Genomic DNA, 115343 nt, shown 5'->3' with positions numbered 1-115343 from the left:
CCCTGAAGGTTTAAAAATACCTCATCGTACACATTGATAAAAAAGGTATCCGTAAGGGGTAAGGTCAACTGCAGGCGATATCGCGCCCTGTGGCGTGTTTGATTTTCGCCCTGATAATTTATAAAGCGTTGTTCCAAACGGTATCGGTGTTCGAATCGCAGTTCCGATACCCGATTCATCAGGATGAACTGTTCAAATATCCTGTTTTCGGAAATCAGGTTGCCTGCAAAAGGGGTATCCGGTGATGGAGCATCCTCAAAGGTCGGATCCGTATCGATATAGGCATATCCAAGGGTAGCTATTGCCTTCTCGCTAATGTGGTAGTTGATACCCGTACGAAGCAGTAGCTGATTAAAATTCCTGTTCCACTGATAATATCGCCACTGAGCTTCCGTATGAAGGCTCCAGCGTTCCGCAAACCGGTTCATTCCAAAATACATATACCATGCACCGAGCTCTTCTTCGCCAGTTTCCTGAGCATTGAGACTGTCCGGCCCACTTAAGACAAGGGTCAGAAGGGTTAAAACCAGGCCTGCGGAATTCGCTAGGTTTTTCTTAAAGGGATATCTTCCCATACCTATTGGAGATTATTCCGATTGAATTTCAGTCCCTTCCAGGGCATCGTCCTTTATTGGAACACCCGGGTCCTTCTTTAAATGGACGTTGAGGAATTCGAGAATTTGACTATACCCCTCTATTTGATTCTCTTTTTTCAAAAAGCCGTGGCCCTCATCTTCAAACAGTACATATTCTACAGGTACGCCATTTTTCCGTACTCCGGCTACAATTTCATCAGATTCCACCTGCAGGACCCTGGGGTCCTTGGCTCCCTGAAGCACCATAAGCGGTTTGGTGACCTGTTCGGTGTGGAAGAGGGGGGAAATTTCCCTTAGTCTTACCGAATCAGCGCTGTAAGGGTCTCCCAATTCTTTGTAAAGTGCAATTCTGGAGGCTTCCCACCACGCCGGAATGGACCGCAAGGTGCGAATCCAGTTTGTAACCCCGAAAATATTTACGCCTACATCGAATTCCTCAGGCGCAAAAGTAAGGGCTGCCATGGTCATATAACCGCCGTACGATCCGCCGATGATCCCGATCTTTTCTCCGTCTATTCCAGGTTGTTCAGCCAACCAGTCCTTTCCGGCAATACAGTCTTTGAGGTCTTTGTCGCCGTGATTCAAATCATCCATCTGGTAAAACGATTTCCCATATCCCGAACTTCCCCGGTTGTTTACGGCCAGCACGGCATATCCGTGATTCACCAGGTACTGAATCAGCGGGCTGAATCCCTGTCGGGATTGTCCTCCGGGTCCGCCGTGTACCCAAACCAAGGCGGGTACGGGCTGGGTATCGGTAGCCTGCTGGGGACGGTAGTATATCGCTGGAATTTCAAGGCCGTCAAAGGAGGCATACCGGATTACTTCTGCCTTTACCAAATGCCCTGGGTCAATTTCCGGGTTCAGGACGTTTGTAAGCTGTGTTATTCGCTTTGTTTCCAGGTCGTACACGAAGAGGTTGGAGGGCGTGTTTGAACCCCCTGCATAAAAACGGAGTACCGATTCATCTGAGGAAAATCCCACATTGTTGATATCCATGCCTTCCATAATCGGCATTTCAAGCGGGTATCCTGTGGCCACTTCCGTAATCTCTATGGCATTCTTAGCATCCTCATTGGTATAGGTCACCTGATAGGTTCCCTTGTCGGTGAAATAGCTTCCGGTAATGTCCCATTGTTTTTCCGCTACTTTCTCCCTGCTACCAGTAGCGATATCGTACTTCATGAGATAGGCGAATTCCGCGCCATAATCTGTCGTGTAGAGCAAGGCACTGTCATCAGGGGTGAAGTCCTCCGCTGAATTTGCGGACTGGTTCTCATTTATTTTCGTCAGTGTCCCTGAGGAGCGTTCATAGAGATACAGATCGCTGTCATTGGTGTTTATGGATTTGCCCATAGCAATGTGCTTTTTATCTCTGGAAATGGCCTGAAGCGTATATCCTTCTTCATTTTTAAAGACCATTTCGGGAGTGAGGGACTCTAAATCCATTTCATAAAGGTCGTTGTACTTTTTGTCCCGGCGATTGGATGCAAAAAAGAAGGACTTCTTATCGTCTGACCAACCATAAAACAGAGAGCGCGCCCCATCCCAGGGGGTTAAATCCCTTATGCTGCCGTCTTCTCCCATCAAATAAATATGATAGACCTCATTTCCATTGTCATCCATCCTGAAGAGCTTCCTGCTATCTTCGGGGAAAAACGAAATGGCAAAAACCGAGGAGCTATCTGATTGCGTTACGGGCCTGAAGTCTCCACCCCCGGTGGGAATCGTATACATATTATAGATTCCGGACCGATTGCTGGAAACCAGAATCTCTGATTTATCCGGGGAAAAACTCCCGCCCCCAACGTTTTCATTATCCATCATTTGTTCGATGGTATATGTCGGCAGGGGTATAGCGACCTGGGATTTATCCGTTTCCTGCTTACAACCCATAATCAGCAGGGCGGCGCTAAGTGACCAAAGTAGATTTTTCATAATTTTTAAATGAGTACTAATTCGTTAAGGTAAATGTTTTGGTTTCCTTGAACGGGGAGAGATCCAGTCCTTCCATCTCCTCCTTGTATGCCTTCCAGTCGTTTGAGAAGAAGGCATTGGTTTCAGAAAGGGCTTTCTTCAAATCCGCCTCAGCAAACGCAATCAAATTCTGTTCGGTTGCCGTCATGCCATCCGGTCGGCTTTGCACATAACCATAGGCATTGTAGATCCTTCGTGTTACGGTCATTTCGGGGTTCCGGGTGATGCCCTGCCGTTTGTCTACTTTTCCAACATAGGTGGCCAGAAGCGTGTCCACTTTCTTACTGATTTCTTTGGAAGCTTCGATTTGAGACTTGTATTTTTCTTTATCAAGCTTCTTTAAATCAGCGGCATAAGAATCAGCCACTTTCTTGCTTTGAGCGAGTTGTTTTACCGCATCTGCCGTTGTCTGCAGGTAGCCGTCGAGTTTTTTAGTACTTGTGTAGCGGGCCTCAATCCCAGAGGTGGATACTTCCAGACGGGGATCCGATTCTACCCGGATCTGAGTCTCATCCCGGGCATCTCCAAGTGCCACAACGACCCGATAGGTCCCGGGTTTTACCGTAGCGCCTCCCGGTTCGCGTTTGCGTTCCTCGAGTTTGCGCGAAGGGCGGTCCGGCCCGGCTTCATCCAGTCGCCAGTACACCCTGTGAAGACCTGCCGAATCCGGGGTTTTATACTTCAGCGTGCGGATGAGCCTGTCCTGGCTGTAAATCCTGACAAAAACACTATCCGTTTTCTTTTTTGAATCGGCCTCAGTCTCTGTGGATTTCTCAGGTGTTTCTTCTTTATTTTCATCGCTTTCCTCCTTCTTTGATTTTGCGGCCGCTCCTTCTTTGAGGTAATAGGTGATCATCCCACCCCTTTGCCGATTTGCCCCATTAAAGATGGCATCGGCACCAAAACGGGTGCCACTCGGCTGCTGGTTCGCCGCCAGATATGCCGTAGGCGGGTTGAAGACACTTATTTCTCTGGATAGGATATCCCCATCCGCAGCTATTTCGCGCAAGGGACGAATGTCGTCAAGCACCCATGCAGCCCGTCCAAAAGTACCAATGACTAAATCCTGCTCCCTGGGGTGGATAACCAGATCTTTTGTGGAAACCGTGGGGAACCCATGCGTCCATTTCTGCCACTTAGCCCCGGCATCCATAGAGATATACAGGCCGTCATCTGTACCCATAAACATCAGATTCGGGTTTTCAGGATCTTCGAGGATCGAGAGTACAAAGCTCTTTACGTCTCCTTCGTCCACAATCCGTTCCCAAGTTTTTCCGTAGTTGCGGGTTCTATAAGCATAAGGGGTGTAATTGTAACGGCGATAATCATTTGCCACAAGTAGCGCCTCTCCTTTGTTTGTTTTTGAGGCGCGGATTTGTGGAATCCAGCTGCCCCTGGGAAGCCCCTTGATATTTGCGGTCACTTCCGTCCAGGAATCTCCTCCGTTTTGAGTGTAGTGTACCCGGCCATCATCCGACCCAACCCACAACATGTCTCTTTCCACGGGTGATGGCTCGATAACCAGTATGGTACAATGATTTTCGGCTCCGGTGGCATCCATGGTAAGGCCACCGCTGTCGCTTTGCTTTTGTTTTTCGGGGTCATTCGTGGTCAGGTCGGGGGAGATTACCTTCCAGGTAAGTCCCTTATCCGTGCTCTTATGAACAAACTGGCTTCCAAAATAGACCGTCTGAGGATCAAACGGGTCCTGTCCGATCCCGGCGTTCCAATTAAACCGGATCTTGGTGGTGGCATCAGGTGGGGTGGGACGAACGCTGTAGGCGTTTCCGGTCATCCAGTCGTATCTGCGCACAAACCCCTGCTGACTCATGGCATAACCGTAGCGCGAATCCTCAACATCGGGAACGACGTCGAAACCATCGCCAAAGGCTATTTCCTGCCAGTAGGAATTTCGGATGCCCTGGGACCTCCAAACATATGCCGGCCCGCGCCAGGATCCATTATCCTGCATCCCGCCATAGACGTTGTAGGGATATTCTTGATCCACACTTATATGGTAAAACTGCCCCACAGGAAGGTTGCCGATAAAGCGCCAGGAGCGCCCGCCATCACGGGTAATGTTAAGCCCACCATCGTTTCCGTCGATCATGAATTTTCCGTCCTGCGGGTGAATCCACCAGGCATGGTGATCCGGGTGGACCCCATTGTCGGTGCCGTATGCCGGCATAAGTTGCTTAAAATTCTTTCCGCCATCTTCCGAGACATTGACGTAGGTAAAAACGGAATACACCCGATTCTCATTCTGCGGATCTACAAAGATGTCCGAATAGTAAAAGGGACGATCTCCGATATCACTTTTATCGTTAATTTTTTTCCAGGTGAATCCACCATCTTCAGATTTGTAGAGGGCATTCTTCTTGGCTTCAATGAGCGCATAGACAATGTCAGGGTTCCCCGGGGCAATGGCCAGGCCAATCCGCCCGAGATCTCCTTTGGGCAGCCCGTCTTTTTCACTGAGCGCTTTCCATGTTTTACCGCCATCATGGGTCATATGAAGTCCCGATCCCGGACCCCCGGAATTGAAGAACCAAGGATCGCGCTTGTGCTCCCACATAGCTACCAGGAGTTTATTGGGATTTGTAGGGTCCATTACCATATCCGCAACCCCGGTTTTATTGTTGGCAAATAGGATCTTTTCCCAGGATTCTCCTCCATCCGTTGTTTTAAAAACGCCGCGCTGCGGGTGTTCGCCCCAGGGAGAACCTATGGCTCCCACATATACCGTATTCGGGTCGGTAGGATCGATGATGATTCTATGAATATGCCGGGTCTCTTCCAGGCCCATGAGTTGCCAGCTGCGCCCTGCATCCAGAGAGCGATACACCCCGTAACCCCCATTTAAGGAGTTTCGTGGATTTCCCTCTCCGGTTCCAACCCATACAACAGAGGGATTCGATTGATGGATGGCAATGGCCCCGATGGAGGCCGTAGCCTGATCGTCGAATATGGGCTCCCATTTTATTCCCCCGGAAGTCGATTTCCAAAGGCCTCCGGAAGCGGTTCCCGCATACATGATATCAGGCTCGCTGGAAACCACGTCAATGGCTGTAACACGACCGCTCATTCCGCCAGGTCCGATATTGCGGGGTTTAAGATCACCCGCCAGTTTCATTGAAAATTCCTGTCCGGTAATCGAAAAGGAAACGGCAACCATCAAAAGGAGGAAAAAATGCTTCATAAAATCGTTTGAATTAGTTAGTGCCTAAAGGTAGCAAAATCGAATATTGACATTCTTAAAAGGATGTTAAGGGAGTTGTGTAATCGAGTGTATTTTATCGAATTAAGTTATTTGATCAAATGTTACGGGCAGAAATTTATAGCGCGAAAGACCAGGGAGGCGTCTGGTAAGCGGATTTATGGTATCTTTAAATAGGATGATCCGTCCTGTGGGTTCAACTATAAAGAAAAGTGGGCGAATGGCTGAAAGACGGCGTAAAATGAAGGTGCTTCCCTTTGCCAGGTACCAGGCTTTGTTGCTCATCCCATTGGGTTTGGTGGCCGGGATCGTATACGCTTTTGGCGGTTTGATCCTGGATGCCTTGGTTAGTTTAGGCTGGATGAATTCTGATGAAACCCCGGGCCTGAGTTACGGCACCGTACTGGCATTTGGGGCATTAATTGGAATGCCGGTTATTTTCGCTGTTTTTGGTTTTTTGACCGGTATCCTGGAAGCGCTGTGTTTTAACCTTTTCGGGAGATGGTTCTGGAACAGTGACATCGACTTGCACCATGAAAATTAAATGTAACCGTATCGATGGCCCGGAAAACCAAGTCCCTTAATTTCAATAACACTAAATAACCACCTAGGAAACAATAGTTTACATGCGACAAAGATTTAATTTGGTAAAAGGCTTAGCCTATTCTGGGGTGCTCCTTTGTTTTATATGCATTTTGGGCTTTAAATCATTCACGGACCCTTTAGGCCAGGAAGCCCCGACGAAGGTGAAATTTGTAACTACTCATGGGGAAATAATCCTAAAACTCTACGACGAAACCCCGTTGCATCGGGATAATTTTGTCAGGATTGTCCGCGATAGCGTACTTGATGGGGTCTTGTTTCACCGGGTAATTGAAGAATTTATGATTCAGGGTGGCGATACGGATAGTAAAAATGCACAACCCGGGGATACTCTGGGAAATGCAGACCTGCCCTACACTGTGGCTGCCGAGATCCGACCTGATCTCTTTCACAAGAAAGGGGTTCTTGCCGCCGCCAGGGGAAATACGCCTGACCGGGTGTCGAGTAGCACCCAGTTTTATATTGTTCAGGGGAAAATTCTAAACGACAGTTTATTAGACCGGGCCGAAACGCGAATTAATGGTTGGCTCGCCGAGTATTACGTCAAGCGTGAGCCGGAACATCAGGCGAAGCTGGACTCCCTGAAGACAGCCATAGACGAGGAGGATATGGATACGTTTGCCAAACTTAATGCGGAATTCGAGGCCCTGGCAAAGGACTATGAGGGCTTTGAAATCTACAGGATACCGGAAGCGCATCGGGAGGTCTACAGGACCCTGGGAGGGACACCGCACCTGGATCAGAATTATACGGTTTTCGGAGAAGTCATTTCAGGGCTTTCTGTTGTTGATGCTATCGCCGGAGTGGATACAGACTCCAGGGACAGGCCATTACGGGATGTCAGGATCCTAAAGGCTGAGGTTCTGGAGTAGGCAGTAATTTGGATAATTGGATTCCGGCAGCAGTCTTTGGGCCGGTTCCAATAAGTATAAGTGATCAAACCAATGTCTCACACAATGAACATATTTGGTAAGGTAATTAAGAGATTTGTGTTCAGGCCCCCGGTGGTTTTGGCATTGGCCTTACTGCTAAGTACAGTCTCAGCATGCCAGCAAAAGGCCCAAAGGCCTGCTGAAACAGGGCTTGCCTCCTTCTACAGCACCTCCTTTGAAGGCCGGATTACATCCAGCGGCACAAAATTCAGCAATTCAAAATTCACTGCGGCCCATCGTACCCTGCCCTTTGGTACTCAGGTAAAGGTGACCAACCTCGAGAACGGAAAATCCGTTATGGTAACGATCACGGATCGCGGTCCGTTTATAGCAGGCCGCATAATCGACCTGTCTCAGGCTGCCGCTACAACCCTGGATTTTATGGATAGCGGTATTGTAGAGGTACGTCTGGAAGTCGTTTCGAAAGAGTAGCCCCGGGTGTTTTACCGCGAACCGTTTTATGCGACAGGGATTGCCGAACTCCTGAATGACCCCTGCATACATTCCGATTCGGTAGCATAATTGCCCCCTTCAGGAAGATAAATCACCTTTATGCCCGTTACTGCCGGGGAATCAACTACTTTTGCCGCTTGATTTTAATTAATAAGGTTCCAGGATTGAATTCATTTGGAATCACAACAAGAACTTGATGACATTTGAAGATTTGGAATTGATAGCCCCGATACAGCGGGCGCTTAAAGAAGAAAATTACGTATCGCCAACACCCATACAGGTACAGGCGATACCAGAACTACTTAAAGGAAGGGATATTTTGGCGAGTGCCCAGACGGGTACCGGGAAAACCGCAGCTTTTGCCATCCCAATTTTGCAACAACTGGTTGAGGAATACGAATCAAAACAAGGGGCCCGACAGATTCGGGCCTTAATACTGACCCCCACACGTGAGCTTGCCATACAGATTGGTGAAAGCCTGGATGCGTACGGCCGGCACACCAGAATAAGGAATACGGTCATCTTTGGCGGGGTCAACCAAAATAAGCAGACTGACGCCCTGCGCCGTGGGGTAGACATACTTGTAGCGACCCCGGGACGGCTTCTGGACCTGATGAATCAGGGGTTTATTCGACTGAGCAGTATCGATTATTTCGTACTTGACGAAGCGGACAGGATGTTGGATATGGGCTTTATTCACGACATTCGAAAAGTACTGGCCAAACTCCCTGAAAAAAGGCAGTCCCTGTTTTTCTCGGCCACCATGCCCGACACCATTGTATCCTTGTCCCGGAATATCCTAACCAACCCCATAAAGGTTGCCGTTAGCCCAGTCTCTTCGACGGCTGAAACCATTCAGCAGTATCTCTATTTAACCAACAAGTCGAGTAAGCCGGAATTACTTTTACACATCCTCAGGGATCCAGAAATGGATCAGGTGCTTCTTTTTTCCAGGACCAAACACGGGGCGGATCGCATTTGTAAGAATCTGAACAAAAAACATATTGGAGCGGCTGCCATACATGGGAACAAATCCCAAAACCAAAGGCAGAAGGCGTTAAAAGACTTTAAGCAGGGCAAAATTCGGGTTTTGGTGGCTACCGACATTGCTTCCCGGGGTATTGATATCGATCAGTTGCGCTATGTAGTCAACTTCGATATCCCCAATGAACCCGAGACCTATGTGCATCGGATTGGACGATCGGGAAGAGCAGGGGAAGAAGGCGTTTCCATTTCCCTTTGCGAGCCAGAAGAGAATGCGTATATCAAATCGATTGAGAAACTGATCGACCAGAAAATTCAGCGCGTTGAGGATCACCCGTTTCCTCAAACGGATCGCCCGATGACCGCAAATGAGAAAAAAGCTTTTGACAAGGAGAAGGCCCGCAAGCGGCAGGAGTTCTTTGATGCGAGAAGGAAAAATAAAGGAAACCGGGATTCGAACCGGCCAAACAGGCGAAACAGGCGCTAAGGCTATTCCTTTTAATCCTTCGTTTTACCACCCGAATACATGCAGATTAAAAAGGGTCCTTTCCCCTTGAAATGCATCAGCGGGAGGGGTGTGACTTAATTCCCTATGGATATCAGTGGCCCCACGGATCCACTCCCGTTATTGGCCATACTAAAGAGTATTTGAATCACAGTGAAGGTATTTTTGGAGGCGACGTCCCTGTCGTCTATGTAAAACCAATGGTCTCTGAACTGTATGGACTTGAAAGCGTCTTTTGGCTTCTCTTTGGATACCCTGACGTGTATCAGATCCGCATCATCTGGCTTAAAACTCGATTCTGTGCGGCCCTCAATGACATGGGCCTCAGGCACATCGATATACCATGAGAGATTGGCGAGCATTTCCATAATGGAATGCGTCTGAACCAGGATTTGATTTTCCTTTTCAAGAATTACGCCATATTCAATTTCGAAAATATGGGCATCCTGATCGAGTTTCAGAATTTCTTTGAACCTCCTTATGGACTTCTCAATAGAATCAGTTCTTCCTTGTTTCGGTAAAACAAGCTCCACATCTACCTTAGGCCAATCCCCTTTGAAGTGCATGCCCAAAGCTCCATCCAGCTGTAACTGATGTAAAATGTCCAGTAATTCATGAAATTCCGCGTCTCCCTGTCTGCGTTCGCCTGGAGTTCCAATTTCGTTATGAAGCCCATTTATCATGGAGTTGGAAAGCCGCATCAGGCGATGTGACGACCAACCCGACTGAATCAGAAAAAAGATTACAGAAGGAGGTAGAGGGGTAAGCAGGCTTTGGGCAAAAGCCTGTCCGCTCATGGGGGTATAGGTAATGGTCGGGCGGTCTGACCAGTTCCCATTAATATTTGCACCTATTGGGCTGTTTACCGGATTCAAATTTCCATTGACTCCAGCTCCCCCGCCCCTGCTATACGTATTGATTACAGAAGCCACGTTGAGAAAACGCGGCATTTCCAGGTATCTTAACCTGACCAGGTTGAGAAGCATCTGTTCATTTTCCTGATCTGCAATTCGCTGATTGTAGTTAAAGCCATCCGGAGGGATCGTCTTCGGTCCCATAGACTTACAGGAGGCGATCAGTAATACACCTAGCGCGGCAAGCAGGCAAAATCTTATCCTAAAACTCCGGGAATACAACCTTCGGAAAAATCCAATCAGAAAAGGGAACATATGACTTGCAGTGGTAGTTGGCATTTAAATATAGCAGAAACAAGGATAATTACCTAACTTCAAGGTCGACAGACCATAAAAACACCAATACAATCCGACATGATAAGGCCATATGTTCTAGCCGAGACAAACTGGAAGCACCTCAAAGAAGCTACAATTGACCTGGCCATTTTGCCCTGGGGAGCTACCGAAGCCCACAATTACCATTTGCCGTATGCAACCGATGTGATCGAGGGAACCGCAATTGCTGAAGAAGCAGGCCGGATCGCCTGGGAGGGAGGGGGACAAATTATCGTACTGCCAACCATCCCGTTTGGCGTCAATTCCGGGCAAGCCGATATCTTATTGGATATGAACCTGAATCCCAGTACCCAGTTCGCCATTCTTAAGGATCTGTTGACCGTCCTGCAGCGGCAGGGAATCCGTAAGTTTATGATCCTTAACAGTCATGGGGGGAACAATTGGAAGTCGATACTTCGGGAATTGGGTCTTCTTTTTCCCGACATGTTTTTAGGTGTTTGCGAGTGGTGGACTGCTGTGGCTGCGGAGGATTTTTTCGAGCACCCTGGAGACCACGCGGGAGAAATGGAAACAAGCCTCATTCTTTATCTGGCGCCCCATCTGGTACTCCCGAAGTCGGAGTGGGGGAAGGGTAGTGAGAAAAAGATCCAAATAAAGGCTTTTCGCGAAGGCTGGGCGTGGTCCGAAAGACCCTGGTCCAAAATTAGTGAAGATACAGGAGTGGGAAACCCCTCTGAAGCTGGCCGGGAAAAAGGAGAGGTATTTTTCCATGCTATTTGTGAAAAAATTGGAAATCTATTCCTTGAAATCGCAACCGCGAATACAGATGAACTCTATAAATAGCCAAAGATGCGCACGGGTATGACCGGGAAGATGCTAAACAATAAATTCCTGATATCTCTCTTATCCGGGGCTCTCATACTATTGCATGTCCTCTGGGAATCTTACCACGGAGGGGTGACCAGCCATAACCTCCTTGCAAGAGAAGATCTGCCTGCGATTTCTAACTGGTGGGGGGTCGTAAGCCTCCCGATTCTTACCTGGATTACGCTTAACGCTATAGAAGTTCGCGCAAAGAAGGCTAATAGTGCCTCCACGCCTGTTTTTAAATCTGCACGAGGTTTTTTTATCGGGGGTCTTATATTCGGATTAACCATGGCAGCCTTATGGGAGTATAACATGGAAGAATTTATGCCTTATTTGCTGCTATTGCCACTGGTTTTGGCACTGTGGATACCGACATACAGGCTTGAGGGCTTGTTGGGGTTTGTATTGGGTATGGCCTATACTTTCGGGGGGGTACTGCCGATAATGATCGGGCTGGTACTTCTCCTGCTCAGTTTTATAGTTTTTAAAGGAATTCGGGGTGGGATACGCGCTTTGATCCGTTTGATCGGTAAATAACAGGAGGCTTTCGCAAATCCCTTATGGCAATAAAGAGAAGCAGTTCTTTCCGTTATTCGTTTGGACAGACTGCTTTTGGGGCCTCCCAACCCCTCCCTGTCTGTAAGGTAGTTACAGATACTGCAATTTCGAATCATATAGCCATTTTAGTATTCCGTAATAATCAGAAAACAAATGCACCCTATACGAAACCATCTGATTTTTTCGTTTTCCAGATAGCTATAAATCAAATGACTAACATAAGAAATGAAGAAAGGGGTAGTTGCTTACATATTCCTGCTGAGTAGTTTGAGCTTCTTTGGAATTAACGCCTGTACAGACCAGGACGACAAGGAAGTCCCGGTAGAACTATGTGCAGATGGGATTGACAATGACGGTGACGGACTTATTGACTGTGAGGACTTGGATTGCGAAACCAGCCCGGAGTGTATTGCTGAAATCTGCGATGATGGTTTGGACAATGATGGGGACGGCCTGACAGATTGTGAAGATCCGGAATGTGTTTGCGAGTAGTCTGCCCTGATGATAGCGATATGCTACATGGGTTGAGTATACGAATTAACAAATGTGTTTTAAAGGCTGGATTCCACCCACTCATCCGCTAATCAAAATAGGATTACCCGGTAAAAAACACTGCGGTCAATAGAGGGTATCCTGCCCTTATTTTGTATTTTTATGTATCTAAACGGCGTCTTATGCGCAATTTATTTCTCTACTATATTGCCATCCTCTTACCTCTGGGAATTACGATTTACCTTTATGTTGAAGCCCAAATTGGATTTACGGTATTTCTGATCCTGATAATTGCCTATTTACTGATTTACCGCACCTGGGTAGATGGCTCGCGACTGGCTTCCAAAGGAATTATTTCTAAAAAGGATCGCTGGAAAATGATGCTTCCGGGGATGCATATGAAGCATTTTACGGAGTTGTACCTCAGATAAGCCTCATCTCACTTTTTATACCTTTAAACATCGTTAGGATTTCGGTCATGCTGCCATCCTGCCATAGCTTTACGCCTTCCTGTCTGTGGCTCTTCTGTCAAAAATTGCGACCCTTAAGTGCGGTCCGTCGCCTTCCTAAAAGGCAGTGGAAAACAACCGATGTGACAGGAAACATCAATTTTGTGATCGCTGGTTTCTATTGGGCGTTCCCAGGGCATACAAAGTGCCTGTAGCCAACCTGAGTAGCCCTTCCAAGTTGTGAATTGTGTATCTTTCAGAGGAAATTCTAAAATCAAGCTGCATGAAGAAACTATCCATTTTAGTAATCATTTTATTTGTGAATCTATGTCTCACGGCCCAGGAAAAAGAACCTGAGTCAAATGGAGAAACACCCAAAGCGGAGACCTTTGAATCCAGTCAATCCCTCACCATGAATGGGAAGACCTATGGCATAAAAGCTGTAACGGGAACACATTTGCTTCGGGATGAAAACGATGAGCCTATTGCCCAGTTTGGATTTACACATTATTTTTTGCCGAGCGCAAAAAAACGCCCTATAATATTTGCTTTCAACGGCGGTCCCCTTTCGGCTTCCTTTTGGCTCCACTTTGGAATACTGGGGCCTAAACGGATTGTGGTTAATGATCCCGGATATACCGGCCCGGCTCCCTATGAGGTTGTGAAAAATGAATACTCCGTACTCGATAAAGCAGACCTGGTCATGATCGACCCTGTTGGAGTGGGGTTCAGCCGCCCTGTAGGGAAAGCGAAATGGGAAGATTTTTGGGGTGTGGATCAGGATATCCGGAGTATTGGCCTGTTTATTGAACAATTCCTGATTGGCAGCGAGAAGATGAACGCTCCAAAATACCTGCTTGGAGAGAGTTACGGTACCTTTAGGAATGCGGGCCTGGTGAAGTACCTTCAGGATAAAGGTATCGCCATGAATGGTGTGATCATGGTATCCGCCGTCTTCGAACTGCAACATCTTCTATTTGGCCCGGGGGACGATACGGCCTATCTCATCCATTTCCCTACCTATGCAGCAACGGCCTGGTATCACAATAAAATCCCATCTAAAAACCCGAATCTCGAGGCCTTCCTGACCGAAGTCAGGACATTTACAGAGGAGCAGTACGCTCCAGCCCTCCTTAAGGGAGATCAGCTAACTACTGCTGAGAAACAAGCGATTGCAGGGCAACTCGCCATGTATTCGGGCTTAACTGCCGATTTCTGGATGAAGGCAGATTTAAGGGTAACCAATCAGGAGTATTTTCAGGAATTACTGAGGGATCAGGGTGAAACCGTAGGCAGACTGGATTCCCGATTTACCGGGATCAACGAAGATATGCTCGGGCAGTATGCGCAAACGGACCCCCAGAGCGATGCCATTTCACCACCTTATATCGCGGCCTTTAAGAAGTATCTGTACGATGACCTGGGGGTGCGCAAGGATTGGACCTATACAACTACTGCCGGATCCCGTGAAGGCTTTAAGTGGGATTGGAAGCACCGGGGCAATATTCAGTGGAACGCCCAGGTGGCGGTAAGTACCCTGCCGGATATGACTACTGCTATGAACCGGAACCCCAACCTCAAGATTCTTATCTTAAACGGATACTATGATCTTGCAACCGTCTTCTATGGGGTGGAACATTCGATCAATCATATGGGTCTGAAGCCTGAGCTCAAGAAAAACATCATCATGAAATACTATGAGGCTGGGCATATGATGTATACCCACGAGCCCTCCATGGTAAAATTTAAAGCAGACGTGGATGCTTTTATCGATGAAACATCGAACTAATCACCAGCGGCAGGCCACTAGTAGTAACTTATAAACGGTCCGTTTCAAAAAAAAGCCCGGTCAATATTGACCGGGCTTTTTAAATGTTTGAGGATGAGTTTAGAAGTGGAAACCTACACCAATACCTCCGGCAGTGGTCGTACCCCCACCAAATTCTGCAATAATACCGATAAAATCAGATATTTTATATTCTACACCAATATGAGCATTTATACTGAAATCGTCGTCTCCGTCTCCAGTGATAAAGCCTGCATCGACACCGGCCCAGATATCCCATGGCTCATTAAGGCCAAAAAGACTGTCAAAATAATAGTCTGCCCTACCACCAAGTGCAAGGTTGTTGTCTCCGCTGAACCATACCCGGGCTTCCGGAGAGACTGTCAGACTGTTTGCAACCTGAAATTCATAGTTCGCAGAAATACTGGAATTATCCCCGAATTTCACGAAAGCGTTAAGGGCTCCCCCGTAATTCTCCTGTGCCTGAGCAGTTCCGGACAGGGCTAGAAAGAGGCCTGCTGCAAATAATAGTGTAAAAATGTTTTTCATTTTAATCTGAGTTTGAAGTGTTCATTAAATTCAGCAGTCAAGATATAAAAAAAATGTAAAAACAACTCAAATCTGTTCCGGTATTCAACCTTTTGACTTGCCCTTTTTTGAATTTCGGGAATGCCAATGCCTTTGGTTTATGTGCTTTTGAACAACAATCCGTATCTTCCCGGGACCATTTCAGAAACGATAAACCTTTTATTCGATGAACATTAGATTCCTATTGATTTTTCTTCTCACAGCCCTGTTTCCGGGCTTGCTGTCTGCCCAGGACTTATCCGCCCTCCAATACCGGGAAGTCGGACCTTACAGGGGGGGGCGCGTTACCGCAGTGAGCGGGGTAGTCGCAGAACCGGCAACATTTTATTTTGGAGCCACCGGGGGAGGCCTCTGGAAAACAGAGGACTATGGAGCCAGTTGGTTTAATATTTCAGACGGATTTTTTAAGACTCCGAGTATTGGAGCCCTGGCGGTTGCACAGAATGATCCAAACGTAATTTACGTGGGTACGGGGTCCGATGGCCTCAGGAGTAATGTTATCGAAGGGAAAGGGATGTACAAATCCATAGATGCCGGAACAAACTGGGAGGAAATCGGCCTTGAGGAGGCCGGCCAGATCGGGGCGGTGCGCCTGCATCCACAGGATTTCAATACGGTATATGTCGCCGCAATTGGAAAGGCCTTTAAAGCCAATCCGGAGCGCGGGGTTTATAAAACTACCGACGGGGGTAAAAGCTGGTCCAGAATACTATTTATATCGGAAGAAACAGGGGTGTCGGATGTGGAGCTCCTGCCGACAAACCCCAATGTGATTTTTGCGGCCGCCTGGAGGGGAGTCCGCAAGCCCTGGACCATCATCAGCGGGGGTACACCCAAGGAAGGCGGGATTTATAAGAGTCTTGACGGCGGACTGAGCTGGAATCGTATAGAAAAGGGCTTGCCCAAAGACTTGATCGGTAAAATTGATATTGAGGTTTCTCCCTCTGATTCCCGAATTGTCTACGCCCTTGTCGAAGCACCCGGTGAGGAAGGCGGGTTGTACAAGTCTGTCGATCAGGGTGAGTCCTTTAAACAGGTCTCTTCCCATAGCGGGATTCGAACCCGGCCGTTTTACTATACAAATATCAAGATAGATCCGACAAATTCGGACATCCTTTATGCCATGGCTACCGGGTATTATAAATCCGAAGACGGAGGTAAAACGTGGAATCGCTTAAATCCACCTCATGGCGATAACCACGATATGTGGGTAAACCCTGAGAACCCCGATCTTTTTATTCAAAGCAACGACGGTGGGGCGAATGTTACCCATAATGGGGGCAAGACCTGGTCAACACAGTTTAATCAGCCAACGTCCGAAATTTATCAGGTCGAGGTGGATAACCAGTATCCGTACTGGCTCTATGGAGGGCAGCAGGATAACTATTCCACAGTGGCCGTCCCGAGCATGCCACCCTACGGAGTACAGGCGTCGGGAATCGGTTATATCCAGAATACAGGGGGGTGCGAAACGGGACCGGCGGTACCCCATCCGACCAATCCGGATATCGTGTATTCAAATTGCAAGGGCAGGTTTACCGTCTACAACAAAAGAACCGGCACGGAGCAATCCTATTATGTAGGGGCTTCCAATATGTACGGACATAACCCCAAAGACTTGAAATTCAGGTTTCAGAGAGTGTCACCGATTCATGTATCACCCCATAACCCCGGGGTTATTTACCATACCTCCCAATACGTGCATAAAACTATCGATGAAGGAAAGACCTGGGAAATCATTTCCCCGGACCTTACCGCTTTCGAGGCGGATAAACAGGTCATTTCCGGAGCTCCGATTACAAGGGATGTAACTGGGGAAGAGTTTTACAGCACGATATATGCGATCCGGGAATCGCCCGTACAGGAAGGCGTAATCTGGGTAGGGGCTAATGATGGTCCTGTTCACGTAACCAGGGATGGTGGCCAGAACTGGGATGAAGTAACGCCCAAAAACCTTCCTCCGGGGGGACGTGTGGATGCGGTAGAGCCCTCTCCCCACGATCCTGCAAAGGCCTATGTGGCTGTGCTTCGCTACCAGCTTGGGGATACACAACCCTATATTTATAAAACGGAGAATTACGGAAAAAACTGGACGCTAATTACCAATGGTAACAACGGAATACCTAAGGACGCCCCGACGCGGGTGATTCGGGAGGATCCCGAGCGTGAAGGCCTGCTCTACGCTGGGACTGAGTACGGTATGTATATCTCTGCAGATGACGGGAATTCCTGGAATTCTTTTCAGCAGAACCTGCCCGTTACCCCGGTTACAGACCTAAAAATACACAGGGGTGATATGGTACTTTCCACTATGGGACGGGGCTTTTGGATCCTGGATAAGCTGAATCCGCTGCGACAAAAGGATCTAAACGCACTGAATGAATTACATCTCTTTAAACCAGCCAAGACAATAAGGTATCGAACACCTTCCGGTGCCTGGAATTCGAGCAGGCCCTCCTATCCGGACCCTGGAGTCGTTCTGGATTACTTCCTGCCGGAGAAATCGGAGGTTCCTGTGAAACTTGAAATTCGGGATACAGCAGGAAGGGTACTGGTGGCGTTTTCAAGCGATTCGATCCCTGCATCCGCCTCGGGACCTCGCAGGGATATGGGGACAAATTTCACGGAATTCCTGGTCTCGGAATCCCTGACAAAAAATAAGGGGCTCAACCGCTTTCGATGGGATATGACTGTTGCCGGCCCCTGGAGCAGCAATGAAAACCGAAGCTATCGCAACGGCCCTATGGCAGCACCAGGACAGTATACCGCAGTTTTAACGCATGGCTCTGGTACGAGCAGTCAGGATTTCGAGTTAGTGTTGGATCCTCGTGTCATGGCGGCGGGTATTGATGTTGCCCAGGTAAAAGAACAGGTAGAATTTCAAATGGTGGTTCGCGATAAACTAAGCGAAACCTATCAGTTTCAGGATGCCCTGGAAAAGGAAATCGAAGAATTGGAAAGTAAAAAGGGACAGTCACCATCGGAGCAATCAAGGTTAACCGCACTGGAGGAAGTATTGGCCAAAGTGAAGACGGAAGAGGGCATATATATGCAGCCCATGCTGGCGGACCAATGGCGCTATCTCTACTATATGATGAATCAGGCCGATCAGGTGCCTGGAAGGGATGCGCGCCAGAGATTCACAGAATTGACAGGTCAATTGGAGGGACTGAAATCGCAAGCAGTACTAAAAGAATAGTAGGGATGACCCGCCTCCGGAAGCTTCCGTTGCGGATCGTTGTAGCACACCTGAACTTTAAGTTAAAGGAGCCCTCGGCACAAGGGGGTTAGAATTCCTTCTTAACGACTTCTCCGTTGAGCATCACAAAGGGGACATTACGCATTGCCCGGATATCGGTAGTGGGGTCGCCGGGAACGGCGATGAGGTCCGCGAGGTAGCCTTCCCGGACCTGACCCAAAAACTCCAGGTGGAAGGTCTGCGCATTGATCTTTGTCGCCGCCTGCAGGACCGCTAAAGGAGACATTCCATATTCGACCATCAGCTCGAGTTCCCTGAAATTCTCACCGTGGGGATACACCCCCACATCTCCTCCAAAACCAATGGTAACGCCACTGGAGAGGGCGAGGCGAAAACTCTCTTTTTTCCGGACAATTCGGTCTGTATCCAATTTGCCGTCCCAACCGCTATAACGTTCAATGGCGTCCCCGGCGGCCAGGGTAGGGTAGAGGACCGTATTATTTTCCTTCATCAGTGTATAGGTTTCGGCTGTAGCCCCGTCCCCGTGTTCAATGGTCTCAACCCCGGCCAGGATCGATCGTTTCATTCCCTCGGGTGTACTTGCATGGGCCACCGCATATTTTCCGGCAGATCGCGCTGCACGCACCATCGCCTCGAGTTCTTCAGACAGGAAAGTAGGTTCGGAGGGGGCTCCGGGAGTCCAGCGATAATCGGCGTAAATTTTAATAAAATCAGCCCCGCCCCCCAGCTGTTTGCGAACTGCCGATATAACATCGGGTACCCCACTTGCGGGCTCGGCGCCCAGAGGGACCGTTACACCTTCATGAAAGCCTTTTGGGCCATAAGCCCCGGTGGCAACTATAGCCGGCCCGGCTACCAGTAGTCGGGGCCCCGGAATAATACCGGATTCAATGGTTTTTTTTAAAGCGACATCTGTATATCCTGCTCCCTCTGACCCGAGATCCCGCATTGTTGTGATTCCCGCCATCAGTGATTTCTCAGCATGTACGGCCCCTCGTATCGCCCGTTCAGCGGGTGATTCCTTTAGCACCTGATCATTCCAGGGGGTTTCGTTATAGGGATGGAGTAAAAGGTGGGAATGCCCCTCGATCAGACCCGGGAGCAAGGTCATGCCTTCAAGGATAATGACATCGGTGTTTTTGGACCTCTTCAAACCCCTTTCCGGTCCGGCGTACGCGATATGGTTTTCCTCGATAAGGACGACCCAATTCTGTTGCATGCGTTCCCCGTCAAATACCTGTGCAGGTTTTAACAGCGTTTGTGATGTCGCCTGTACTCCGATAGAGCTGATTATAAGGAGGTAGAGGAGGCGGATAGAACTCATTTTCATAATGTACTTTTTTTTGGGTTGTTACTGGCCGATAACTGGGGCTATACCAAAACGGCCCTAACCAACGGGTCACGTTTTTTTCGACTGATATAGGGTGGTTCGTACAGAGAAAACCCTTTCTGTAAGACCCTATTCGTTCTTCGCCTTCGAATTTGATGCTATTTCTTCAAGTTTCTGATCGATCAGATTACGCGTCAGCCATTTTCCCTGCAGCATAAGACCGGTCATGCCCTTGAGTGCACCTACATCCTCGAGGGGATTCTCGCGAACCAGGAAAAAATCAGCGGCCTTGCCGGCTTCCACAGTTCCCCAGTCGGCTTCGGCTCCAAAAAACTGCGCCGGCGCATACGTGCCCATCCTGAGTATTTCCAGGGGGGTAAGCCCGGCCTGGTGCATTGAGGCCATTTCACGATGGAGTGAAAACCCGGGGACATTGAACAGCTGTGGCGCATCCGACCCCAGTAGTAATCCCTGGCCATTCCGCGCTAATTCACGGATAAGCTCCTGTCGGATGGCATCAAATGTCACCCATAGTTTTGGATCCCATGAAGGATCATTCATCTGCTCTTCCTTAACCCGCTTCCAGTTCTTTAGTGTGGCCGGGGTCATGTACTTCATTTCGGGCTGGGCCAGGAGGCTGTCCGCATCTGTTGGGGCAAACCAACGCTCAAAAAGCGTTTGGGTCGGGACCACCCATACCTTTTGCTTACGGGTAAGTCGTACCAGATCGTCAATTTTGTTTGTATCTGCGTATTTTGTGAAATTAAATCCGAAAAAGCCATTGCTGGCCGGATCCACCGACCTGTCCGCGGGAACAAGTCCTTCCAGGTACCCGTCAACATGGTCTATTGTTGCGTAGCCGCTTTCAAGGGCGTGCCTAACACCAACCTCCACCGGCACATGACCTGCAAACGGAATAGCTGATAAGCGCGCAGCCGATACCAGAGAATCGAAAACCGAAAGGCGGATCCCCGGATGGATTTTAAGAAAATCATAGCCCTCAGATGCGTATTGGGTTACTTTTTCAACAGCTTCCACCCCCGTCCTGACCGTGTTGCCATTCAGAGACGGGCTGGAGGTGTAAATGCGGGGGCCAAGGACGGTTCCTTTGCTGACTTCCTCCCGCAATTTTAAATGATCGGGATGTCCAAGCATCCCCCTTATGGTGGTAATACCCCCGGAGAGATAGAGGAATAAGATTTCTTCAATGCGTTCCTGCGAAGTCGGAGGGGATGGGATATGGGCGTGCATCTCTGTCAGTCCGGGTACCACATAGGCACCATCCCCATCGATAACAGCCTGGAATTCACCAGAAGGCAGTACCTCGGTTACTTCGAGGATTTGTTTGGCTCCAACGACTATATTTTGGTTCTCCAGTATGGTTCCGTTAAGGACATCCACGACATGGACATTCTTTACAAGGGTTCGCTTGGGGATATCCTTTTCTTGTGTCTGCCCGCAGGCCGATAATGAAAGGACCAGGACTATGGAAAGGTATACTTTTATCATAAGGCAGTTGATGTAATGTAGAAATTGAAATCGACTTCAAAGTGTTCCGGCTTCCTTTTGAATGGGGTTTGCTTCCACTGATCCGAAGGGTAAATCCATTGGCTCGCCCCGTCTGCCATAATCCGGACTGGCATGTCAAATCCAGGCACGATATCCACATATCGATACTCGAGGAGGTTGCCCTTCCATCGGTATTCGAGATTTGGCACCAGTGTCGAGCGGAGGTATTGATTAAAAAAGGCCGTGAGGTCTTTGCCGCTTTTTTCACTCAGGTACGCCTCAATTTGTTCCGTGGTTACTGTTTGGTGGTAGAAGGTTTCGTTGAGCCCCCTGAGTATGTTCCGCCACAGCTGATCATCCTCGAGGAGTTGCCTCAGGGTGTGCAGCATGTTGGAACCTTTGTAATACATATCCCCGGACCCCCTTTGGTTGACCCCGTAAGGGCCAATGACCGGCTTGTCATTCCGGATGTTTTTGCGCGTGCCAGTCACATAAGCAGAGGCGGCTTCCTCACCGAAATGATAGTCCAGGTAGAGGCATTCGGAATAGGCGGTAAAACTTTCGTGAATCCACATATCGGCAATGTCCCTGTAGGTAATGTTGTTTGCAAACCATTCGTGCCCAGCCTCGTGAATGATGATAAAGTCAAACTCCAGTCCCCAGCCGCTGCCCGAGAGGTCCCTCCCCAAATATCCATTTTTATATCCATTTCCATAGGTCACGGAGCTCTGATGTTCCATGCCCAGATAGGGTACCTCCACGAGTTTAAAACTATCCTCATAAAAGGGATAGGGTCCGAACCAGTGCTCAAAGGCCTTCATCATCATAGGAACTTGTTTGAACTGCTTCTCGGCCTTTTTCAGGTTTTCCGGAAGCACGTAATAATCGAGGTCGAGTGTTCCTTTTTCCCCTGAAAAGGTTTCTGAGAAATGGGCGTACTCGGCAATATTTGCATTTACCCCGTAGTTGTTGATCGGGTTGGCGACAAACCAGTGGAAGGTGCGCAGATCTCCCGCCTGGTCGATGTTTCGCAGTCGCCCGTTCGCAACCGCAGTCAGGGGTTCAGGAACCGTTAAGGCAATTGCCATGGAATCCGGTTCATCGTACATATGATCCTTATTGGGCCACCAGACGCTGGCTCCCAGGCCCTGGCATGACGTCGCGATAAAGGGTTGTCCTTTACTATCCTGTTTCCATGAGAATCCGCCGTCCCATGGGGCATTTTCCGCCACCCTGGGCACCCCGGAATAGGCGATACGAATCACTTCCCTGTTCCCGACTACCTGTGGCTTGACCAGGGTAACCATATAGGCATTCCCTTCCCGTGTAAAATCCAGCTTCTCACCATCCTGGGTTATCCCTTCAATCTCAAGAGGGGTCTGCAGGTCGATTTGCATCCTGGAATAAGGCTCCAGAACGGTATAGTGGATCGTATTGCTTCCTGAGATTTTTCGGGTTTCAGGAGTCACAGCCACACGTAAGTCATAATACGTCAGATCCCACCAGGCCCGCTCCGGAGTAATACTTCCCCTTAGGGTATCCTGTCGTGTGAAGGCCTCCTGGCCGATCCCGGAAAACAAACAAGACAATGCAAAAATGGGTAATAAGAGCTTTTTCATTCAGTGATAATTTGTTCCGTTACAGCGTCGGAGCGGTCAAGGAGGTATGCGTACTTGCTATTTCTGACGATTCTGGTCAGGTCATCTGAGTTCAGAAGCTCAAAAACCGCTTCCTGTTTATCCGGGTGTTGTTCGTAATAGGATTTTGAAATCAGGTAGCCAACTGTGTAACCCAGATCGTGGGGGCGGTCTTCGATACTACCGCCATTGTACAGCCATTTCGAGAATTCGTCACCCAACAGCTCCGTTGATAATTCTTCAAAAATCCATTTTTCGTTTTCCGGGTCTGAGAGAAACACCAGATTTTCATTCTCCAGGGGTTCTCCTGAACACAATTCTGCCATCAAATCGCATATTCCCTCATGCAGTACGGCCGCAAGGAGGTTATCCCTGTTTTGTTCATCCCTGTAATTTTGTTGAAAATGCATTAGTTCATGAATCGTGATTCGCGGTAAATCCCTGAAATCCATAATGGCTCCGCGCTGCCAGTCCGTGAGTTCTTCCGTTGGCATACGCGAAGATTTTCCGTACATGTCCCCCCCTAGAAACATCCCCATTTCAGTAGCCGTCCCCCCGGAATTCAAAATACCCGGAACGATGTATACCTTTGGGAAAACGGCCATTGGATAGAGATCCCTGAAGGTACGCATGGAACGCACAATGGTCTCTTTGACGGATTTAATACTATCCTGACTAAACTGCTGCTGCAAGTACGTATAGTAGTTTGGAGCTGCATTGATCATCTGCCCGTACATCTGGTCGACACTGCCATACCGGACCACATAGAAGTCCCGGACTTCCTGCGGCCCCTTAAAAACAAATGTTTTTAATTGTATCCTCGCCTGAGAAGTATCCTTAAGGGCCGCGTTGAAGTATGGCCAAAAGGCATCCATGGCCTCTGTTTTAAATTCAAAATGAGACAGGGCTTCCAACTCTGTCTGGATGGAGTCAAGGCGCTCGTTGAGTGCAGACCACTGAGGCCCTTCCATTTCGCGATCCCCTTTCGGGAACTTTTCCAGGATTCTGGGATTGGACATCCCCTGGTCAATGGCCCTGTGCATCATGGCGACAGCCGAGTCGGTTACCCCACCTTCCCAGTACGCGAATGCCGCCTGAATGTAGAGCTCTGAAGATTTTAAATCTTCATTCGCCCTCACCAGACTATCGGCCAGGATTTTATAGGCACCTGCGGCTTGTTTTTCACCGTAGAATTCAAAGAGTCCTTCAATGTCAGGCAATTTCATTTCAGAAACCTTGCGCTCCGGGGCATCGCAGGAGCTGCCTAGTGCCAGCAGGCAGATACAGGTTAAAAGACAGGTGCGTTTAATTCTCATAGGACCTTAATTTCTAAAAACACCAGATGGAAAAGCAACCGGGCTCTCATGTCCATCCTGCCCAACCGCAGCTACACCAAAAAAGTAATTGTCGATCACGATACCTTCCAGGGTAACCTCGGTGACATTTTCAATATATCGAAAGTGGTCCCAGGTGGGGGAAGTGGTATCCCGCCAGTAGACCTTATAGCCTTTAGCTCCCGCAACGGGCTTCCACCTCAGTCGCGCGGAGGGTTCTACAATACCCCCTATTTCGACACTTTCAGGGGTGGGGGGGGACCAGCCCAGTGAAGCCAGTGAAATAGCGTTGACTGCGGTGAGTTTCGCCGCATACCCGAAATCGACATATTCGAGCAGGTCGCCATACTGTATGCCGTCCTCCATTCGTATGTCCTGATGTTGCTGGGTGTAGTTTTCATGTGCTTCCATAATGCGGATTCCCGCATAGCCGGCATCGTTAAAGGGTCGGTGATGTCCGCCCCTCCCAAAACGATCCAGGCGATAAATAAGCATCGGATTCATCTCGGGCATATACGTCTGAGTGGTGCGATGGACATATCGCGCAAGCTGGCGGGAGATCCCGTCGACCTCGCCCCCATAAAACCGGCGGGAACGGCGTTCTCTTTCTGTTTCCGTTGGGGGTACGGGTTCCGAGAAGATTCGAAAATCGCGATTGCTTACCACACCATCTACACCTGTGGTATTCCCAATCATGTCATTATTCATGACTCCGATAAGATTCCAGTTGTTTTCCTTGGCATATGCTGCCAAACCTCTGCCTCCAAAGAGCCCCTGTTCTTCACCTGAGAGCCCGGCATAGACCACGCTGTTGTCAAAGGAGTATTTAGAAAGCACGCGGGCTGCTTCTATGGTACCCGCCATGCCACTAGCGTTATCGTTGGCCCCGGGAGAATCGGAGGTTGCATTATTGGGGTCGCTTACCCGGGAATCGATATCCCCGCTCATCATAATATACCGGTTCGGGTGTTTTTTACCCCTCTGGACGGCGATAACATTCACTACCCAGACGTCTTCTGTAATTCGGTCATTTTCGGATGCCTTAACCAAATTTCGCTGATAAAAAACCTCCAGACATCCTCCGCAATCTTTGGATATCGCTTCGAGTTCCTTTTTGATCCACCGACGTGCAGCCCCAATACCCCGGGTTTCTGAAAGGGTGTCACTCAGTGTATGACGGGTTCCAAAGCCTACAAGGGTTGTGATGTCATTTTGAATCCGCTGGGTGGAAACCGAATTGACGATTTCGTAAATACGGGGATCGGTTTGTGCTTCTAACAAAGTGCTAAAGCACAATAAGGCGAGGGGTAGATAGTATTTCTTCATTGTTGCGTATTTGGATATTTCTTGTTAAAATGCAGCGCATGGTAGTAGCAGAGCGGCCCGAGCAATATGTATATAAAACCCGGAAGCCCATACTGAATCCCAATGCCCAGGAAGGCGATCAGGATGGAAACTGCGGATAGCAGGGCGTAAATGGCAAAATGGCGGGAATAAAACAACAGATTCAGAGCACGGGAAATGTTTTTTGTCTTTTTTGAAGCCCGTCTGTACATCAGGGAGATGCACAGGAATATCAATAAGAAGCCCAAACTGTACCATTGAAATAAATCTGCCAGACCTTCCATGGTGATCCGCTCCTTTCCCAGCCAGGAATTAATCAGTGATTTAAGCGGGAATACATAATAGAGGACGACAAAGAGCAGCAGGGTATTATAGGCGATTATGACGTAATCCACATACCCTCCGGACCTTCGGAAATAATTGTAGTGCACGACCCACAGCCCGATTAAAACAAAGAAGCTCACCGCAAAGGAGATCAGGTTCAATCCCTTGTCCGGAAGATCCAGCCAACTCTCATTGAGGTCCAGGGATACGACCATAAGCGTGGCTGCAAATGCGAAGACCCCATCACTGAGGGCTTCCAGACGTCCAATGTTGTGAGGTAATTTCATAATTTATTCCAGGACTTCGACCACCAATGCCAGATTATTCGATGGGATATCATAGGCTATACGGCTAATGCTGGATTTTGAATTTTGAAGCGAATAAAACGGTTTCCAGGGGCCTTTCTCTTTTACTTTAAATACATGTAATGCTGCCCCCACACCACAGATGATTTGGACGGGGTCCAGCCAGCAAATATCCTGAACGCCTTTGGGGAGTTCAGCGATGGTTTCAGTGGCTCCTGATATGGGATTCATGGATTTAACCATGAGCTTTCCCTCCTCGAGGGCCGTATAACTGATCCGGTCCGAATCCGGAATTCGCTCTAAGGACCTGCCGACATTTTTCTGATACGTATACCTACTGCCATCTTTTAAATTCACAACCACGAGGTCCATGCGGTTATCGATAAGAACGGTGCAGACCAATACTTCCGGGGTGTACCAGAGGTGATACCCTATTTTAAGATCTGCAATTAAGAGGGTGTTCGCACCGCCGTCAAGGGGATAGCTATAAAGGCGCTGAAGCCCAGTTGTATCCAGTCGGATTGAAGAAACTGCCTCCTGGGCTGGTATTTTTACCGGGGAGTATTCACTGCCTCCGGGGGTATCTGAAATCCAGGTGATTTCCGCTTTGGACAGGGAATACTTTGCGATATCCGTTTGGCCGTTCCGTGTTCTGGAATACAGAAGGGCATCTTCATTGAGAAAGTAGGGCTGATTATCATATCCGGGGTTCCTGGAAATATTCTCGGGGGTAGAAACCTCAAAGCCATCCTTTTTATGCTCTAAGGTGGCCAGGTATACATCTGTTTCGGGCTGAGCGAAAACACAAGCACCTCCAAGGGTCAGCAATAGCGTTAAGACAATAGATTCAACCGAGTTACGATAAATCATAAAGCATTGGTTGTTAAGTATTTCGAATGGTATTTCTTGAGTGTTCCTTGCATTTGGGCTCTAAAGGGGTAAAGTAACCATTTCACGGGATTCTGACAACAAACCGGTCTAATTGTACGCCTACATTTCGGTAAAACGATGGATAAGGGCACGGGCTGCCGGGATTCCCTCCAGGTAAAATTTCGCCTGGGTTTTCATGCGTCCGACTTTAACGGTAATCGCGTCCTCAGGTAATTCCTGGAACATAAACTCATCAGTCCAGTCATCTCCAATGGCAAAGATGAAGTCGTAATCTTTCCGTGCGATCATCCGCATGGCTGCCCGTCCTTTGTTGACGTTACTGCTTTTAATTTCCACGACCTTGTTGCCGTTTAAGACACTCAGGTCGTCATTGGCAATCAGGGAGGTGAGGACGGTATTCAGTTCGGTAGCGCGTTTTTGTCCAAAATCCGGGTCCGTATTTCGGTAATGCCAGGCCATGGAGTAATTCTTGTCTTCAATAAACGACCCCGGAGTGCGGTCCACAAAGGATTCGAGGACGGGCCGGATTTTTGGCATCCAGTCATTCTTTACATTCTCCAGGAGCTGGAACGCACTGCCTCCTTCCGATATCCATACCCCGTGTTCAACGATCATAGAATACCCCCTTCCGTCAAACCATTTACCCAGGGTGTCTTTGTCCCTTCCGCTGATGATGAAAATATCGGTGTCCTTTTGCTCGTAGAGGGCGTCAAGCATTTTGAGCAGCTCCGCATCCGGACTTGCCTTTTGCGGATCGTTTTTAAATCCGGCAAGGGTGCCATCATAATCCAGGAACAGGATGCGATTACGCGCCTTGCGATACTGTGTCATCATGGTATTGGTAAGATCTACCGTAAGTCTGCGGGCGACGTAGGGCGGATCCGATTGTTTATGCGTCAGGAGGGATTCCATGAAATCACCGGCCCATTTTTCCACATTATAGCGGGCCAGGCGCTTTTGCATGGGTGTATTCCGTGCCTTTTGCTCCGCTTCCGGCATGTTGATTGCCCGATGCAGGGAATCGGCTATCTGTTCGAAATTGTTGGGATTGATCAACAGCGCTTCGTGCATTTCATTGGCCGAGCCGGCCATCTCACTTAAGATAAGGACGCCTGTTTTATCCGTGCGGGTGGCAATGTATTCCTTGGCGACCAGGTTCATCCCATCCCGTATCGGGGTGAGCCATGCGATATCACAGCTGGTGTACAGGTCTACCAGATTTTCAAACCCCAGAGAGCGGTAAAAGTACCATATTGGTGTCCAGCTCACGGTAGAGAGTTCCCCATTGATCCGGCCCACAAGTTCGTCAATCTCCTTTTTAAGCAATTGATACTGGGGGACTTTAGAGCGGGAGGGTACGGCCAGGATGATAAGCCTCACCTTCTCCTTGTACTCCGGGTATTTACCTAAAAAGTATTCAAAGGCCTTGAGCCGCTTTGCGATACCCTTGGAGTAATCCAGACGGTCGATGGAGAGAAAGAACTTGGCATCGGGGGTCGAAGCTTTATGTGCGTAGAGTCGCCTTTGAAGATCGGATTGTTCTCCATCTTTCTGGTCCGCATTTTTTTTGGCCGCTTCATGAAATTTAGCGTAATCAATTCCCATGGGAAAGGAGTCCACTTTAGCCATACGGTCTTCCAGATTGATCTCATTGAAATTCACCTCGAGCCCAAGCACCCTGCGGACCGAACTCAGAAAGTGACGTTCATAATCATAAGTGTGGAATCCGATCAGATCAGCTCCCAATAAGCCTTTTAGTATTTCCTCCCTCCATGGAAGGGTCCGGAATATCTCATATGAGGGAAATGGAATGTGCAGGAAGAAGCCGATTGACAGATCCGGGCGTTCTTCCCGAACCATTTGTGGGACCAGCATAAGCTGGTAGTCGTGAACCCAGAGGATATCGTCTCCCGATGCCTGTTCCAGGACCGCATTTGCAAATTTCCGGTTGACTGCTTCGTATATTTTCCAATTGGAAAGTTCAAATTCGGCATACTCCAGGAAATAGTGATAAAGGGGCCAGATGGTCCGATTGCTGAAACCATAGTAAAATCCTTCTACCTCCGCCTCCGTCAAGCGCACCTTACTGCAACCGTGTTCCTCAAGGGCCAGGTCAATTTCGCTTTCAAGATCTTCCGGGATTTCCTCCTGGGTAAGCCCGCTCCATCCGATCCATAGGCTTTCACCCTCCTGATGAACAGATTTCATTCCGGTGGCAAGCCCCCCAACGCTGGGTTTGGCCTGCATTTTTCCTTCATTTATCTGTAATTGAACCGGTAGTCTGTTGGAAAGGATTATGGTTTTGCGCATTATTCGGGCTTTTGTATCTTTTAAGCTTTGGTTTTGCCTAAATTTCGTCAAATTAAGGGGTATAGCCAATTAATGTTTAAGAATTAGCACATTTACAGCCTATGGATAATCTGGATTATGGAATCATTGGGAATTGCCGTTCCGCTGCACTTATATCAAAAACCGGATCCCTGGACTGGTGTTGTTTACCGGAATTCGACTCTTCCTCTGTATTCGCCAGGCTTTTGGATGAGGAAAAAGGGGGACGCTTTGAAATCGTGGTCGACGCCGACTACGAGATTACACAGCGTTACAAAAAGGACACGGCACTCCTGATTACCAGATACCGCAAAGGCCCACATGTATTCGAGGTTCGTGATTTTATGCCCCGATACCAGAAAAGGGACGGCAGTTTTCACACCCCTCCGGAAATTATTCGATATATCAGCCTCCTTGGAGGTAGCCCTGAATTTAAGGTGCGTTACGACCCCCGTTTGGAATACGCCAAAGGTGAAACCCAAACCTACGTCAAGCACCCCTTTATCGTCAGTCTTACCTATGGGGATAAATTCGATACGATCTTCCTCTATACCTCATTCAACAAGAATGCCATAGTTGAGGGGCGGACCATCACGCTCGAGGAAGATGGGTATTTCCTGATCGGGTATAATGAAAAGCTCTTTAAGCCCACGGTAAAGAAAATGTACGTTGAAATGGAACGTACAAAAGTCTATTGGCTGAACTGGAGCAGCAGAACCCCGGACTATCGCAAATACAACGGAGTCATTAAGCGCTCGGCCATTACCCTGAAATTGCTCAGTTATCAGAAATCAGGGGCAATACTCGCCGCGGCCACCACCTCCCTGCCGGAAACCCTGGGGGAGGTCCGCAATTGGGACTATAGATTTTGCTGGATCCGGGATGCTTCAATGGCCGTTAAGGTAGTATCCGATCTCGGGCATAAGGAAGTAGCCCAGCGCTACCTCCGGTTTATTGTAGATCTCATACCGGATAAGGATGAGAAGCTGCAGATCATGTACGGCATCAATAAGGAAAAACAACTGACGGAAAAGATACTGGACCATCTCAGTGGCTATAAGGGCAGTGGACCCGTACGGGTTGGAAATGCAGCCTTTGAACAACGCCAGAATGACATTTACGGCATCCTGATGGACATGATTCATACCCAGCTCCTTCGTTTTCCCAATGATATTGAAAACGGGGAGGAGCTATGGTCCCTGACTAAAGGGATTGTCTGGATCGTTGAAAAACACTGGAAAGAGCCCGATAAAGGAATCTGGGAGTTCCGGACGGAAGACCGGCATTTTACTTTTTCAAAGGTTCTCTGTTGGGTGGCCATCGACCGCGCCATCAAAATTGCGCGCATTTTCCGCAAACAACGCAAAATCGACAAATGGCTTCCGTTGGAAAGCGAAATTCGGGAGGAAATCCTTGAAAAGGCCTGGAACGGGGAAGTTAAAGCCTTTACACAATCCTATGGCAGTCCATATCTGGATGCCTCAGTCCTGTTGATGGAAACCTATGGTTTTATCGAAGCTCTTGACCCCCGCTATGTGAATACCGTAAAGGCCATTGAACGGGAGTTGAGTCAGGATGGACTGTTGTTCAGGTATAAGAATGAGGATGATTTTGGCCTGCCCACGTCCTCCTTTACGATCTGCACCTTCTGGTTTATAAATAGTTTATTCCGCATCGGGGAGGTGGAGCGTTCCAGGGAGTGGTTTGATCGTGTCCTGGGATACAGCAACCACCTGGGGCTTTTTAGCGAGGATATCGATTTTAAAACCAAGCGCCTGCTCGGGAATTTCCCCCAGGCCTATTCCCATTTGGCTTTGATCGAATGCGCCCTGAATTTTTCACGTCAGGCGAGCGATCAACAGGTTTTGACGAGCCTTCAGGAATAGACTTTAAAAGCCAAACCCACCCGAATCCCGGTCTTTTGGGAAAGGCATATAGGTTTTGTTTCCCAACAGTATTCCCAATGGGTCCTTCTGCGGTTCTCTCAAAGCACTTTATGGGTTGAGGAGTTTTATTCCCTTGTCTTCCAGATAGTCGAGGAGTTCCTCCAGGTTTGCTATCTCAGTAAATGGATTCATCAGGCTCGTGCGCAGGTATAGCTTTCCTTTCAAACGTGTTTGTACGATATAGAAACGCCCCTCCTCCAGGACCTGGGCCCGAAGGCGTGCATTCAGATCATCCAGGGTTTCGGGTGGGATACCTGAGGGAGCCCATCGGAAGCACAAGATGTTTGATTGTGGCTTACAGGCGAGTTCCCAGTCCGGTCTGTTTCGGATGCGTTTCGCAAAAGTTTGCGCCAGGTCGTACTGCCTGTTCAGGTAAGCTTCAAAAATACCTTCCCCGTAGGTATTTAATACTGCATACCAACTGAGTGCACTGGTTAGCTTGGTGCATTCAAAAGTGCGTTTTGCCCCGTTGAACCAGTCTTCTTCAAGGGTATCGGCTAACAGATATTCCGCTTCCTGGCTAAAGGTGTTATAGGAGGTGGCACCGTCAGCGAACAATAGCGCTGTTGTGATAACAGGCATCCCCATCATTTTATGACCGTCAATTACGACGGAGTCCGCCCCTTCCATCCCGCGTACAAGGAAGCGGTATTTTTCCGAGAGAACAGCCGGACCCCCGTGAGCCCCATCGACATGAAACCAGAGCTTCCGGGCAGCTGCAAATTCCGCCAGGGCTTCAAGATCGTCGTAACTTCCTGTGGCTGTGCAAGGTGCACTTCCAACAATAGCGAAGGGTGTAAGGCCTTTTTGGCGGGCGGCCTCATAAATCTCAGGTAGTTTGGATGTGTCCATGCTAAAATCTTCAAGGACGGGAACCTTCAAAACCCCGGCTTCTCCCAGCCCCATAATGCGGGCAGCCCTGTCCACGCAGTAATGAGCGGCTTCACTTACGAGGATTGCGAGCCCTCCGTTATATCCCTGGTTCCATATGTCGTCCGCAACAGCATTCCGACGGGCTGAGAGCAGGGCAGTGAGATTGGCCAGGGTACCGCCCGAAGTCAAAATACCCCGGGAAGAGGTTTTGTAACCGATTTGCGCGCACAGCCAGTCTGTGACGATCCGTTCCATGGCCGTTGGTGCCATACCCATTTCGTAGACGGCCATTCCGTTGTTGAGAAAACCTCCCAAAAGGGCCATCAGGGAGGCCAATGGAAGGGGAGGGGCCACCTGATGGCCCATATAAAGGGGATGGTGGACGTTTGTAGTGTGCTTAAGCATTTCCGCAACAAGTTCTTCCACCGAATCCGAATGTGGAAAGCCTTTCCAGAATTCCAGCATTTTTACAGGGCTGATAAAGGGGAGTACGCGCGCTTCCCCTTTTTGGGCCTCTGTCAGATATCGGGATAACTGATCTATCAGTTTGTGACCCATTTCATGGAAGGCCCCGGGGTCATAGAGCTGTTGCACTCGGTCTTTTGCCATATGAGAAAGTAGTTAGATCTCGATAGAAGTTCACGTATTCCAAGACGAGTTTCTGATATTCCCATCTGCAACAGTCACTTTTAGGGGTACCCGACAAGTACCTCGAAGGATCTAGGAGCCTTTGGGGTAATCCTTAAGACGTCCAAACTGCACATCCTTGCGGGTTTTGAGTAATTCGATTAACTTTTTTAATTCTGTTTCCTCGTAATCCTTACTGAACATTTCATCATGGCATAGCAGTACCAGGTGTCCTTTGGTGAAAGTCCTTCCCCGGTCCAGATGCTTTTCAATCTCATGGAATAATTCTTCCGCAGTGCCTACGGGTTCAGCGGTTTTCGGATCGTGGAACCACTCCATATCCCATCCATAAATCTCAAAGCTATTTTCAGCCAGCAGATCGGCCGCTTCCGACCCACTCGCTATATCGTCCTTTTTCCGGTCTCCAATGCGCCACATATTCCTTCCGGGAAGACGCGCGACCCTGTCTGCTGAATTTATGATGGTGTCACTTTTCAGAAAATCTTCCAGAACCCCTGCAGGATCGAAATAGAACTTAGAGTAGTGGTTACGCGCATGGGAATAACTGTGGTTCCCCACTTCAATGTAAGCGTTCTTCTTATATAAGTCGACATAATCGGGCATTGCTTCAGCGTGCTTGCCAACCAATAATACCGTAATGGGTACTTTTTCATAAACAATGGCGTCATTTATTTTTTCGCTTCCGTCCAAAGGCCCATCGTCAAAAGTCAGGTAAATAACCTTTTCAGGCCCGGGGTTCGAAGTATTTGCACCCTGCGCATTCACACCCATGACGGCGGTAAAAAGCAACATGCTGCACCCTACCGTTTTTAATATTCCCATAGTCATATCGATTTTTTTCTAATTCTAATTTATGAATTCCCGGGCATCCTGCCTGAACAAAATAAAAAAAAGGCTGTCTCATATGGAGACAGCCTTTTTAAGCTATGGATTAGCGGGTAGTTTAGTCAAAAGTATATCCATTCTGCTCAGCGACGGCATCTGCAACCATCTCCCGCAACTGTACGATGTTTGGCTGATTCTGATATTTGGTAAACCGCTTAAGTCCCATCAGCATCATGCGTTGTTCATCCCCTTCTGCGAATGAAACAATCGCTTCCTTGCCTTTTTTGATAATGATATCAACTGCTTCGTACAGATAGAGCCTGGCCATGGCGATCTGCGTTTTCTGACTGTCTTCCCCAGATCGCTTCGCATTCTTTTCAGCTCTGAGTACGGCGGATTCAGCCATATAAATTTCAATGAGGATATCCGCCGCTGCCATCAAGAGTTGCTGATGCTGCTCAAGGTCCGGCCCAAACTGCTGTACGGCCTTTCCAGCCACCATCAGAAATACTTTCTTCAGGCGTTTGATCAAATCCTTTTCCTCAGCAAATAATTCGGAGTAATCCGGGGTATCGAAACTGGGAATTCCCATAAGTTCCTCTCCCACGGCTGTTGCGGGTCCGAGCAGGTCTACGTGACCTTTCATCGCTTTTTTGATGAGCATGCCCACCGAAAGCATCCGGTTGATTTCGTTGGTTCCTTCATAGATCCGTGCAATCCGTGCATCCCTCCATGCAGATTCCATTGGGGTATCTGCACTGAAGCCCATTCCCCCAAAAACCTGAATCCCTTCATCTGTGGTCTGCTGTACGTCTTCTGAAACAGCAACTTTGAGGATGGAGCATTCGATGGCGTATTCCTCCACACCTTTAAGCTCGGCCTCCTGGTGCGTATTTCCCTCGGCTACGCGCATGGCTATCCGATCCTCAATATTCCGGGCTGCCCGGTAAGAAGCTGCTTCCCCTACATAAGCATTGGTCGCCATGGTGGCAATTTTTGCCTTGATGGCGCCGAATTCGATAATAGGAGTCTTAAACTGCATCCGCTCCTTGGCATATCGTACGGCTTCATCTGTAACCCTTCGCTGGGCTTCAAGACAGGCCGCGGCCAGTTTTATCCGGCCTACATTCAGGGCATTCATGGCAATTTTGAATCCAGCCTGGCGCTCAGAGAGCATGTTCTCAACAGGGACTTTGGTTTCATTGAAAAATACCTGACGGGTGGAGGAGGAATGAATACCCAGTTTTTTCTCTTCATCGCCAAGGGTAATCCCGTTCTCCGGGTCGTTTTCCACAATAAATCCAGTGATATACTGATCGTCTTCAATCCTGGCAAAAACGATAAAAAGGTTACAGAACCCGGCATTGGAAATCCACATTTTTTGGCCGGTTATCTTATAATATTTTCCATCTTCTGAAAGTACCGCCCTGGTCTTGCCCGAATTGGCGTCGGAACCGGCACCCGGTTCGGTGAGGCAATAGGCTCCCATCCATTCTCCGGAAGCCAGTTTCGGCACATATTTCGCCTTTTGTTCTTCCGTACCATAGAGTGTAATCGGCATGGTCCCAATTCCTGTATGGGCTCCAAAAGCGGTGCTAAAAGAACCTGAAGCACCCGAGATGTAATCGCAGACCAGCATGGTGGAGACAAATCCCATACCCATACCTCCGTAACTCTCCGGGACAGCAATACTAAGCAATCCCAGTTCTCCGGCCTTTTTCATACAGGCCTCGGTAAACGCGTAATCCTTTTTTTCGAAGCGCTCCCAATTCGCCCACAGTTCCCGGTCGACAAATTCTATGGTACTCTCGCGCATCATCCGTTGTTCTTCGGTCAGGTCTTCAAGGGTGAAGACATCTTCACAGGCCGTTTCCTTAACCAGGAATTGTCCGCCTCTCGTAATTTCCATTTCTTTGATTTCGCTACTCATATCTTCAATTTTTTCTTCTCAATTTTTATTTAGCCTTTTTGTTTTTTCCTTAGGACAGAAATTCATAGATCCCCGCAGCTCCCTGACCGGTTCCAACGCACATGGTAACCATGCCATATTTACCATGGAGGTTGCGGTGGCGCATTTCATCGAATAACTGAACAGATAGTTTTGCACCCGTGCACCCCAGCGGGTGGCCTAACGCAATGGCGCCTCCATTCACATTGACGATCTCCTGGTCGAGTCCGACCTCCCGTATCACCGCAAGGGATTGAGAGGCAAATGCTTCATTGAGTTCAATGAGCTCCAGGTCCTTTAACTTGAGACCGGAAAGTTCAAGGGCTTTGGGTATGGCCTTAACAGGTCCGATGCCCATGATACGCGGGGGAACCCCAACAGCAGCATAGTTGACCAGACGTGCGATCGGCTCCAGGTTCAGCTCTTTGACCATGGCCTCACTCATCACCATGGCAAAGGCCGCACCATCACTCATTTGGGAAGAATTCCCGGCAGTTACGCTACCGCCCTGTGCAAATACAGGCCGCAATCTGCCCAACGCTTCCACAGAGGTGTCTGCCCTGGGCCCTTCATCTGCCTTAACAGTGTAGTTTTCGGTGGCTTTCTTTCCCTTGTTATTTACGTGGGTGTAGGCAATATCGATAGGTACGATCTGGGAGTCAAATTTACCTTCCTTCTGAGCTTTTAAGGCCCGCTGGTGCGACTGGTAGGCAAAGGCATCCTGGTCTTCCCTGGATACCTTGAATTGATCGGCCACAGCTTCTGCAGTAAGACCCATGCCCCAATAGTAATCTTCATGTCCGTTCTTGGCGAGCTTGTAGTCCGGTACGGGCTTATAGCCCCCCATAGGAATGAAACTCATGCTTTCGGCTCCCCCAGCAATGATGCAATCGGCCATTCCGGACCGAATTTTTGCAGAGGCGATGGCAATCGTTTCCAGACCGGAAGCACAATAGCGATTAACGGTTACTCCCGGGACATCTTCAATTTCCAGACCCATCAGGGAAATCAAACGAGCCATGTTTAAGCCTTGTTCGGCCTCTGGCATGGCATTCCCAACAATCACGTCATCGATTCGTTTTTTGTCCAGCTGGGGTAACTCTTTCATCATAAAGGCAATAGTCTCCGCTGCCATTTCATCCGGTCTCTTGAACCGGAAGGTTCCCCTGGGTGCCTTACCCACGGCCGTTCTGTATGCTTTAACGATATAGGCGTCTTTCATGGTTTGTACTCTTTGTATTCTGTTAATTTCTCAATGGTTTTCCCGTTTTCAGCATATGCTGAATCCGCTCAAGTGTCTTGCGTTCTGTACATAAAGACAGGAAAGCTTCGCGTTCCAAATCCAGGAGGTACTGTTCGCTGACATAGCTTGCTTCCGAAAGATCTCCCCCTGCCATTACATAGGCCAGTTTGTTGGCGATCTTCTTATCGTGGTCTGAAATATAGCGACCTGCCTCCATGGAATCTGTCCCGACCAGGAACATTCCAAGGGCCTGTTTTCCGAGTACTTTAACGTCCCCGCGGGGTACGGGCTTGGTATACCCTGACTCTGCGAGCAGTTTGGCGTAGGCTTTGGCCGTGGCAATTTGTCGGTCTTTGTTGACAACCACTACGTCCTTCCCCTTTTGCAGAATGCCCAGGTCAAAGGCTTCGTAGGCCGAGGTCGATACTTTTGCCGTTGCCACCGTCAGGAAGTATTCCCTCAGGGTATTGAGTTCCACATCGTCTTTGCGGAAGTGATCTGAAGCCCTTAAGGCCATCTCCTTCGAGCCGCCACCTCCAGGGATGACTCCGACCCCGAATTCCACGAGTCCGATATAGGTTTCCGATGCGGCAACCACCTTATCTGCGTGCATGCTGAGTTCACAGCCCCCTCCAAGGGTCATCCCGTGTGGGGCAGAGATCACCGGAATCGAAGAGTATCGCATACGCATCATCGTATCCTGAAAGTACTTGGTGGCCATCGCGAGCTCATCGTACTCTTGTTCGGCAGCCATCATAAAGATCATCCCGATATTGGCACCTACAGAAAAGTTGGGTCCCTGATTTCCAACTACAAGACCCTGGAAATCTTTTTCGGCCATGTCCACTGCTTTGTTCAACCCGGCAAGAACATCCCCTCCTATGGTATTCATTTTGGACCTGAACTCCACATTCAGGATTCCATCGCCCAGATCTTCGACCACGACCCCGCTATTTTTGAAAACCTCATTGGATTTTCGGATATTATCCAGGATGATAAACCCATCCTGACCGGGAACTTTTACGAACCCTTTTTCAGGGATGTCGTAATAATAGGTGGCCCCGTCTTTGACAGTATAAAAGGATGAAATTCCCGCTTCCTTCATTTCATGTATCCAGGGGGCTACTGTTTGCCCGCTGGCTTCCACGAGTTCCAGGCCTTTGTCAAGCCCTATGGCATCCCATATCTGAAATGGACCGTGTTCCCAACCGAATCCCGCCTTCATGGCATCGTCAATTTTGAACAGGGCATCGGTAATCTCCGGGATTCGGAAGCTCACATAGGCAAAGAGGGCGCCAAAACTCTTCCGATAGAATTCGCCTGCCTTGTCTTTCCCTCCGGTCAGCACGGGAAACCGGTCAATCACGTTGTCTATGGATTTTGTCAGTTCCAGGGTGGCAAATTTCGCCTTCTGCTGCGACCGATATTCCATCTTTTCGAGATCCAGGCTCAAGATCTGGCTCGAGCCGTCTTCTTTTCGAACTTTCTTATAGAATCCCTGTCCTGTTTTACTTCCGAGCCAGGATTCTTTCACCATTTTGTCGATATAGTCCGGCAGCTGAAATAACTCGTGCCGCTCGTCTTTCGGACAGTTTGCCCCAATCCCGTTGGCCACGTGCACCAGCGTATCCAGGCCGACAACATCTACCGTCCTGAAAGTGGCGGATTTGGGCCGGCCGATTACCGGGCCGGTGAGTTTGTCCACTTCTTCAATGGTCATTCCCAGGTCTTTGATGGTGTGGAACAGGCTCATGATGCTGAAAATCCCAATCCGGTTCCCGATGAACGCAGGGGTGTCTTTTGCCAGTACGGAAGTCTTTCCAAGGAATTTTTCACCATAGGAAATCAGAAAATCGAGGACATCCTTTTTGGTCTTGGGCCCCGGGATGACTTCGAAGAGCTTCAGGTATCTGGGCGGATTGAAGAAATGCGTCCCGCAGAAATGCTGCTGGAAGTCTTCACTGCGTCCCTCGCTCATAAACCCGATAGGAATCCCTGAGGTATTAGAAGTGATCAGGGTTCCGGGAGTGCGATGGGCCTCCAGTTTCTCAAAGACCTGTTTTTTAATGTCAAGGCGTTCTACGACGACTTCGATTATCCAGTCTGCCTCTGAAACCCGGGCTATATCATCCTCCAGGTTACCCGTTTGAATGCGTTTCGCAAAACTTTTGTGATAAATTGGAGAAGGTTTGGATTTCAGGGCCTTGGTCAGGGCATCATTCACGAGCCGGTTTCTGACCCCTTTGTCCTTTAAAGTTAAACCGCGGGCCGCTTCCTTATCGGTGAGTTCCCGGGGGACGATGTCAAGCAAGAGCACTTCAACACCAATATTTGCAAAGTGGCAGGCAATTCCACTTCCCATGATTCCGGATCCAACAACCGCAACCTTATTAATATGTCTGTTCATGTTTAAATGGGTATTACGTATTTGACGCTTTTTCTTTATCGTAGATTTTCTTCTCAGAAATTAATTGATTGATGCAACCAATGACGGAAAAAAAGCCATCGAGTTGTCCCTGGGTGACCTGGCTCCGAACGGCCTCATTAAAGCGGAGCACAACATCCTTGGAATCGGCCCGTTTCTCCAGGCCAAAATCGGTAAGGTGAATCAAAACACCACGGCCATCATCCGGGTTGGGACGCCGCTCAATCAAACCTTTGATTTCCATGTTTTTGAGAATCCGGGACAGGCTGGTGGCCTCCATTCCCATCTTAGGTCCGAGGGCTGTGGAAGGCGTACCCGTTTTTGGGTCGATGCTCAACAGGGTAAAACCAACAGCCATCGTACTGTCAAACTGTTTTGCCTCTTCGTTGTACATACGGGCAATGGCTTGCCAGGTAGACCTTAGGGCGTAATCAATAGTGATGTCCTTCATAAGATTGTTACGAACATCAAATATAGCAAAATTTATTATGCATGCATAATAAATTTTAAAAAAAGTAGGATGCCGCTTCGGGTTCGGCTAGCCCATGAACCAGCCGTTAGCTCCTTAGCAGATCGAGGCTTATTAGGCTTAGAATCAATGGTTATAAATATCGTTGTAGAGGTCGATATACTTCTCCTTAATAATCTTCCTGCGCAATTTCATGGTCGGAGTCAGATGTCCGTCATCCACCGTCCAAATGTCCGGTGTAAGTTTGAATAATTTGACTTTTTCCCACTTTGCGAACTGTTCGTTGGCTTCTTCGACTTCTTTTTTAAAGCGATCCTTCACTATCGGATTTTCAATAGCTTCTGAGGTGTCTTTTAACTCTAAACCGTGTCGTTTGGCCCATTCAAAGAGAAATTCAAAATTCGGCTGGATTAAAGCTGCCGGCATCTTTTCACCTTCACCAACAACCATTATCTGTTCGATAAACCTGGATTGTTTCATTCGGTTTTCCAGGAGTTGAGGGGCAACGTATTTCCCTCCGGAGGTCTTAAACATTTCTTTTTTCCGATCCGTAATCCTGAGGAATCCGTCTGAATCGATCTCTCCAATATCTCCTGTATGGAAAAAGCCTTCGGGATTGATTACCTCCTTTGTCCGTTCCGGATCCTTGTAATATCCCATCATGACATTGGGGCCTTTACAGAGTATTTCACCATCTGAGGCGATTCTCACTTCAACCCCTTTTATGATCCTTCCGACAGATCCGATTTTCCAACCTCCATTCCGCTGATCGTTTACGGAAATGACAGGAGAGGTTTCCGTCAGGCCGTATCCTTCCATAACGGGGATACCGGCAGCTCCGAATACCCTTGCGAGACGAGCCTGCAGTGCGGCGCTTCCGGAAACCATGGTGTCGAGATTTCCTCCAAGGCCTTCTTTCCATTTTGAAAAGATGAGTTTACGCGCCAACCCGAGTTTTTTCTCATACCACCATCCGTTGGCTCCATAGGGTTCGTATTTGAGCCCGACTTCTACTGCCCAGAAAAACAAGGCCTTTTTTATTCCCGTCAGGTCGGCTCCCCGTCCAATGATCTTGTCGTATACCTTTTCCAGCAGCCGGGGTACCACGGTCATGACATTGGGTTTGACTTCCTTCAGGTTGTCGCTGATGGTCTCCAGGCTTTCAGCGTAGTAAACACTGATTCCACAGTATTGATACAGATAGAGGATCATCCGCTCGAAAATGTGGCATACCGGCAGGAAACTCAAAGCGACACTCCCGTATTCGAAAGGCACCCGCTCCTTGCTCGCCAGAACATTGGAAACAATATTGTTATGCGAAAGCATTACCCCTTTAGGGCGGCCTGTAGTCCCTGATGTATAGATCAGGGTTGCGAGGTCTTCTGGCTTTACGGCGTCTTTGCGCGCTTCCACATCAGCCTGATTTGATTCATCCGCTCCCTCTTCCAGCAGTTCACTCCAATGCCGGCATCCTTCAATACGGTCAAAACTAAAAATCTCTTTTAAAGTCGGAACTTCCTTCTGTACTGCCCGAACCTTTTCAAGGACTTCGGTGCAGGATACAAAACAGTAAGCGGATTCGGAGTGATTCAGGATGTAGGCGTAGTCCTCTTCGGAAATCGTAGGGTAGATCGGGACATTTTGCGCGCCAATCTGAAGGACCCCGGTATCCACAATACTCCATTCGGTGCGATTGCTCATTGAGATCATGGCAATTTTGGAATTTGCTTCCACTCCCATTTTCAAAAGGGCCCTGCTTATGGCATTTGCCCGCTGCAGGTATTCTGTTGAACTCACCGAAATCCATTCTCCGTCATACTTGGTGACTGAGGCCTTGTCCAGGTGAAGGTTTTCTTGTTGATAGTAGGGGAATTCAAAAATTCTGGTGACGGTTTGCATATGAGTTCTTTTAATCGAATTGCAAAATACGAAAAGCAGGGGGTATTCTACAACAAGATCCGCAATACGAATACCGGCATATTGAGAAAACGGTAATTCCCAAAGGCTACCCTTGGGTAAAACTACTTTAAATAGTGCTGGAAGACGTGTTTTGTGGCCTCAAGCCTGCAGGCACATAGACTGTGTACCTGGATTGCCCATAGGTGCCCCAAAGGGTGAGGCCGCACAGAAGAAAGCCAAAAATCCGCATCATACCCAAAGATATCATTTTGACCTATTTTCTGGAAGTACGGCTGCTGCCTACCCGTGGGATTCAATCCATTCCCGGGCATTGACAAAGGCCTGCAGCCAGGGAGAGACTTCATCCTGACGTCCGTCCTGATAGTGCGCCCAGTTCCATGGAAATATGGAACGTTCGATATGGGGCATGGTAACCAGGTGACGGCCGCTGTCGTCACAGAGCATGGCCGTATTGTAGTCGCTGCCATTCGGATTGGACGGGTACCCCCCGTACCCATATGTACCTACAATATTATATCGTTCCTCCGCGTAAGGCAGTTTGAATTTTCCTTCTCCATGTGAGATCCAGACACCCAGGGTTACCCCCGATAACCCCTTCAGCATGATGGAGTTGTTATCCTGGATGCGGACCGAGGTAAAGGCACTTTCGTGTTTGTGAGAGTCGTTATAGGTCATCTTCCCATGATCCGCGTGATCCGGGTGGATGAGTTCTAATTCCATAAACAACTGACATCCATTACAGATCCCTACAGAAAGCGTATCCGAACGATCGAAGAATCTGCGAAGGGCCTGATTCGCTTTTTTGTTGTATTTAAAGGCACCTGCCCAGCCTTTAGCACTTCCGAGCACGTCGGAATTGGAAAACCCGCCGACGGCACCGATAAAGCGTATGTCCTCAAGTGTTTCCCTCCCGCTGATCAGATCGGTCATATGAACATCTTTCACATCAAAACCGGCAAGGTACATGGCGTGTGCCATTTCCCGTTCTGAGTTACTGCCTTTTTCCCTCAGGATGGCTGCTTTCGGCCGCGCTTTTTGGTTTGGGGTATTACCTGGGAGCTTACCTGTAAAACCCTGAGGGAATTGATAGTGAAGCGGTTGCTTTCCGTAATTTTGATACCGTGTAAGGGCCAGATCCCCGGCAGTCTGTTTCGCATCCAACAGATAGGAGGTTTTATACCAGGTATCGCGAAGTTTGGGAATATCCAGGGTCAGACGGGTATCCATATTTTTCAGGCGTAACTCGGAACCGCTGAGTACGTTTCCAATCCGGTGAATTTGGATCCCAGAAGCAGCAAATTTCGTTTCTATCCCGGTCCCGGTAGCCTGGAATACCACCCCAGCGTTTTCTGCGAACAGGACTTTCACCAGGTCCTCTTCGCCCAATGCGCTTAAGTCAATTTCAGCACCCAGATCCGGGGTCGGAAAGCATCCTTCCAGTAAAGTAGTGATCAGGCCGCCTGAAGCCACATCGTGTCCGGCGAGGATACTCCCTTCTTTTATGGAAGCCTGCAGGAGGTCGAAAGCTTTCGCAAAGTAATCTGCGTCCTTTACTGTGGGCGCCTGATTCCCAAGCTTTCCGAGAATCTGCCCAAATGACGAACCCCCGAGCTTGAACTCATCTGATGACAGGTTCAGGTAATACAGGGGTCCACCTTCAAATTTAAATACCGGCTCGACGATACTTTGGATGTCACTGCATTGCGCCCCTGTCGAGATGATTACCGTGCCCGGAGCCAGGACATCTCCTTCCGGGTACCGCTGCTTCATCGAGAGGGAATCCTTTCCGGTCGGAATGTTGATCCCCAGGGCGATGGCAAAGTCAGATGCCGCCTCAACGGCCTTGTACAACCTGGCGTCTTCTCCCTCATTATTACAGGGCCACATCCAGTTGGCTGAGAGACTCACGGATTTTAGACCCTTTTCCAGGGGTGCCCAGACCAGATTTGTCAGGGCTTCTGCGATGCTGTTTCGGCTTCCGGCTTCCGGGTCTATTAAGGCTGAAACAGGGGAATGACCAATTGAAGTGGCTATACCTTCCTTTCCCTTGAAGTCAAGGGCCATAACTCCACAGTTATTCAATGGGAGCTGCAGGGGTCCTGCGCACTGTTGTTTGGCCACCCGCCCTCCGACGCAGCGGTCTACTTTATTGGTCAGCCAATCCTTGCAGGCCACGGCTTCCAGCTGAAGCACTTGCTCCAGGTAAGATTGAAAATCCTCCACGCGATACTCCATCTCTTCGAAAACCCGGTTTGTCGTGGTATCCCTGAGAATTGTCTTGGGTGAGCTTCCAAAGAGGTCCGAGAGTTCCAGATCCATGGGCTTTTCAGTAGCAGAGGCAAAAGTAAAGCGGTGGTCTCCGGTTACTTCCCCAACATCGTACATGGGGGAACGCTCCCGGTCTGCAACACGTTGGAGCAGTTCCATATCCTTTTCCCCTATAACCAGTCCCATGCGTTCCTGGGACTCATTTCCGATGATTTCCTTGGCAGAAAGGGTGGGATCCCCAACAGGGAGTTTCTCCAGATGAATATAACCTCCGGTTTCTTCCACGAGTTCGGACAGGCAGTTCAAATGCCCTCCCGCTCCGTGATCGTGAATTGAAATGATGGGGTTTGTCTCACTTTCCACGAGCCCGCGTATGGCGTTAGCGGCCCGTTTTTGCATTTCAGGATTCGAGCGTTGTACCGCATTGAGTTCGATTGCGGAGCTGAAGGCTCCAGTATCTGTGCTGGAAACAGCTGCCCCACCCATTCCGATGCGGTAGTTGTCCCCACCCATGACCACGATTCGGTCTCCTTTGAGGGGGGTGTCTTTGAGGGCGAGTTCTGCCTTACCATACCCAATCCCGCCGGCGAGCATGATGACTTTGTCGTATCCCGTAACTTGTTTTCCTTCCTGATGTTCAAAGGTCAGGACGGATCCACTGATAAGGGGCTGGCCAAATTTATTCCCGAAGTCAGAAGCGCCATTAGAGGCTTTGATCAGGATGTCCATAGGTGTCTGGTAAAGCCAGTTGCGTTCCGCAAGCTTATTTTCCCAGGGCCTTCCGTGTTCCAACCTGGAATACGCCGTCATGTATACGGCTGTTCCCGCCAGGGGAATAGAACCTTTTCCCCCCGCAAGCCTGTCCCGGATTTCACCACCTGATCCGGTGGCTGCTCCATTGAAGGGTTCAACCGTAGTGGGAAAATTGTGTGTTTCCGCCTTGAGGGAAAGTACAGAAATAAAGGGTTTTTCGGTGTACCAGTCCGGGATATCTGCCCGTGTTGGGGCAAATTGGACAGCTTCAGGACCTTTGATAAAGGCGACATTGTCCTTATAGGCCGAAACGATCTCATTGGGGTGGGCCTGGGATGTCTTTCGAATAAGTTTAAAAAGTGAATCGGTCTTTTCAGCCCCGTCAATAATAAAGGTGCCATTAAAAATTTTATGCCGGCAGTGTTCGGAATTCACCTGGCTAAACCCGAATACTTCAGAATCGGTAAGGGGCCTGCCAAGGCGCTCGCTGAGCTCCTGAAGATAACCTACTTCCTCATCACTCAGGGCTAGACCTTCCTGCAAGTTGTAAGCGCTTATATCGTGAATTTCCTCAACGCCCTCGGGTTTGTGGGCGACGTCAAATAAATCCTGATCAAGACGTTCGTATTTTTCAAACAGCATCTGGTCAAAATCGGTATCTCCACTTTGGACGCTCCGGTATGACTCGATACGCGTGATTCCTGATATCCCCATATTCTGGGTGATTTCCGTGGCATTCGTGCTCCAGGGTGTGACCATTGCTGCCCGGGGACCAATAAAAAAGGCGTCAATAGACGCCGAATTCAGTTTGGGCTGATTGCCAAATAGCCAGCTGAGTTTCTCGATGGTTGGGGCATCGAGCTCCGTAGCGGAGGAGAGTGCATAAACAGTGGACTGGGAATCTCCGAAAAAGTGAATCATGGAAAACCGGATTGTAAGGGTTTTTAAGGCTACAAAGGTATTACTTTCACGGAAATCGGGGAGGGGATATCCGCAAGGGATGCGGCTTTTTTTCAACAGTTAATCAACGCGTTCCAGGCGCGCGGTATAAAATCCGTCAAACCCGTCTACTGAGGCATACAGGGACCGCTCTTCAACCAGGCGAAAACACTTGCCCTGTGGACTCTTTAAAAACGCTTCCACCTGTCGGGTGTTTTCTGAGGGAAGAATGGAACAGGTGGCATAGACCAAAAGCCCACCCTTTTTTACCAGTGCTGAATAATTGGCCAGGAGTTCCTGTTGGGTCTCACATACGCGCTCGAGGAAGGACGATTCAAGCTTCCATTTGGCATCGGGGTTTCTCCTCAATACCCCCAAGCCCGTACAGGGTGCATCGATCAGTACTCTGTCTGCGGAACCCTTGAGTCTTTTGACCACTTTTGCGTCTGTAATCAATCGGGTTTCTATGTTAAAGGCTTTTGCCCTTTTCGCCCGCTTTTTTAATTCCTGGAGTTTTTGAGGATAGATATCCAGGGCGATAAGCTGCCCCTTGTTTTTCATCAGGGCTGCCAGGTGGAGTGTTTTACCGCCGGCCCCTGCACAGGCATCTATTACCCGCATTCCGGGGACTACTTCAAGAAAGGGGGCTACGGTTTGGGATGCAGCATCCTGAACTTCAAAAAATCCCTCCTTAAAAGAATCCGTCCGGAAGACATTACCGCGCTGCTGAAGCTGAAGTGCATCGGGGTATCCAGGCACTAAATCCGTACCGATTCCTTCCTCCTTCAATTTTTCCTGAAGCGTTTCGGGTGATATCAGCAGGCGATTCGCCCTTAGGATTACCGGGGCCTGCTCGTTTAATGCGGCGAGTTCCCGTGTCCATAATTCAGATCCTAGGCCAGCTTCACCAAGGGAGTCTAACCAGTCCGGTACGGATTCCCGGTATTTCCGAACCTTCTTCAGGGGTTTATACCGGGACAGAACGGCTTCCTTTTTGAGGCCTTTGAATTCGGGCCAATTGGGGAGCACCTGGTCATTGAGAAGGACCCATACGGCAAAGTACCGGTAGTAATCCTTTTTCTTAAAAGGCGGGGTTATTTCACCAACCTCAGCGTAAAGGCGCTTCCATCGTACAATTTCATATACGGTCTCTGCTACAAATCCGCGATCGCGACTTCCCCACTGTCTGTTCTTACGAAACTGTTGTTCAAGTGCCTTATCTGCATAGATACCTGAATTAAAAATGCGCTCCAGCACCTCTGCAACACCCTCCACTAAATTTCTGTGAAACCTCATAACTCGCGCAAAGGTATTGTTTTGGTGAGATTTGCAATATCTTTATTCGAATCATAGTCGTATTTATATGCGTTTTGCGATTTGTATATGCATTGTTTTATTTATTATCGGGTGTTCGGGTCGATCTGAAGCCACGCCTTTCTCCACGGTAGCTATAGAAGTCATCCATGAGGATAGTGTCTCGATACGTGCACTGGAGCGGATGCCGGGGAGTATTGCCTTTGCAGGGAGCGACGGGATTTTCGGAACGGTCGACCTTGCAGATTTCACCGTACGCTCAAAAAAAATTACCCACCTGGATTCGAAACCCGAGTTCAGGGCAGTAGCCCATACGGCAACAAATTTTTTTATGTTGTCTGCGGGAGATCCGGCCCTGCTTTACAAAACAGGAGACACGGGAGAAATGGAATTGGTCTATTCAGAATCCGGCCCGGATGTCTTTTACGATTCTATGGGCTTTTGGGACGACTTAAATGGAATTGCCATTGGAGATGCCATGGACGGATGTTTGAGTATCCTAATTACCCGGGACGGTGGCCACAGCTGGAATAAAACTCCCTGTGACCAGTTGCCTGAAGCCCTTCCGGGAGAAGGGGCTTTTGCGGCAAGTGACACGAATATCGCGCAGGTAGGGGATTCCTGTTGGGTCGTCTCGAATAAGGGTCGGATCTACTTTTCACCCGATCTGGGGGAACATTGGAAAGTCCTGCAAACCCCTGTCACTTCTTCCACAGATACCTTTGGGCTTTATAGTCTGGATTTTTACGATGCTGAAACCGGTTATGCCGCAGGAGGAGACTATACGGACCCCGATGGTAATACCGCTAATAAAATCAGCACCATGGATGGTGGGACCTCATGGGTACTCCGTGCCTCCGGGCAGCCTCCGGGCTACCTGAGCTGTGTGCAATACGTACCCGGAAGGGGTGGAAGGGACCTGGTAGGGGTTAGTTATAAGGGGATTTTCTACTCCAGCGATTTTGGGGCTTCCTGGGGTACCCTGTCATCTGAAGGTTTCTTTAGTTTGAGGTTTGCGGATGATTCCACAGCCATAGCCTCGGGAAACGGCAGAATCGCTAAACTTGAATTCAAATAGAGAAAATGGGTGTTCGTTTACCGGGAAGGAAACCAGTGCGAGGAGGCTTATGGATGTCCGCCCCTGCGATTTCTGTATTCCCGCAATAGCCGTCGCCGAAAATCCTGTTCGGCCTGGAATAACTTCAAGGTACGCACTGCGGAGAATTCTTTGGCAATGCGCTGATAGTAAGCTTTATCCAGTTCTTCCTCTTTTTCTTCAAGCTCCAGGTAGCGCTTGAGTACCTCCCGGGCTTCTTTTTCTGACATGGTGTCCAGACTATCGAAGCGGTCCATGATTTCCCTGCGCTGGTCCGACCTCAGTGATTCTCGCTCTTTTTCGTGCGCATTGTAAATGGGCCAGAAAACCGATGCCTCTTCAGAAGTAAGCTGTAAGCGCTCCGTAAAAAATGCGATTTTCAGGGTTTTGATCTGCTCCTTTTTATCCGGATCCTGACCCTGGAGGGCAATCCCCGCAAAGAGGAAAAAAAGTATTAGAGCAAAAGGTTTAAAACCTTTATTCATTAGGTTCCCAATATAATTCTTCATCGGATTCAATATTGTTTTCAAGATACTCTTCAATTTGTTGTGCCGCGGGGGCACTATCGAGCACATCCTCCATGGCCAGATCACTCAGGGAAATGTTTTCAGCGAGTTCACTGGGCGTAAGTTCAAACTCTTCTGTCTGGAGATATGCTTCCAGAACCTCAACGTTGATGTCTCCGAACTCTGGAGCAGCAGCAGGGGAGGAGGGCGACCACAACAGCAAGAGCAAAATAGCTGCCGCTGCAGCAGGAATCCAGAAATGTTTTGCCCATTTCAGGGACCGCACAGGGGTTTCCTTTTTCTGCAGGCGTTTCTCAAGACGATCCCCAAAGGTTTCAAAATAATCCTCAGGTGTTTGGAATCCGGTTTTGGCGGGCCCAGGGCTGTTTAGCCGCTCGCCTGCACGCCGGGCTATCTGGTCCGGCAAATGCTCAAAATACCCTTTGGGTACTTTGAATCCGCTACGTCCTGAATTTGATTCCATTACTTGTTAGATGTCAATTTATAAAAAAGGTTTAATCCTTTGTTTTAGTTGTTTCAATTCCCTCTTGCTTCAGGTGCCTTTCAACTTTTTTTACCGCAAGGTGGTAGGAAGCTTTTAAGCCGCCAACAGAAGTTTCCAGAATTTCGGATATCTCTTCGTACTTCATTTCCTGAAAATACTTCATATTAAAAACGAGCCGTTGTTTTTCAGGGAGTTCTGCAATGGCCTGTTGCAGTTCATATTCAGCCTGATCCCCGTCAAAATAGGGGTCAGCCCTGAGGTTTGCGAGTTGGTTTTGTTGTATTTCCTCTCCTGATATTCCTTGGATTTTCGAGTTGCGTTTCAGAAAGCTTAGGGCTTCGTTGGTCGCAATACGATACATCCAGGAATACAATTTGCTTTCACCTTTAAAGCCATCGATATTCCGAAATACCTTAATAAAGGTTTCCTGTAGTACGTCGTCTGCGTTCTGATGCGTCAGTACAATGCGGCGAATATGCCAGTAGAGCCGCTCCTGGTACACACTGACCAGCTCCCGGAAGGCCTGGTTCTGGGTATCCGGATGCTTCAATCGTGTCACTAAAACGGCGTCTTGATTCATTTGAGTTGGCTGTTCCTTAGACACGCGTATATGGGAAAGGTTTAAAGTTGATGCCTAAAAAGGCAAAGAGTCCATCGCTGAAATCCTATTAGCCCAGCTGCTGCATTTCAACCAGTTTGCGATAGGTGCCGTTCTGCGCAATCAATTCATCATGCGTGCCCTGCTCTGCGATTTCACCCTGGTTCATCACAATAATCTGGTCTGCATTTTTAATCGTACTCAAACGATGGGCAATAACCAGGGAGGTTCGGTTGCGCATCATTTTTTCAAGGGCATCCTGTACCAGGCGCTCGCTTTCGGTATCCAGTGCAGAAGTGGCTTCATCGAGTATCATAATCGGAGGGTTCTTCAGGACCGCCCGGGCGATGGAGAGGCGCTGCTTCTGCCCACCGCTCAATTTATTGCCACTGTCTCCAATGTTCGTTTCATATCCTTTAGGCAACTGCATGATAAATTCATGGGCATTGGCAACTTTGGCGGCGGCTTCAATTTCTTCCTGTGTTGCACCTTCCTTTCCCATAAGGATATTGTTGCGCACGGTATCGTTGAAGAGAATAGAATCCTGGGTTACCAGTCCCATCAGGCCTCTGAGGGAAGTCTTCGTAATCTCACGCAGATCTGTGCCATCCAGGCGAATACTTCCTTTGTCTACATCGTAAAAACGGGTAACCAAATTGGCGATGGTACTTTTACCGCTTCCCGACTGCCCTACCAGGGCTATGGTTTTTCCCTTGGGGATTTCCAGGCTCAGGGATTTGAGCACGAGATCGTCTTCATAACTAAAACTGACATCTTCAAGGCTCAGACTTTCATTGAAGTCCGTTTTTGATTTGCCATCGGGCGGATCCTTAATTGGGTTTTCGGTTTCCAGAATCTCCAGGACCCTTTCTGCGGCCGCATTTCCTTTGCGAACACCGTATGAAGCCTTGCTGATCGCTTTTGCAGGCGTAAGTATATTGTATGCGAGTCCCATGTAGGCGATAAAGGAGGAGGCATCCAGGGTTTCCTCTACCAGTACCATCCGACCTCCGAACCAAAGCAGCACACCAATGACCATAATGCCCAGGAATTCCCCGGTTGGCGATGCGAGGTTCTGTCGATTCAGCAGGCTGTTCGAAAAATTAAAGAAGCGTTCGGTGGAGGCTTTGAAGCGCTCAAAGAACCGATTTTCGGCATTGAAGGCTTTGATGACCCGCAGCCCGCCTAAAGTTTCTTCCACGATGGACAGCAGGGCTCCCTGCTCGGTCTGGACCCGGTCTGACTTGCGTTTGAGGGACTTTCCAATTCGCGAGATGACCATTCCGGCCAGGGGGATAAAAATAAAGACAAAAAGTGTGAGCTTTACATTGATGACAAACATGACCACAATGGTAAAGAGAATGGTCAGGGGTTCCCGCACGATCAGCTCCAGTACGGAGAGGAAGGAATGTTGTATTTCCAGCACATCGGCCGTGATACGTGCGATTACATCACCTTTTTTCTTTTCGGAGTAGTACGATATGGGAAGCGTAACTACCTTGTCGTATATCGCATTGCGGAGGTCCTTCAGGATCCCGTTCCTGAGAAAGGTGATGAAGTACATCGCGAGATAATTAAAGACGTTTTTGAGTAAAAACAGCAGCAAGACCAATCCGATCACAAGGATCAGGCCTTTCATTTTATCGTCTCCGGCAACCGAATTTACTTCGTAATACAGCCACTCTTTTATATAGGCTTCCAGTTGCCCGATCCCCCGGTATACAGGTTCTTGTGTAATCGGTTTTGTCTGTTGGAAAAGGACGTCCAGCATAGGGATCAGCGCGGCAAAGGAAAGCGCACTGAACAAAGCGTAGAGGATGTTGAAGAATATATTGAGGAACCCATACTTTCGGTAGGGGCGCGCGAAACGGAGAATTTTCCGGAAGTAGGTCATTCGTCGAGTTTGAGGTCTTTGAGGACACGGTCAATTTTTGACTCGAGTTCCGACTTGGTACGGTCATACTGATTTACGGATGAAACCGCCCCGCATACACTGATGTAAAACTTGATTTTAGGTTCTGTGCCACTCGGACGGGCTGCCAGACGGGTACCATCTTCAGTAGTGTAAATCAGCACATTGGATTTCGGCAGGTCAATTGTCCGTGTCGCATTACTCAGCGTATCTTTTGAGGTGGCATTCTGGTAATCGTCAATCCGGATGACCGCAGACCCATCAAGGGTAAGGGGAGGGTTCTCGCGAAACCTGCGCATCATTTCGGCGATCTGGACGGCCCCGTCCATTCCTTTTTTGGTTAGGGATACCAAACGCTCCCTGTAACACCCATAGGCCACATAACAATTGAGTAATTCCTGGTAAAAACTGCTTCCTTTTGCTTTGGCCCAGGAGGCAATTTCACAGGCCAGAAGAGCGGCCGTCACGGCATCTTTATCCCTGACAAAATCCCCTACCATGTATCCAAAACTCTCTTCCCCACCTCCAATAAAGTGCTGATCAGGGTAGTCCCGAATCATCTTGGCAATCCATTTAAAACCGGTCAGGGAGGTTTTGCATTCCACCCCATAGGCCTTAGCCATGGCCTGCATCATGGGTGTAGAAACGATGGTTGTGGCGATAAATTCATTTCCCTGAAACCCTTTTTTACTTTGCTGATCCAAAAGGAAACGCGTCATCAGTACCATGGTTTGGTTGCCGTTCAGCAATTCCAGGGTGCCCGTTGTGTTTTTCACCGCAATCCCCAGTCGATCGCTATCCGGATCTGTCCCGATCACAATATCTGCATCGATCGCCTTGCCTCTGGAAAGGGCCATTTTCAGGGCTTCTGGTTCTTCCGGATTCGGAGATTCAACCGTTGGGAAGTCCCCGTCCGGAATGGACTGTTCTGAGATCAGATTTACGTTTGTGTAGCCCGCCCGTTTGAGAACTTCGGGGATTGCTGTGATGGAAGTGCCGTGTAAGGCCGTAAAGACGATCGAAAGATCTTCCTTTCCTTCCACTCCAAAACTGCCATTTTTTACGGAGGCTTCCATAAAGGCTTCATCCACTTCCGTATCGATCTCCGTGATCAGTTCCGGCTGGGCTTCGAACTTTATGTCCTGGTAATCCAGACTGTTTATCTCAGCAATGATTTCCCCGTCCTGAGGAGGGACGATCTGCCCGCCATCCTGCCAGTAAACCTTGTAACCGTTGTATTCCGGAGGATTGTGTGAGGCCGTAAGTACTACCCCTGCATGGCACCCGAGATATCTGACCGCAAAGGAGAGCTCTGGCGTGGTTCGAAGCTCAGAAAAAAGATATACCTGAATCCCGTTTGCAGAAAATACTTCAGCAACGGTCCGGGCGAGGGACTTGCTGTTATGGCGGCAGTCATAGGCGATTACCACCTTCAGACCCGTTTTTCCAAATTGTTTTTGCAAATAGAGGCTCAGGCCCTGGGTGCTTCTGCCCAGGGTGTATTTATTGATCCGGTTGGTCCCGGTACCCATGATGCCACGCATCCCCCCGGTTCCGAATTCCAGGGTCTTGTAGAACCGATCCTGAAGCTCCTCGGTCTGGTTGTCGAGCATGGCCCTGATTTCTTTTTTTACTTCCGGATCAAAAAAGTCCGAAAGCCACTTCTGAGCACTTTCGAGGATGGAATTTTGAATGGACATCAAATGAATTTTATCAAAGTTACATTAGAAAAACGAATTGCATCAGGAAGGGATTCTTAAGGAAGCCCCATACCTCTCTGGGTATCTCAGGCTTTCTCGGACTCCATCACACCTTTGTTTGTCCTTTTCAGGTTCAGGGATTCATATATGGTGTACCGTTCCTGGGTAATGCGAACACGAAGAATCATTTCACCGAGAAATCCTGCGAGGAAAAGTTGTGTCCCGATGATCATGGAAGTAAGGGCGATATAAAATTCGGGGCGTTGGGCAAGTAAGCGCCCGGCAGGATTAAAAAACAGCTTGTCAATTCCCAGGTAGAGGGCAAAACCGAATCCGATTATAAACATAAGCACCCCAAGGGCGCCGAATAAGTGCATGGGCCGTTTTCCAAATTTTGAGACGAACCATACCGTGATCAGATCCAGAAATCCCTTGATAAAACGATCCGGACCAAATTTAGTCTTGCCGTATTTTCGCGCCTGATGCTGTACTATCCGCTCCCCGATGTTTCGATACCCGGCATTTTTCGCCAAAACGGGTATATATCGGTGCATTTCCCCTGAAACTTCAATGCTCTTCACCACTTCTTTTCTGAAGACTTTTATGCCACAGTTGAAGTCGTGCAAGCGTACTCCGGAGGTTTTGCGCGCGGCCCAATTAAATAGTTTGGACGGCATGTTCTTCATCAACACGGAGTCGTATCGTTTTTTCTTCCAGCCTGAAACCAAATCAAACCCGTCTTTTTCGATCATTTCGATCATGGCCGGAAGTTCTTCCGGATTATCCTGTAAATCCGCGTCCATTGTAGCCACCAGTTCGCCTTCGGCCGCTTTGAATCCTGCATGCAGTGCCTGGGATTTACCAAAATTCCTTAAGAAACGGATACCGCGTATTTGCGGATCGGATTCAGAGAGTCTGCAAATGATCTGCCAGCTGTTATCCGTACTGCCGTCATCGATAAACAGTATTTCATAGGAAATCCCATTGGAATCCATAACTCTGGCGATCCAATGGGACAATTCCTCTAAGGATTCCTCCTCATTCAATAAAGGGATAACTATAGAAAGGCGCATCTATCGGGACTGCTGATTGTGCTCCAAAAGTACCATTTTTAGGATTAATAATCCGGGGCAGCTTTTTTAAAGATAAGGCCGCCAACCAGTCCGATAATCAGGCCTATCAGGATATTGAAAATAAGAATTACCGGGTACCCTACCCAGAAGTATTCCATCCCCATTTCCTTTTGTTGCTGCAGTTGCTCAGGCGTGAAATTACCTTCAGCGGCGGCTTCAGCTAACCTGGCATCCATTGTTTTGGAAGCAAAATCCGGATCGAGGACGTTTGTCAATATCAAGGTCCAAATAACAGAGAGAATACCCGCCACCAGAGCGATTCCAGCGCCGAGTTTTACGGCCTCTCCGGTCTTAAGCAGATCCCCATTGGCCTTCCTGAAATTCAAAATCCCCCAGAATATGACCCCGATCATCATTACGATACCGATAATCGAATTTACAGGGCTCTGAGAGGTATGGGCATCGCTCATAAAGAGCATAAAGCCGAAAACGACACCGAGCCCTCCCAGGATCAGGCCGTAATTCAAAGAAAATTTACCAATTTTGGGTTTACTGGTTTCCATAATTTAGAGTTAAGAGTTTAAAGTAATATGTTTAAGTGAAGTTGGTTTTGTTACAGGGAAGGTAGTAATTTATTTTATTTTTTTTGAGATCACCCACGTGTAAATTTTAATAAAAATATGTACATTTGCACCCGCGAAAATAGTAGGTTCAAAATCTTTTTTAAGCATGAAACAAGGTATTCACCCCGAAAATTATAGGATGGTTGCATTTAAGGACATGTCAAATGACGATGTCTTTATAACGAAATCAGCGGCCGAGACGAAAGAAACCATCGAGGTTGAGGGCGTGTCCTATCCACTTGTAAAACTGGAAATCTCCCGGACATCACATCCGTTCTACACCGGGAAGGCGAAACTCGTCGATACGGCAGGTAGGATTGATAAGTTCAAGAACAAATACAAGAAATTCAAAAAATAGGCCCGGGTATATGCCGGAGCGTTATAGAATGGGTGAACCTCCTGGGGTTCACCCATTTTTTTTGGATCGAAAACTTCGCAAAACGCCGGTTGCATTTGTTACTTTTGTCTAAAACCACGGTATGCACTACATTTTGTTTGACGGGGATCGGCGGGAATCCCTGTTGCCCCTGACCTATACCCGGCCCGTAGCCGAAATCCGTATCGGAATTCTGACCCTTAAGGAGAAATGGGAGCGCTACCTGAATTCCAATGTGGAAGTACTTACTCAGACTTACCTCCAGAAGAAATTCCCACTTGTTTCCACAGATGACAATGTCCTGATTAAAGCTTCCCTTCTGGCCGATGAGTCTCTTGCAGGTCGTGTTGGCGATTTACAAATCGGGGAAGGGCTGTTTTCGGGGGATCAGCTTTTGGCCTGCCGATGTAAAAAGGTTTCGGATTTAGACACCCCGGAGCGTTTTATCCGCGTCGATTACCAGAAGGCTTTTTCGGAGATTCGCAACACCTGGGATATTTTTTCCATGAATGGGGAGGCGATGGAATCCGATTTTGATTTGCTCACCGCAGGGCGTACCTCTGAACCGATTTCTTCAACGAACAGGGTCACCAATCCCGAACGTATTTTTCTGGAAGGCGGAGCCCGGGTGGAACACAGTATTTTGAATGCCAGTTCGGGACCCATCTATATCGGTTCGGATGCTGAGGTGATGGAAGGGTGCCTGATCCGTGGCGGATTTGCGCTCGGACCCCATGGGGTCGTAAAAATGGGGGCAAAGATTTACGGGCCAACGACTGCGGGGCCGTATTGTAAAATAGGGGGGGAGATCAACAATTCTGTTCTTTTTGGCTATTCAAACAAAGGACATGATGGCTTTCTCGGGAATGCCGTCCTGGGTGAATGGTGCAATCTGGGAGCTGACACCAATAACTCCAACCTGAAAAACAATTACGCCAAAGTGCGCCTGTGGAATTACGCCTCCGGCCGTTTTGACCAGACCGGTTTGCAGTTCTGTGGCTTGATTATGGGAGATCACAGTAAATCGGCCATTAATACGATGTTCAACACAGGCACCGTAGTAGGCGTAAATTGCAATATTTTTGCAGCCGGTTTTCCCAAGAATTTTATCCCGAGTTTTAGTTGGGGAGGCACCAAGGGGTTTAGTACGTATATGCCTGAAAAGGCTTTTGAGGCTGCCAGGGTAGCCATGGAGCGCCGGGGCGTCTCTTTTACCCCGGAAGATGAAGAACTGATGCTCGAGGTCTTTGAAATGACCCGTGAATACCGCAAGGACTGAGAAACTGTGGAGGAGCGGGCTTTCCGATGGTCCGTTTTTTATATCTTTGCAGCCCTTTGGATTATTCAATCGCACTATGCAGCGTACCGTCGCTTTTTACACTCTGGGATGCAAACTCAATTTTGCAGAAACCTCTACGATTGCCAGGGACCTTGAGCAACAGGGTTTCCAGAAGGTACCCTTTCAGAATTCGGCGGATTTATATGTGATCAACACCTGTTCTGTTACTGAGAATGCGGATAAAAAATTCCGTTCCGTGGTGCGTCAGGCTCAAAAGAGCAATCCTGAGGCCTATATAGCTGTAGTCGGCTGTTATGCGCAATTACAGCCGGATCAGATCGCTGCCATTCCCGGTGTGGATCTCGTACTTGGGGCAACGGAAAAATTTAAAATCGGGGACTATCTGGAGGACCTCGATAAACAGGATCATGGAAAGGTCCATTCCTGTGAGATTAGCGAGGCCGATTTCTATGTGAGTAGTTATGCTATCGGCGATCGCACCCGGGCATTTTTGAAAGTTCAGGATGGCTGTGACTATAAGTGTACGTATTGTACGATTCCATTGGCAAGGGGGATTTCACGGAGCGATACCTTCGAAAATGTACTGCAAAATGCCGCTGAAATCTCACAGAAGGGAATTCGCGAAATCGTGCTGACCGGGGTGAATATAGGCGATTATGGCAAAGGGGAATTTGGCAATAAAAAACACGAGCACACCTTTCTACAGCTCGTACAGGGATTGGACGCGGTTCCGGGGATAGAACGACTGAGGATATCCTCAATTGAACCCAACCTGCTTCAGAATGAGATTATCGATTTCGTGGCGGGTAGCCGCTGCTTTGTTCCGCATTTCCACATTCCCTTGCAAAGCGGGAGCAACACGATACTCCGGCGTATGCGGCGCAGGTATATGAGGGAGCTCTATGCGGAGCGTGTAGAACGGATACGATCTGTTATGCCAAATGCCTGTATTGGGGTAGATGTAATTGTCGGGTTTCCCGGGGAGACGGAAGCCCATTTTCTGGAAACTTATGAATTCCTCCTCAGCCTTGAGATCTCCTACCTCCATGTTTTTACATATTCCGAAAGACCGGATACCCTCGCAGCTGACATGGATGGCGTGGTCTCCCAGCAAGAGCGGAAAAGAAGAAGCAAAATGCTCAGAAGCTTATCGGCAAAAAAACGCAGGACTTTTTATGAGTCGCAATTGGGAACGGATCACACAGTCCTGTTCGAAGGCGAAAACAAAAAAGGATACATTCACGGTTTCACTGAAAACTACGTAAAAGTGAAGGCGCCATGGAATCCCGAGCTGGTCAATACACTGCATCGGATTCGCCTGGAGGCAATCGATTCAGATGGATTGGTTCGATTTCAGGCCCTCGAACCCATCTCAATCCCATAAAAAAACCCGGCGCTGGGCCGGGTAATATTTCATTGAACCTGAGTGCACTCAAATCCGGATGCCTACAGGAAGCATTTCTTTGTACTGTCTGTTATTCCGAAGAAAACGTGCGATTTGAGGGCTGGTTGGGACCACTCGTAAATTTTGTTCCTGAATATGATTCAGGACGGCCTTGATAAAATCCTCTTTAAAGCCTTCCTTGGTAATCTCCTCTGGAATCACAAGTTTCGTAAGGAAAACCTTACGCTCCTGAGAGGCGTATTCAATTTTTGCCAGGTGCCCGTCCATTTGGACTTCAAATTGGCGTAAAAAACTATTGTCCTTGATTGCCAGATCACTCATATAGTTTGATTTAGTTTGGTTTCAGATAAAAAAATTACGAACTATGTGATCGTAATTTTGACCTACTAATACTGTCATCTACGGATTTGGGAAGCATATGAGATGACATCGTACAAAAGTACTAAAAAAAATGCTAAAAACCTAAGGAATAGCGCGTTTTGAACACCCCTTCAGTGGAAATAATCCATGTTTATTTTATGCCAGGGTTGGCAGCCAGCCCAAAGATATTTGAATACATCAAATTACCCACATCTCAGTTTGAAGTTCATTATCTGGATTGGTTCCCCCCGTCCCCCCAAATGGACCTTACAGACTATGCCAGAATGATGGCCGAAAAGGTCACCCATGAGGACCCGGTACTTGTGGGGGTTTCTTTTGGAGGGATGCTTATTCAGGAAATGGCGCAATTTCTCAATCCCAGAAAACTCATAGTAATTTCAAGCATAAAGTGCCGGAAGGAAATGCCCAGAAGGTTGCTGCTTGCCAGATATACCAGCCTCCATAAACTGCTGCCCACAGGAGTGATAACCAACCTGGAGACACTCACGCGTTTTGCTTTCGGCGATGCGGTGCGGAAAAGACTAAAGCTCTATGAACGGTATTTGGGGATTCGCGACAAGGAGTATCTCAATTGGGCCCTGGATGCCATTGTGAACTGGGAGCGGGAAGAACCGGAAGCCGGACTCGTTCATATACACGGGGATCAGGATGCCGTTTTTCCGTTTGCCTATTTGGGTCCCTGCCTCTGCGTTAAGGGAGGTACCCACACCATGATAATACATCGCTATAAATGGTTTAATGAGCGATTGCCTGCAATAATATTGGAGGAAGCAGGTTCTATTTAATACCTTTGAGAGGTAATTTTAAGTCAATTCCCATGCAATTACTGAAAAAAAGCCTGATGCTACTTGGGGTGCTGGTCGTCCTGAGCTCCCTGATATTTGCTGTGCAACAAGGTGTAAACACCGATGGTGAAACCTATGCAACCGGGCATTCCGAAACCACAGATAAAAACGTGGATCCGTCCTATCAGGTATCCGCCATTACCATCCCGGAGGATTTAAATTTTGCAGGCGAAGCTGTTCCGCAGGAGGATCCGGAGGTCATGGAGCGAATTGACAGGGAATTCCTCGTTAACACCTACTGGCAGTCCAATGCGCTTTTACTGATGAAACGCGCCAATAAGTACTTTCCAATCATTGAGCCAATCCTGTTAAAAAATGGCATCCCTGAAGACTTCAAATACCTGGCTGTGGCAGAAAGTGGCCTGCAGAACGTTTCCTCCCCGGCAGGAGCGCGGGGGTTCTGGCAAATCATGAAGGCTACCGGAAAGGAATACGGTCTGGAGATTAATAGCAATGTAGATGAGCGCTATCATCTGGAAAAGGCCACTCAGGTGGCCTGTGACTACCTCAATAAATACAAGGAGAAATACGGCAGCTGGACCCTGGCCGCCGCCGCTTATAATGCCGGTACCGGTTCGATTGACCGCTATCTGGACATCCAGCAGGCCGAAGGTTATTACGATTTGCTTCTCGGTGAGGAAACCGGGCGATATGTCTTTCGAATCATGGCCATAAAAGAAATCCTGTCAAATCCTGAACAATATGGTTTTAAGATCGGATCGGATGATTTCTATCAGAACATCCCCACCTTCCAGGTGGAAGTGGATACGGCCGTTGGCAGTTTTGCTGAGTTCGCGCAGAACTATGGCATCAGCTATAAGATCTTAAAACGACATAATCCCTGGCTCAGGGAACCACACCTCAATAATGCTTCGGGTAAAAAATATCAGATCTCCATTCCCATGAAGGGATATTACAAGGTAGGACCCTAAGATTAATAGGTATCGCATTTTACGCGAGTTGTTCACATTTAAAACGGTAATACTGGCTTTAAAGTGGAATTGTTTGTAAATCCCTGGTCTATCATCCTTTTGTCAACGGGGATTATCTCTGCACTCTCCGGATTTATACTTAAAAAATACCCTCCTAAGTCCATAAACTGGTTTTATGGCTATCGGACCAGGAACTCAATGAAGAGTCAGGAGCGATGGGACTTTGCCCAGGTATTGGGTGGGCGCGAGCTGATTCGAAGCGGTGCCATTCTATTTATCCTTGGCCTTCCCGGCCACTGGCTCCCACTTCCGATCACCATGGCGGTCTGGATTGCGCTCATCCTGGTTATTGCTTTTCTATGCCTCCCGGTACTGCGCGTCGAGGCCGGGCTTAAGCGGAAATTTAAGGATTAAGCCTGATTTAATCGAATGGGAGGCGTTTCCAGGGGTTCCGATTTTTAGACTGCTGAATACAGAAACAGGTCAATGATAGGCTACTTGCATCACGCTTCGGTTTGCAGATAAATGGGAAAACCTTTTTGGTGAATGGATTTTGCAGAGGTGTGAGTTAGCTTGAAAGCGGGGGATGGGGGTACTCCCCAAATGGAATGGCTTACCGGCCACCCAACAGGAGCTAATAGCTTCCTAAATCTTTTTCAGCTGTTGTTGCATCATTTTGATCTGCTCACTCAGCATATTGTTCTTATCCAGCTTTTTGGCTTCCTGAAGCAGGTTCGTCGCCTCTCGCTTGCGGCGTTTTTGCATGGAAATCCCCGCGAGGCTCAGTTTGGCCATCGCCACGTCGTAATCCATATTCAAACCTAATTTCAGCGCTTTTCGGAAGTATTTTTCAGCCTGTGTGAGGTTCTTCTGGGAGTAGATAATGCCGTGCAAATAATTGTAATACCCCTGTTGCTTCGTGGTCAGGGCGGCTTCGGGGTTTTTAATCTTTTTCAGCCACTTTTCCGTTCCGTCCAAATCCTGCTTTCGCATCCGCAGGAAGGATAAAAGGATCAGTTCGTTTCTGAAGTATAGGAATACAAAAATGAGGGAGAGCAAAATCAGAAAGATCCCATTTCCGATTTCCCCCTGAACAAATTGATAGCCTGCGAAGGCAATGATCGCAAATGCAAGTACTAATTTGAGGTTTTTATTGAACATTTTTTTGAGCTATTAATCGGTATGTAACATTAGAATTTACTACTGTGGGGATTTGTACATCCCCCATTTGTGCGGCCGTTGATATTCCTTCTGCCCGGGTCTGAACATTCATCTCCCGCATGAATCCGCTCGCCATATCCGTCATCACAGAGGTTTGCTGCTCACCTTCGAGACGCATCGTGTTTGAAGGTTCATCGGTTTTAATCACGATTTTCGCCTTTCCGCTGATATAGGCGCTGCCCGTATTCAAACTATCCAGGGTCCAGGTGTTTAAGGCCTCCAGCTTGCCATCGTATTGATTTGACCATTGATCACCTTCCCGAACCGGTTGACCGGGATAGAAGAAGGTCATCTGTTCATAGCTTTCCGCCAGGGCTTTGGATCCGTATTGTTGTTCGAGGGACTTTTTCATCACGGTTCTCGAGAACCCTTCGGGAATGCCGGACTGTTCCAAAACTCTGGAGACCAACTGATCCCCCCCGGAGACCTCCAGGATTTCACCTCGTTTACTCAATGTCATGAGTACAGGAATATTCAGCAGGGAATTAAAAATTTCAGCCTGTGTATCCCCGGCCTCGGGTTCTGCGGCATGTACATCGAGAAGTACCCCCTGCAGACTGCTTTCAATTTTGAAAATAAGGTCGTTAAACATAAACTCAAGGACGTAAGCCGTGTCACTCTCCTGTACTACATTGAATTGCAATACGCCTGTAACCCGATTCGTGAGTTCGTGGCTGGTTTCATCCAGGTTTTGAATTATATGTTGCTCCGCTTTCTGTTCTACCGTAAACACATCACCCTTTTTAAGCTGATAGGCCAGTGAACTCTGGGCAGTGAGCAGCCCGGGTAAACCAAAAAAAACAAAGAGTATGAATAGGGTTCGCGCCATTGGGAATTCGGCTTAAAAAATGCAATTGCAAAAGTAGTAAAAACAATTCTAAAAAAAATTTATTCCGATTTGGGAAAGCCAAAAGTCTTCGTATATTTGCGCCCAGATTTTGCACAGGGAATCGGGCAAAATTGAGCAGGTTAAAAGCACCTAGTTATGAAAAGAACATTTCAGCCCTCAAGAAGAAAACGCAGAAACAAACACGGTTTCCGCGAGCGTATGTCATCGGCCAACGGCCGCAAGGTGCTTGCGCGCAGGAGGGCAAAAGGCCGTAAGAAACTTAGTGTATCTTCTGAGCCGAGACATAAGAAATAATGGTTTACCCCTTTTTCAGAAATAAATCAGGTGTTACTTGTTGAAAGTAGCACCTTTTTTTTGCTTAAAAACTATTAATCCATCCCACCATGCCTAAAAGAAAAGACCTCAAATCGATACTGATCATCGGATCAGGCCCAATTATCATCGGACAAGCCTGCGAGTTTGACTACTCTGGTTCACAGGCACTTCGCTCCCTCAGAGAAGACGGTATTGAAACCGTTCTGATCAATAGCAATCCGGCTACCATCATGACGGATCCTTCAATGGCCGATCATGTGTACTTGTTACCGCTGAATACAAAATCCATCATCGAAGTGCTGAAGAAGCATCCTAATCTGGATGCCGTGTTGCCAACAATGGGGGGGCAGACAGCGCTTAATTTGTGTATAGAAGCGGGCGAAAAAGGGATTTGGGATGACTTTGGAATCGAGATTATCGGGGTGGATATCGATGCGATCAATATCACGGAGGACCGTGAAAAATTCCGCGAGCTGATGACCCGGATCGGGGTAGCGATGGCGCCACAAGCCACAGCTACTTCTTTTCTCAAAGGGAAAGAGATAGCCCAGGAATTCGGATTTCCCCTGGTGATTCGCGCCAGCTATACCCTCGGAGGGGCAGGGGCCTCTATCGTTCATGACCCCGCTGACTTTGATGAATTGCTCAGCCGCGGCCTGGAAATATCACCCATACATGAGGTCATGATTGACAAGGCCATGATGGGCTGGAAGGAATTTGAGCTTGAACTTTTAAGGGACAAGAATGACAATGTAGTCATCATTTGTACCATAGAAAATATGGATCCCATGGGGATCCACACCGGGGACTCCATAACCGTAGCCCCGGCAATGACGCTCTCTGACAGCACATTTCAGCGGATGCGTGATCTCGCCATCAAGATGATGAGGAGTATCGGGGATTTTGCAGGCGGTTGTAATGTGCAATTTGCCGTAAGCCCGGACGAGAAAGAAGAAATAATTGCCATTGAAATTAATCCGAGGGTATCGCGTTCGTCGGCCCTGGCTTCCAAAGCCACAGGATACCCGATAGCCAAGGTAGCTGCAAAGCTGGCTATCGGATACAGTTTGGACGAATTGAATAACCAGATTACCCAATCAACCTCGGCATTATTCGAACCTACCCTGGATTACGTAATCGTTAAGATTCCCCGCTGGAACTTCGATAAGTTCGAAGGGGCGGATAGAAGTCTTGGACTGCAGATGAAGTCGGTGGGGGAAGTAATGGGTATTGGGCGCTCTTTTCAGGAAGCCCTCCATAAAGCCACACAATCCCTGGAGATTAAACGGAATGGCCTCGGGGCTGACGGGAAAGGATACACGGATTACGATCAGATTATTCAGAAGCTTACCTATGCCAGTTGGGACCGCGTATTTGTCATTTACGATGCGATACAACTCGGTATCCCGCTGAGCAGGATCCACGAAATCACTAAAATAGATATGTGGTTTTTGCGTCAGTATGAGGAATTGTATCAATTGGAGAAGGAGATCAGTACGAACTCTGTGGAGACCCTTCCCAAAGAACTGCTTCTGGAGGCCAAGCAAAAGGGCTTCGCAGACCGGCAGATTGCCCATATGCTCGATTGTTGGGAGAGTGAGGTACACGAAAAAAGAATGTCCCTGGACATCAAAAGGGTCTACAAACTGGTTGATACCTGTGCGGCGGAATTTAAAGCCATGACCCCGTATTACTATTCGACTTTTGAAGCGGAGATTGAGACGCCCGGGGGCGAAAGGTATGTCGCCAACGATAGTGAAGTTACAGACCGCAAGAAGATCGTGGTACTCGGCTCGGGGCCGAACCGGATCGGGCAGGGGATCGAGTTTGACTACTGTTGTGTTCACGGGGTTCTTGCAGCTTCCGAGGTAGGCTACGAAACGATCATGATCAACTGCAACCCGGAAACCGTTTCGACGGATTTTGATACTGCGGACAAGCTCTACTTTGAACCTGTTTTCTGGGAGCATATCTACGATATTATCCTGCATGAAAAGCCTGAAGGGGTCATTGTGCAGTTAGGTGGGCAGACCGCCTTAAAGCTGGCTGAAAAGCTCGATAAATACGGAATCCGCATTATGGGAACAAGTTATAAATCCCTGGATTTGGCCGAAGATCGCGGCAGTTTTTCCCGCCTGCTGAAGGAAAACAATATTCCTTATCCTCAGTTCGGGGTGGCAGAAAGCGCGGATGAAGCCCTTGCCCTTGCCGATGAATTGAATTTCCCGCTCCTGGTGCGCCCTTCATATGTGCTCGGAGGACAGGGGATGAAGATTGTGATTAACAAAACGGAACTGGAAACCCATGTGGTGGACCTGCTTCGGAAGATCCCAAATAACAAGCTTTTGCTGGATCACTACCTCGATGGGGCCATCGAGGCGGAGGCCGATGCCATTTGTGACGGTAATGAGGTACATATTATTGGTATCATGGAACATATCGAGCCTTGCGGGATACATTCCGGTGACTCCAATGCGACCTTGCCACCCTTTAATCTTGGGGAGTTTGTGTTACAGCAAATCAAAGATCATACCCATAAGATTGCCCTTGCCCTGAATACCGTCGGGCTGATTAACATTCAATTCGCCATAAAAGGGGATCAGGTATATATCATCGAAGCCAATCCGAGGGCATCTCGAACCGTACCCTTTATCGCCAAGGCTTATGGTGAGCCTTATGTAAACTACGCCACCAAGATTATGCTGGGGGAAAGTAAACTGAGCGATTTTGATTTTAATCCATCCCTGGAAGGATTTGCAATTAAGCAACCGGTCTTTAGCTTTAATAAATTCCCCAAAGTGAATAAGAATCTCGGGCCTGAAATGAAAAGTACGGGAGAGAGTATCCTGTTTATAAAGAGTTTGAAGGACGATGAATTTTACAATCTGTACTCCAGGCGTAAAATGTACCTCAGCAAATAGGGTGCTATAACAGCCCCCCGGAATCTTAAGGGTTTAAGGATGCGGTTTTACCATTCCGTATGGAAGGATCCTTCCCGATCCGTCCGCTCATAGGTATGAGACCCGAAATAGTCGCGTTGCGCCTGGATCAGGTTCATCGGGAGTCTACCTGTTGTAAAAGCGTCAAAGTAGCTCAGCGATGCGGAGAGCGCCGGCACGGGTATTCCACTTTCAATAGCCTTCGAAACCAGTTTCCTTACTGTGGGGATGCAGGCCGTGATTCTTTCGGTAAACTCCCCGGACAGCAACAAATGCTCGAGCGCTGCTTCTTCCTTAAAGGCTGAGGCGATATCGTCAAGGACTCCGGCACGGATGATACACCCGGCCCGCCAAATCTCACTGATGGTAGCCAGATTCAGGTTATAGCCATACTCATTAGAGGCTTCACGAAGTTGGTGCAATCCCTGGGCATAGGTCATCAAAAAGGCAAAATACAGGGAGGGTTCACAAAGGGCTTCCAGCAGGTTTTTATCCACCAGGGAAACCGCGGGTTTCTTATAGCGTTTTTCCGCTTCCTCCCGCTTCGTCTTGAATGCGGAAATGGCACGCATACTTACCGAAATATCGATAGTGGGAACCGGAATCCCGAGGTCCATGCCATTTTGGGAAGTCCATTTTCCCGTGCCTTTCTGCCTGGCTTTATCCAGGATCTTATCGATTAATTCTCCGGTTCCCATCGGATCTTCTTTTCCAAAAATCTCAGAAGTAATTTCCACGAGGAAGGATTGCAGCCTGCCTTGATTCCAGCGTTCGAAAACGGTCCGGATCTCTGAATTGTCAAACCCTCCGAGTTGGGCCAGAATTTGATAGCATTCCCCGGTGAGCTGCATCATTCCGTATTCGATCCCATTGTGAACCATTTTAACATAGTTCCCGGCTGATCCCGGCCCAAGGTAGGCCACACAGGGGCTTCCTGCGTAGTTGGCCGCAACGGCCTCGAAGATCGGCTGGATTTCAGGATAAACCTCCTGTGCGCCACCGGGCATAATACTCGGTCCCCTGCGCGCCCCTTCAGCCCCGCCTGAAACCCCGGCTCCAATAAAGTATATTCCCTTGGACTTCAGATAGGCCTCGCGACGATCCGTATCCCGAAAATGCGAATTACCTCCATCGATGATAAGGTCACCTGTATCCAGTTTAGGAAGCAGGTCTTCAATCACCTGGTCCACAATCTTTCCTGCAGGCACCAGGAGCATGATTTTACGGGGTTTGGCCAGGGCAGTTATGAACTCATTCAAATCACTTGAGGCGGCTACCTTGCCCACTGCAGCCCCTTCCTCACGAAGGGCTTCTGCCTTTTCGGGCATCAGATCATACCCCAGGGCACTAAAGCCGTTTTCGGCTACATTTAAAATAAAATTCCGACCCATCACTCCGAGACCCACCAGTCCGAATTCGTATGTATCCTTTGTTTGCATGCCTTTTCTTTTAGTGTGAATACCCGCCTGAAACCCGATTTTTTACCCAGACAAATAAGTTCTATCTTCGTGTGGGATTCTTCAAAAATAGGGGAAATATTCTACTTAACAGGTGCGTTCGAAGGGTCCTGCCTTTATTCATTTAAAGCAGGCGAGTCAAACGCTGTTTAATTGCATAATGGATAAAACACCACCACAGCTGCTCATAATTTTCGGCGCCTCAGGGGACCTCACGGAGCGCAAACTGATCCCGGCATTATTTAGCCTTTACGAGGAGAAATACCTCCCAAAAAATTTTGCGGTTCTGGGTATCAGCCGCAGCGACTCTGACGATGGTTCTTTCAGGGATCAGGTTGTCCTTCAGAACAAGCATATTCCCGAAACGGTGAAGAATCACGGTCTTAGAAAATCTTTTGCCGAAAAAGTATTTTACTTTGACCTGGGTGACTCCTATGACGTGGATTACTCAGCTTTAAATGAGCGTATTGAAGCTCTGGACAAAGCACAGAAAACTGCAGGGAACTACATATTTTACCTCTCAACACCACCGTCCCTGTACGAGATAATAGCGCGTAACCTCAATAAGGCAGGCCTGACCTCCGACAATGGAGGGTGGACCCGTCTGATTGTAGAAAAACCTTTCGGATACGATCTCGCCTCGGCCCACGAACTCAATGACAACCTTCAGAAGTACTTTCAGGAGTCCCAGATATACCGCATAGATCACTATCTGGGTAAAGAAACCGTTCAGAACCTTCTGGTGACGCGTTTTGCGAATAGCATTTTCGAACCCCTTTGGAACCGGAATTACATCCGTCATGTGGAAATCACCAATGCCGAAAGCGTCGGTGTGGGCAAAAGAGGGGGGTATTACGACAAGTCCGGGGCACTCCGTGACATGTTTCAGAATCACCTTTTGCAGATTGTTTCCCTTGTTGTAATGGAACCTCCGATCGGGTCTGAGCCGGAGGAAATCCGAAACGAAAAAGTAAAAGCACTTAAATCCCTCCGGATCATGGATGATCCTGAAACCCTTCACAAGAATACCATACGCGGCCAATACCTGGCAGGGGAGAGCAATGGAGAACCGGTGATCGGTTACAGACAGGAAGAGGGGGTCGACCCCAATTCCAAAACGGAAACCTATGCGGCCCTTAAATTTTACGTGGATAACTGGCGATGGGCAGGAGTTCCCTTTTATGTTCGAACGGCCAAGCGGATGCCCACCAAAGTCACCGAAGTGGTCATACATTTTAAGACTCCCCACCATCAGATATTCCGGAATTCCATGGTACAGAATAAAGACAATAAGCTGATTATCCGTATTCAGCCGAACGAGGGGATTCTGGTCAAATTTGGGGTCAAAGTCCCAGGCCAGGGATTTGAAGTGGAAAGGGCGAATCTCGACTTTTACTACTCAGAGCTCGCGGACCAAAAAATCATGGAAGCCTATGAGCGGCTGTTGCTCGATGCGATGCAGGGCGATGCGACCCTTTATGCCCGGGCCGATGAGGTGGAGGCCGCATGGGAGTTTGTGGATCCGATCGTAAAGTTCTGGCAAACAGATCCGAATGCGGTCACCTTTGGGTATTCGGCCGGGATGTGGGGGCCCAAGAATGCAGACGAACTGATTGAGGGGGAGTACACCTGGAGGAATCCCGGAGAACATCTGACAGATGATCCGGGTTTTTGTGTCATTGTCTAAGAATCTGGAAATGGAACTTAAAATATACAACTCAAAGGCTGATGTCGCCCGGGCGCTTTCCGAACATGTCGAAATCTGGTGCCGGGAGGAAGGATTGAGCAGTATCGCATTATCCGGAGGCAGCACGCCCGAAATTTGGTTCGATCTTCTCGCCGAGGAGTACCTGCAAAGATTACCCTGGCCGGATTTGAGTTTTTACTGGGGAGACGAGCGTTGTGTGCCGCCTGACGATGCGCAGAGCAATTATCGGATGACGCGAATTCACTTGTTGGACAAAGTACCGGTAAATCCTTCCCGAATTTTTCGCGTACGGGGTGAAAACCCACCTTCGGAAGAAGCCGTGCGCTATTCAAAACTTCTCGATGCTACCCTGAAAGAAGTGGGGGGGATCCCCCAATTCGACCTGGTAATTCTGGGTATGGGGGACGATGGGCATACAGCCTCGATTTTTCCACATCAGATCGGGTTATGGGAATCGGAATCACATTGCGTGGTTGCCGAGCACCCGGAAAGCGGACAAAAACGCATTAGCCTTACCGGACAGATCATCAACAATGCCAAGCGCGTGGTCTTCCTGGTAACCGGTGCAAACAAGGCTGCGCCTCTGGATCAAATTATCAATAAAAGACCGGGAAGTGAACAACTGCCCGCATCCCTTGTTGCACCTTCAAGTGGCCGTTTACTGTGGATGGTTGATGAACAGGCAGCCCGTATGAGCAGATGATTCCCTTGGGTATTCAGGGTGAATTTGAGCCGTATTTACTCCTGTGGGGGGATTGTGAAATCTCGACATCCGTAATAAAATACTTGCTGTCTCCCCACCAGGGAAAGGTAGTAAAGCGCTCCTCGTAATTTACTTTAATGTATTGTCCTTCGGCTGCTTTCATCGCCTCGATGACCTCCTTATCCCTGTCCAAAATCGAGAAACGAAAGATTTGTGCACCGGATATTCCCTGGCTAATTTCCCCTTCCCAGGTCTTAAACAACACCCCTTTATTGCTAAATTTAATAAGCTCGCCAGATCGGGTGCCTTCGCTGTAGGTAACATAATAAAGAAACAGAAAAACGCCTGTGATCATTAGCGCCAGGACCCCGAGGGATTTATAGAGGATACTTTTAAACATGACTATCTTATTTAATGTAAATCTAATTCTTCAGGGCCTGATATATTGGCTTCTTCCGCCCTTTTTAGAATGGTTTCAGGGAGTGACTTCTTCGTTTTAGCCCCCATTTTTTTCAACTTTTCGATGCGTCCGATAATATTACCACGGCCGGTTACGAGCTTGTTCATCGCTCCGCTGTATTCGTTTTTGGCTTCGTCCATCCGTTTGCCCACCTGGGTGAGGTCTGTGACCAATCCTTCAAATTTGTCGTAAAGGGCCCCGGCCTGCCTCGCGATTTCTATCGCGTTACGCCTTTGTTTTTCGTTACTCCACATACTGTCTATGGTACGTAAGGTAGCCAGCAGGGTGGAAGGGGTGACGATGACGATATTATGTTCAAATGCCTTATTGTAAAGATCTGGTTCGGTGTTAATCGCAATGGTAAAGGCCGTTTCGATGGGTACGAACATCAATACAAAATCCGGACTTTCCATTTCGTAAAGATCCTCGTATTTTTTAGCCGAGAGCTGCTCGACATGCCGCTTCAGGGAGTTCAAATGTTCTTTCAGATAGGTATCCTGCTCGGTTTCCTCCCCATTTACATAGCGCTCGTAATGCGTGAGGGATACTTTGGAATCCACAACCATCTTGTTGCCATTCGGCAGGTGGATGATCACATCGGGGAGTGAACGACTTCCATCCTCCCGGCGGAAACTCTGCTGAACCGAATACTCCCGGTCTTTTTCCAGACCTGATTTTTCCAGGACCCGCTCCAGGACCAGTTCCCCCCAATTCCCCTGCATCTTGCTCTCTCCTTTGAGGGCGCGTGTGAGGTTTTCGGCTTCCCTGGTTATTTTCAGATTCTGGTTTTGCAGGGTCATCAATTGCTCCTTGAGGGCCTGGTGAATCCCGTAGTTTTCCTTACGCGTTTCTTCTACCTTTTTCTCGAACAACTGTATTTTATCGTGAAGCGGGGTCAGGATGTTTCTGATGTTCTTCTGATTCTGTTCCGTAAATTTTGAGCTTTTCTCTTCCAGGATTTTATTTGCCAGGTTTTCAAACTCTTTTGTAAAGGTATCCTGTAATTGGAGAATCTCCTTTTTTTGTTCCGCCTGCTTTTCCCGAAGTTGGGCAACTTCTGATTCCCTGCGTATGAGTTCCTGCCCCAAATGCTCTTTTTCAAGATGCAATTGACGCCGGTCTTCCTTGATACTGACCAATTCTATTCCGAGCTGTTCCAGATTTTTCCCCAATTGCTCCTGCCGGGCTTCCGCAGCGCTCTGCTCCGCCCGTAATTTTAGACGCAGGATATACCCTCCCAGGAAAAAGCCGATACCCAGAACGGAAATCATCCCGAGGAGTAAGAGCCAAAAATTCGTTGTTAATTCCATTTTCTCCTTGTAAAGATAGAAAGAAGCCTGAAGATTAAAAGCAACATGCCTTCATTACTTATTAACCTTGAACATTCCGGTTGTCCGGTCAAAACGTATGGTGTCGGTGGGGAATAGCTTTTCAAATGCCCCGGATTCAATGAGCTGGCAAGGACTGCCAAACTGGGAAAAGTCCGCATCGAGAATGAGTATTTGATCGCAAAGCTGGATGGCCAGGTCAATTTCGTGTGTGGAAAACAGTATTGTTTTTCCGGCCGTATGTGCAACTTGCTTTAACAGCTTTAAAATGTTCACCTTGTGGTATAAATCCAGGTGGGTCGTCGGTTCATCCAAAAGCATCAGGGGGGTATCCTGAGCAAGGGCTCTTCCGATAAGCGTTCGTTGCAGCTGTCCGTCACTCAGGGTATGGCAGGGCTGGTCAGCAATTGGCTGGAGTTCCATCCTATCCAGCGCAAAAGCGACACGGGTCCGATCCGCCGGACTAAGCTGTCCGATCCAATTGGTGTAGGGGTGCCGCCCCAAACGCACGAGTTCGGTGACCGTCAGGTTTTTGGAGGCAAGGGGTTCTGTAAGTACAACACTGAGGCATTGGGCCCTGCGGAGGGGTTCCATATCATCAAGGGGTATACCCTGAAGGTGCACCTTTCCCTGTAGTGTTGGGTGCATCCCTGAAAGGGTTCGCAGAAGCGTGGATTTCCCAACCCCATTGACCCCAACGACAGCATTTAAACTGCCCGGTGGTAAGGTGAAGTTCAGATCCGTGGCGAGGCTATGGACCTCCTTCTTTGTTTTATAGCCAATTTCCAGTCCCGTGACCTGTAGTGGATGTGCTGATTGGAAATCCGTTTGCATGTATTCCTAATTTTAAAAGGATGGGCTTGTTTGCGAAATTAAGGGGAACTCAAAAGAAAACCTAACCGGGGGTTCAGGCCCTGAATTCAGAATACCATCCGATTTTGACGGATCAGCAGCCAGATGATCACCGGGGCACCCACCAGAGATGTGATGGCATTAATCGGCAGGACGTAGGCCGAAAAAGGAAGTTGGGCAATCATATCACAAAGCAGCATGAGAATCCCTCCATAAAGGAGGACGGCAGGGAGCAGGACGCGATGATCCTGGGTACCTAGCAGCTGCCTTGCCAGGTGTGGAACGGCCAGGCCAATAAAAGCTATGGGCCCTGCAAAGGCTGTAATCCCTCCGGCCAGAAGTCCGGTAGCGAGGATGATCCAGTTACGGGTACGGGTAGTGGAGATACCCATACTTGCCGCATACCGCTCTCCTAGCAAGAGGGCATTCAGGGCTTTGAGGAGTCCAACACTTATGCCTACCCCTGCAAGGAAAAAGATAGCCAGCAATCCCACCTGCGTCCAACTGAGGTTTCCCACACTGCCGTAGGACCAGAATATATATTGTTGGAGCTGCTCTGCAGGCGAAAAATAAGATAATACCGTGACCAGGGCTGCGGTAATACTCCCGAACATCAAACCTACAATCAGGAGCGCCATTGCATCTTTTAATCGTGTTGCCACTACCAAAACCGTAAATAGGACCAGGAGGCTTCCCAGGCCACTGGCCAATATGAGCGATAGATCACTGGTCAGATAATGTGCCCCTAAACCTCCTATCAGTGACGCCCCCATAATCAGAATGGCAGCTCCGAGGCTCGCTCCCGAACTCACCCCGAGGACAAAAGGCCCGGCCAGGGGATTCCTGAACAATGTTTGCATGAGCAGGCCACTTAAGGAAAGCCCACCCCCGACTAAAAGGGCGGTCAGCGCCTTCGGGAGCCTGTAATTCCAAATGATATACCTCCAGGACTCGCGCCCGATTTCCCCGCCAAAAAGGGAGCCTAAAATGTCGTCCAGAGGAATCGGAACCGAACCCAGACTCAGGTTTGCCAGGCATGCCAGGATTAACAAGAAGAAAAGTCCTCCGAAAATGTACCCTGCGTTTTTTGAGGTTTTCATCTATTGGAGGGGTTTGAAAAAGAAGGGTTCATAATTCTTGAGCAGGCCGGGATGGAACCAGTAAATCAAGTCCTTAAGAACAAGGTCCGGTCTGCTGGGTCCGAGTTCATAATACCAAAGTCCGTCACCCGGGCCCTGACTCAGGGCATAGGTATAGATGTTTCGCTCGCGGAAGGCCCTGAACTGCCGGTAGTGCACTTCAGCCTCCTCCATGTCAACATACCTTTTAAACTGGGAGGGGGCTATCCAGAAATCGGCTTCTGCTCCTTGTTCCAGAACACTTTCCAGGCTGAGGGAAAGGCTGCCGGTTTCATCCGTATCCCGCCAAAGGTACTCTGCATTGGCATCGGCGATAAACTGTGCAGCCCAGCTCTTGCCCCCCGGGAGATACCAAATATCCCGATAGAGCGATCCACTGAGTACGGTAGGCGTATTCGCCGCTCCTGCGGCCAGACTGCGCGCCTCTAAATACGCCTTTTCGACATCCTCAAAGGCTTTTATTGCCGCTTCCTGCTTTCCAAACATCAGCCCGAAAAAAACAATCCATTCTGCCTTCCCAAGCGGGTTTTCCTCCATCCAGTCTCCGTTGTATACCACTGGAATTCCCGATGCCTCCAGGGTTTTGTAAGCGCTGGGAGCCCCTGAGACTCCGAAGCCGACTACGAGATCAGGATCCAGGGCAACCACCATTTCGGTATTCAGATTTTCATTAGCGCCCAGTTCCTGAACCTCACCGGATGCCATGCGTTTCCGAGTCCCCTCAGATGAGATGTACTGGAGTCCCGGAAAGCCGACAAGCGTCTCATGTACGTTCAGGGTTTCAAGTGCGGGAACATGGGTAGTAGAGGTTAGGATAACCCGTTTTGCGGGGATGCCAATCACCCCGTCAACGGCGTGGAGGTCCCTTTGGTATTCTTTAAGTTCGGCCCCGGGCACAAGGGCATACCGGAATGTCTTAGTTGAACCGGGCCACGGACTTTTGATATAGAGGTAATCAACCCCGGATTGCGTTTGTTCTACATAAAAACCTTTTGCATAACGGGGTATCCATGTTTGGGTGACCGTACTGGGAATCGCTTCTTTCTGTTCCCGATTGCCACGGCAACCCAGGAGGAATAAAGCGATCAATCCTAATACACACCCAAATCTCATCCTGTTTTTTTCAGATTCCAAAAGTAATTTTTAATTCCCCGGATTCAAAAGACGGTTAAAGATGTTTACCTTTAGCCCGGATTATGGTTGTCCGTCTCATTCATGTGACGGGCATTAAAAGGGAATCCGGTGTAAAACCGGAGCTGTTCCCGCAACTGTAAGCTGAGTTCCGCCCCATTTATGCGGAATGCCTGTTTTCAACTTCAAACCACTGTGTTACCAATTCAACACGGGAAGGTCGAAAACAGGACGCAAGCCAGGAGACCTGCCGAATCCAAACAAGGAATGTTAAACTTTCGGGATAGAAGTTTACAAGCGTAATTGCCTGGGCACATCTCGTTCTATGTAATCTTATCATGCAAAAATTATGGATATGGTGCGTCTTTATGGCACTGTCGGCGGTAACCAGCGCCCAGAACCCAGTCGATACCACATCTGTTCAGATCTTGGATGAGGTTGTTGTAAGTGACTCCAGATTCCCATTGAAACGGGAGCAGTCCGGTAAAACAGTCATCCGTCTTGGACCGGAAATTTTAAAATCCTATCAGGGGGCTTCAGTGGCCCAGGTGCTGAACCAGCAAACGGGAATTGAAATTTCAGGGAGTAGGGGAAGGCCAGGAGAAGTCCTTGGCGTTTTTATCCGGGGAGGAAGGGGTCGACAAGTCGTCGTGAGGATAGATGGCCTGAGGGTTTCTGATCCTTCCTCGGCCGCCAGGGAATACGACCTTCGCCTTTTACCAGTTGCAGGCATCGAGTCCATTGAGATTATCAAAGGAGCAACCAGCGTGCTCTATGGGGCGAATGCGGCTACAGCCGTTATTGATATCCGCACAAAATCTCCGGAGAAGAAACCTTTTTACGTAAATGCCCAGGGGAGTTTTGGGACTCAAAACACCCCTGAGGAATCCGATGCGGATCTCGGTGTATTCAATCACAGTGCCCAATTAGGGGGGAGTCAGGGGAAATGGGATTATCAGGCGGCGATTTCCCAGGACTATGCCAATGGATTGTCTTCCCTTGAAGTGGGTACGGAGCCCGATCCGTATTCAAACTGGTCTGCAGATATGAGGGTGGGGAATCAACTGTCGGAGAAATCCCGACTGGGGGTTTTTGCGAACCTGACCAATATGAAGGCCGATTACGACGATTCTTTTAATGGAACAGATGCCCCATTCCAGTACCGGACGTCTCAGAAGCGGGCCGGATTGCAGTGGCAGTGGAAAGATACCATTCAGGAATTTCAGCTGCTGGGGGCGTTTACAGATTTTGAATCCGAAAACCGCAGTGATTTCCCCGGAAGTTTTGATGGGAGCAACTGGACGGCAGACCTGACGTACAAGCGAAAATTCGGAGAGTATCTCAACGCGCTGGTGGGACTCAATATGATAAACGACAAGGCTACCCTGGAAAATGATGAGGAATTTACCATTGTTGACCCCTACCTGAATTTGGTTTGGACCGGTCCACATGGCCTCAATCTCAACGGCGGACTCCGTGTAAACATTCATTCCACATACGGTACCCTGGGCGTGTACCACTTAAATCCCTCTTATGCCTATAAATTCGAAAAGGGCTACCTAAAAGTCATGGGCTCCTGGGCTACGGCCTATATTACGCCTTCTCTGGCCCAATTGTATGGGGCTTTTGGTGCGAATCCCGAGCTCGAAGCCGAAAAAAACAGGACCCTGGAAGCAGGGCTGGAACTGAGTTTAAATACCGGAGTGCGAATCAGCGGGCTATTCTTCGACAGGCGGGAAGAGAATACCATCCTTTTCGACAATGCGGACTTTATCTATTTTAACGCGGGGGAACCCGTACGCGTTAAGGGTTTTGAAGGGGAATTGATATGGGAATGGACTGCAGGCGGCCGTGTCGGGCTCAATTATACCTTCACAGAGCCTGAAGGGGCAAATGCCATCCGTATTCCGAAACACAAGTTCAATGCCGTTGCACAGACTCCACTGGGAAAACGGTTTTCAGCCCTTGTTCGCTACAGTTATACCGGAACCCGTACGGACACGGATTTTACAACCTTTACCCAGGTTGAGTTGGAACCCTTTTCCCTTGTGGACTTGCGATTGGATTATGTGGTCATGCCCGGAAAACTCGATGCCTTTATCAGCGCATCGAACCTGTTGAATGAATCCTTTACGGAGGTCCTGGGCTTTCAGACCCCGGGACGTAACCTGATGATCGGGTGGTCCCTAAAACTATAAAAAAAGCCTCCCATCGGGAGGCTTTTTTTTTACTGACGGGCCTGAAGCAGGCGCTCGGGAAGTTGTATTTTCTTATCGAGTACCATATTGTCCTTCATAGGAAGGAATAGTTTGTTATGGGTAAAGGGCTCTGCCGGCATTGAAGGTGCGATAAACCGCTTGGCGGAGATTCCCGATATCTGCTGCAGTGCACGGGCGAGCAGCGGTTCATTCGGATCTCCAAGCACCCCAAGGTTTTCAAGGTCTTCCTGTAATTCGATATCCGGAGCAAATCCGTCTGTATAATCGAAGAACCCCACGGAATTTTTATTCCGGCCAACCAGGGGCTGGATTGCCCAGCTATTCTCGCTGTTGATATCTCCTTCCCGCTCCGGGGTATAGATAAAAGGAGCACCGGGCCTGCCCGGATCGTCCACCATTGTCAACGAAAATTCATTTTTCCCACGGGTTGTGGTACCGATCTTAATAACCGATATATACGGATCCAGGCCATTGATCACCAGTTCACTTGCTGAAGCTGTGCTCCGGGTTGTAAGAATATAGACCCTGTTGAGGTTAAGTGTATTGATAGGTACACCCGAAGCGACTGCACTGGCAAAAAAGTCCTTTAACGCATCCGGATCATCATCTGTAAACGCTTCCTGTATTTTGTCATTCCATTGTTGTTCCACATAGACCTGGTCCGTCTTTGTACCGTAGATCATACTCGAAAGCAGACGGGACGAATTCACAGACCCTCCGGAATTATACCTCAGGTCCAGAATGAGTTCCGTTACCCCTCTGGAAACGAAAAATCCAAAGGCATCATTGAGTTCGCGATCGAATTCATTGGTAAACCCATTGTACATTAAATACCCTACAGTCTCACCCCCAATATTCTCAAAAACCTCAGTGAGGTAAACGGGATCTTCCTGGAAATTATCTTCTTTGGTAAGGGTGACCTCCTTGCCGTTTGGAACTACGTCATTTCCCTGGATGTCTGCCATATTCAGGGTGTAGGTCGCATTGTCGCCAAAGAGTAGGTCCCGGTAGTTGTCCAATGTCATGGTAACTCCATTTACCCCTGTGAAGAGTTCTCCCCTCGAAATATCCTTGGTCGCGGCATCTGAATTTGGCAGGATATAGCGAACATAGCCAAAGATGTTTGAGCTCCCATCGAATTGAATTAACCCGAATTCCATTCCATTATTCCTGGAAATACCCGCCAAACTCTGGGTTAGTTCCGTATAATCGTCCCCGTAAAAACTGAAACGGTCATCTGCAAATCGAAGTTTGTTGTCAAAAAAAGCGGCCGGATCACTTTCTGAGGCCAGGAAGTCTGTGTATTCTCCAACAGTAGGGTAGATGTCATCTGCCAGATCGGGTACATCCCCCTGCCAGAAATACCAGAGGTTCATGGCCTGCCACATAAAATCCTGAACTACTACATCTGCATCCGGATCCGGATTGGGATTATCCGGCAGTCCAACTCCATTATCATCATTGCTGCATGCTACCAGCGCCAGGGCAATGAAAATATAGCGCAATTGCTTCATAGGTGTTTTTTATTACTTACGGCTCTACTCCGATCAAGGATCATTCCAAATCAGATTTCTTAGAACCAACTTTTTTTTTGCCGGACAAAAAAGCCGACAAAAGTCCTGTATATCGAACGTTTAAGGGAACAAAATTAGTGTCCTTGGGAGTCATAAAAAATTTTTTGTAACAAATTTATGATAGTTTCGTCTTCATGATGTAAACCGGAAACTAAAGGTGGAATCATCAATACAAAGCATAACAATGACACAGTCCGAGTTCCTTGAGATTGTTTTACCATTCAAGGACAAGCTTTACAGGCTTGCGAAGCGGTTGCTGGTTTCCTCGGAAGAAGCTGAAGATGCGACTCAGGAAGTGCTCATGAAGCTCTGGAGCGGAAAGAAAAAGATTTTAGGATATTCCAATGTTGAGGCCTTTGCCATGACAATGACACGAAATTTTTGCCTGGACCGGCTAAAATCGCGACAAGCGGGAAACTTAAAGTTGGTTCACAGCAATTTCTCAGACGGAGGATCTACCCTTCAGCAGCAGGTAGAAGCACGGGACAGCCTGGATTGGGTTTCCCGGATCATGAATGAACTTCCGGAACAACAGCGGATGGTACTCCAGCTCAAGGATGTGGAAGCTTATGATTATTCCGAAATCGAAAAGCTGATGGATATGAAGCCTACAGCGGTTCGGGTTACATTATCAAGGGCACGGAAAGCCGTGCGGGAAAAACTTTTAGAAAAACATCGCTATGGAATTGGATAGGATAAAAATCATTTTAGAGAAGTACTTCGAAGCGACCGCAACGGAAGCTGAAGAGCAAGAACTCAGGGACTATTTTTTAAGTGACGGGGTTTCCCCCGAACTGGAAATGTACAAACCGATGTTCGGGTACTTCTCCCAGGCCGGAAAAGAACGTTCTGCACGTGAGGTTCCATTAGAAACCAAAAGAAAAAGCTTTAGCTACAGGTGGATTTCCATCGCAGCAGTTCTTACGCTTATGTTCGGCTTGTATTTCGGGAAGCACGTCCGCGACCAGCGCGAAGCGGAATACGCCTATCAAGAAACCCGAAAGGCCTTTGGGCTGATCGCGCAAAACCTGGACAGGGGTACTGAAAAAGTAGCCTTTCTGGGAGAATTTGAACAAACAAAACAAAAGATTTTAAACCAAAATTAAAAAACGAAACATCATGAAAAAGTACATCGCTATCACCTTATTGTTGCTGACACCCCTGGCGGGTTTCTCACAGTCCATTTTCGATAAATACGAAGATATGGATGAGGTCAGTTCGGTAATCGTGAATAAGAATATGTTCGATCTGTTGATTAAAATGGATGTAGATGTAGATGACCCTGAAGCGCGTGAGTTTATGGATATTGCCCAGAGCCTGAGCGGCCTGAAGGTATTCGTCACCGAAGATAAAGGCGTCTCTGCAGACATGCAAACCACAGTGGACAAATACCTGCGCTCCGCTTCCCTGGAAGAACTGATGCGGGTTAAGGATAAGGATGCCAACGTAAAGTTTTATATCCGAAATGGTAAAGATGACGATCACGTAAGTGAACTCTTAATGTTTGTGACCGGTATCAAGGATATGGATGTAGAGATTAACGATCGGAGTATTGAGACGGTCCTGTTAACCTTAACAGGAGATATAGACCTGACCAAAATCGGATCCCTCACCCGGAAGATGAACCTGCCGGAGGAACTGGAAAAAGCCGAGAAGAAGAAGTCTAACAAGTAAAAACAAAAATCGGTCAGATGGGTTAGATGCCCATCTGACCGATTAAATATGATCAATCATGAGGTTAAATTCATTTTTTAAATCAATCCTGGGTAGTCTTGCCGTATTACTTATGGTGACGGGTTGCTCCACTACCCCGAGTCTTCAGCAGTACTATGTAAACAATTCGGAAAATCCGAATTTTCTGGCTTTGGATGTTCCTGCGAATATCCTGAATCTGGATGAGGCCGATTTGGACGAGACACAGGTGGAAGCCCTGAGATCCCTGAAGAAGTTGAATATCCTGGCATTCAGGAAAACTGAAGAGAACTCAGAAGCCTTTAAAGCCGAAAGGGCTACTGTAAATGAAATCCTGAAGGATTCGGATTTTAAGGAGCTGATGAAACTCAATTCCAAGTACGCCAAAGGGGTTATTAAATTTAAAGGTGAAGGCGACGCCATCGATGAGGTTGTAATCTATGGAACAAGCGAAGACAAAGGCTTTGCCCTGATCCGTGTTTTGGGTAATGACATGAACCCAGCCCACCTCATGAACCTTGTGAATGCCCTTGAAAATGCCGATTTGGATGGAAAGGGACTGGAAGGAATCGCAGATTTATTCAACGGCTGAGATTCCTATCAGAAGATCCTGTAATCCCGGGTTTCACAATGTGATCCCGGGATTTTTTATTGTGGTGCAATCTCCTTATTTTGGAACTCTTGTTCTAAAACCATCAACATGCAAATATCGGATAGTACAGCTTATAAAGAGGCCCAGGTCTGGGTAGAGAAGGGTATGGATTACGTCATTGAAAACGGTCCGAACGTCCTCTGGGCGATTCTCATATACATTGTTGGATCCTGGTTGATCAAAAAGATGGTTGGTGGGCTGAAACGGGTCATGCAGAAAAGCAAATACGATGAATCCCTGCAGCGTTTTTTGATGAATCTCATATCATGGCTGCTCAAGGTAATACTCATCATATTGGTCGTTTCACGTCTGGGCGTGGACATCACCATGTTTGCCGCCATATTTGCCGCCGCAGGTCTCGCCGTAGGATTGGCTTTACAGGGTTCCCTTTCGAATTTCGCAGGGGGTGTCCTGATCGCCATTTTCAAGCCCTACCGCATTGGTGATCTGATCAATGCCCAGGGTGAATTGGGTGTCGTAAAGGACATCGATATCTTCACGACCAAACTGGTTACCCCAGAGAACAAGCTCGCTATTGTCCCCAATGGCCCCATTGCCAATGGAAATATCATAAACTTCACCATTGAGGGTAAAATCCGGGTGGATATTGTAATCGGAGTCGGTTACGACGAGGACATTAAAAAAACCAAAGAGGTTTTGCTGGGCGTACTTACATCGAATCCCAAAGTACTCAAGGATCCTGCCCCATCAGTCAACGTGTTGGAGCTTGCCGATAGTTCCGTAAATTTTGCGGTGCGCCCTTTCTGCAAACCCGAAGATTACTGGGATGTTTATTTTGCCACCCAGGAGGGTTGTAAAATTGCCCTGGACGAAGCGGGAATCGAAATTCCGTATCCACACTCTGTGGAAATCCACAAGCAGGACTAATCGGGCAATGGCGGCATTAAATGCCCGTATAGTTTTCAGGCCGGATCGCTTTGAGCTCCCCTTTGAGGACCTCTGAAATCTCCAGGGTATCGATAAAGCGGGCAATGGACTGCTGTGTTATGGCCTCATTGGTACGCGTTAATCCTTTTAAGGCCTCATACGGATTTGGAAAACCTTCCCTCCTGAGGATTGTTTGAATGGCCTCAGCCACCACAGCCCAATTCGCTTCGAGGTCTTCCCGGATTTTGACCTCGTTTAAAAGGAGTTTGCCAAGCCCCTTGCGCGTGGATTGAAGCGCAATCAGGGTATGGGCAATCGGAACACCGATGTTCCGGAGTACGGTACTGTCTGTTAGGTCACGCTGCAAACGCGACAGGGGAAGCTTGGAGGATAAGTGTTCAAAAATAGCATTGGCGATGCCCAGGTTCCCCTCTGAGTTTTCAAAGTCGATGGGATTTACTTTGTGGGGCATTGCGGAGGAGCCAACTTCTCCTTTCCGGATTTTTTGTTTGAAATAGTCCATGGAGATATACGTCCACAGATCCCGGTTAAAATCAATGAGAATGGTATTGATGCGTTTCAGGTTGTCAAAAAAGGCAGCCAAATGATCGTAGTGCTCAATCTGGGTAGTGGGGAACGAATAATGAAGCCCGAGCCGACTTTCGACAAAAACAGTTCCGAAACTTTTCCAGTCAATAGCCGGGTATGCTACTTTGTGGGCATTGAAATTCCCGGTAGCACCTCCGAATTTAGCGGGAATCGCAACTTGCTCCAGGAGACGGAATTGCTCCCTGAGCCGCTGTGCAAACACTTCAAATTCCTTACCCAGACGCGTAGGGGAAGCCGGTTGCCCATGGGTTCTGGCCAGCATTGGAATATCCTTCCATTGGGTCGCCAAATCCTCGATGAGCGCCAACAGACTTTGGTATTCGGGGATATAAATCGCTTCAGTGGCCTCCTTTAACGAAAGTGGGATCGCCGTGTTGTTGATGTCCTGGGAGGTTAATCCGAAATGGATAAATTCCTTGTGCGCAGAGAGCCCAAGAGCGTCAAAACGTTTTTTGATAAAATACTCAACTGCTTTGACGTCGTGATTGGTCGTAGCTTCTATTTCCTTGACTTCTTCTGCCTGTTCGAGGGTAAAGTCCTGGTAAACAGACCTCAATTTTTCGTAGTCATCCGGACTAAAAGATTTTAATTCCGGAAGCGGCACTTCGCAAAGGGCAATGAAGTATTCGATTTCCACGCGTACCCGATACCGAATCAGGGCAGCCTCCGAAAAATAGGGCTCAAGGGATTGTACTTTTGCGTGGTATCGCCCGTCGATGGGGGAGATGGCCAATAACGTGTGGCTTGCCATAAGTGAAATTTAAGAAGGGCAAATATACTGAATCCTGAGCTATGGGAAAGCCTTTCGACAGGGTTCAGTTCTGGGTTCTAACTAAGCTTTTTCAGGATCTGGCGTGCCCGGGCTTTATAGGCTGGTGATCCGGTCTCATAATGCTGTTCCACCACAGCCTTAAGTTCTGGGTGAATCCACTCAAATTCCAGTCCGAGCAGGGCCAGGGCCTGCATGCTATAGGCCTGCGGCGCTACTTTATCCCCCTGGATCAGCCAATCAAAACAGGCAGCCGTTATGGCTTCCCGGTGGTTTTTGGTAAGGGGAGGAGGGTGGTTTTCAGATGGTTTATAATAGGAAAGTGTGAGTAATTCACAGATTTTTGCCATGGGCCGGATGGAGGAGGATTTGCGGAGTTCAGGCAAACCACTGAAGAACAGATCCAAATGAGGGTACAGCAGTTCGGGTCGCTTTTTGAAGGTGAATTCCAGGATCCAGCATGCCCTTGAACCCAAATCAGAATGCTCTTCCAGGGCAATTTCGAGCAAGGGGCGAAAAAGTTTTGGATTCCCGAGTATGCCATCTGCCATTTCACCTCTGCTTTTACGAGTTGCGTTCACATAATCCAGTTGGGTTTTTAATTGGGATTTCAATTCAGTTGAATTACTTTAGTCAAAAAATTTTCCATCATGAAATTAGGCAAAAAAATAGGATGGACCTTATTGATTTTGTTTATAGCGATCCAGTTTTATCGCCCTGAAAAAAACAACGCCCCAGCAACTGATCTGGACGCTTTTCTGGCAGAAACCAGTCCATCTGACGAGGTAGAAGCCGTTTTAAAGTCGAGTTGTTACGACTGCCACAGCAACACCACCAACTACCCCTGGTACAATCAGGTAGCACCTGTATCGTGGTGGCTGGCCGATCATATAGAAGACGGCAAAGAGCATTTGAACTTCGCGGCCTGGGAGCAGTACAGCAGTAAAAAGAAAGATCACAAGTTAGAAGAGGTTGTCGAAACGGTGGAGTCCGGTGAAATGCCATTGGATGAGTACACTTGGACGCATGAAGACGCCCGCCTGACCGATGCACAGAGGGAGGCGATTATCGCGTGGGCAAATAAGACTAGAGCAATATATCAAGTAGCTGATTTGCCAAAATAGGCAGGCCTTTTGCGGCTTTCTCCGCCAGGATTGTAAGGTGGTCCATATCTCCCTGTTTCAGACTCGGATTCGGGTCTACCAGATATAGGGGCACTCCGAATCTTTTATAGCCCAGCAGCCCGGCAGCCGGATATACTTGGAGGGAGGTGCCCACCACTAAAAGGATATCTGCTTGCATCACCAGATCCACGGCATTATCGAGTAGGGGAACGGCTTCTCCAAACCAGACAATATGGGGGCGCAGCGGAAACCCCTCCTGGCATCGATCTTCCGGATAAATGTCTTTTTCCCACCGGTAAACCTTTTGAGATGGGCCGGTGCTTCTGGCCTTCAGAAGTTCACCATGAAGGTGCATAACCCGGGTACTTCCTGCCCGTTCATGCAGGTCGTCCACATTCTGGGTTACGATATGAACCTCAAAATGTTTTTCAAGGGCCGCCAGGGTCTGATGTCCTGCATTGGGGACCACTTCGAAGAGTTGCTGTCTTCGCTTGTTGTAAAAATCGAGTACAAGCCCAGGATTTCTTTCGAAACCCTGGGGAGAGGCCACTTCCATCACATCGTGCCCTTCCCATAGACCTCCGCTATCGCGAAAGGTATCTATTCCGCTGTCTGCGCTCATACCCGCACCGCTGAGGACGACGAGTTTCTTCATGGAATTCATGTATGTTTTAGGTTAGTACAGGCTATACGCAGATTCCGGGTCTGAATTCTCAGAATTTGTGCTGAAGCCCGGAAATCATGTCACTGATTTGATGTTTTTGTTAAATTTAACTCAGGATAAAACGAATGGCAACAATTGATCGCGATTTATTGGATTATCTGGAAGATCGGATCACCCCGGAGCGGAAGGAGCGATTTTTAGAAATTCTGGCTTCGCGGACGCGTTTTCTGACTGTGGCCCTGGAAGATGTTTTTCAGATGCATAACGCCAGTGCGGTCATCCGATCGTGCGACGCGTTCGGTATACAGGAGGCACATTTGATAGAAGGCCGGTTCGGACAACGCCTGGATAAAAATATTGCCATGGGGGCCCAGCAATGGGTCGATATCCAAAGGCATAAAACAAGTCTCGATTGTATTGGTGAATTACGCGCAAAGGGATATCGCATTATTGCCACGGTACCCAGTGAAAACGCCATACCCCTCCAGGATTTTCTGTTGGAAACGCCAACCGCCCTGTTTTTTGGAACGGAGAAGGAAGGCCTGAGCCCTGAGGTTTTGAAGCAGGCCGATGCGGCCGTTTATATACCGATGTTCGGGTTCACGGAAAGCCTGAATGTTTCCGTCGCAGCTGCTATTCTATTACAACGCCTGAGGGAGCAGCTCAATGCATCTTCGCTGGATTGGAGGTTAAGCGAAAATGAAATGCTTGAAAAACGAATGGACTGGACGTGCAAAAGCATACACTCAGCTCCGCAAATCATTAATCGGTACTATACTGAAAAATCAGGCACCCGTAAAATATGAAGGGCCTGCCTTAAAGGCAAGCATTAGTATATCAAATTCCTGATGATAATAAATATATAGGTTATGAAAGAAAATGTAATCAGTTGGGTGGAAATCCCGGTCCTGGAAATGGCGCGCGCAAGGCGGTTTTACGAGAACGTATTTGGTTTTGAAATTGAGGTTCAGCAGTTTAACGACCTGCTTATGGGCTGGTTTCCATTTGCCGATGGAAAGCCCGGCGCTTCGGGTTCCCTTGTACAGCATGAAACAGGGTATACTCCCAGTGATTCCAAAGGTCCGGTCATATACTTTGCCTGTGAGGATTTACAGCAGGAACTGGACCGGGTAGCGGGGGCAGGCGGACAGATTTTACAACCGAAGACCCAGATTAGTGAGGCCATAGGATTTATGGGAGTTTTCCTGGATTCAGAAGGGAATCGCATTGCACTGCATTCCAGAAAGTAGAAGGCGAATAAAAGCTTAATTCATCCCTATTTTATTGGGATGGGGACCCCTTGTATTTTTTCTGTAATAATGGGGATTTCGATACCAATTATGAATCTCCATCTTTCGTAACTGATATCTGTGGAAATATTTCGGGGTTGTACGGACAGGGATTCCTCCGGAATGCGGGGAGCCGTACCTACTGTGATCTGCGAACGTGCATAGCTTGTCCCTACGATAATGTTTCCCCATGGCCTGTGCAAATCAAGGCCTGCGGCAAAATGCCAGAGGTCATCGATCAGGTTAATTTCATCTGTGCTCTGATTGACAAAATCAAACAGGTTGATGCTGCGCTTGGATGCGGAGAAATCCGTACTAAAACTGCCGATTACATTAATGGAAGGGGAGACATAGAATTCCCCGCCCATCCCGAAATTCAAAACGGGTCTGAGTTCTTCTTTGAATGGATTCTCCTCCAGGTCTTCAAGGGCATCATCGGGAATAGTGATCCGATCATATGCCCCAACTGAAGCATGCCAGTCCAGGTTGAAATGGAGTGTGTGGTTTTTCCAGGGATATCCAATACCGTAGGCAATACCAAGGGCAGTTTTTCTGCGATTTTCCAAATCGTCGTTGTTAAAATCCGTAATAAATCCATTTCCAGGGGCAGTACTACTGAGAGATTCCTTAAACCGGAAAGAAGCTTTTTTATAAACTGCAATTAGCGGAAGTGATACATTGACACCCATTTCAACCTTGGAGAGTGTCCAGGCGGCCCCGAGTCGAATTTGCGCTCCATAGGTTCGTTGTCTATAGTCAACCCGGTTGACATAAGTAATAACCTGGTCTTCCTCAGTCCGGGCATTTAGCAGGATATCCCCCCGCCCATCATTTGAATAGATACTCGCGAAAACCGAGGCACCAACACTTAAGGTTTCGGAAATTGGATAGGCCCATGTCAGCCCAAACCAGTCATCTCGTACGCGATCCTTAAAGTAGACGTCGGCGAGCTGCTCGGTGGCCAGAATAGCGTCTTCTTCATCCAGGTCTTCCCTCAGGCCCGAGTCGAAACCAAGATCTACTTCTGAACGCTGTCTGGAGAGTATCGAATAAGCGAATTTATGCCCTGGAAATTGTTTCAGATCGAAGGTTCCCGCAATGGTTGCTGGCAATCCACCGAATTTATTGGAGCTCAAACTTCGATTGGACTCGAGTACGTTATTGAAATCATACAACGACCATTGAAAGGCCTTACCACCAACGGTAAAGGATGGGTTTTCAATTAACCCCAGTCGTGCGGGATTATAGTAGGTAAGCCCCAGATCAGAAACGCTGCCGGTTACGTTTCCGTTCAGAAGTACGGACTGATTACCAAAATTCTCAAATTTGTAATTTCCTTCCTGTCCAACAGCAACGGATATATGAAATACGAGGATAAGATAAAAATACCTTAGCATTGGCCAATTAATGGATTAACAACTTAAAGATACGCTCAACCCTATCGGAAAACAAAGAAAGTAAGGATACTTTCACCGGGTTGGAAATTTCGCCTAAAAAATGGATTTAAATATCAAATAGTCCTTTCAAGAAATGAAGTATATTCCTTAATTATCCTGTATACCACATAGGGTCAAAAAAGCTTCTGAAAATGGGTTATAAGACGATCCGGGCCCTTAGGCTGTAAAGAAAGATAGAAGCTTGTTCCGGATTCAGAGCTGGGTTGATCATGTATTGGAGGTCCGGGGTCACTGCCACCTTGGACGAAAGTTGCAGCCTGTAGAACAATTCAAATGCAAACTGGTCATCGAGGCCGGTGCCAAATGTGGTTTCATTGACCTGCCCCCAGTTAAAGGCAAATCCAGCCAGGTGACTCCCGGGTAGCGGCTGGTACCCGATACCTGCCACAATAGAATGCTGCAGCAGGCTCCCGGCGTCCTTTGTATAAGCATACCGAAAGAAGGGGAGATAGGTTTCCTGGAGATACTTTGTGGCTGACAAGACGAGGCCCCAACCGTTTGGATCCCCGGTGGCTGAAGTGGCGTCCCGCTGCCAGAAGCTCACGTGGATATTGTCCAGTAGCATATAGTCCTTGGAAGAGGTAATTCCAATTTCCACATGTTTGAAGTATTCCTTTTTAGTGAAAAAGGCGTCAAACCCATTGAAGATGTCTGAGGGATCTGAGTTAATATCCCCAAAACCGGCAATCCCGTAAACCTTGTCGCTAATCCACCCACCCACAGAGAGTCCCAGATAGCCATCATTGGGTACATTCACTGCAGCAGCACCTGTCGAGAAGGCAAAATTTGTAAAATGCATCCAGGGACTGGCAAGGGCATAGACGTCAAAGAAATCCGTCACATCCAAAAATCCAGCGACTACCGCGAGCCGTCCTTTCATAAATCGCTGACGCCAGTACAGGTTGGTCGCCCTCCAGCCATCGTTGCTGAACGGGGGAGCGATAAAACCCACGTAACCCATGTCCAGACCGAGGCTTTTTGGAGGTATGTTACCATACTTGTGCCGATGTTCTACCTTAAAGATTAGCGCACCGCTATTCCCGCTCTTTCGTCCAACAAGGTCCCAGGAGCCGTAGAATTTCCAGATTCCGCTGCTCGCCTTACCCTGGCCCATATCTGCATTGGTGCCCACAAAAAGGCTGCTGTATTCTGTGGCAAAACCCAGGCCTGAACTTGTTTTGACACCCTCCTTAAAATCGAAGTATGGGGTGAGAAAAGGGAGTTCAAGAAGGGGTTTGGTGACTTTCTGGTCGAGTTCCAGTCGGTTGTCCACCTGATCGGCACTTCCCAGTTTGGGCAATGAGTCAGATTTTTTAGGCTGCTCCTGAGCATTTAGGGTCACCGAAGACCCGATCATTAGGGCCGGCAATAACAGTTTGTAAAGGTAGTGACTCAAATTCATAGAACTATATGCTGGCTGGTTTATTCTACTCCGTGATCAAAAACACTCTCGGGGAAATCAGGAACAAGCAATTCTTCTAAATAGGATTCTTTTTCAAGTGGGACCCATCGTCCCTTTTCTTCCACGGGATAGCGTATGGCCTGGCCCGGATAAACCCCTTCCTGTACCTTGGAATCATTCACCATAATTACCCCATTGACCAGGACGTAAGGGATACCGGTAGAGGGCAAACCGTTGGATTCTATTTTGTACCCGGCATTATCTGTTACCGTTTCCGGATTGAAGATTGTAATATCGGCTACCATGCCCTCCTGCATCCTTCCCCGTTTCCGCATGGCTTCCAACCCAGCATCTCCCAGGTGCTTGGCAGACCAATAGCTATTTTGGGCAATTAACTGCATCAGTGGGACCCCCAATTCGCGAGCTAATCTCAAAGTTTTCGCGTGCGAACCGGCCGTTTTGAGGTGCCCAACGTAAGCCTCGTAGGGATCTTCCCATCTCATGGGAAATCTGGCTAGTGTTAAAGGCTATTCTTGTATACCTTACCATCCTTTATAATCAACTTCAGGTTATCATCCGACTCCAGGACCTTGACATCTTTTGTAGGATCTTCTGACCAGATATTCAGATCTGCCCAAGCGCCTACTTCTATAACCCCCAGTTTAGCTTCTTTATAAGGATCCCTTCCGGGGCCGCTCATCGTCAGGACTTTACCTGGATTTGATGTGGCCATTTTCATGATTTCAAGATCTGTATAGCCAGTATCTGGTACTTCCTTGGCTGATACGATATTCTGACGGGCATAGATGACTTCATCTCCGAACATGTCCGAACCCAGAACTACTGTTACTCCATGTTTCCGCATTAGGGGTGGTACAAGTAAGGCTCCTTTGTTTACCGCTGTTCCTTTTTCTATCATATCTGGGGTAAACCATTCGGGGAAACCACCTGCAAAGAGTGTATAACTGCCGTAGGGTTGCCAGGACCAAAAAACCCCTTCGGTTTCGGACATCCTTTTAACTGTAGGCTCGGTGATCAGGAATCCATGTTCAAAAGACTTGACACCCGCATCCAAGGCCTGATTGTAAGACCTGTCATGATATGAGTGGACAGCAACATAACTTTCATATGCATTGGCAACTTCTACAATAGCCTTTAGTTCATCTATATTCATCTGGGTCATATTCAGTGGGTCGAAGGTGGAGGCTACACCACCACCAGCCATTACCTTAATGAAGTTGGCCCCATTCCTGAAATTCCATCGTGTTGCTTTAATGACTTCAGGAACACCATCCACAACGTGTGTGTTTCGAACCATAGTCTGGTAATTACCCTCTCCGGGGCCTTCATTACTTGGACCCCAATCACCATGGCCACCGGTTTGCGAAATAACCGGCCCTGCTGAATATATCCTGGGGCCTTGTAACTTACCTTCATTGACTAAGCGTGCAATGGAAAGTGAATTTCCGCCGATATCACGGATCGTAGTATATCCCATTTCCAAAAGCATTTCGGCCATCTTAATTGCCCGTGCCCCCTGCCCATAGGCGTCGTATTCATAAGTGCCTTCTGTAGTTCCTCCCCAGAGCATGATATGGGTATGCATATCGATTAACCCCGGAATTAAGGTGCCTCCTTGCCCATCAATAACGGTTGAACCCTTAGGGGCTTTAAGACCGGTTCTGATCTCCTTAAATTTGTTTCCCTCTATCAATACGTCGGCATCAATTGTTTTGTCACTGATTCCATCCCAGACTTTGACATTGGTGATAAGGATCTGATTTTCCTCTTTTTCTTGTCCAAAGCCGAGATTCAGAGCTAAAAATGCAAATGCCAGTGTTATTTTAATAGTTTTCATATCCATAAGTTCTTCAGTATATAGTTTCACAAGATCGTTAAAATGTAAAGGCTTCAAAAGACCCAAAAAGGACCAATTTTGGTCCTATCAGCAGCTTTTATAAGTATTTCTCGTCGAGAGATTATCAGACGAACAACTGGTTCGATAATTTCGATATTACCTCGTAACGGGACCCAACTTCCAATTTTTTATAGAGGTTTCCGGCATGGCGCTTGACGGTTTTCTCCGAGATATACAGTTTATCCCCAATTTCTTTGTTGGAATGATTCTGCAAAATCAATTCGAGTACTTGCTTTTCCCTTCCGGTCAGAATTGGCAAAGAAGGATTGTCGCCCAAAGGCCTGCGTTCATGGAGTTTCTCCCAAATGACCGGGAAATGCGATTGGCAGTACCCGCCCAACAAGGCGTAGCTCTGGTCATCAAATTCCAAGAATGGGCTGATCACCTGATATTGGCGCGCTAATTGCAAAGCGGCCTTCAGGTGAGTTTCTCCATGGTCTTCTTCACCTTTTAAAAAGTATAGTCGCGATTGCAAAACTTCAAGGTCGATCATAAAGCGTTTATTGCGGGTGTGATCCAGCAATTCTTCTATCCTTTGAATCTCCTCCTCGGCCTTATTTAAATTGTCTTTCGAAGGGGTTGAAAGGTAAACCTTCACTTTGGTGATATACGGGTTGAAGCTATTTGTGAAGGGGGTTAGGGGGATATCTCTAAAAATGTCCTTCCTTCCAGAGGCAGCCTTTAATTGACCCTTTCGCAACATTAACTCCAACTTTAAGGCTTCCAGATAAAGACTGAAGAGGGGGTGTTTTTGATTTTGCACAAAGTCCTCGAGCTCCCCAATGATTTCGTTTTCCAGCAATTCTCCACCTACTGGAATCTGACAAAGACAAAGTGAGGCCAGTCCCATAAAGTGGTGTGCGGCAATGGTGTTAAACCGTAATGATCGGAAGTCTAGAAGAAAATTCGTCGCCTTTATGTAGTTCCCAAGGGAATATTCAGCAATCCCTAAAAAATAAAGGCCGTTGGCTTCCGCTTCCGGAGAACTGTTGTTCTTCCCAATCCCGATAAGCACATGGGCTGTCCGTACAAGCTCCGGAATGTTACCATCAATCCAATAGATATAATTCAATATCATCAACTGATGGGAATTCACAAGGGGATCACCCGTACTCCTGAGTCCTTCGTTTACATAGGCCATAGCTTCTGCGGTACCTTCAGTTACTTGCAAGGAGCCTCCGAGAAAGATCCACGCAAACCCCCTGGCGTAGGCATGATTTTCCGGAAGGTTGGACAAAGCATACTCAGAAAGTTCCAGGCTTCTTTGGAAATCCTGAACGATATTGTATTGCCTGTAGGCCTCTAATACCGCCCACTCCGCCTTTATGGCTGGATCCGTAGAAGGGTTGTCCCAAATGTCGGGTCTGAGAGCAGAAGTAATTTCGAACATGGTAAACAGGTCCCCCTCGTAGGTAGCGAGCCATGCTTTGGATAATTGGAGTTCCCAATGCTGCCGAATTATGTCATTTGGAAACAACTTAAAGATGGATTGAAAAGCCCCCCAGTCGGTCTCTCTTAAGAAGGACCGCTTCAATTCCTCGAAAAGGGTAATAGCCCTTGAGGTATCACCGGCTCTGATATAATGATTTATGGCCGTTTCTGGAAAACCCTTTGAGGAGAACCAATCCCCACCCAGTTTATGCACTTGGTAAATTAATTTGGCATCCTTTTGTAACTGAAAATGGGCATAGAGATTCTCTCGAATGAGGTGATGATATCTGAAAGCATAGTTTCTGTCATCCAAGGGGATAACGAACAAGTCCCTCACGCGCAAGTGGTCGATGAGTTCCCGGGCGTCCCTGCCTTTTCCTCTTAGCTTCAACAGGAGAAAATCACCCAATTCATGGTTGAATTCATCGAATGCAGACATCCATAAACTGAACTCACCACTGATTGGGTTGGCCAGGGCGCTATATTCCAGCAATTCTCGAAAATAGGTGTTTTCAAGATTGTCAAGATTGATATTGAGGGTGCCTGAAGTCTTCTGTTTACTTGTAAGGAGCAGGCGTATTCCTACAGGCCAACCTTCGGTGATCTCCATAATACGGTCTGATTCGTCCTGACTGATACTCTGGCGCCTCCTGTGTATGAAATCCTGCAAGTCTTTTGTCTGGAAGAGCAAGTCGTGAGGATGGATTTCCCGAATCCAGCCTTTGGCCCGAAATCTTTTAAGGGGCCAAGGGGGATCGTGTCTGGAGAGCAAGAAGAGGTGAATGCGCTTTGGTGGGAACTTAAATGTTTCGAAAAGCAACTCATGGATATCCGTGTCCCGAATCTCATGAAGGTCATCCAGTACGACAATCAAATCCCGGGGAACCTCAGATAGGGCTTTATTGAAAGGGTTGATCAGGGCCCTGGCAGGTAATTTGTTTGGTGTTTTTAATATAGAAACCAGTGAAGTGCCAAAATCCGGATACTTATAGCGTACGGCATGGATAAAGGAACGTAAAAAAAGTTGCAGGGAATCATCTGAGGTATCCAGGGAAAACCAGACAGCCTCCCTGTTCTGAGTTTCCAGCCATGAACTGACCAGGGTGCTCTTTCCAAAACCGGCAGGGGCACTCACCATGGTGAGCGGGAGCCCTGCTCCCTGATCCAAGATCCCAAACAACTTCTCCCGATTCAGGCAATCGTGCCCGGTCGGAGGTTTGAAGAATTTACCAGGATTCAAGGACGCTTCATTAAGTGGGTGATGCCCCATTGTAGTAATTCACAAAATCTTTTCAAAAATAACGATTTTAAGGGGAGGTCTTTTCTAATGGTAATTCATGTTATATTTTGTCATTGTTGTTGGATTACAGAGTAAGGTATATTCTATTACCGAGACCCTTATAATAGACAGATTTAAGACACATGGAGAGCATTGAATTGCGGGGGATGGCTATGGTGATCGCGTCATTCCTTACCATGACGGAAATCCCTCCGAAATAAGAGGGTTGATAAATATTCTTAGTTTTAGGAGGGAATTGCACTCCTTTTACCACGATAGGTACACAAGTCTATTTTCAAAGCATAACCCTATTTTTATGACACGACCCAAATTTGCCCTTATACTGGTCTGTTGCCTCTCATATGTTTGGGGGGTCTCTCAGTCTGAAAAACGACCGAATGTAATTTTCATCATGTCGGACGACCATGCCTATCAGGCGATCAGTGCCTATACCGACAAGTTGATCGAGACCCCAAATATCGATCGGATTGCGGAGGAGGGAATGTTATTTACCAATGCTTGTGTTACCAATTCCATCTGCGCCCCCTCCCGAGCTGTGATTTTAACGGGAAAGCACAGCCACATCAATGGAAAAATTGACAATAGGTTTCCTTTTGACACAACAAACGTTACATTTCCTCAACTTTTTAAAGATGCGGGCTACCAGACGGCCATGTTTGGTAAACTTCACTTTGGCAACAATCCCAAAGGGGTAGATGATTTTATGATCCTTCCCGGCCAGGGCAATTATATCAACCCCGATTTTATAACCAAAGAGGGGGATACAACGATTACGGGATATGCCACCGATATTATTACGGATCTCACCCTTACTTGGCTGGAGGAAAAGCGAAATAAGGAACAACCCTTTATGCTTATGTACCTGCATAAGGCACCGCACAGGCCCTGGTGGCCCAGACCTGACAAATTCAAAGAATTCTCCCAAAAAACCTTTCCGGAACCAGAAACCCTCTTTGACGATTATGAGAATAGGGGAACGGCAGCCAAAACGGCGGAAATGAACCTCCTTCGGCACATGAAGTACAGTCATGACAGTAAGATCCGACCTGTTACATTGGAGGAGATGGGCGAAGTACTGCCAGATGTGCCTTCCTTTGAGTGGGGTTGGGAGGGCCCATATGATTCCCGTGTGAATGATGCTCAAAAGGCGCTTTACGAACCGGTGCTGGATTCCATCAATGAGTGGTTCCGGGCAAATTGGCCAGGAATGACCGAACGAGAGAAAATTAAATGGAAATACCAACGCTATATGCAGGACTACCTGGGGTGTATTTCTTCTGTGGATGATAATGTCGGGCGGCTTTTGGACTACTTAAAACAGAATGGGCTGGATGAGAATACCCTTATCATCTACACCTCTGACCAGGGCTTTTACCTCGGGGAGCACGGCTGGTACGACAAACGCTTTATCTATGACGAGTCCTTTAAAACTCCTTTGCTTGTAAAATGGCCTGGGGTCATCACTCCTGGAAGTGTCAGTGCGAAAATGGTTCAGAACCTCGACTTTGCCCCGACACTTCTAGAGGCGTGTCAGATTGCCATACCAAAGGATATGCAAGGAGAGAGCCTACTTCCCTTATTCTCGGGTAACCCCCAGGAGTTTAAAAGGGATGCGGTTTACTATCACTACTATGAATACCCGGCAGTTCACAGTGTTAAACGTCATTATGGTATCGTTACGGAGGACTATAAACTCGCGCATTTCTATTATGACGTGGACGAGTGGGAATTGTATGATCGAAACACCGATAAGAACGAATTAGTCAATCAGTACCAAAACCCGGACTACGAGGAGGTGGTCCAGGAATTAAAGCAAAAATTGGAGGCTTTGCGCAAGCAGTATGGTGATTCAGATGAACTTAACCAGCACTATATTGATTTGTATCGCCAGGCAGGAATAGATAAAAAGTAAAAAGATCAGGATTGTCCTGGAAGGAAAAAATGGAATCAATAGTCTATTTCCCTTGCTTCATTCCATGGGCGTAACCTCAAGGAGAGCTATGTCGTAGGGGGTATCGAGTTCCACCTGTCCATTTTTAACCACGACCTCGGTTCCCGAATAAGTATCCCTCAGGGTAGTGCCATCCCCAAAAAAACCTTTTACGCGAAGTTTTTTAACCCCTTCAGGGAGTTCCAGGCCTACTACAACTTTATCCTTAAAGGTATCGGTTATAAGCGTACGACTGAAAACATAGGGTGCTTTGGAAAGTCGCTTGTGTTTTCCGGCTCCGACCGCCGGGTGGTCCCTACGGAAACGACCCAGTTTCTGCCAGTGCGAAAGAACTGCCTGTGTGTGCTCCAGGCTATCGACCTCCTCCCAATTCATAAAGGATCTCAGCGTGGCATCGCCCACAGTTCCCTCAATGGTGAGGTCCCGGGAGGTCTCGTCTCCGTAGTAAACCTGGGCGGCACCCGGAGACAACAATAATACATTGGCACTCTTATAGGGCTGTGTACGATCCGGATCAAAAGGGGCGCCGTCATCATGGGAGGTCAGGTAGTTCAAGATGCTCTGGCCTTTCAACTTGGTATGCAAAAGCCGGCTGTATTTTTTAAAGACGGATTCGTAATCCTGTTTGGCATCGTTCTTTAGTTCAAAATTGATCAGTGCCTGAAATCCGTAGTCGAAATAGTCTACTTTGCGATCTCCAAAATCGAATTCGCGTCCCCCCGAAGCTCCATAATTGTATACTTCACCGACCATATAGAAGGGGAGGTCATCCAGCACCTTGTCAGGATTGCGTCGTTTCCAGTTTTCAAAAGCATAAGCCGCTTCCTTATACAATTCTGCCCAGGCTTTCTCATCGGCATGTTTCACTGTATCAACGCGAAACCCGTCTATCCCTAAGGTATTTACGTAGTCGCTGAGCCATTTGATAATATAGAATCTGGGCGCCCTTGGATATCCGGTACGCTGGAAGAAGTTCTGAAGTTCATCCAGTTCTGTGCTTAAACGGCCTTCCGATTTCCATTTGGCCAGCAAGGCATCCGGTAGTTCCACGGCCTCATCCCGGTCTGTGTAAATGTCCGGTAAGTTGGCCACAAGGGTACACGAAGTCGTGTTTTCATAGGAGGAAAAATCACAGGTGGGGCTTTGCCTGACCCAATCCTCCGGCCATGCGGGGTCCTGTACAGTAACAGGACCGGTATGGTTTAGGACAACATCCATCAAAACACGAATACCCTGCTTGTGTGCTGCTTCAACCATTTGCTTTAACTCATCGTATGTGCCGAAATTCGGATCCAGGGCTGTCCAGTCCTTAGCCCAGTATCCGTGGTAGGCATAGGTATTCCCGGTGCCCTCATCGGTGTCCCCGTGTACCTGCTCTACCACAGGGGTAAACCAGATGGCATTTATGCCGAGATCGGTAAAGTAGCCCGATTGAATTTTTTGGGTAATTCCCGCGATATCACCGCCCATAAAACCGCGCAGGGGCCCCGTGGGGTTTGATCGGTCAAAATTCAGGTCGTTTTCCGTTGAACCGTTGTTAAAACGGTCCGTCAACAAGAAGTACACACTTGCGGCTTCCCACATAAACGGCACATTGTTCCCTGATTTTTCGATGGGCTCCTCAAGCTCCTTTGGACTTTCGTTTTCAGTTAAAACAGGAGTGGGGCTTTTTTCACCCTCGGTTTTGCAGGTACAAAAAAGCAGGGGAATGAGGAAAAGAAGCAGGATGCTGCGCATGGAATCAGGAATTTTCCTAAAACTATAAAATGCACCCCGAAAAGTAAAATTTAATTTTTTCTATTGAGGACCTTGAATTCCTCGTAGCAGCTGCTCATGGCATCCAGGATTTGTAGGTCATTGGCAGTCATCAGGAAGGATTTGGAATAATTGCAGTTCGTCAGAATATCTTCAATATCGACTCTTTCCAATTGGAGCAATTCCATCAGGGTGGTCCTGTCAAATTTGGATGCGAGTAAATCCCGTATCTGATCATCCTCCTTGATTTTTCTCAATTTGCGCATTTGCTGGGGATGCCTGCCAAAAATATTCCGAAGCTGATCCGCGGGATTCAAAATGGCCCCAAGGACTTTTGATACGGCCCCCGGGGTCTTACTGCCCCCTTCGTAGCTCACGGCCAGGCCGGAGATGCTGTATTGATACGCGTTGTTTATGGGGAGGTTCTTTACGTCCACCTCCAGGTACCCCGTGAGCTGATAGGGCTGGACGATGACCTCTTCAAGGGCATAGGCGAGTTCCGTCAGGGCTATTTTAGTCTCTTCAAACTTAAACATGTCATTGGTAACCCGGATTTTCTGAGGCTTAAACCCCAGATAGGAAATATAGAGTGTATCGTTTACAGCTGCCTGTATCGAGAAGGCCCCTTCCCGGTCCGTTATGGTTCCGATGACCTGGTTTAAATTGATTACGTGGACGCTCTCCAGTGGCCGATCGGTCTGAGCGTTAATGACAACAGCTTCCAGAAGGTTTCCTCCTGATGCGGTTTCACCTTCCTGGGCCATCCCCTGGATGCCACAGTGCAAAAATATGAGTATAAGAAAGCGTCGCGTCATATGATCCACCTCACTGGGGAAGCGAAGAAAGAAAAAAAAAAGTGCAACCGCCAGATTTTTTGGATACCCTTAACTATTAATTACCTGGTCGCCCCTTTGGACCTTTCTTGGCTTTTTTCGCTTTCTTGGTTTTTTTCTTGTGCCGATAGGAGCTTCCAGAAGCGAAAGACTTCTTCCCGGTACTTTCCGTACTTTTCCATCCTTTTTTCTTGGACTTGCGAAATCCTCCTCGCTTTCCATCCCTGGGATTACTGGATATTTCGACGTGAATCGGTCGCCCTTTTAATGAAAAGCGACGAAACGTTTCCAGGACTAAGGGGGTGAAAACCGAATCTGTATTAAAGAAGGAAAAGCCGTCCTTCACATCCACATGGAAAATATCCTCTTTTCCTAAACCGAGCTCTTTCTTCAACAAGTCTTTGAGCTCCATCCAGTCAAATCCGTCGCGTTCCCCTATGTTAATAAAGTAACGGGTGCGTCCCTGACCTACTTCGGAGGAATCCACGGATTTGGAAGAATCTTCGGAAAGCTGAGAGGAATTCTTATGGTAGAATTCGTAAAACCTGCTGAATTCAACTGAAACCATCTTTTGGATCAATTCATCGCGGCTCAGGTCCTCCAGGACATCCCGAATAGCCGGAACGTAGCCCTCTATAGAAGGATTGATCTCCGTATCGCGAATCTTGCTGGCGAGGTGATAGAGTTGGATTTCACAAATCTCCATCCCATCCGGCAATTGCTTTTGAACCAATGGCTGACCGATTATCTTTTCAATTTGCCGCACCCTGCGCACTTCGGAGCGGGTCATAATTACCATGGAGACCCCTGATTTACCCGCACGACCTGTTCTCCCGCTCCTATGGGTATAGGTCTCGATCTCATCCGGTAGTTGATAATGGATTACGTGGGTAATGTTGTCCACGTCAATACCCCTTGCAGCCACATCGGTAGCTACGAGCAATTGGGATTGTTTTTTCCTGAACGCCCCCATTACCATGTCGCGCTGATTCTGGCTTAGATCCCCGTGAATGGCTCCGGCGTTGTATCCGTCTTCAATTAATTTCTCGGCAACTTTCTGGGTATCCCGTTTGGTTCGGCAGAAGATCACCGAAAAGATCCCCGGGTTTGAATCGACTAAACGGCGCAGTGCGGCATACCGATGCCTGCCCGAAACGGTATAGTACTCATGACGCACCGTGTCTGTAGCCTTGTTTTTGGTGCCCATGGTAACCTCCTTGGGCTTGTGCATAAATTCCCGGGCAATCCGGGCTACCTCTCCGGGCATGGTGGCTGAAAACAACCACGTTGACTTATCCGCCGGTGTTTTAGACAGGATATCTTTGATGTCCTCGTAGAAACCCATATTGAGCATCTCATCGGCCTCATCGAGAATACAATATCCGATTCCCGTCAGATTGATCATACCTCTGCCGATCATATCTTTAATACGCCCCGGTGTGGCGACGATGATCTGTGGGTTCCGACTCAGTTCACGAGCCTGATCGCGGATGCTTGCTCCTCCATAAACCGCTGTAATTCCAAGTCCTGGAAGGTTTTTTGCGTAATTTTTTAATTCCCGGGTAATCTGAAGGCAAAGCTCCCGGGTAGGGGAGAGGATAACCCCTTGTGTGGTGCGCTGTGCAGCTTCTGTTTTTTGAAGTAAAGGCAGGCCAAAGGCAGCGGTCTTACCCGTACCTGTCTGGGCAAGTGCTACCAGATCGGTTTCACTCTTTAATAACATAGGAATTACTTCCTCTTGTATTGGGGTGGGATTCTCATAACCGAGATCCCGGACGGCTTCCCACAGGGGAGCAATGAGTCCTAAAGATTCAAATGAAGACATGTCGTTTTTTAATCAATTACGGATTCTTGAAACAGGTGGCCTGGGTTTCGTACTGGTGCTTAAGTGCCGCGGAATAGAGGAAAGCCGGTCAATTCTGCCGCAAAGATACCTCAATTAATTCGATCGGGATTAATCCAGGTAGTAATTCTCCAAAAAGGCACATAATTTACGGATCGCCCTGCCCCTGTGGCTGATCTCATTTTTTGCTTCCAATGGCATTTCCGCAAAACTCAATTCAGATCCGTCGGGTTGAAACACCGGGTCATAGCCAAACCCGTCTGTACCTCTGGGGGCCGAGAGAATTTTCCCTTCCACCACCCCTTCAAAAAAATGAAATTCTCCGTTAAGACAAAGCGCGATGACGGTGCGGAAGCGTGCCCTGCGGGAGGAGGAATCCTTCATAAGTTCCAGGAGTTTGTCCATATTGGCTTCCGCTCCCGCCTGAGGCCCCGCAAATCGGGCAGAATATACTCCGGGAGCACCCTTAAGGGCCTCAACTTCAAGGCCGGTATCATCTGCGAAACAATCATGCCTGAAATATTTCCAGATGTAATCGGCTTTAATCCGTGCATTCCCTTCCAGGGTATCGGCAGTTTCCGCAATGTCTTCAACACAACCGATTTGATCCAGGCTGAGCAAATCCAGGGATTCAGGTAACAGAGGCCTTATTTCTGAAACCTTATTCAGGTTGTGGGTGGCAAATACAATTTGCTTCATATTCCGGGCAGATTTCTAAACGGCTTGTAAAAATAGTATTTTTACCTGCCCAAAAGCAATTGGTTTTGACGCTAAAAGTCCCTCCAGCCCTGGTTTTCCTTTTTTTTGGTGGTCTGATGTATTTGCTTGCGAAATGGCTGCCTGTCGGTTACTTCGATTTTTTTGGCAGAAGTGTTTTGATGTGGACGCTCTCAGCCCTTGGCGGAGCTATTGCAGGCTTAGCTGTACTTCAGTTTTTAAGGGCCAAAACCAGCCTGGACCCTGCACATCCCGAAAAGAGCAGCAAATTGGTTGTTTCAGGCGTTTATAACTTCAGCAGGAACCCGATGTACCTCGGATTGCTCCTGCTCCTGTTGGCCTGGGGTATTTACCTTGGGAATGCCTTCAATACCCTCGTTGCTGCTCTATTTGTCGCTTATATGAATCGATTTCAGATTTTTGCCGAAGAGAAAGTCCTCGGAGAAAAATACGGTTCGGCTTACCGAAGCTATTGTGCCCTTGTTCGTCGTTGGTTCTGATCCCCTGGCACTGGAGTAACTCCAAACTGACTTTCATCGATTTTATACGCCGTAGTCAGAGGATTTATGTGCGCTTACTCAGATCTTCTTATCTTTATTGTATATTGTTATTGGTTGAAACCCAAACTTTTGAGCTAAAAATAAAATCTATTATGAAAAAATATTCACTTTACCTGACCTTATTTCTGGCAGTTCTCCTTGTCGCCTGTAGCGATGATGATGCCGACTTGAATGTAGCCATTAACCCCGATAATGGGGGGCCTATTTCCGAAATCCCCTCGGATCCGGAACGCGTGGATTACGAACTCTTCAGCGTGAATGATTCAGGCGTAAGCGGAATTGCCGCATTTATTCCAAATGACGATGGCAGTGCCACCGTGTATATTGAACTGGAAAATGCAACTCAGGATATCCACCCAGCCAGAATCCATTTTGGCAGTATTGAGGAATCCGGGAGTGTTGCGATTTCCCTGAATGATTGTGAATGTAAAATCAGTGAAACCGTGGTTACACGGCTCGACAATGGTGCGGCGATTACCTTCGTTCAGTTGATGCAATTTGATGGACATTTGAATATTAATATGAGCAGCTCAGACAATACGGTTGTTGCGAATACAAATATTGGAGCGAATGCCTTTTAAATAGTCGCGATTTAAATTCTTAAAGACCCCGGAGGACTTCTGTTTTCCGGGGTTTTTTGATTTTTGTCTGTATCGATTTTTAAGGTGACGGATATTTTAACCCCCTGTTCATTAGTTTTAAAAACTTGGCTTTAGCAGGGACGGTATTCTTTATATATTGCTCTCTCTTAAAAAGCCATTTGGAAAATGGATCGAAAATATATTTTTGATTTTGACAGCACCCTTACACGCGTTGAAGCGCTGGACGTGCTGGCTGAAATCACACTGAAGAATCGCCCGGACCGGGAAGAAGTTATCCGTAAAATCCAGGAAATCACCAACCTTGGAATTGATGGGGATATTTCCTTTACGGAATCCCTTGAACAGCGGATTAAAATGTTGAACGCCCATAGAGATGACCTCCCTGAGCTTATCCGGCAGCTGAGAGATAAGATCTCCAAATCCATAACATCGAACAAGGAGTTTTTTGAAAAACACGCCGATCAGATTTACGTGATTTCTGCCGGGTTCAAGGAATTCATCATTCCGATCGTTTCGGAGTACAACATACCCGAAGAAAGGGTGTATGCCAACACTTTCGAATTCGACCAGGAAGGGAACATTATCGGGTTTGACGCATCCAATCTGCTGGCACAACACAACGGAAAAATCGAATGTCTGCGCTCCCTTGACCTCGAAGGGCAGTTACAGGTAATTGGCGATGGGTACAGTGATTATGTTATGCGCGAAGCGGGCATCGCGCATAAATTCTTTGCCTATACAGAAAATGTGCACAGGGATAAAGCTGCCAGGCATGCCGACCATATCACGCCGAATCTGGATGAATTTTTGTTCATAAATGATTTGCCCCGCAATCTTTCCTATCCAAAGAACAGGATTAAGATTTTGCTCTTAGAAAATGTACACCCGGCTGCCTTTGAAAACCTTTCCGAGGACGGTTTTACCGTGGAACTTATTTCCCATAGCCTTCCGGAGGCGGAATTGATCGAAAAAATTAAAGGGGTTCACGTCCTCGGAATTCGTTCCAAGACCCAGGTTACCCCGAAGGTTCTGGATGCAGCCAAGAAGCTTATGGTTGTTGGTGCTTTTTGTATAGGGACCACTCAGATCGATTTGGACTACGCCCGAAAAAAGGGAGTAGTTGTTTTCAATGCCCCGTACAGCAATACGCGGTCGGTTGTGGAACTCGCCCTGGGGGAAATTATCATGCTTATGCGCTCTGTTTTTCCGAGATCCTCTGAAATACACAGGGGCATCTGGAATAAAACAGCTGCCAATTCGCGGGAGATACGAGGGAAGAACCTTGGCATCGTTGGTTATGGCAATATAGGAAAACAACTATCCGTCCTCGCCGAAGCAATGGGCATGCGCGTCTATTACTACGATATCGATGACAAGCTCGCCCTGGGCAATGCTACTCGCTGCGGGTCACTTGAGGATTTGTTGAATGTTTCTGATGTTGTTTCCCTGCATGTGGATGACAATCCACACAACAGGAACCTGATCGGGGAAAGGGAATTGCATCAGATGCGTAAAGGAAGTTATCTCATCAACCTCTCCAGGGGCTTTGTCGTCGATATCCCGGCCCTGAAAGCCGCCCTGGAATCGGGTTGGCTCGCCGGGGCTGCAGTGGATGTGTATCCGGAGGAGCCAAGGTCCAATGGTAAATTTGAAACCGGTTTGCAGGGCCTTGAGAACCTTATCCTTACTCCACATATTGGCGGTAGTACAGAAGAGGCCCAAAGGGATATTGCCGATTTTGTCCCCAATAAAATCATGGATTACATCAATTCCGGCAGTACGGTGGACGCCGTAAACTTTCCGAATATTCGTCTTCCGAAACAGCAGAACGCGCACCGCTTTTTGCACATTCACGAAAATACCCCGGGGATTATGGCGCATATAAACGAAATCCTGGCTGCCTACGATATGAATATTACGGGTCAGTACTTATCCACCGATAGTGATGTGGGATATGTGATCACAGATCTGGACAAGGAATACAACAAAGAAGTTGTGAAGGCCCTCAAAGCTGTTGAGCACACCATCAAGTTCAGGGTGTTGTATTAGACAGCAGGGCAGGTTGCTCAATCATTGTGATAGGGATCGCCCTTTAGGATTGAGTAGGCCCGATACAACTGCTCCAGAGCGAGGAGCCGGACCACCTGGTGGTTAAAAGTCATTTTGGACAGACTGATACTGGCATTGGCCCGTTCTCGTAATTCCGGGCCGTGCCCATAGGCGCCCCCGATGACCAGTACCAGGCGTTTGGGCCCGGAATTCATGCATTTCTGGAGTTGTTTGGCAAAGCTGCGAGAAGAAAACTCACGGCCTTTTTCATCGAGTAGCCAGACGGTATCCGTGGGATTTATTTTTCGAAGCAGCGCATTTGCCTCTTCCTTTTTCTGACGTTCAGGCAAAACTTTACCCTTCACCCGAATTTCGGGTATGGTTTCCATTTCAAATGGGATGTAACGATTCAGGCGATTTTCGAAATCTGACATAAGCGCAGACAACGGCCCTGATTCCGTTTTTCCCATGGCGAGCAGAAGTAGTTTCACTTTTCAAAAATACACTTCCGGGCCTGAATTCGGAAACGAAATTCAAGGGTTATTCCGCAAACATTTTACTACTTTAGTGCGATAAACAACCTTATGATTTCAGCTGAAAAATTTCAGGAGGAAATTGATCTGATCATTGCGAATGCCCTGCGCGAGGATATAGGAGACGGGGATCACAGTTCGCTGGCCTGTATTCCGGAATCGGCCACAGGTAAAGCAAAACTCCTGGTAAAAGACACTGGGATCCTTGCAGGTGTCGATTTTGCGCGTCAGGTATTTCAGGTAGTGGATCCGGGTCTTGTAATGGATGTTCAGATTCCGGACGGGAATCCGGTGCGTGAAGGTGATATAGCCTTTTATATCGCTGGTTCTGCACAGAGTATCCTTAAAGCCGAACGACTGGTGCTCAATGGAATGCAGCGCATGAGCGCCATTGCGACCAAAACCAGTGAATATGTCAAATTACTGGAGGGCACAGAAACGAAAATTTTGGATACCCGAAAAACGACCCCGGGAATACGCGCCCTCGAAAAGTGGGCCGTACGAATCGGGGGAGGTGTGAATCACAGATTTGCCCTGTACGATATGGTAATGCTCAAGGATAACCATATCGATTTTGCCGGGGGGATCACAAGGGCGATTGCAAAAACAAAGGCGTATTTGAAATCCCGCCAGAAAGACTTAAAAATTATCGTCGAAGCCAGGGATCTGGAGGAGGTTTCTGAAATCCTGCAGGCAGGAGGTGTCTTTAGAATCCTGTTGGATAATTTTGATCTTACCCAGACCCGGGAAGCCGTTCGTTTGATCGGAGATCGGTGTCAGACAGAATCTTCAGGAGGGATCACGGCTAAGACCCTGAGAAGCTATGCGGAATGTGGGGTGACCTATGTTTCTTCAGGGGCGCTTACCCATTCAGTTTCCAATATGGATTTAAGTCTAAAAGCGGTTTAGATGGGCGACCCACTCGCAGAGAAACTCGATCGAATCCCACTGGTCAGGTGGTTGGTGAAACTCTTAAAGGGCATCAGGCTGAAGGCCTTTGAGGGCATGTCCATGTTCGATCTTACGGTGCTTTATGTGAGGGGGATTGTACGGGGAACCCTTTCGATACGGGCCAGTGCCATTGCCTTTAGCCTGTTTATGGCCCTCTTCCCATTGCTCATTTTTTTGATTACACTGCTGCCGTACCTTATTCCTTACGTAAATATTGGTGAGGGCAACCTGGAAGATCAGTTTTTGCATTTTCTGGAAACGTTGCTCCCCAGGGCTTCCGGCGATTATTTTAACGAGATATTCCTGCAGCTCAGAGAGCAGAAGACGGGAGGCTGGCTTTCCTATTCCTTCCTGATTTCCATCTTCCTGATGACCAATGGGGTTAACGCTATTTTTGGTGGTTTTGAATCCAGCTACCACATTGAGTTCACACGGAATTTTTTCAGGCAATACGCCTATGCGCTTATGGTCGGAATGATCCTCTCCATACTATTAATTTTAGGGGCGGTGACCTATATATCCTTTGAGTTCTTTGTGGCGGCCAGCCTTGTGGATTTAACTCCCGATGGCACACAACAGCTCTTTTGGATCCGATTCGGACAGGCGATCTCGTTTATCGTACTGTCCTATCTCACCACGGCCGTGCTGTACTATTTCGGTACTATGGAAGGTAAAAAGGCGAAGTTCTTTTCGTATGGTGCCCTGATGACTACCCTGCTCATCTTATTTAATTCGTACCTGTTCGGGGTGTACATTGAGCGATTTGCGCGGTATAACGAGATATACGGCGCTCTTGGAGGATTACTGATTTTGATGGTGTACATCTGGTTGAACTCCAATATATTACTCCTTGGATTTGAGCTCAACGCAACCCTGGCTTTCCTACACAAGAATGTGGAAAAAAGTGAGGATGACGAGGATTTGGAAGAAGCGTTTTCCAGCAGTACCCGAAATTCGGGGATCGGATCCGAGACTAAGGAATGAATCGATAATTGAGGTAGAAACAGCAGCGTACCCTGAGTCAGGAACAGGAGAAAAACACCCCACCTTCATGGACCATTTTATCGAAGTACTGCTCCCCATACCCCTCGCGCGGAATTTCACCTATTCCATCCCCGAGGAGCAGTTTGGCATGCTCCGCAAGGGGATGCGGGTCGCAGTTCCCTTCGGCAAATCAAAATTATACACCGGGTTGGTCGTTGAATTGGATACAGATCCTCCCACGGCCTACGAGGCAAAGGAAGTATACCAGATTCTCGATGAAAAGCCTTTGGTAAGTGCGCTGCAATTGCGGTTTTGGAAATGGATGGCTTCCTATTATATGTGCACGCTGGGGGAGGTTTTCAGGACGGCCGTACCCGGAATATTTCTCCTTGAGAGTGAAACCCAGGTTATGGGTGACTCCGATTGGGTGGCGGAACATGGGACTCCGGAAAATCCGGAATCTCCGGAATCACTTGTGCTGCGCGCTCTTGAGCATCAGAAAGCCCTGGCGATATCCGAAATCAGCTCCCTTGTGGAACGAAAAAACGCTTTGCCCCTGGTAAACCGGATGCTTAAGGCAGGAATGATCCGGGTGCAGGAGAAACTGGGAGACGGATACAGGCCTAAACAGGTGCGTTTTCTAAGGTTACATCCGTCATTCCAGGAAGAAGCTGCTCTTGAAGAATTACTCAGGACGCTTTCCAGGGCACCCAAACAAACCGAAGTCTTGCTCCATTTGTTCCAGCTTCAGCAGGGCGTTAATAAACCAGTTAAGAGCACCGAACTCGAAAAGCAGGTAGGCACCTCGCGATCGGTCATCAAAGCCCTGATCGATAAAGATATACTCGAGGAATACACACTTACACAGGACCGTATTTCATACAGCGGAGGAGAAGAGGCCCAGAAACTTGCAGGATTAAACCCGGAACAACAAGTTGCCCTGGATACTATCCGTGGGTTTTTCAGAGAATCCAGGCCCGTTCTGTTATATGGGGTAACGGCATCCGGCAAAACAGAGGTCTATAGCCACCTGATATCGGAAGCCCTGGAAAGGGGTGAACAAGTGCTCTATCTCGTTCCGGAAATTGCCCTGACCACCCAACTCGTATACAGACTTCAGCAATTATTCACCTCCAGGGTGGCGGCGTTTCATTCCCGTCAAAGCCAGCAGGAGCGCGCTGAGATCTGGTATCACTTACAAAGAGCAGAAGAGAAGGCATCCTTAATTCTGGGGGCTCGATCGGCACTATTCCTGCCTTTCAAAAACCTTGGACTCATCATTATAGATGAAGAACACGAGAACTCCTATAAACAATTTGACCCCGCCCCCCGCTATCATGCACGGGATGCTGCAATTTTGATGGCTACTTATTGGGAAGCACCTGTTTTACTGGGATCGGCCACGCCAAGTGTGGAGAGTTACCACAACGCCAAAACTGGAAAATTTGGTTTGGTTACCATTAGGCAGCGGTATGGAGGGATCCTTCTTCCGGAGATGGAATTGATCAATTTGGCCGACGCCTATCGGAAAAAACAGATGTCCGGTCATTTTTCGCATCGGCTCCGGGATGCGATCATCGAGACCCTGGCGCAGAAACGCCAGGTTATACTCTTTCAGAATCGCAGGGGCTTTTCACCCATTGTAGAGTGCATGAGTTGCGGGCATGTCCCCGGCTGTCCCAATTGTGATGTGAGCCTGACATACCATCAACAGAGACGTCAGCTCAGGTGTCATTACTGCGGTTTTAACCGCCCCCTTGAAACCGAATGCCAGGCTTGTGGCAATACAAATTTGGATACCAAGGGGTTGGGTACCGAACAAGTAACTGCTGAACTGGCTGAACTTTTTCCCGAGACAAGGGCATCGCGTATGGACCTGGATACGACCCGTGGAAAGCACGCCTTCAGCCGAATTATAGAAGGTTTTGAAGCCCAGGAGATACAGGTGCTCGTCGGGACGCAGATGGTCACTAAAGGACTTGATTTTGGCAATGTAGGACTCGTAGGGATCATGAACGCAGACACCTTGTTGAATTACCCGCATTTCCGGGCCCATGAACGATGTTTTCAAATGCTTACCCAGGTCGCAGGAAGGGCCGGGCGCAAGGACTACAGGGGGAAGGTGTTGATTCAGACGTACAATCCCTACCACCAGATATTAAAGCAGGTTACAACGGGAGACTACGAAGGGATGTATAAGGAACAACTCTATGAAAGGGAACAGTTTCATTATCCCCCCAAGGTGCGGTTGATTAAGATTACGTTGCGCCACCGGGACTGGAACAGGGTAGAGGAGGGAGCAGCCTGGTTTGCCCGGTCGCTCCGAGTGGTTTTTGACAAAGGTGTTTTGGGCCCGGAATACCCACCGGTGAGCCGAATTCGAAATCAATACCATAAACAGATTCTGGTGAAGATCCCAAAAGGGCAGCCATTGGCAAAAACAAAAAATAGCATCAAAAGGATTGAGAAATCCTTTGATGCTATTTCGAATTATAGAAGTATCCGACTTATCTACAACGTAGATTACATCTAATTAGACATTGCTAAGCGCTTCTGCCAATTCAGCCTTCTTATTCCGGCTCAGCGGAATAGAGCGTCCGGCTACTTCTACATTTTTACTGTTGTATTTTTCGATACGCTCCAGATTCACGATGTACGACTTGTGAATTCTCAGGAACTTCTCTGCAGGCAATTGCTTTTCAAAAGCCTTCATAGTAGATAGAATCACCACATTTGCCTCATCGGTAACCAACTTGATGTAGTCTCCCAGGGCTTCTACCCATTTGATATCATTTAAAACAACTTTACGCTTTTTAAGGTTGCTTTTCACGAAGATATGCTCCTCGTCTTCATGTACCTTGTGAAGTTGTTCAAAATTCTGTACCGCCCTTTTGACTGATGCGTCAAAGCGGGCCATGGTGATGGGTTTATGCAGGTAATCTGTGACATCGTAGTCGAATGCCTTCAGTGCATAGTCCGGTTTACCGGTGATCAAAATGACCTGTGGAGGATTTTCAAGGGATTCGAGTAGGTCAAAACCATTGATAATCGGCATTTCTACATCTAGAAAAATGAGGTCAATTTCATTGTTCTTAATTCCGTTCTTCGCTTCAATTGCGTTGCTGTACTCCGCAACCAGGGCGAGATTTGGATGATTATTCACCAATTTTGCAACTGCCATACGCTGCATAGATGAATCGTCAACGACAATACTCCTAAGTTTCATAAATGGTTGATTTGTGGGGTTAAATCATCGACAAAGTACATGCTTTTCACGACGAATGACAACAAAAGTTGTAAACACGGTGTGAATAAGTGTATTTTCTGCGATGATCATAGTTAATTTAATTACAGATAATTAGTACGTAGGTTAAGCTTCTTTTTTAAACACTTGTAGCTATAACGAACTTTTTTTGGATTTCTTGTAAATACGTGGAAGAATTGTTACTTTTGCGCTCCTTTTTAAACTATAATTTATGAGCAATTACGAAACTGTTTTCATTCTTAATCCCGTTCTATCTGAAACACAGATAGAGGAAACAGTGAAGAAATTTGAAGATTTCTTAAAGAAGAATGGCGCCAAAATGGTCGCTAAAGAAGATTGGGGCCTGAAAAAACTGGCATATCCCATTCAAAACAAAAAGAGTGGTTTCTATCACCTCTTTGAATTTACTGGCCCAGGGGAAATCATCACCCCGTATGAGCAGGAATTCAAAAGAGATGAACGCATAATGCGTTTTCTCACTGTCAAACTCGATAAGCACGCCGTAGCATGGGCGGAGAAAAGAAGAAACAAACTAAAAGCAAAAGCGTAACACATGGCCACTTTACAACAACAGGCAAAAGGAAAAAAAGACGGGGAGATCAGATATCTTACCCCGTTGAATATCGAAACTGCCAAGCAGAAAAAATACTGCCGGTTTAAGAAATCAGGAATCAAGTACATCGATTACAAGGATCCGGACTTCCTGATGAAACTGGTAAACGAACAAGGTAAAATTCTTCCTCGGCGGTTAACGGGTACATCCCTTAAATACCAACGGAAAGTTGCGCAGGCCATCAAAAGGTCGCGTCACCTGGCATTGATGCCATATGTAGGAGATCTATTAAAATAAAGGGAGGAAAACATGGAATTGATTTTAAGACAAGACGTCGAAAACCTCGGGTTTAAAGACGATATGGTAACGGTAAAAAACGGCTATGGCCGTAATTACCTGATTCCTCAGGGAATGGCTGTTCTGGCTACACCATCCGCCAAGAAAGTACTGGCTGAAAATTTACGTCAGAAGGCGCACAAAGAAAAGCAGGTAATCGCTGAAGCCGAGAAGGTGGCTGAGGCTCTTAAGAACCTGGAAATTAAAATACCGGCCAAAGTAGGTGAAGCCGACAAGTTGTTTGGTTCTGTAACCAATGCAGATCTCGCTGCTGCTTTTGAAAAAGCAGGGCATGGTATTGAAAAGAAGTATATAGCAATTAAGGGGGGGTCAATCAAGCGCACCGGACCCTATGAAGCTGAAATTCGATTGCACAGGGAAGTGCAGGTGGATTTTGGGTTTGAGGTTGTCCCTGAGAAGAAATAACCCATCCCCTGAAGTATTTTAGAATCCACCCTATGTAAAGGGTGGATTTTTTTATTCATAGAACGTCCTGAGATGAAGTACAGCAGACTCACTCGTGAGCAATTAGAAGAATTGCATCCTGAATTCATTAATTTTTTGGCTACCCAGTCCATTACCGCATCTGAATGGGAGGAAATCAAAACAGGTAAACCCGAAGTTGCAGAGCAGGAATTAGATGTCTTCAGCGACCTGATCTGGGAAGGAGTCCTTACCCGGGTCACTTACCTGGAAAACATCAGTGCACAACAGATGCACCTTTTTCACTGCGAAAAGAAGGAGATGAAATTAATCTCGGTGCGGGTTCACAACCCCGAGGTTGATTTGCAGACAGAGTTGGGTTTTGGTTGGTTCAAAAAAAACTGGCAATCCGATTTTGTAGAATACCTGACAGCCTCCAAAGCCTACACCGAGGACCCGAATTTGGATAAATTTAAGCTCATTGAGCAGGGTGCCGAGATCACCAGGGGAGCTCTTTTTCAATGGTTTGCTGAAATTGTAGAGATTTAATTCAGGCAGGAATCCCACGATGGATGACCTATATTTGTAACTCTTAGAAAACCTATGGCTCAAAAACCTTCCATTCCGAAAGGAACCCGTGATTTCAATCCGTTAGAGGTTTCAAAAAGGAACTATATCATCGAGATCATCAGAAAGCATTTTGAACGCTTTGGATATCAGCCTATAGAAACCCCGGCAATGGAGAACAGGGAAACGCTGATGGGTAAATACGGGGAGGAAGGCGATCGGCTGATATTTAAGATTTTGAATTCTGGGGACTTTGTTAAAAAGGTCACTCCCGAATTATGGGAACAAAAGGATTCGGGCAAGCTGACCCCAGTCCTAACGGAAAAAGCGCTTAGATACGACCTTACTGTTCCCTTTGCACGGTTTGTGGTCATGCACCAGAACGATATCGATTTTCCTTTTAAGCGGTATCAGATACAACCTGTGTGGAGGGCGGACCGGCCACAAAAGGGAAGATTCCGGGAGTTTTATCAGTGCGATGCGGATGTCGTCGGGGCCAGGGGTGCGGTTCAGGAACTGGAATTTATACAGCTCTACGATCGTGTTTTTTCCGATTTGGGCCTCAAAGGGGTTACCGTTAAAGTGAATAACCGAAAAATCCTATCGGGTATTGCAGAGGTTATAGGTGCCCCCCAGCGGCTTACGGATTTTACGGTCGCCCTGGACAAACTCGATAAAATTGGAAGGGAAAAGGTTGAAGCGGAAATGATCGCTAAAGGAATTCCGGAGGCATCGGTTCGAAAAGCCGCTCCCCTTTTCGATCTTCAGGGAAGTGCTTCCCGCCAGCTCGAAAGTCTCAAGGCTTTTCTCTCGGATTCTTCAGTCGGGATGCAGGGTGTCTCTGAGTTGGAGTTCCTCCTTTTGGAAACAGAGCGTCTGGGATTGCATACCGCCTCCTGTCAGATGGATATAACCCTCGCAAGGGGCCTTAATTATTACACAGGGGCCATCTTCGAGGTCAGTGCGCCTTCAGGGGTCACTATGGGGTCCATTGGCGGTGGGGGAAGGTATGACGATCTTACGGGTATTTTTGGGCTTCAGGATGTCAGTGGCGTCGGTATTTCATTTGGACTCGACCGCATCTATCTCGTTATGGAAGAGCTCGGGCTGTTCCCCTCTGCGTTGAGCCAGACCCTGGAAGTGTTCTGCCTTAATTTTGGAGCAGCGGAAAGCCGCGCGGCCCTGAAACTCATTATGCAACTCAGGGATCGTGGAATTCGGGCCGATATGTATCCGGATGATGTTAAAGTCGCCAAGCAATTTAAGTATGCCGATAAGCGGGAAGTCCCCTTTGTCGTTCTCATTGGCGATGAGGAGCTCCGTCAAAGTCAGTTTACCGTAAAAGACATGAAAACAGGGCATCAGGAATCCTACCCCATGGAGGACTGGCAGCGTTTTGCGGCCAGATTAAGGCCTTGATTTCAAAGCTTTTAGTACGGCGGAGTAATACGGTTTTGAGTGGGGTACATATTTCCCTACATCTGCCATGCCCCAGACTTCTTCAGCCAAACGCAGCAGGGAGCACAACTCCAGGGCTGCGACTTCCTTCGGATCTGCCTTTAAAGCTTGAAGGGGCACTTTTAATTCGGTGAGATACACATATTGGAATTCCCGATCCAGGATACCCCCCGGATGTGCCTGTTCAGATAAAAATCTGCCCATAAAGTTGAGATCCTCCGGCAGTATCCTGATTCCAATTTCTTCTTCTACTTCCCTGAGCACTGCTTCCATAGGGGTTTCGCCGGCGTGGATATGTCCGGCTACGGAGACATCCCAAAGCCCGGGAAAGGTATCCTTGGTATCCGCTCTTTTTTGGAGCAGTACCTGATTTTGCCTGGTGTAAAACCACACGTGTACGGTCGGGTGAAACCACCCCCGCCTGTGCACTTCAGACTTAAAGGCCTTATCTCCAGTGGGCTTCCCGGTTTTATCCCAAATCTCTACGTACTCGTCCATCGGGACCTATTTGGTGCAGCAGGTTTAGTCAAAGTAGCTGAAGGTCTCCCCTTCCTTAATGTTCAGAAGCGTTTCGTAAATCAGACGAATGACATTGGCAACATCATCCTTGTGAACCATTTCTACCGTGGTGTGCATATACCGAAGCGGAAGCGAGATCAGAGCTGAGGCTACGCCACCATTGCTGTACGCAAAGGCATCTGTATCGGTGCCCGTGGCCCTGGAAGCCGCCAGGCGCTGAAACGGAATTTTGTTCGTGTTTGCCGTTTGGATGATGCGATCCCTTAGTTTATGCTGGATGGCCGGGGCATAGGAAATGACCGGGCCGGCACCGATTTCGATGTGCCCCTCCTTTTTCTTCTCGATCATTGGAGTTGTGGTGTCGTGGCAGACATCGGTGATAATGGCTGCATTGGGTCGGATTCGCTCAGTAATCATCTCAGCACCCCGGAGGCCGATTTCTTCCTGAACTGAATTGGTGATGTATAAGCCAAAGGGAAGCTTTATGTTATTCTCTTTGAGCAGACGAGCCACCTGGGCAATCATAAATCCCCCGGCTCTGTTGTCGATCGCCCGACACACAAATTTGTCCTTATTAATGACCTTAAAGGTATCCGGGTAGGTGATCACACACCCCACATGTACCCCCATTTTTTCAACCTCTTTTTTATCTTTTGCCCCAATATCGATAAAAATATTATCCAGTTTTGGCGGTTCTTCCTTAGCCCGGTTGCGCGTATGTATTGCAGGCCAGCCGAAAACGCCATCGACAATCCCTTTGTCCGTATGGATTTGTACCCATTTGGACGGGGCGATCTGGTGATCGCTTCCGCCATTTCGAATGACATAGATCAGGCCATCATCCGTGATGTAGTTTACATACCATGAAATTTCGTCAGAGTGCCCTTCTATGACCACCTTATAGGGCGCCTCCGGGTTTATGACCGCCACGGCGGTTCCATAGGTGTCCGTAAGAAAAGTGTCCACATAGGGTTCCAGATAGGACATCCAGATTTTCTGGCCTTCCAGTTCATGCCCGGTAGGTGATGGGTTGTTCAGGTATTTCTCAAAAAATTCAAGCGCATCTTTGGTGAGAATGGCAGATGTTTTCATAGGTATGTGTTTGTTGCAAACTTAGTAATATTCACTTTTATTTAGTACCCTTTCAAGGCGGTATTATGTACTTTTGACGCGTGTTTAGTGTTATATGATTATGCAGCTTCTGTACAGATGTAATTTTATTTTACTCCTTCCCTTGGGGCTCTTTGCACAGGTGCCCGACCAGCCCCTGGATTCTGTTCAGGAGAAAATGATTATCATCGAGGGTGATTCCATAGCACGAAGTTCCATTGAACTGCAGGAGGTCTACCTTTTTGGGAGGCTAAAATTCGATTCTTACGAAGATAAGCTGCGATACTACGTCCTTCGCAGAAAAACACTCAAAGTTTACCCTTATGCAAAAATGGCTTCCGACAGGCTTCTGAGCCTGAACGAAAGGCTGACCAATATCAAATCGAAGCGAAAGCGCAAGAAGTACACCAAAATGGTTCAGCGCTATATCGAAGAAGAATTTTCCGCTGAACTGAAAAAGCTTACGCGAACTGAAGGGCAGATCCTTGTGAAGCTGATCTATCGGCAGACCGGGGAAACGGCATTTGACCTGGTCAAGGAATTGCGCAGTGGATGGCGGGCCTTTTGGTACCAGAATACGGCCAAGCTTTTTAAAATAAGCATTAAGGAAGAATACCACCCGGAAACGGTGCACGAAGACTACCTTATCGAAGATATCCTTCAACGCGCTTTTGCTTCCGGCAAACTCGAAAAGCAGGAGTCTGTTCTGGATTACGACTATGCCTCGCTTACCAACAAATGGAACGCCGCAAAAAAGAAGGTGAATTAATTGGAGGCTACAAAAAAAATTAGCTATCTTTAAGGTCCTTTTTCTGAATAACTTTTCGGCAATTTGTTAAGGATTAGCTCCTTAGCTTTTGAGGTAAAAAAAAAGAAAAAAATAAGGGTGTTTTTTAGTTGTTTAATAAAAAACCCTCTTTATATTTGCACCCGCTTTTCGAGGGAACTTGAGGGGTGTTTTAAGAGAAGTTCATTGACATACTGACAGACAGCGTAGCTCT

99 protein-coding genes and 1 riboswitch (1 of these 100 running past the window's edge) are annotated in these 115343 nt (G+C 47.9%); of the genes, 44 read left to right on the top strand and 55 right to left on the bottom strand.

Annotated features, from left to right (window positions below):
- The 3 genes in view from QU605_RS04030 to QU605_RS04020 are tightly spaced (at most 16 nt apart) and all read right to left on the bottom strand, a layout consistent with a single transcriptional unit that may run on beyond the window.
- Positions 1-575 carry the 5' portion of a DUF2490 domain-containing protein gene (locus tag QU605_RS04030; RefSeq protein ID WP_289723990.1) on the bottom strand. It extends 181 nt beyond the left edge of the window, so the window shows 575 of its 756 coding nt (coding positions 1-575); the start codon lies at positions 573-575; its stop codon lies beyond the left edge, outside the window.
- Between the two features lie 12 nt (positions 576-587).
- Positions 588-2534, bottom strand: a complete 1947-nt coding sequence (locus tag QU605_RS04025) for a S9 family peptidase (RefSeq protein WP_289723989.1) — start codon at positions 2532-2534, stop codon at positions 588-590.
- A gap of 16 nt (positions 2535-2550) precedes the next feature.
- Positions 2551-5772, bottom strand: a complete 3222-nt coding sequence (locus tag QU605_RS04020; RefSeq protein ID WP_289723988.1) for a VPS10 domain-containing protein — start codon at positions 5770-5772, stop codon at positions 2551-2553.
- 238 nt (positions 5773-6010) lie between these two features.
- Between QU605_RS04020 and QU605_RS04015 the strand changes: the two genes are divergently transcribed.
- The 4 genes from QU605_RS04015 to QU605_RS04000 all read left to right on the top strand — a co-directional run bounded on the left by QU605_RS04015 (position 6011) and on the right by QU605_RS04000 (position 9249).
- Positions 6011-6334 (top strand): hypothetical protein, encoded by a 324-nt coding sequence (locus QU605_RS04015; RefSeq protein WP_289723987.1) that lies wholly within the window; start codon positions 6011-6013, stop codon positions 6332-6334.
- A 202-nt stretch (positions 6335-6536) separates the two neighbouring features.
- The gene (locus QU605_RS04010; RefSeq protein WP_289723986.1) at positions 6537-7265 is read left to right on the top strand and encodes a peptidylprolyl isomerase; all 729 of its coding nucleotides are present in this window, start codon (positions 6537-6539) and stop codon (positions 7263-7265) included.
- 84 nt (positions 7266-7349) lie between these two features.
- Positions 7350-7757 (top strand): septal ring lytic transglycosylase RlpA family protein, encoded by a 408-nt coding sequence (locus QU605_RS04005; protein WP_289723985.1) that lies wholly within the window; start codon positions 7350-7352, stop codon positions 7755-7757.
- A gap of 217 nt (positions 7758-7974) precedes the next feature.
- Positions 7975-9249 (top strand): DEAD/DEAH box helicase, encoded by a 1275-nt coding sequence (locus QU605_RS04000; RefSeq protein WP_289723984.1) that lies wholly within the window; start codon positions 7975-7977, stop codon positions 9247-9249.
- 95 nt (positions 9250-9344) lie between these two features.
- Here the strand turns inward: QU605_RS04000 and QU605_RS03995 are convergent, their stop codons facing one another.
- Entirely contained in the window at positions 9345-10325 is a 981-nt protein-coding gene (locus QU605_RS03995; protein WP_289723983.1) for a hypothetical protein, read from the bottom strand.
- A 210-nt stretch (positions 10326-10535) separates the two neighbouring features.
- On the opposite strand from QU605_RS03995, the gene QU605_RS03990 reads away from it, so the two are divergent.
- The 5 genes from QU605_RS03990 to QU605_RS03970 all read left to right on the top strand — a co-directional run bounded on the left by QU605_RS03990 (position 10536) and on the right by QU605_RS03970 (position 14612).
- Positions 10536-11300: a creatininase family protein gene (locus QU605_RS03990; RefSeq protein WP_289723982.1), complete on the top strand. Its 765-nt coding sequence runs from the start codon at positions 10536-10538 to the stop codon at positions 11298-11300.
- A gap of 6 nt (positions 11301-11306) precedes the next feature.
- Positions 11307-11861 (top strand): hypothetical protein, encoded by a 555-nt coding sequence (locus QU605_RS03985; RefSeq protein WP_289723981.1) that lies wholly within the window; start codon positions 11307-11309, stop codon positions 11859-11861.
- Positions 11862-12107: 246 nt separating this feature from the next.
- Positions 12108-12374 carry a hypothetical protein gene (locus QU605_RS03980; protein ID WP_289723980.1) on the top strand — a complete coding sequence of 89 codons (267 nt, stop codon included), beginning with the start codon at positions 12108-12110 and terminating at the stop codon, positions 12372-12374.
- Positions 12375-12556: 182 nt separating this feature from the next.
- Positions 12557-12805 carry a hypothetical protein gene (locus QU605_RS03975; RefSeq protein ID WP_289723979.1) on the top strand — a complete coding sequence of 83 codons (249 nt, stop codon included), beginning with the start codon at positions 12557-12559 and terminating at the stop codon, positions 12803-12805.
- A 301-nt stretch (positions 12806-13106) separates the two neighbouring features.
- On the top strand, positions 13107-14612 hold the full coding sequence (locus QU605_RS03970) for a S10 family peptidase (RefSeq protein ID WP_289723978.1): 1506 nt from the start codon (positions 13107-13109) through the stop codon (positions 14610-14612).
- A 99-nt stretch (positions 14613-14711) separates the two neighbouring features.
- On the opposite strand, the gene QU605_RS03965 is transcribed toward QU605_RS03970, so the two are convergent.
- Positions 14712-15158 (bottom strand): hypothetical protein, encoded by a 447-nt coding sequence (locus QU605_RS03965; RefSeq protein WP_289723977.1) that lies wholly within the window; start codon positions 15156-15158, stop codon positions 14712-14714.
- A 205-nt stretch (positions 15159-15363) separates the two neighbouring features.
- Between QU605_RS03965 and QU605_RS03960 the strand changes: the two genes are divergently transcribed.
- Positions 15364-18396: a WD40/YVTN/BNR-like repeat-containing protein gene (locus QU605_RS03960; RefSeq protein WP_289723976.1), complete on the top strand. Its 3033-nt coding sequence runs from the start codon at positions 15364-15366 to the stop codon at positions 18394-18396.
- 88 nt (positions 18397-18484) lie between these two features.
- Here the strand turns inward: QU605_RS03960 and QU605_RS03955 are convergent, their stop codons facing one another.
- From QU605_RS03955 to QU605_RS03920, 8 genes are all read right to left on the bottom strand, one after another.
- The gene (locus QU605_RS03955) at positions 18485-19747 is read right to left on the bottom strand and encodes a metal-dependent hydrolase family protein (RefSeq protein WP_289723975.1); all 1263 of its coding nucleotides are present in this window, start codon (positions 19745-19747) and stop codon (positions 18485-18487) included.
- Positions 19748-19876: 129 nt separating this feature from the next.
- A complete protein-coding gene (locus QU605_RS03950) occupies positions 19877-21256 on the bottom strand; it encodes an amidohydrolase family protein (protein WP_289723974.1) in 1380 nt (459 codons plus the stop codon).
- On the bottom strand, positions 21253-22875 hold the full coding sequence (locus tag QU605_RS03945; protein WP_289723973.1) for a M1 family metallopeptidase: 1623 nt from the start codon (positions 22873-22875) through the stop codon (positions 21253-21255). Before QU605_RS03945 ends, QU605_RS03950 begins: the two co-directional genes overlap by 4 nt.
- Complete coding sequence (locus tag QU605_RS03940; protein WP_289723972.1) at positions 22872-24209, bottom strand: hypothetical protein; 1338 nt, start codon at positions 24207-24209, stop codon at positions 22872-22874. The genes QU605_RS03945 and QU605_RS03940 overlap by 4 nt, the downstream gene beginning before the upstream one ends.
- Before the next feature lie 6 nt (positions 24210-24215).
- Positions 24216-25553: a M28 family metallopeptidase gene (locus QU605_RS03935; RefSeq protein WP_289723971.1), complete on the bottom strand. Its 1338-nt coding sequence runs from the start codon at positions 25551-25553 to the stop codon at positions 24216-24218.
- Positions 25550-26182: a TMEM175 family protein gene (locus QU605_RS03930; RefSeq protein WP_289723970.1), complete on the bottom strand. Its 633-nt coding sequence runs from the start codon at positions 26180-26182 to the stop codon at positions 25550-25552. Before QU605_RS03930 ends, QU605_RS03935 begins: the two co-directional genes overlap by 4 nt.
- A 3-nt stretch (positions 26183-26185) precedes the next feature.
- Entirely contained in the window at positions 26186-27070 is an 885-nt protein-coding gene (locus QU605_RS03925) for a TolB family protein (RefSeq protein ID WP_289723969.1), read from the bottom strand.
- A 120-nt stretch (positions 27071-27190) separates the two neighbouring features.
- Positions 27191-29401, bottom strand: coding sequence for a bifunctional alpha,alpha-trehalose-phosphate synthase (UDP-forming)/trehalose-phosphatase (locus QU605_RS03920; protein ID WP_289723968.1), 2211 nt, complete (start codon positions 29399-29401; stop codon positions 27191-27193).
- A 101-nt stretch (positions 29402-29502) separates the two neighbouring features.
- Between QU605_RS03920 and QU605_RS03915 the strand changes: the two genes are divergently transcribed.
- On the top strand, positions 29503-31305 hold the full coding sequence (locus tag QU605_RS03915; RefSeq protein WP_289723967.1) for a glycoside hydrolase family 15 protein: 1803 nt from the start codon (positions 29503-29505) through the stop codon (positions 31303-31305).
- Between the two features lie 108 nt (positions 31306-31413).
- Here the strand turns inward: QU605_RS03915 and QU605_RS03910 are convergent, their stop codons facing one another.
- From QU605_RS03910 to QU605_RS03870, 9 genes are all read right to left on the bottom strand, one after another.
- The gene (locus QU605_RS03910; protein WP_289723966.1) at positions 31414-32847 is read right to left on the bottom strand and encodes a pyridoxal phosphate-dependent decarboxylase family protein; all 1434 of its coding nucleotides are present in this window, start codon (positions 32845-32847) and stop codon (positions 31414-31416) included.
- Between the two features lie 111 nt (positions 32848-32958).
- Positions 32959-33708: a polysaccharide deacetylase family protein gene (locus QU605_RS03905; protein ID WP_289723965.1), complete on the bottom strand. Its 750-nt coding sequence runs from the start codon at positions 33706-33708 to the stop codon at positions 32959-32961.
- A 121-nt stretch (positions 33709-33829) separates the two neighbouring features.
- Positions 33830-35641, bottom strand: a complete 1812-nt coding sequence (locus QU605_RS03900) for an acyl-CoA dehydrogenase FadE (RefSeq protein ID WP_289723964.1) — start codon at positions 35639-35641, stop codon at positions 33830-33832.
- A gap of 49 nt (positions 35642-35690) precedes the next feature.
- Positions 35691-36881: an acetyl-CoA C-acyltransferase gene (locus QU605_RS03895; protein ID WP_289723963.1), complete on the bottom strand. Its 1191-nt coding sequence runs from the start codon at positions 36879-36881 to the stop codon at positions 35691-35693.
- 22 nt (positions 36882-36903) lie between these two features.
- A complete protein-coding gene (locus QU605_RS03890) occupies positions 36904-39309 on the bottom strand; it encodes a 3-hydroxyacyl-CoA dehydrogenase/enoyl-CoA hydratase family protein (RefSeq protein ID WP_289723962.1) in 2406 nt (801 codons plus the stop codon).
- A 13-nt stretch (positions 39310-39322) separates the two neighbouring features.
- Entirely contained in the window at positions 39323-39778 is a 456-nt protein-coding gene (locus QU605_RS03885) for a MarR family winged helix-turn-helix transcriptional regulator (RefSeq protein WP_289723961.1), read from the bottom strand.
- 144 nt (positions 39779-39922) lie between these two features.
- The gene (locus QU605_RS03880) at positions 39923-41695 is read right to left on the bottom strand and encodes an AMP-dependent synthetase/ligase (protein ID WP_289723960.1); all 1773 of its coding nucleotides are present in this window, start codon (positions 41693-41695) and stop codon (positions 39923-39925) included.
- A gap of 300 nt (positions 41696-41995) precedes the next feature.
- Positions 41996-45658, bottom strand: coding sequence for a phosphoribosylformylglycinamidine synthase (purL, locus tag QU605_RS03875; protein WP_289723959.1), 3663 nt, complete (start codon positions 45656-45658; stop codon positions 41996-41998).
- A 99-nt stretch (positions 45659-45757) separates the two neighbouring features.
- Positions 45758-46972 carry an RsmB/NOP family class I SAM-dependent RNA methyltransferase gene (locus QU605_RS03870; RefSeq protein ID WP_289723958.1) on the bottom strand — a complete coding sequence of 405 codons (1215 nt, stop codon included), beginning with the start codon at positions 46970-46972 and terminating at the stop codon, positions 45758-45760.
- 67 nt (positions 46973-47039) lie between these two features.
- Here QU605_RS03870 and QU605_RS03865 point away from each other — a divergent pair, with 67 nt between their 5' ends.
- Positions 47040-48068 (top strand): WD40/YVTN/BNR-like repeat-containing protein, encoded by a 1029-nt coding sequence (locus QU605_RS03865; RefSeq protein WP_289723957.1) that lies wholly within the window; start codon positions 47040-47042, stop codon positions 48066-48068.
- Positions 48069-48115: 47 nt separating this feature from the next.
- Here QU605_RS03865 and QU605_RS03860 read toward each other — a convergent pair whose 3' ends face one another.
- From QU605_RS03860 to QU605_RS03830, 7 genes are all read right to left on the bottom strand, one after another.
- Positions 48116-48571 carry a hypothetical protein gene (locus tag QU605_RS03860; protein WP_289723956.1) on the bottom strand — a complete coding sequence of 152 codons (456 nt, stop codon included), beginning with the start codon at positions 48569-48571 and terminating at the stop codon, positions 48116-48118.
- Entirely contained in the window at positions 48564-49076 is a 513-nt protein-coding gene (locus tag QU605_RS03855) for a hypothetical protein (RefSeq protein WP_289723955.1), read from the bottom strand. Before QU605_RS03855 ends, QU605_RS03860 begins: the two co-directional genes overlap by 8 nt.
- A 31-nt stretch (positions 49077-49107) precedes the next feature.
- On the bottom strand, positions 49108-49677 hold the full coding sequence (locus tag QU605_RS03850) for an RNA polymerase sigma factor (protein ID WP_289723954.1): 570 nt from the start codon (positions 49675-49677) through the stop codon (positions 49108-49110).
- Between the two features lie 88 nt (positions 49678-49765).
- Complete coding sequence (locus QU605_RS03845) at positions 49766-51589, bottom strand: ABC transporter ATP-binding protein (protein WP_289723953.1); 1824 nt, start codon at positions 51587-51589, stop codon at positions 49766-49768.
- The gene (locus QU605_RS03840) at positions 51586-53307 is read right to left on the bottom strand and encodes a phospho-sugar mutase (protein ID WP_289723952.1); all 1722 of its coding nucleotides are present in this window, start codon (positions 53305-53307) and stop codon (positions 51586-51588) included. Before QU605_RS03840 ends, QU605_RS03845 begins: the two co-directional genes overlap by 4 nt.
- An 86-nt stretch (positions 53308-53393) precedes the next feature.
- The gene (locus tag QU605_RS03835; RefSeq protein ID WP_289723951.1) at positions 53394-54380 is read right to left on the bottom strand and encodes a glycosyltransferase family 2 protein; all 987 of its coding nucleotides are present in this window, start codon (positions 54378-54380) and stop codon (positions 53394-53396) included.
- A 44-nt stretch (positions 54381-54424) separates the two neighbouring features.
- A complete protein-coding gene (locus QU605_RS03830; RefSeq protein WP_289723950.1) occupies positions 54425-54943 on the bottom strand; it encodes a DUF4199 domain-containing protein in 519 nt (172 codons plus the stop codon).
- A 166-nt stretch (positions 54944-55109) separates the two neighbouring features.
- Here QU605_RS03830 and QU605_RS03825 point away from each other — a divergent pair, with 166 nt between their 5' ends.
- From QU605_RS03825 to mtaB, 3 genes are all read left to right on the top strand, one after another.
- Positions 55110-55361: a type B 50S ribosomal protein L31 gene (locus QU605_RS03825; RefSeq protein ID WP_289723949.1), complete on the top strand. Its 252-nt coding sequence runs from the start codon at positions 55110-55112 to the stop codon at positions 55359-55361.
- Positions 55362-55482: 121 nt separating this feature from the next.
- Positions 55483-56658 (top strand): GlmU family protein, encoded by a 1176-nt coding sequence (locus tag QU605_RS03820; RefSeq protein ID WP_289723948.1) that lies wholly within the window; start codon positions 55483-55485, stop codon positions 56656-56658.
- A gap of 76 nt (positions 56659-56734) precedes the next feature.
- The gene (gene mtaB / locus QU605_RS03815; RefSeq protein ID WP_289723947.1) at positions 56735-58063 is read left to right on the top strand and encodes a tRNA (N(6)-L-threonylcarbamoyladenosine(37)-C(2))-methylthiotransferase MtaB; all 1329 of its coding nucleotides are present in this window, start codon (positions 56735-56737) and stop codon (positions 58061-58063) included.
- Positions 58064-58111: 48 nt separating this feature from the next.
- Here mtaB and QU605_RS03810 read toward each other — a convergent pair whose 3' ends face one another.
- On the bottom strand, positions 58112-58405 hold the full coding sequence (locus tag QU605_RS03810; protein ID WP_289723946.1) for a GNAT family N-acetyltransferase: 294 nt from the start codon (positions 58403-58405) through the stop codon (positions 58112-58114).
- A gap of 197 nt (positions 58406-58602) precedes the next feature.
- Between QU605_RS03810 and QU605_RS03805 the strand changes: the two genes are divergently transcribed.
- From QU605_RS03805 to QU605_RS03795, 3 genes are all read left to right on the top strand, one after another.
- On the top strand, positions 58603-59250 hold the full coding sequence (locus QU605_RS03805; protein WP_289723945.1) for an alpha/beta fold hydrolase: 648 nt from the start codon (positions 58603-58605) through the stop codon (positions 59248-59250).
- A 32-nt stretch (positions 59251-59282) separates the two neighbouring features.
- Positions 59283-60242, top strand: a complete 960-nt coding sequence (locus tag QU605_RS03800) for a lytic transglycosylase domain-containing protein (protein ID WP_289723944.1) — start codon at positions 59283-59285, stop codon at positions 60240-60242.
- A 63-nt stretch (positions 60243-60305) separates the two neighbouring features.
- A complete protein-coding gene (locus QU605_RS03795; protein WP_289723943.1) occupies positions 60306-60656 on the top strand; it encodes an SdpI family protein in 351 nt (116 codons plus the stop codon).
- A 231-nt stretch (positions 60657-60887) separates the two neighbouring features.
- On the opposite strand, the gene QU605_RS03790 is transcribed toward QU605_RS03795, so the two are convergent.
- Together QU605_RS03790 and QU605_RS03785 are read right to left on the bottom strand one after the other, a co-directional pair.
- Positions 60888-61403, bottom strand: coding sequence for a DUF2892 domain-containing protein (locus QU605_RS03790; RefSeq protein ID WP_289723942.1), 516 nt, complete (start codon positions 61401-61403; stop codon positions 60888-60890).
- The gene (locus tag QU605_RS03785) at positions 61393-62292 is read right to left on the bottom strand and encodes a DUF6263 family protein (RefSeq protein ID WP_289723941.1); all 900 of its coding nucleotides are present in this window, start codon (positions 62290-62292) and stop codon (positions 61393-61395) included. The genes QU605_RS03790 and QU605_RS03785 overlap by 11 nt, the downstream gene beginning before the upstream one ends.
- Before the next feature lie 156 nt (positions 62293-62448).
- Here QU605_RS03785 and rpmH point away from each other — a divergent pair, with 156 nt between their 5' ends.
- A complete protein-coding gene (rpmH, locus tag QU605_RS03780) occupies positions 62449-62607 on the top strand; it encodes a 50S ribosomal protein L34 (RefSeq protein WP_289723940.1) in 159 nt (52 codons plus the stop codon).
- Between the two features lie 89 nt (positions 62608-62696).
- Positions 62697-65549, top strand: a complete 2853-nt coding sequence (gene carB, locus QU605_RS03775; protein WP_289723939.1) for a carbamoyl-phosphate synthase large subunit — start codon at positions 62697-62699, stop codon at positions 65547-65549.
- Between the two features lie 47 nt (positions 65550-65596).
- Here the strand turns inward: carB and gnd are convergent, their stop codons facing one another.
- A complete protein-coding gene (gnd, locus tag QU605_RS03770; protein WP_289723938.1) occupies positions 65597-67006 on the bottom strand; it encodes an NADP-dependent phosphogluconate dehydrogenase in 1410 nt (469 codons plus the stop codon).
- Positions 67007-67184: 178 nt separating this feature from the next.
- On the opposite strand from gnd, the gene zwf reads away from it, so the two are divergent.
- Both zwf and pgl read left to right on the top strand, forming a co-directional pair.
- On the top strand, positions 67185-68711 hold the full coding sequence (gene zwf / locus QU605_RS03765; RefSeq protein WP_289723937.1) for a glucose-6-phosphate dehydrogenase: 1527 nt from the start codon (positions 67185-67187) through the stop codon (positions 68709-68711).
- A 10-nt stretch (positions 68712-68721) separates the two neighbouring features.
- The gene (pgl, locus tag QU605_RS03760) at positions 68722-69435 is read left to right on the top strand and encodes a 6-phosphogluconolactonase (protein ID WP_289723936.1); all 714 of its coding nucleotides are present in this window, start codon (positions 68722-68724) and stop codon (positions 69433-69435) included.
- 13 nt (positions 69436-69448) lie between these two features.
- Here pgl and QU605_RS03755 read toward each other — a convergent pair whose 3' ends face one another.
- From QU605_RS03755 to QU605_RS03735, 5 genes are all read right to left on the bottom strand, one after another.
- Complete coding sequence (locus tag QU605_RS03755; protein WP_289723935.1) at positions 69449-69835, bottom strand: DUF8785 domain-containing protein; 387 nt, start codon at positions 69833-69835, stop codon at positions 69449-69451.
- 11 nt (positions 69836-69846) lie between these two features.
- The gene (locus QU605_RS03750; protein WP_289723934.1) at positions 69847-71205 is read right to left on the bottom strand and encodes a DNA recombination protein RmuC; all 1359 of its coding nucleotides are present in this window, start codon (positions 71203-71205) and stop codon (positions 69847-69849) included.
- 54 nt (positions 71206-71259) lie between these two features.
- Complete coding sequence (locus QU605_RS03745) at positions 71260-72057, bottom strand: ABC transporter ATP-binding protein (RefSeq protein WP_289723933.1); 798 nt, start codon at positions 72055-72057, stop codon at positions 71260-71262.
- Positions 72058-72143: 86 nt separating this feature from the next.
- Positions 72144-73175: an iron ABC transporter permease gene (locus QU605_RS03740; RefSeq protein WP_289723932.1), complete on the bottom strand. Its 1032-nt coding sequence runs from the start codon at positions 73173-73175 to the stop codon at positions 72144-72146.
- On the bottom strand, positions 73176-74327 hold the full coding sequence (locus tag QU605_RS03735) for an ABC transporter substrate-binding protein (protein WP_289723931.1): 1152 nt from the start codon (positions 74325-74327) through the stop codon (positions 73176-73178). It lies immediately after the preceding gene.
- Positions 74328-74393: 66 nt separating this feature from the next.
- A riboswitch (cobalamin riboswitch) is annotated at positions 74394-74614 on the top strand.
- 69 nt (positions 74615-74683) lie between these two features.
- On the opposite strand from QU605_RS03735, the gene QU605_RS03730 reads away from it, so the two are divergent.
- Positions 74684-76543, top strand: coding sequence for a TonB-dependent receptor plug domain-containing protein (locus QU605_RS03730; protein WP_289723930.1), 1860 nt, complete (start codon positions 74684-74686; stop codon positions 76541-76543).
- A gap of 29 nt (positions 76544-76572) precedes the next feature.
- Here QU605_RS03730 and QU605_RS03725 read toward each other — a convergent pair whose 3' ends face one another.
- Positions 76573-78078 (bottom strand): GFO_1087 family putative carboxy terminal peptidase, encoded by a 1506-nt coding sequence (locus QU605_RS03725; RefSeq protein ID WP_289723929.1) that lies wholly within the window; start codon positions 78076-78078, stop codon positions 76573-76575.
- Between the two features lie 244 nt (positions 78079-78322).
- On the opposite strand from QU605_RS03725, the gene QU605_RS03720 reads away from it, so the two are divergent.
- The 5 genes from QU605_RS03720 (at position 78323) to QU605_RS03700 (ending at position 81370) form a co-directional block, all read left to right on the top strand.
- Entirely contained in the window at positions 78323-78832 is a 510-nt protein-coding gene (locus QU605_RS03720; protein ID WP_289723928.1) for a GFO_1088 family ECF-type sigma factor, read from the top strand.
- On the top strand, positions 78819-79244 hold the full coding sequence (locus QU605_RS03715; RefSeq protein ID WP_289723927.1) for a PG0215 family putative anti-sigma factor: 426 nt from the start codon (positions 78819-78821) through the stop codon (positions 79242-79244). Before QU605_RS03720 ends, QU605_RS03715 begins: the two co-directional genes overlap by 14 nt.
- A gap of 13 nt (positions 79245-79257) precedes the next feature.
- The gene (locus QU605_RS03710) at positions 79258-79812 is read left to right on the top strand and encodes a GFO_1090 family protein (protein WP_289723926.1); all 555 of its coding nucleotides are present in this window, start codon (positions 79258-79260) and stop codon (positions 79810-79812) included.
- A gap of 58 nt (positions 79813-79870) precedes the next feature.
- On the top strand, positions 79871-80422 hold the full coding sequence (locus QU605_RS03705; RefSeq protein WP_289723925.1) for a GFO_1091 family lipoprotein: 552 nt from the start codon (positions 79871-79873) through the stop codon (positions 80420-80422).
- Between the two features lie 108 nt (positions 80423-80530).
- Complete coding sequence (locus QU605_RS03700; protein WP_289723924.1) at positions 80531-81370, top strand: mechanosensitive ion channel family protein; 840 nt, start codon at positions 80531-80533, stop codon at positions 81368-81370.
- A 16-nt stretch (positions 81371-81386) separates the two neighbouring features.
- On the opposite strand, the gene purB is transcribed toward QU605_RS03700, so the two are convergent.
- Together purB and QU605_RS03690 are read right to left on the bottom strand one after the other, a co-directional pair.
- Complete coding sequence (gene purB, locus QU605_RS03695; RefSeq protein WP_289723923.1) at positions 81387-82730, bottom strand: adenylosuccinate lyase; 1344 nt, start codon at positions 82728-82730, stop codon at positions 81387-81389.
- A gap of 77 nt (positions 82731-82807) precedes the next feature.
- A complete protein-coding gene (locus QU605_RS03690) occupies positions 82808-83362 on the bottom strand; it encodes an adenylosuccinate lyase (protein WP_289723922.1) in 555 nt (184 codons plus the stop codon).
- A gap of 36 nt (positions 83363-83398) precedes the next feature.
- Here QU605_RS03690 and QU605_RS03685 point away from each other — a divergent pair, with 36 nt between their 5' ends.
- The gene (locus QU605_RS03685) at positions 83399-83872 is read left to right on the top strand and encodes a heme-binding domain-containing protein (RefSeq protein ID WP_289723921.1); all 474 of its coding nucleotides are present in this window, start codon (positions 83399-83401) and stop codon (positions 83870-83872) included.
- Here the strand turns inward: QU605_RS03685 and QU605_RS03680 are convergent.
- Complete coding sequence (locus QU605_RS03680; RefSeq protein ID WP_289723920.1) at positions 83835-84527, bottom strand: SIR2 family NAD-dependent protein deacylase; 693 nt, start codon at positions 84525-84527, stop codon at positions 83835-83837. The two genes, QU605_RS03685 and QU605_RS03680, sit on opposite strands and share 38 nt — an antisense overlap.
- A gap of 134 nt (positions 84528-84661) precedes the next feature.
- Here QU605_RS03680 and QU605_RS03675 point away from each other — a divergent pair, with 134 nt between their 5' ends.
- Complete coding sequence (locus tag QU605_RS03675; RefSeq protein ID WP_289723919.1) at positions 84662-85342, top strand: TrmH family RNA methyltransferase; 681 nt, start codon at positions 84662-84664, stop codon at positions 85340-85342.
- A gap of 63 nt (positions 85343-85405) precedes the next feature.
- Complete coding sequence (locus QU605_RS03670) at positions 85406-85786, top strand: VOC family protein (RefSeq protein WP_289723918.1); 381 nt, start codon at positions 85406-85408, stop codon at positions 85784-85786.
- Between the two features lie 26 nt (positions 85787-85812).
- On the opposite strand, the gene QU605_RS03665 is transcribed toward QU605_RS03670, so the two are convergent.
- From QU605_RS03665 to QU605_RS03645, 5 genes are all read right to left on the bottom strand, one after another.
- The gene (locus QU605_RS03665; protein WP_289723917.1) at positions 85813-87222 is read right to left on the bottom strand and encodes a hypothetical protein; all 1410 of its coding nucleotides are present in this window, start codon (positions 87220-87222) and stop codon (positions 85813-85815) included.
- Between the two features lie 196 nt (positions 87223-87418).
- Positions 87419-88684 carry a carbohydrate porin gene (locus QU605_RS03660; protein WP_289723916.1) on the bottom strand — a complete coding sequence of 422 codons (1266 nt, stop codon included), beginning with the start codon at positions 88682-88684 and terminating at the stop codon, positions 87419-87421.
- A 20-nt stretch (positions 88685-88704) separates the two neighbouring features.
- Positions 88705-89187, bottom strand: coding sequence for an amidohydrolase family protein (locus QU605_RS03655; protein WP_289723915.1), 483 nt, complete (start codon positions 89185-89187; stop codon positions 88705-88707).
- A 17-nt stretch (positions 89188-89204) separates the two neighbouring features.
- A complete protein-coding gene (locus QU605_RS03650; protein WP_289723914.1) occupies positions 89205-90542 on the bottom strand; it encodes an amidohydrolase family protein in 1338 nt (445 codons plus the stop codon).
- A gap of 124 nt (positions 90543-90666) precedes the next feature.
- Entirely contained in the window at positions 90667-93213 is a 2547-nt protein-coding gene (locus QU605_RS03645) for a LuxR C-terminal-related transcriptional regulator (RefSeq protein ID WP_289723913.1), read from the bottom strand.
- Between the two features lie 415 nt (positions 93214-93628).
- On the opposite strand from QU605_RS03645, the gene QU605_RS03640 reads away from it, so the two are divergent.
- On the top strand, positions 93629-95245 hold the full coding sequence (locus tag QU605_RS03640; protein ID WP_289723912.1) for a sulfatase family protein: 1617 nt from the start codon (positions 93629-93631) through the stop codon (positions 95243-95245).
- 57 nt (positions 95246-95302) lie between these two features.
- On the opposite strand, the gene QU605_RS03635 is transcribed toward QU605_RS03640, so the two are convergent.
- The 4 genes from QU605_RS03635 to QU605_RS03620 all read right to left on the bottom strand — a co-directional run bounded on the left by QU605_RS03635 (position 95303) and on the right by QU605_RS03620 (position 100414).
- Complete coding sequence (locus tag QU605_RS03635; RefSeq protein ID WP_289723911.1) at positions 95303-97021, bottom strand: alpha-amylase family glycosyl hydrolase; 1719 nt, start codon at positions 97019-97021, stop codon at positions 95303-95305.
- 50 nt (positions 97022-97071) lie between these two features.
- Entirely contained in the window at positions 97072-97803 is a 732-nt protein-coding gene (locus QU605_RS03630; RefSeq protein WP_289724449.1) for a carboxypeptidase-like regulatory domain-containing protein, read from the bottom strand.
- Between the two features lie 127 nt (positions 97804-97930).
- Positions 97931-99697: a DEAD/DEAH box helicase gene (locus QU605_RS03625; RefSeq protein ID WP_289723910.1), complete on the bottom strand. Its 1767-nt coding sequence runs from the start codon at positions 99695-99697 to the stop codon at positions 97931-97933.
- Positions 99698-99826: 129 nt separating this feature from the next.
- A complete protein-coding gene (locus tag QU605_RS03620; RefSeq protein ID WP_289723909.1) occupies positions 99827-100414 on the bottom strand; it encodes a non-canonical purine NTP diphosphatase in 588 nt (195 codons plus the stop codon).
- Positions 100415-100479: 65 nt separating this feature from the next.
- On the opposite strand from QU605_RS03620, the gene QU605_RS03615 reads away from it, so the two are divergent.
- The 3 genes from QU605_RS03615 to serA all read left to right on the top strand — a co-directional run bounded on the left by QU605_RS03615 (position 100480) and on the right by serA (position 103643).
- Positions 100480-100932, top strand: a complete 453-nt coding sequence (locus QU605_RS03615; RefSeq protein ID WP_289723908.1) for a methyltransferase family protein — start codon at positions 100480-100482, stop codon at positions 100930-100932.
- A gap of 152 nt (positions 100933-101084) precedes the next feature.
- Positions 101085-101573, top strand: coding sequence for a hypothetical protein (locus QU605_RS03610; RefSeq protein ID WP_289723907.1), 489 nt, complete (start codon positions 101085-101087; stop codon positions 101571-101573).
- Between the two features lie 186 nt (positions 101574-101759).
- Complete coding sequence (gene serA, locus QU605_RS03605) at positions 101760-103643, top strand: phosphoglycerate dehydrogenase (protein ID WP_289723906.1); 1884 nt, start codon at positions 101760-101762, stop codon at positions 103641-103643.
- A 17-nt stretch (positions 103644-103660) separates the two neighbouring features.
- Here the strand turns inward: serA and QU605_RS03600 are convergent, their stop codons facing one another.
- The gene (locus QU605_RS03600) at positions 103661-104134 is read right to left on the bottom strand and encodes a 23S rRNA (pseudouridine(1915)-N(3))-methyltransferase RlmH (protein ID WP_289723905.1); all 474 of its coding nucleotides are present in this window, start codon (positions 104132-104134) and stop codon (positions 103661-103663) included.
- A gap of 93 nt (positions 104135-104227) precedes the next feature.
- On the opposite strand from QU605_RS03600, the gene nadC reads away from it, so the two are divergent.
- Genes nadC through priA form a run of 3 tightly spaced genes read left to right on the top strand, consistent with a single transcriptional unit; the run spans position 104228 to position 108644 of the window.
- Entirely contained in the window at positions 104228-105085 is an 858-nt protein-coding gene (nadC, locus tag QU605_RS03595; protein WP_289723904.1) for a carboxylating nicotinate-nucleotide diphosphorylase, read from the top strand.
- Positions 105086-106111, top strand: a complete 1026-nt coding sequence (locus tag QU605_RS03590) for a YihY/virulence factor BrkB family protein (RefSeq protein WP_289723903.1) — start codon at positions 105086-105088, stop codon at positions 106109-106111. It begins immediately after the preceding gene.
- Positions 106038-108644, top strand: coding sequence for a replication restart helicase PriA (gene priA, locus QU605_RS03585; RefSeq protein WP_353655873.1), 2607 nt, complete (start codon positions 106038-106040; stop codon positions 108642-108644). The genes QU605_RS03590 and priA overlap by 74 nt, the downstream gene beginning before the upstream one ends.
- Here priA and QU605_RS03580 read toward each other — a convergent pair whose 3' ends face one another.
- Positions 108645-109337: a LytR/AlgR family response regulator transcription factor gene (locus tag QU605_RS03580; RefSeq protein ID WP_289723902.1), complete on the bottom strand. Its 693-nt coding sequence runs from the start codon at positions 109335-109337 to the stop codon at positions 108645-108647.
- Positions 109338-109587: 250 nt separating this feature from the next.
- Between QU605_RS03580 and rpsF the strand changes: the two genes are divergently transcribed.
- From rpsF to hisS, 5 genes are all read left to right on the top strand, one after another.
- Positions 109588-109926, top strand: a complete 339-nt coding sequence (gene rpsF, locus QU605_RS03575) for a 30S ribosomal protein S6 (protein WP_289723901.1) — start codon at positions 109588-109590, stop codon at positions 109924-109926.
- 3 nt (positions 109927-109929) lie between these two features.
- Complete coding sequence (rpsR, locus tag QU605_RS03570) at positions 109930-110226, top strand: 30S ribosomal protein S18 (RefSeq protein ID WP_289723900.1); 297 nt, start codon at positions 109930-109932, stop codon at positions 110224-110226.
- Positions 110227-110238: 12 nt separating this feature from the next.
- Positions 110239-110691, top strand: a complete 453-nt coding sequence (gene rplI / locus QU605_RS03565; RefSeq protein ID WP_289723899.1) for a 50S ribosomal protein L9 — start codon at positions 110239-110241, stop codon at positions 110689-110691.
- A 72-nt stretch (positions 110692-110763) separates the two neighbouring features.
- Positions 110764-111237 (top strand): DUF6495 family protein, encoded by a 474-nt coding sequence (locus tag QU605_RS03560; protein WP_289723898.1) that lies wholly within the window; start codon positions 110764-110766, stop codon positions 111235-111237.
- Positions 111238-111291: 54 nt separating this feature from the next.
- Positions 111292-112674, top strand: a complete 1383-nt coding sequence (hisS, locus tag QU605_RS03555; protein ID WP_289723897.1) for a histidine--tRNA ligase — start codon at positions 111292-111294, stop codon at positions 112672-112674.
- Here hisS and QU605_RS03550 read toward each other — a convergent pair.
- Positions 112663-113211 (bottom strand): NUDIX hydrolase, encoded by a 549-nt coding sequence (locus QU605_RS03550; protein ID WP_289723896.1) that lies wholly within the window; start codon positions 113209-113211, stop codon positions 112663-112665. The genes hisS and QU605_RS03550 overlap by 12 nt on opposite strands.
- A 24-nt stretch (positions 113212-113235) precedes the next feature.
- Positions 113236-114324 carry a M42 family metallopeptidase gene (locus tag QU605_RS03545; RefSeq protein ID WP_289723895.1) on the bottom strand — a complete coding sequence of 363 codons (1089 nt, stop codon included), beginning with the start codon at positions 114322-114324 and terminating at the stop codon, positions 113236-113238.
- 100 nt (positions 114325-114424) lie between these two features.
- Between QU605_RS03545 and QU605_RS03540 the strand changes: the two genes are divergently transcribed.
- Complete coding sequence (locus QU605_RS03540) at positions 114425-115111, top strand: DUF4294 domain-containing protein (RefSeq protein WP_289723894.1); 687 nt, start codon at positions 114425-114427, stop codon at positions 115109-115111.
- The last annotated feature ends 232 nt before the right edge of the window (positions 115112-115343 follow it).

It is taken from the genome of Robiginitalea aurantiaca, from assembly GCF_030380815.1.
Taxonomy (GTDB): Bacteria; Bacteroidota; Bacteroidia; order Flavobacteriales; family Flavobacteriaceae; genus Robiginitalea; species Robiginitalea aurantiaca.
The sequence above is the reverse complement of the archived record's forward strand: the minus strand, read 5'-3'. Positions and strand labels throughout refer to the sequence as shown.

Coding starts and splice junctions, on each gene's coding strand:
- QU605_RS04025 (WP_289723989.1), bottom strand. CDS start 2,534: ATGAAAAATCTACTTTGGTCACTTAGCGCCGCCCTGCTGATTATGGGT.
- QU605_RS04020 (WP_289723988.1), bottom strand. CDS start 5,772: ATGAAGCATTTTTTCCTCCTTTTGATGGTTGCCGTTTCCTTTTCGATT.
- QU605_RS04015 (WP_289723987.1), top strand. CDS start 6,011: ATGGCTGAAAGACGGCGTAAAATGAAGGTGCTTCCCTTTGCCAGGTAC.
- QU605_RS04005 (WP_289723985.1), top strand. CDS start 7,350: ATGAACATATTTGGTAAGGTAATTAAGAGATTTGTGTTCAGGCCCCCG.
- QU605_RS04000 (WP_289723984.1), top strand. CDS start 7,975: ATGACATTTGAAGATTTGGAATTGATAGCCCCGATACAGCGGGCGCTT.
- QU605_RS03995 (WP_289723983.1), bottom strand. CDS start 10,325: ATGGGACCGAAGACGATCCCTCCGGATGGCTTTAACTACAATCAGCGA.
- QU605_RS03990 (WP_289723982.1), top strand. CDS start 10,536: ATGATAAGGCCATATGTTCTAGCCGAGACAAACTGGAAGCACCTCAAA.
- QU605_RS03985 (WP_289723981.1), top strand. CDS start 11,307: ATGCGCACGGGTATGACCGGGAAGATGCTAAACAATAAATTCCTGATA.
- QU605_RS03980 (WP_289723980.1), top strand. CDS start 12,108: ATGAAGAAAGGGGTAGTTGCTTACATATTCCTGCTGAGTAGTTTGAGC.
- QU605_RS03975 (WP_289723979.1), top strand. CDS start 12,557: ATGCGCAATTTATTTCTCTACTATATTGCCATCCTCTTACCTCTGGGA.
- QU605_RS03970 (WP_289723978.1), top strand. CDS start 13,107: ATGAAGAAACTATCCATTTTAGTAATCATTTTATTTGTGAATCTATGT.
- QU605_RS03965 (WP_289723977.1), bottom strand. CDS start 15,158: ATGAAAAACATTTTTACACTATTATTTGCAGCAGGCCTCTTTCTAGCC.
- QU605_RS03960 (WP_289723976.1), top strand. CDS start 15,364: ATGAACATTAGATTCCTATTGATTTTTCTTCTCACAGCCCTGTTTCCG.
- QU605_RS03955 (WP_289723975.1), bottom strand. CDS start 19,747: ATGAAAATGAGTTCTATCCGCCTCCTCTACCTCCTTATAATCAGCTCT.
- QU605_RS03950 (WP_289723974.1), bottom strand. CDS start 21,256: ATGATAAAAGTATACCTTTCCATAGTCCTGGTCCTTTCATTATCGGCC.
- QU605_RS03945 (WP_289723973.1), bottom strand. CDS start 22,875: ATGAAAAAGCTCTTATTACCCATTTTTGCATTGTCTTGTTTGTTTTCC.
- QU605_RS03940 (WP_289723972.1), bottom strand. CDS start 24,209: ATGAGAATTAAACGCACCTGTCTTTTAACCTGTATCTGCCTGCTGGCA.
- QU605_RS03935 (WP_289723971.1), bottom strand. CDS start 25,553: ATGAAGAAATACTATCTACCCCTCGCCTTATTGTGCTTTAGCACTTTG.
- QU605_RS03930 (WP_289723970.1), bottom strand. CDS start 26,182: ATGAAATTACCTCACAACATTGGACGTCTGGAAGCCCTCAGTGATGGG.
- QU605_RS03925 (WP_289723969.1), bottom strand. CDS start 27,070: ATGATTTATCGTAACTCGGTTGAATCTATTGTCTTAACGCTATTGCTG.
- QU605_RS03920 (WP_289723968.1), bottom strand. CDS start 29,401: ATGCGCAAAACCATAATCCTTTCCAACAGACTACCGGTTCAATTACAG.
- QU605_RS03915 (WP_289723967.1), top strand. CDS start 29,503: ATGGATAATCTGGATTATGGAATCATTGGGAATTGCCGTTCCGCTGCA.
- QU605_RS03910 (WP_289723966.1), bottom strand. CDS start 32,847: ATGGCAAAAGACCGAGTGCAACAGCTCTATGACCCCGGGGCCTTCCAT.
- QU605_RS03905 (WP_289723965.1), bottom strand. CDS start 33,708: ATGGGAATATTAAAAACGGTAGGGTGCAGCATGTTGCTTTTTACCGCC.
- QU605_RS03900 (WP_289723964.1), bottom strand. CDS start 35,641: ATGAGTAGCGAAATCAAAGAAATGGAAATTACGAGAGGCGGACAATTC.
- QU605_RS03895 (WP_289723963.1), bottom strand. CDS start 36,881: ATGAAAGACGCCTATATCGTTAAAGCATACAGAACGGCCGTGGGTAAG.
- QU605_RS03890 (WP_289723962.1), bottom strand. CDS start 39,309: ATGAACAGACATATTAATAAGGTTGCGGTTGTTGGATCCGGAATCATG.
- QU605_RS03885 (WP_289723961.1), bottom strand. CDS start 39,778: ATGAAGGACATCACTATTGATTACGCCCTAAGGTCTACCTGGCAAGCC.
- QU605_RS03880 (WP_289723960.1), bottom strand. CDS start 41,695: ATGCAAACCGTCACCAGAATTTTTGAATTCCCCTACTATCAACAAGAA.
- purL (WP_289723959.1), bottom strand. CDS start 45,658: ATGATTCACTTTTTCGGAGATTCCCAGTCCACTGTTTATGCACTCTCC.
- QU605_RS03870 (WP_289723958.1), bottom strand. CDS start 46,972: ATGAGGTTTCACAGAAATTTAGTGGAGGGTGTTGCAGAGGTGCTGGAG.
- QU605_RS03865 (WP_289723957.1), top strand. CDS start 47,040: ATGCGTTTTGCGATTTGTATATGCATTGTTTTATTTATTATCGGGTGT.
- QU605_RS03860 (WP_289723956.1), bottom strand. CDS start 48,571: ATGAATAAAGGTTTTAAACCTTTTGCTCTAATACTTTTTTTCCTCTTT.
- QU605_RS03855 (WP_289723955.1), bottom strand. CDS start 49,076: ATGGAATCAAATTCAGGACGTAGCGGATTCAAAGTACCCAAAGGGTAT.
- QU605_RS03850 (WP_289723954.1), bottom strand. CDS start 49,677: ATGAATCAAGACGCCGTTTTAGTGACACGATTGAAGCATCCGGATACC.
- QU605_RS03845 (WP_289723953.1), bottom strand. CDS start 51,589: ATGACCTACTTCCGGAAAATTCTCCGTTTCGCGCGCCCCTACCGAAAG.
- QU605_RS03840 (WP_289723952.1), bottom strand. CDS start 53,307: ATGTCCATTCAAAATTCCATCCTCGAAAGTGCTCAGAAGTGGCTTTCG.
- QU605_RS03835 (WP_289723951.1), bottom strand. CDS start 54,380: ATGCGCCTTTCTATAGTTATCCCTTTATTGAATGAGGAGGAATCCTTA.
- QU605_RS03830 (WP_289723950.1), bottom strand. CDS start 54,943: ATGGAAACCAGTAAACCCAAAATTGGTAAATTTTCTTTGAATTACGGC.
- QU605_RS03825 (WP_289723949.1), top strand. CDS start 55,110: ATGAAACAAGGTATTCACCCCGAAAATTATAGGATGGTTGCATTTAAG.
- QU605_RS03820 (WP_289723948.1), top strand. CDS start 55,483: ATGCACTACATTTTGTTTGACGGGGATCGGCGGGAATCCCTGTTGCCC.
- mtaB (WP_289723947.1), top strand. CDS start 56,735: ATGCAGCGTACCGTCGCTTTTTACACTCTGGGATGCAAACTCAATTTT.
- QU605_RS03810 (WP_289723946.1), bottom strand. CDS start 58,405: ATGAGTGATCTGGCAATCAAGGACAATAGTTTTTTACGCCAATTTGAA.
- QU605_RS03805 (WP_289723945.1), top strand. CDS start 58,603: ATGCCAGGGTTGGCAGCCAGCCCAAAGATATTTGAATACATCAAATTA.
- QU605_RS03800 (WP_289723944.1), top strand. CDS start 59,283: ATGCAATTACTGAAAAAAAGCCTGATGCTACTTGGGGTGCTGGTCGTC.
- QU605_RS03790 (WP_289723942.1), bottom strand. CDS start 61,403: ATGTTCAATAAAAACCTCAAATTAGTACTTGCATTTGCGATCATTGCC.
- QU605_RS03785 (WP_289723941.1), bottom strand. CDS start 62,292: ATGGCGCGAACCCTATTCATACTCTTTGTTTTTTTTGGTTTACCCGGG.
- rpmH (WP_289723940.1), top strand. CDS start 62,449: ATGAAAAGAACATTTCAGCCCTCAAGAAGAAAACGCAGAAACAAACAC.
- carB (WP_289723939.1), top strand. CDS start 62,697: ATGCCTAAAAGAAAAGACCTCAAATCGATACTGATCATCGGATCAGGC.
- gnd (WP_289723938.1), bottom strand. CDS start 67,006: ATGCAAACAAAGGATACATACGAATTCGGACTGGTGGGTCTCGGAGTG.
- zwf (WP_289723937.1), top strand. CDS start 67,185: ATGGATAAAACACCACCACAGCTGCTCATAATTTTCGGCGCCTCAGGG.
- pgl (WP_289723936.1), top strand. CDS start 68,722: ATGGAACTTAAAATATACAACTCAAAGGCTGATGTCGCCCGGGCGCTT.
- QU605_RS03755 (WP_289723935.1), bottom strand. CDS start 69,835: ATGTTTAAAAGTATCCTCTATAAATCCCTCGGGGTCCTGGCGCTAATG.
- QU605_RS03750 (WP_289723934.1), bottom strand. CDS start 71,205: ATGGAATTAACAACGAATTTTTGGCTCTTACTCCTCGGGATGATTTCC.
- QU605_RS03745 (WP_289723933.1), bottom strand. CDS start 72,057: ATGCAAACGGATTTCCAATCAGCACATCCACTACAGGTCACGGGACTG.
- QU605_RS03740 (WP_289723932.1), bottom strand. CDS start 73,175: ATGAAAACCTCAAAAAACGCAGGGTACATTTTCGGAGGACTTTTCTTC.
- QU605_RS03735 (WP_289723931.1), bottom strand. CDS start 74,327: ATGAGATTTGGGTGTGTATTAGGATTGATCGCTTTATTCCTCCTGGGT.
- QU605_RS03730 (WP_289723930.1), top strand. CDS start 74,684: ATGCAAAAATTATGGATATGGTGCGTCTTTATGGCACTGTCGGCGGTA.
- QU605_RS03725 (WP_289723929.1), bottom strand. CDS start 78,078: ATGAAGCAATTGCGCTATATTTTCATTGCCCTGGCGCTGGTAGCATGC.
- QU605_RS03720 (WP_289723928.1), top strand. CDS start 78,323: ATGACACAGTCCGAGTTCCTTGAGATTGTTTTACCATTCAAGGACAAG.
- QU605_RS03715 (WP_289723927.1), top strand. CDS start 78,819: ATGGAATTGGATAGGATAAAAATCATTTTAGAGAAGTACTTCGAAGCG.
- QU605_RS03710 (WP_289723926.1), top strand. CDS start 79,258: ATGAAAAAGTACATCGCTATCACCTTATTGTTGCTGACACCCCTGGCG.
- QU605_RS03705 (WP_289723925.1), top strand. CDS start 79,871: ATGAGGTTAAATTCATTTTTTAAATCAATCCTGGGTAGTCTTGCCGTA.
- QU605_RS03700 (WP_289723924.1), top strand. CDS start 80,531: ATGCAAATATCGGATAGTACAGCTTATAAAGAGGCCCAGGTCTGGGTA.
- purB (WP_289723923.1), bottom strand. CDS start 82,730: ATGGCAAGCCACACGTTATTGGCCATCTCCCCCATCGACGGGCGATAC.
- QU605_RS03685 (WP_289723921.1), top strand. CDS start 83,399: ATGAAATTAGGCAAAAAAATAGGATGGACCTTATTGATTTTGTTTATA.
- QU605_RS03680 (WP_289723920.1), bottom strand. CDS start 84,527: ATGAAGAAACTCGTCGTCCTCAGCGGTGCGGGTATGAGCGCAGACAGC.
- QU605_RS03675 (WP_289723919.1), top strand. CDS start 84,662: ATGGCAACAATTGATCGCGATTTATTGGATTATCTGGAAGATCGGATC.
- QU605_RS03670 (WP_289723918.1), top strand. CDS start 85,406: ATGAAAGAAAATGTAATCAGTTGGGTGGAAATCCCGGTCCTGGAAATG.
- QU605_RS03665 (WP_289723917.1), bottom strand. CDS start 87,222: ATGCTAAGGTATTTTTATCTTATCCTCGTATTTCATATATCCGTTGCT.
- QU605_RS03660 (WP_289723916.1), bottom strand. CDS start 88,684: ATGAATTTGAGTCACTACCTTTACAAACTGTTATTGCCGGCCCTAATG.
- QU605_RS03655 (WP_289723915.1), bottom strand. CDS start 89,187: ATGAGATGGGAAGATCCCTACGAGGCTTACGTTGGGCACCTCAAAACG.
- QU605_RS03650 (WP_289723914.1), bottom strand. CDS start 90,542: ATGAAAACTATTAAAATAACACTGGCATTTGCATTTTTAGCTCTGAAT.
- QU605_RS03640 (WP_289723912.1), top strand. CDS start 93,629: ATGACACGACCCAAATTTGCCCTTATACTGGTCTGTTGCCTCTCATAT.
- QU605_RS03635 (WP_289723911.1), bottom strand. CDS start 97,021: ATGCGCAGCATCCTGCTTCTTTTCCTCATTCCCCTGCTTTTTTGTACC.
- QU605_RS03630 (WP_289724449.1), bottom strand. CDS start 97,803: ATGGCCCAGGAAGGTGAAACCGCATCAGGAGGAAACCTTCTGGAAGCT.
- QU605_RS03625 (WP_289723910.1), bottom strand. CDS start 99,697: ATGTCTTCATTTGAATCTTTAGGACTCATTGCTCCCCTGTGGGAAGCC.
- QU605_RS03620 (WP_289723909.1), bottom strand. CDS start 100,414: ATGAAGCAAATTGTATTTGCCACCCACAACCTGAATAAGGTTTCAGAA.
- QU605_RS03610 (WP_289723907.1), top strand. CDS start 101,085: ATGAAAAAATATTCACTTTACCTGACCTTATTTCTGGCAGTTCTCCTT.
- serA (WP_289723906.1), top strand. CDS start 101,760: ATGGATCGAAAATATATTTTTGATTTTGACAGCACCCTTACACGCGTT.
- nadC (WP_289723904.1), top strand. CDS start 104,228: ATGATTTCAGCTGAAAAATTTCAGGAGGAAATTGATCTGATCATTGCG.
- QU605_RS03590 (WP_289723903.1), top strand. CDS start 105,086: ATGGGCGACCCACTCGCAGAGAAACTCGATCGAATCCCACTGGTCAGG.
- priA (WP_353655873.1), top strand. CDS start 106,038: ATGACGAGGATTTGGAAGAAGCGTTTTCCAGCAGTACCCGAAATTCGG.
- QU605_RS03580 (WP_289723902.1), bottom strand. CDS start 109,337: ATGAAACTTAGGAGTATTGTCGTTGACGATTCATCTATGCAGCGTATG.
- rpsF (WP_289723901.1), top strand. CDS start 109,588: ATGAGCAATTACGAAACTGTTTTCATTCTTAATCCCGTTCTATCTGAA.
- rpsR (WP_289723900.1), top strand. CDS start 109,930: ATGGCCACTTTACAACAACAGGCAAAAGGAAAAAAAGACGGGGAGATC.
- rplI (WP_289723899.1), top strand. CDS start 110,239: ATGGAATTGATTTTAAGACAAGACGTCGAAAACCTCGGGTTTAAAGAC.
- QU605_RS03560 (WP_289723898.1), top strand. CDS start 110,764: ATGAAGTACAGCAGACTCACTCGTGAGCAATTAGAAGAATTGCATCCT.
- hisS (WP_289723897.1), top strand. CDS start 111,292: ATGGCTCAAAAACCTTCCATTCCGAAAGGAACCCGTGATTTCAATCCG.
- QU605_RS03550 (WP_289723896.1), bottom strand. CDS start 113,211: ATGGACGAGTACGTAGAGATTTGGGATAAAACCGGGAAGCCCACTGGA.
- QU605_RS03545 (WP_289723895.1), bottom strand. CDS start 114,324: ATGAAAACATCTGCCATTCTCACCAAAGATGCGCTTGAATTTTTTGAG.
- QU605_RS03540 (WP_289723894.1), top strand. CDS start 114,425: ATGCAGCTTCTGTACAGATGTAATTTTATTTTACTCCTTCCCTTGGGG.